The following is a 115343-nucleotide window of genomic DNA, read 5'->3' as shown; positions in this document are numbered from 1 at the left end:
TTGTTGATTTACCACATCCAGATTCCCCAACAAGGCCTAGTGTTTTGTTGCGCTCAATTTCGAAGCTGATACCATTGACGGCATTTACTTTACGTTTGTTTTTCCAAAATAAGAAGTCTTCTCCAATTGTGAATGTTTGTACTAAGTTTTCTACTTTAAGAATTATGTCTTTTTCATTTTTCATTTAAATCACCTCAGTTTTATTTGTGGTAGTTTCAATAGGATGATCTTTAATTGAATAAAGTTTTTCATTTGGATTCTTATCAAGAGTAAGTATTGATTTTAAAAGCCCAATTGTGTATGGATGTTTAGGGTTTTTAAATATTTCTTGTACTGTACCTTCTTCTACAAATTTCCCTTGGTACATTACAGATACTGTATCGCATACTTCTGCAACTACTCCTAAATCATGGGTTATTAATATGGTAGAGGTATTGAATTTTTTAGACAGGTTTTTAATGAGTAATAATATTTGTTCTTGAATTGTAACATCAAGAGCTGTGGTAGGCTCATCTGCAATTAATAATGATGGGTGGCAACTGAGAGCCATTGCAATCATAACTCTTTGTCTCATTCCCCCTGAAAATTGGTGTGGATAATGTTTTATTCTCTCTTCGGCATTTATAATACCAACTGTTTTTAACATTTCTATTGTTTTTTGCTTTGCTGTCTTTTTATCTAATTTTTGATGTAACATTATTGTTTCTTCAATTTGTGTAGATATTTTTAAGTATGGATTTAGAGAAGTCATTGGATCTTGGAAGATCATTGCTATTTTATTGCCTCTAATACTTTGAAGTTCTTTTTCGTTAAGTTTTAGTAAGTCTTGACCTTCAAATAGTATTTCTCCAGTTTTGTATACTGTCGTAGTTTCAGGCAGTAGTTTTAGTATTGCCATGCTTGTGACAGATTTTCCACTTCCAGATTCTCCGACAATGGCTCTAATTTCCCCTTTTTTCATTTTTAAATTTATGTTGTTTACAGGATGTATTGTTGTATGCTTCAACTTAAATTCAATTGATAGATTTTTTATGTTCAGTATATAGTCTTCTCTCATTAATGTCTCCTAGAGGTTATCTTTTGGATCAAATGCATCTCTTAGTCCATCGCCTAAAAAGTTCATAAATAGTAAGAATATTGTCATGACTGTTGCTGGAATGAAGATTTTCCATGGATATTCAATAAATGTAGGAATTCCATTTTTTATTAATTCTCCCCAACTAGTCATTGGCGCTGATATTCCAAGACCTAGGAATGATAGAAATGATTCAAGCATAATGAATGATGGGACATTCATTGTTGTAATTATTACTATCATTCCAAAGCTATTAGGAATCAAATGTTTGAATATCATTCTCCTATTTGTTGCACCTAATGTTCTAGCTGCCTGTATAAATTCAGATTTTGCAAGTGATTTTACTTGCCCTCTTACGATTCTGGCAATTGTTAGCCATGAGATGATACTAATTGCAATAAATAATCCGATGACATTCCTTTCCATAATAGTCATTAAGGTTATTATGACAAGTAATGTAGGTAAGACATAAAGGATTTCGATTATTTTAGTTATTATTCTATCGATAATACCACCAAAGAATCCCGCTACCGCACCTATTATAGTGCCTATGATCATTGATATAAATGCTCCAATAAAGCCCACAGATATTGATATCTGACTTCCTTGTATTATTCTTGCAAGCAAGTCTCTTCCAAGACTATCTGTTCCTAGTAGATATATTCTTTTGTGTATTTTAATTTCTTTTCCATCAATTTTTTGAACATCGGTTTCTATTTTTCTTTTGATTTCTTCCAGTTTTGCTTTTTCTTCTTCGTTTATTTCTCGTTTTTCTTTTGCTGCCATTCTTTTTATGAAATTAAGTTCTTTTTCATACCAGAGTTCTCCGGCATACTTAAGAGATGGGGGCAAATCAGCATGTTCTACTACTTGAGTATAGTATTTGTATATTGGTAGTATTGGTCTTAGTATTGCAACTAGCATGTAAAATCCGATGATAAATATACTAATAAATGCGAGTTTATTTGCCTTAAATCTTAACCAAGCTCTTATGTTTGCTGTTTGGATTTCAACGCAAGTGTCTTGTTTTTCATATTCATTCATTTTATTCACCTATGTTCTTGGATCAAGTTTTTTGTAAGCAATATCAGATGCTAAAATTGAGATAAGTAATATTGTTGAATATACTAATAGTGAACCCATGAGTAGTGGGTAGTCCCTGTTTAGAGATGCTTCTACTGTAAATGTACCCATTCCAGCAATTCTAAATATTTGTTCAATGACCATACTACCAGAAATTATACCAGCAAATGCAGGACCTATATAACTTACGAGAGGGAGTATGGAGCCTATTAATACATGTTTTCTTATTATTACATTAAAGCTTAGTCCTTTAGCTTTTGCTGTTCTTACAAAATCGCTCTTCAGTATTTCTAACATAGAACCTCTAATGATACGTGTAAAAATAGCTATCCATGGCAAACTCATTGTTAATATTGGCATAATTAAATTTGCAAGACCTCCGCGTTCTGAAATCCATCCAGAAGTGTAAAATAATTTTAACTTTACAGATAGAAAATATTGTAAAATAGGGCCAGTTACAAAGGTGGGTACGGAAATCCCAAATATTGCTGCTACTCTTATTATATAGTCGGTTCGAGTATTTTTTTTAATTGCTGCTAATGATCCCAGCAAAATTCCAAGTGTGAGAGATATTATTAAGCTTATTATTCCGAGTGTAAATGACTTGGGAAATCCTAATTTTATGTATTGATTGACATTTAAATCTTTCTTTACTAATGATGGCCCGAAATCCCCTTTTAAAATGTTTGTGATGTAATAGTAAGCTTGCATATAAAAAGGTTTATCAAGATGGTATTTTTGCATCAGTTTTTCTTTGACTTGAGGGTCAATAGGTTTTTCAGAATCAAATGGATTTCCGGGAGCAAGTCTCATTATTAAAAAACACAAAAAAATTATTACTATTAAAGTTGGTATCGTTTCTAGTAATTTTTGTACTGTAAACTTTAACATCATTGCTCCTTATCATCATAGAAAGATTTTATTTGTATAATAAATGATTTTAACATATGGGACTTAATATTATTCAAAATTTTTGAATTTATTTTAGTTGCTTTTCGATTAAAATTTCTTTTTAATGTATGTATTCATCGCTTACATTTTTACTATTTGTCAAAGCAAATCAATTTTCTATTTGCATAGATAAAAATTAGGATTTAATGATTTACTTTAATTGATTTTAAGTAAATTTAACAGTTTTTATGTCTTTTTTACGCATGGTATTGATTATGGGTCAAACAAATCCGTATAATTGGGATAATTAGCCTTATTTGTTAATTATTTTGAACTTTGTGGTTCAAATTTAGTGGTTTGACTGATAATAGTTGTTAAGATTAAAATCTATTCTTTTTATGATAAGTAGAATCATTCTTTGTAATTTTTGAGTTATCTTAGAATACAATTTGTGGAGGATTATTAATAAACAGACACCTGTTAAAATATTTTGATAGATGTCTGTTTATTTGTTATTTGATTCTTTTAATTTCAGAGAAATGGAATCTTTCTGCAACGTTAGGTGCCCAACCAGTCCATTTATCATTTCTAAACAGGTAATTTCCTGCATATATGTATATTGGGGCAACGGGGAAATCTTTCTCTATAATTATTGCTTCAGCTTTTCTTAAAATGTCTTGTCTTTTACTTGAATTTTGCTCGAGATCAGATTGGGTTATTAAATTTTCATATTCTTCATTAAAGTACTGATATGAGGAAAAATGTGAAAATTCTTTTTGGAATATACTTAGGAATGTTAATGGGTCTGAGTAATCTCCTATCCAACCAGCTCTTGAGATTTCATAGTCTCCCTTTGTTTTAGATGCTAAGAATGATGCCCATTCTTCATTTTCAAGTTCAACGTTGATATGTAAAATTCTTGACCATTGATTTTGAAGAAATTCGGAAATTTTTTTATGTCCTTCGCTTGTATTATATTTAATTTTTAGTTGAGGGAAATTTGTACCATCAGGATAGCCAGCCTCAGCCATTAGTTGTTTTGCTCTTTGTGGGTCAAATAATTTTAGTGGTTTTCCGTAAGAATAATGATTAAAGTTTGGACTGATGTTTCTTGTAGGAATAGAATCATTGTCTATAACTTTCTTTGTTAATGTTTCTCTATCAATAGCAAGAGTTAAAGCTTCTCTAACCTTTACATTATCAAGAGGTTTTATTTGTGTGTTAAATGAAAAGTAGTAAAGACCATTAATAGCGGATGAGTAATAATCATTTCTTAATTTTATTTCTTTTATTAAATCAGGTGGAATTGATGCAGATGCCAGCATATCTATTTCATTATTTTCATACATTCTATAGGCAGTTGACGCATCGTTTATTGTATAGAATATAAGTTCTTGTAATTCAACATTTTTGGCATTAAAGTATTTATCATTTTTTATAAGTGATATTTTTTCGTTGGGTTGTCTTTCCTTGAGCTTGTATGCACCACTTACTACCATATTTTCAGGATTTGTCCACTCTTGTCCATGTTTTTCAATAACATGCACTGGTACTGGTACGAAAGATTGGTGTACTAGCATGTCTAGAAAGTAAGGTTTTGGAGTAATAATAGACATTTCTAGAGTTGATTCATCTATAGCTTTAATACCAAGTTCAGATTCTGGTATTTTTCCCTCGAAGTAATTTTCTGCATTCTTTATTGTTGACTTAATCGTACCGACATAGTTTGATGCTGTTTCTTTATTTAATATTCTAAGATAAGATTTTCGAATTCCTTCAGCAGTAATAGGCACCCCATCACTCCAAACAAGACCTTTTCTTAAGTGAAATGTATATGTAGTTCCATCTGCAGATATGTCCCAAGATTGAGCTAGACCTGGTTTATATCCCCCAGTTTGTGAATCACCATCTACTATTCCAGTAAACATTTGCGTTATTATATGTGCACCCATTTTATCTTCAGCTAATTGAGGATCTATTGATTTAGGCTCTCCTCCTAAACTGATTTTAAATGCCAAATTTTCTTTGCTACTTTCCTTACCGCAGGATAGAATAGCTATGAAAAAAAATATCATAAACGTATGTCTTTTTATTTTCATTCTTATTATCTCCTATCTATTAAAGTTGATTTTACTACAACAAAAACAACTAAAAGTTCTAAAGGATGCTTCCTATAAAATTTGTTTGTTGAACCGTTTAATTACTTTGTTGAAGAAACTCATTATACCATAAAGTACGTGTAAGTATAAATCAATAAGAAGAGAGGCATATGAATGCAGAATATTATTAGATGCTAGCTAAGATTATGTGTTTTGCTTAAGTTTTGATGCATAGTTACATGCTGTTTTGGATAAAATGCTATCAGATAAAATAATGAACTCTTATAAGAGAGATACGAATGTAAAATTTGTGGTAATTTCGAAAGCTATGTGGTTATGCATAAAAACCACTTCTACAGTTTAGTTTATAGAAGTGGTAGTATTTTTATGATTATTAGTGTTAATTTATTAAATTCTTTTCATATTTTGTTGTTAGTGTTTTCTCTTTTATATTTTATTTCTTCATAAAGATAGGCTTCTGCAACATTAGGAGTCCAACCAGTCCATTTGTCATGTCTGAAGAGATAGTATGATTGAAGTATTGAGAGTGGGGCAACAGGGAAATCTTTCTCTGTAATTATTGCCTCAGCTTGTCTTAAAATTTCTTGTCTTTGTAGTGGGTCTTTTGCAAAATTAGATTGTTTTATTAAATTATCATATTGCTTGTTTGAATAGCCATATGCTCCAAATCCTTGATTTTCTGTTGTAAATAGACTTTCAAGGAATGTTAATGGATCTAAATAATCCCCCGTCCATCCCATGTATGACATTTGATAATTACCTGTGCTTCTGCTACCTAGGAATGTATTCCATTCTTCAATTTCAATCTCGATATTAATGTTTAGTATTTTTTTAAGTTGTTCTTGCAAGAACTCTGCACTTATTGCCATTCCATTGCGTTGTGAGGTTTTAAATTTAAGAGTAGGAAAACCCGAACCATCAGGGTAACCAGCCTCAGCCATTAGTTGTTTTGCTCTTTGTGGGTCAAATAATTTTAATTGTTTGCCGTAAGAATAGTTTTTAAATGGTGGGGTTAAGTTTCTTGTTGGTTTTGATTGGCCCTTTAGAGTAATTTTGTTGAGTGCTTCTCTATCAATAGCAAGAGTTAAAGCTTCTCTAACCTTTGCATTGTCAAGTGGTTTGATGGTGGTATTAAATGCCATGTAGACCACTCTATTTATAGGATGGGAATAGTAATCGTTCCTTATTCTAGCTTCATCTAAGTATTCTGATGCTACGTTCGTTAGAAAATCAAGCTCGTCATTTATGTACATGTTATAAGCGGTGTTTCCTTGTACCTGGTAAAATATCACTTCATCTATTTCGACATTTGAAGCATTATAATACTTATCGTTTTTTTCAAGCACTATTTTTTCATTTGGGATTCTTGTCTTTAATTTGTATGCACCACTTGTTACTATATTTTCAGGATTTGTCCAGTTTTGTCCATGCTTTTCAATAACATGAATTGGTACTGGTATAAATGTTTGATGTACTAGCATATCAAGAAAATAAGGCTTTGGAGCAATTAAAGTTATCTCTAAAGTTAAATTATCTATAGTTTTAATGCCAAGTTCAGATTCCGGTATTTTACCTTCAAAGTAATCATGTGCATTTTTGATTGCTGATTTAACAATATCAACATATTGTGAAGCTGTTTCTTTATTTAAAATCCTAAGATAAGATTTTCGAATTCCTTCAGCAGTAATAGGTACCCCATCACTCCAAACGATACCTTCTCTCAAGTGAAGTGTGTATACAAGTCCATCTGCAGATATATCCCAAGATTTAGCTAATCCTGGTTTATATCCACCAGTTTGTGTTTCTCTTGTTGTTAAGCCTGAAAATATGTTCATAATTATGTTGAACGATTGAACAGAAGTAGCAAGTTGAGGATCAAGTGAATCTGGTTCGACTTCATTTGTTACCCTAAATGTTATTTTATCTTTGTGCTCATCACCGGAACAAGAAGTTAGCCATACGATCAGAAAAGATAAAATAATTATTATTTTGTATTTCATAATTTATTCCCCTTATAAATATTTTTTATTTTGCTTTTGAATTATTGTTGTTTAACATACTTGAATGGATTTTACTTTAATTTGGTAAATAAATAAAGTATAATTATATAAAATATTTGCATATGAATATACTACATGAGATATTCTTGGTTTGCTAGTATATTGTTTTTCGAGAACTTTAAAGGATGAAGTTTTATGTTTACACAGAATGAGAGTTTTAATAAATATTTTAAAGGTATTGAGAATGAATTCCTTAGTAGGTTTAAATCTATTGAAAAGATAAATTGTTTAAGTAATTCTTATCATGAAGCAAATTCTGTTAGTAGGAGTTTGGTTGATACAATGATCAAAAGACTTCTTAAGGGTAATTCTACTATTGTTGGTATTCAAAATATTTTAAAACTTTATGAAAAAACTAAATCTGGCAAGTCTTCAATTATATTAATGGAACATTATAGTAATTTTGATTTTCCTTGTTTTCAGTTTTTGCTTAATGAAATGAATTACAAGGAAGTTGCGGAACATATTATTCCTATAGCTGGTGTTAAACTTTTTAAAGATGATTTGTTGATTAAGAGCTTATCTTTAGGTTATAGCGTAATATTTATTTATCCTCCACATGCATTTATTGATGTTGATCATGAAACGATTAGAGAGAGGCGGATTTTTAATGCTAATTCTATGAGATGTGTTGTGGATAAAAAGAGTAGTGGATATATGATTCTTATTTTTCCAACAGCCACAAGATATAGGAAAGATAAACCTGAGACTAAAAAAATAATTTCAGAAATTTCAAGTTATTTTAAGCTTTTTGATTATTTTATAATGGTTGGTATTAATGGAAATATTCTTGAAGTTTCATCAAATGGTGATATGTCTTGTGATGTTTTTAAAGAAGATACTCTTGTATATAATGCAACAGAAATATTTGATATACTTGAGTACAAAAATTTAATTTTAGATAAGTTAAATCAAGAAGGTTTAGAACCGACAAAAGAAATTTTGGGTTCTAAGATTGCTGATGATTTAGAAAAACGTTTCGAGGTTCTTCATGAAGAGGGGGCCAAGATATATAATGGTTTAATTTAGGGTTTTAATTGTTAATATGCCTGATATAGAAAAAATAAATAAGTTTAAAAGAGAAATACTAGATGATGTTTCTGATGAGAGAGCTAAAAAAGAACGTTTTGGCATTAAAATGGATATTGAACCTCCAAAGGATGGGGAGCTTATTGTTCCTTGGGAAAATCAGGAAGAAGTTTTTGATGTAGAAGAAGAATCTGATGATGAGCTTGATTTAGATGCTATTCTTGGTGTGCTTGATAGTGAGGAAGGACTGAAGAACAAAGCCAATGAGAATGATATTGAAATTTTAAAAGATTCTAAAAAAGTAGATATTGACCCTGAGTTTAATGATTTAGATAATGATTTTGATATTTTAAATTCTAATCTTGAAAATAATATTGAAACAGTTCTTGATAATAATTCTATTAGTTTAGACGATGCTATTAATTTCGATGTAAATAATGCTGATAATTTGCAAAATCTAGATGTAGAGAATGATTTGAATTCAGATTTATTGAATTCTGATAAGTTTCTTGATAATGAGATTGGTGCTAATGATTTGAATCATGAATCTCTAAATGATAATAATGATGATTTTGATTTTGAGAATATGATTACTAGTCTTAATAAATCAGATGAAACAAATAATCGGTTAGAAATCCCTTACAGTGATGAATCTGTTTCTAATGAAAATTCTGAAAAGCTTAGTGATGCTGAAGAGGATAATTGGTCTAATCTTTCAGATGATTTTCAATTTTTGGAAGATGAGCCAAAAAAATCTTCTACTAAAAATAATTTTAAAATCAATTATCCTTTGTTTTTTAAACATTTAGATTCTTATCCTAGAAATTTGAGAATTGCTATTGCTGAGGCTTTAATGCTAGATAATGTTTCTAGATATAAGATTGAGGCATTAGTTGATCTTATTGAACAAAATAAGAAAGGGCTTAAGTTTATTGCTAAATTTGTTGGAGATATTGTTGGTCGTTCTGTTAAATTGCCTGTTATGTATTATAAGGCAGAAGAATTTAGCAAGCTTGAAAAGCAATTTAGCTACAGACTCTCTAAAGCTTTAACCCCAATATTAAAAATAGCATCTCTTTTTGTTGTTTTGACTTTTTTGTCTTTCTATTTTTTAGTTGATGTTATGTTTTTTTATGTTGCGTCTGATAAAAAATATAAAGAGGGAATGTCTTATATATATGAGAATAAGAGAGAACTTGCTAAATCTACTTTTAGGGATGCATATTATATGCGGCCTAGTAAAGGGTGGTTTTTAACTTATGCTAAGGCTTTTGAAGATGTAAGAGATTTTGATAGTGCTGAGGAGAAATACGAAGAATTATTTACCATTGATCCATTTTCTGTGGATGCTTCTTTGAGAAAACGCAAAAATTTTGATAAGGATGGGTATATATCTTATGCTTTTATGAAAATGAGGCTTGGTGAGCATGCTGATGCTGATTCAATTTTGGATGAGGTTATATCTTATGATATTTATGATTATGAAGCGTTAATGGCTAAGGGTGATAATTATTTTCAGTGGGCCCAAAGAGAACCTGTATATTACAAAGATAGCATTAATAATTACACTATTTTGCTTTCAAAATATGGGCATAAAAAGGAAATTTTGTTTAAGCTTTTTAATGCTTACATTGAGGCTGGTGCTGAGAGAGAAGCTGAGAATGTAAATGCTTTTATTAAGGCAAATGAGAGATTAGATATTGACGAGGTAGTTTATACTAAATATGCTAAGCGATTAATAGATAAATATGTTGAATTTACAGTTTATAATAAAAGAATAAACGAGCTTTCTAGAAATCTGAAATATTTGAGTGCTCAAATGAACTTACTCAATAAAGAATTTTCTAGTTTTAAGGCAGGTAATGGGAAGAGTGTTTCTGATACTTTAAATGATATTAATCTTAACTCAGAGATTGAATATATTCTTAGAAGAATTTTGTTCAAAAATCCTGACTACAATAAGGCTCTTTTTGAGAGTGGTAGATATTTTTATTATATGGGTGATCTTAAAAAAGCAGAAGGGTATTTATTAACAGCACTAAATAGCTTTAGACATGAAAATTTAATTGAGAATTCCTCTGAAAAGATTATTGCTTATAGAATTTTGTCAGATATTTATGAGAAAGGCAATGATTCCCTTAAAGCAAGTAATATTGTTAGTCTGGCTTTAAATGAATATGATTTTTATAAAAGAAATGGTCTTGTTAAAGGCTCCAGGGAGCTTGCTTTAATTTATGAAAAGCAGGGAGATATTCTTAGGACTTTAAATGGTTTTAAATCAGCTATATCTTCTTATAAGATGGCAATAAATGAAGGGGTTAATTCTCCAAATGTTTATTATAAATTAGCATTGCTTAATTATAAGGAGAATAATTATAAAGATGCATTAGTTTATTTATTTAAAGTTGAAGATATGTCCGGATTTGCAAATAGTAATAAAGTTTTAAATTCAATTGCATCTGTTCTTTATAAAATGGGTAATTTTGAAGCTGCTAGGAGTTATTATTTAAGAGTATTGCAGAATTTAGAATCAGAAAAATCTAGTATTTTAGGGTTTAAACCTAAAGGGAATGATTATCATAGAGCTTTATTGATGAAGAAAATTGAGATTTACAATAATCTTGGAGTTGTTGAGATAAGAGCATCTCTTGGTGATAGGGTTGAATCTGGTATTGTTAGAGATAATAATCTTTTTGATTCAGGGATTGCAAATTTGACTGAATCTTCTAGAATGTTTGATCTATTGAATCGTGATGGTGATATGGTGAAGAATGTTAAGAAAGATCTTGCTAGTTTAAATCTTAGAAGTATTTTTAAGAATGATTTCATTGGTTCTAAAGTATTGTTTTATGATAATTTGGCCGATAATCTTTAGATTTTTTAAAGTTTATTAGTTTAAAAGGCTATAAGGTTGTAAGGATTTATATGAAAAAAGTTTACTTTATTATTTCCTTATTTATTGTATTTAATTTATTTTCTTCAATGAATGATCACTTAAGTATTAATATTGATGATGTGTATGTTGAGGCTCATGAGGATGGTTTTCATCTTTTTATTAGGAAAAAGCCAGATGTTAAATCGGTGATTTTAACTGAATCTTTTGAAGTTCCAGATAGGAGCAAAGATGTCTCTACTTATTCATTTAGAACATTAGAGTATAATAGGATTAATGGGGATGAGATTAGAATTTTGAATGGTAGAGTTATTCAAAATAGACATCTTTTATCATTAACATCTTCTACACCTATCCAAAATAGAAGATTTGGACAAGCTTTTCATATATTAATACCTAAGAAATTAAGATATGGTTTTCCTAATTTTTCAACAAGAAGTGGTGATATTGATTTAGAAGTTTTAAAGAGACAGAAAGAGCCTTTTTGGTTTTCAATTAGAACTTTTGAGAGGAAATATAATGATTATTTAGGTCAGTATAAGGATAATGCTTATGAGTTATTCTTTGGAGATGTTCAACGAGAAGGTCCAATTGAAAATAATAGTTTAGTAGACGAATTTGCTAGGTTTGCGGATGATGTTATTGTTGCAAAGAAGGGGCTTGATATTGTTGATAAAATAAAAGATATTCTAAAAAAATCAGAAGAGCCACTTTCTGATTTAGATCTTGTTTTTGTTATTGATGTGACTGATAGTATGAAGAATCATATTGAAATTTTAAGAGAACACCTTTTGGATATGATAGAACCCCAGCTAAATCAATTTAGATCTTATAGAGTAGGTTTTGTGTTTTATAAAGATTATCTTGAAGATTTTTTGACAAGATCTTTTGATTTTAATAGTAGAGATTATTTAAGTAATGTTTTTGAAGGCATTAATGTGGGTGGAGGGGGAGATTATCCTGAGGCAGTATTTGAGGGAGTTAATTCTGCTGTTACTCAATTTGATTGGAGAGCGGATAGTAGGTTTATTATTGTGTTGGGTAATGCACCCCCCCATGAATATCCCCGAGGGCCTATAGTTTATGAGGATGTTATTAGAGCAGCTAAGGAAAAAGATATTATAATTTATGGAATATTACTTAATTAGCGTAGTGTTTTTTTCATTAATTGCATGTTAGCACTTATTTTTTATCTTTTTGAATTTTTATCTTTTCTATTATCCTTTGAGATAAGGGAATGATCCACTTAGGTGTTTGTATATTAGATTGTATTAGTTCTTCAAATAGCTTTTTTGCTGTTTCTTTTTTATTTTTAACATAATATATGAATGCGATTTCATACTTTCCAATGGCGACGATGCTTTTATTTTCTTTGTAATTTTCAATCATTTTTTCGTATATCTTTAAAGCAGATTGATAATCGTTAACATTTGTTGCTTGTTGAGCTTTTCTTAAGTAAATGCTGTAAGGAGTTTCTTTTGTGAGTTGTTTGTCTAAGTGCGCTGCTGTATAGCAGGAAAAGAATAGGATGCTTGTTAGTACTAGTTTTTTCATTTTTTATGCTCTTATTTTGTAAAAAAGTTATTTAAATTGATTTTATTATATATAAAAAAAGAAAACAAGTGTAAGCTTGTTTTCTTTTTGTGTTTTATTTAGAAGGAATTATTATTTTCCAATTTGCATGTATTAAGTCTGGATTCTGAATTTTTTGTCTGTTGGCAAACCAAATTTTTGGCCATAAGTAAGGGTCATTATACAATTTCTTAGAAATGCCCCATAAGGTATTTCCGATTTTAACTATATATAATTCCTTACTTGAGTGGCTTTGATAAGCCTTTAGGTATCTTGCAGAATCTAAAAATAATTCATTTGCAAGTCTAAGATTATTAAGACTCTTAGCCTCAAGTCCTTGTTCCCATAGTTGTCTGGCTTTTTCAATGAGCTGAAGTGTTTTGAATTTATTTGAGTCTGATTTTTCTATGTTCTCAGCTTTCTCTTCATAAGCAAGTACTAATGCATCCATTTGTCCAAGTAAGTAAGGTTTGCCTTGTGAGTCTAGAAGGTTTATGCGTTCGCTTTTATCCTTAAGCAGAGCTCTTCCATTCCATGGTGATGGTTTAATGAGCTTATTGTTGCTGTAAATGGGGAGTTCAGAAGCAGCTTCCAGTGCTTTTAATTGTTTATACATTCTCTCTTCTGTTTCCTTAAGAGCTCTTGCTTCTTTTGCCTTCTTAGCAGTTTGTTGTGCCTTATTAAATGTTTTGCTGTACATTCCAAGAGAATTTTCAATGTCATACATTTTGTATTTTCTTGTTGCCTCAAAATATAAGTTATTTACTTCATCGATTTCTAATGGGATCCATATGTATGCTTCATTAACTTCAGCATCATTTAAATATTTTTCAATATTTTCTTTCAAGTAGTTTATTTTTTCTTTTTTTTCTGTTACATCTCTTGCGATATTTCTGTATCTTTCTAATACTTTTAGGGCAACTTCATTGCCTTGTTTAATCATTCCCTTTGCAAATTTTGCTTTCATATCTCTTTCAATCTTTTCAGCTTCATTAAATTCCTTAGAGTAGAAAAGATTTCCCCGCTCTCTTATGACACCGTTTTTCATTTCCTCAATGTCTCTTTTTATATCTCCAGTTTCCTTAATTGAGATTTTAGAGTTTGCATTTTTTTTATCTTCTGGTGGGGTTTCACATGAAATCAGGAGAATAGCAAATACGGATAACATTAAAAATAATAACTTGCTTTTTTTTATCATAAATACATCCTTCTTATGTGATATTGACTACATAAAATTAAGAATTTTGCTTTTTAGGCATCAATTCTTTTATCTTTGCATAAAGCCTCTAAGTAGTATATTATTACACAATTTGGCATTATACAATTTTTTGCTGCTATATTACGTTTTATTTTTACTGTATCAATCCCTAACCCTTGCTTTTATGTGACTTTAAAATATTAGCATCCCCACATGTTCTCTCTTCTGGAGGGGTTTCACATGAAATTAGGGAAAAAGCAAACATAGAGAATATTAAAAATAATACTTTATTTTTTTTCATCATAAGTACATCCTTTTGACATAAAATTAGCACGCTACATAAACTGTAGCTTTTATCATACCTTAGATTCTTTAAACGAACAGGCATTAGTATAAATAATATTATACTTTTTAAAAAGTATAGCTTATTTTTCATTTTTATTGAAGTTAGTAAATCTTTTTAAAAAAGGTATAATTAAGCTTATAAGATTTTATAAAGAAGGAAAATTTGATTTTGAAATCATATATTATTATCCTTGTGCTTTTATTCTTGCAAGTGACATTATTCTCTCAAGTGGCGTCTATTAAAGAAATGGAAGGGCAGATTAATGTTGTAAGAAATGCTGTTCCTGTCAAATTAAATTTGGGAGATGAAATTTTTGAATATGATTTTATTGAAGTGGGGGATAATTCTAAGCTTAAAATAGGTTTATATGGAATAAATGGTATTACGTCAGATTTAACTTTGTATTCTAACACGCATAGTCTTGTTTGTTATTCTTCTCTTAAGGATATGCAAGATGCGAAAATATATTTGTTTAAGGGAAGTTTAGAAGTAGCTATTTATGAGGTTGTTCAAGGTTCTTCATTTTCTGTTGATGTAAATAATTATTTTTTTATGACTGCTGCTCCGGCAAAATTTTATGTAAATTGTGAATATTTTAATAATTATTTTGTTAGTGTTTTTGACGGTGTTCTTAAACATTATAACAAGGATGAATATTGGATTTCAGCAGGTACTAGTATTTTACTTTGGGATGATAATTCTTTTTTATATAAAACCAGTGATTCTGTGTCGAAAAATGTAATTCAAAATTTGAGAGAAATGTCCCGTAGAAATTTTATTTCTCTAAATAATAAGCGTTCAACTTACATATTCTCAAAATATGTTGAAGATAGTTTTAAATTTGATTTTGTATATGATTCTCTGGTAAGAGATCCTAAATTTAATACCATATATTCAAAGTGGAGTTTAGAGGATAAAAATTATACCTTAGGAAATAGAGTCGACATGATAAATTATGTCAATTATCTAAGAGGTAGGATAGGTATTCTTTTTAATAATTTTATTTATTTGGCCAATGTGTGTTTTTTTATAGAAAATATTGTTAAGCATTCTTCCGATGTGTTTGATAGATTAAGCTCCCATGGTTTTATTTTAAAATTTTTAGAAGATTATAAAATGAATCGAGCTGCCTTAACAAAGAAGTTTTTTAAAACCATTCATTCTTTCAAAATGTATTTAGTTCGCACAAATGGTGATATTCCTAGTAATTTACGTGTTAATGAATTTTATTTGTTAAAACCTAGAGAGTTTTGATTGTGGTGAATGATTTTATCAAAACAAAAAATTAGAGGTAAAATTTTACTAAAATTGATTAAAAATATAAATGCTTGTCAGATTTTAACGTTACTGTGAGCAATTTTGGGGGAGAGATGTTCAGTTTATTAATTATTAAGTGTTTTATCATGAATTTTAGGTGATTATAATAATGCTTGTTTTAAGTATTTGAATTTTGAAAATTCATCATTAAAGGTTAGTAATTTTAATTTAATTTAGACTATTTCTTGCATTAATTTCTTGTTATATTGACCTAGAACCTATGTTTCTAATCAAATTTAATCAAAACCGTATTAAAATTGGACGTGATAGAGTCTTTTATGATATCTTTTTACAAAGAAACTTTTTTTAAAAAGTTGGTGTGTTGTGAGTTTTAGGTTTTTGATTTTATGCCATTTTGTTCTCATAGTATCAAGATTGATTTCAATTTATGAGAAAAAGGTGTTTTATTGCTGTGTGTAGAGTTCTTTTTTTCAGAATTTTTTGGATTTTTATTTCACTAATTTGTTTATTTTTATTTGTTTATATTAATTTCTTTAAAATTAAAGAAATTAAGCCTTCATCTAATATAAAAATTGCATTGTTTATCCCTGGGGTCATTAGTGGTTCGCCTTCTTATAGCGCAATGTATGACTTTTTGATTGAATTTCAAAAAAATAGAAGTGGTATTGATGTTAAGTTATTTGAAGCTGGATTTAATCGGCATGAATGGATAGAATTACTTGAAAAGTTATTAAATTCTAAAAATTATGATTTTTTGATAACGACAAATAATGTAATGCAAGGAATTATTGATAGGGTTTCCCAAAATTATCCTTATACTAAATTTTTGCTTTTTGATTCTTTAGTTAAGAATACTAATCCCCAAGTGTATTCACTCTCTTATAATGTTGCAGAAGAAGCTTACATATTGGGCTATTACGTGGGTTTATTTTTAAAGGGTTCTAATTTGTCAAATAAGAATGTTGCTTTGATTGCTGGGCAAGAATATCCTGTTATGAATAATTATATTTTTCCTTATTTCAAGAATGGCATTAGAGAGATTTTAGATTCAGAAGTGTTTTTTAGAACTTTAGGAAATTGGCATGATATCAATAGAGTAAAAGTTTTATCTGATTCTTTAATTTTAGATTCAGGGGTTTCTGTAATTCTTCCAATTGTGGGTGCAGCTATTAAAGGAGTTCTCTCATCAGTTCGTGAGCATGGTGTTTTTGCTGTTCTTTTTGATGATGAGGATTATTTGGATAATAAAGATAATGTTATTGGTTCAGGAATTACAAATCAAAGATTTTATTTAGAAAAAGTCTTGGATAAGGCTCTTAAAGGCGAGATTAAATATGGAACTTATAAAGTCCTTGGCTTTAAAGAAAGGGGGGTTTCATTTAATTTGTTAAATAAGTTTTATGTAGAGAAGACTGATTCAAAGCTTAAAGAAAAGCTAGAGGCGAAGATGAGAGAGATAAATGATACTGGGATCGAAATAGATTTAGAATGATTTATGGTAGAGTTTAAAAACATAGTAAAATCTTTTCCAGATGTTGAGAGACCTATTCTAGATAGTGTCAATTTAAGAATTGAAGAAGCTAAGATTTTGACTGTTATTGGCAGGAATGGAGAAGGTAAGAGTACTTTATCAAAAATAATAGCTGGATTTATTCATTTTGATAGTGGTGATGTATTTGTAAAGAATAATAAGCAGAAAAACTGGAATGTGGATGTGGCAAAGAGCAATGGTGTTTATATTGTGTCGCAGATTCCAAAACTTAATATGAACTTAAAGGTTTGGGAATATCTTAGTATTTATTGGTTTGATTCTCAATTTTTTACGCCAATGAATAAATCTAAGACCTATGGGTATTATAAATGGCTTAGGCAATTTTATAATATTGATTTTGAACTAGAGGCCAGAATACAAGATTTGAATATTAAAGAAATATATTTTTTGCTTATTATTTCTTCCCTTAAAAGAAATGCAAAGATCATTATTTTTGATGAGAGTGTTGCTTATTTTTCTCAAAAAGAGGCCCAAGAGTTTATTAAATTGCTTCAAGCCCTTAAAATAGCAGGCATTACCTCTCTTTTTATTACACATAGAGAGATTGGGGATGCCATAAAGTTTAGTGATGAATTTATTATTTTAAAAGATGGAAAGTGCTTTAGAACAACAAATAAAGAAGTAATACTTAGCAAGCTTGAAATCCCTGCTGATAAGTTTATTGCTACAAATATTAGGCGTGGTGCGCCAAATGAAGATTTGATAAAATTTAATTTATTTTTTGAAGATTTTTGGAAATATGATATTAGTTTTTCTTTGAAAAAGAGAGGGGTTTTAGGAATTATTGCAGAAGAAGCAGCAATAAAAACATGGGAAAAATTATTCTTAGGTGAGATTCCATTTGTAGGGTGCATAAAAATGAATGGGCATAGATATGAACATATTAATTTTTATGAGCTGAAGGCCGGATTTTTACCTTTAGGAATTGGCAATTTGTTTTCTGATAATACGACTATATTAGATAGCTTTTTAGCCAAGATAATGAGTTTTGAAAATGAAGTTTTGATTAAGCAATCTACTATTAATAAGCTTAAAAAATTTTTCAAAAATGATATGGAATATTGTGATAGTAAGATATTAAAGATTTTTTATTCTAAATCTTTGGCATTCTCTGGAGGAACTTTAAAAAAACTTGCTCTTTTTAGAGAAAAATATATTACAAAGAGCTTTTTAATTTGTTTTTCACCTCTTAGTAATCTAGACTATAGAGCATATAGTGAGATATCTAATTTTATTCGTCATTTTTCTAATGAAAAGCCTGTATTATTAATTACTCCTAATTTAGATGAACTACTTCTTTTATCTGATGATATTTTAGCAATAAAGGCCGGTGAGGTTGTATTGAGATTAAAAAGGGAATATATCAACAAAGCAATTTTAAAGGAAATGTTGTTTATATGAGGGAACTTAAAAGGGAATATATTTTGTTAATGTTTTCACTTAGTGTGTTGGGTATTAGCTATTTTTTTGATGGGTTTTTTAGTTTTTCTTATATGAAAGTGATATTGTGGAACTTTATCTTGCTCTTATTAATTGCTACAGGAATTTCAACTTGTGCTAAGAGTAACAGTTTGACTCTTGGTGATGAAGGGCAAGTTTATTTTGGAGCATTTTTATCATATGTATTTTGTGAATTTTGTGGGCTTACATACTTTAATTTTGTATTAATAATGATTTTAAGCTCATTTTTAGTTGGCATAATAGGAATTATACCTTTTTTATTAACATTTTTTTGTGGAGTAAATGGAATGCTTACAGGTCTTTTGATGTCTTATGGAAATCAGAGATTAGTTGATGGCTTTATATCAAAGCTTTTAGGTTCAAATGGACTTTTAAATCAGACAAAGAGTATTGATAAGATATTTGCTCTTGATACCGCTTTTCCATATTTATTTTTATTTAGTATTTTGGTTTGGGGATGTTATGTATTTATTCATAAGAGAACTATTTTAGGATTAAAACTTGAAATATTGAGTGATAGAAAGCTGCTAAGCAAATTTTTTAGTATTAATGAATTTAAGTATAAGTTTTTTACAGTATTTACTAGTGCTTTTTTAAATGGTCTTGTGGGTTCAATATTTTTAATCTTTTTTAAGAATTATTTATTTCTAGGCTTAACTTCTGGACTTGGTTGGAATGGATTTATTATTGCTGTAGTTTCAGGATTTAATTATGTGTATGTATTGTGTTTTAGTTTGTTTTTTGCAATGCTGAATGAATTTAATAATTATCTTAAAATAAATTATTCATTTAAATTTGAATTTATTGGTTTATATCAAGCTCTTTCGATTTTTATCTCATTGTTTTTAATTAATTCAGGTAGAAAATAAATGTTTGCTATTTTTTTGCATTCTATAATATTTGCATATTTGGCACTTGGAGTTCTTTATACCGAAAGAGTAGGACTTTTAAATATATCTATTGAAGGAATTTCTTTTTTAGCTGTTTTTTTAACATCCCTTTTTATTTATTTGGGGTATGGGATATTTGCTGCAGTTGTTATGACGATTTTTATTAGTTTGATCTTTGGGGTTTTTTTATCTTTTCTTGTAAGAAATGGCTATAATATTTTTATAACAGGTATAGGAATTAACATATTGTGTTATTTTTTAGTTAGGCTTTTGATGAAAGCTAATTTCAATTTTATTCCAGGATTTAGTTTAAATATTTCCAATAATTTTGCTGTTACTTTTTTTATTATATTTTTTTTCGTTTTCTTATGTTTTAGTATTTATGTAATAAATTATTCAAGAGTTAGAGTAGTTTTTGAGTTTATTCGTTCGAGTGATTATGAGAATATCTTAGGTGAGCAAACTAGTAATTACTTTAGATCTTTTGCTATTTTTATGTCCGTAATATCTGCAAGTATTTCAGGTTCATTTCTTGCTATAAATTTTAATGTTTATTCTTATGATTTAGGATTAAATAATGGTTGGCTTGCTATTTGTATGCTATATATTGCATTTGCGAATCCTTGGCTTATTTTTCCAAGTGCATTCTTGATGATATTTATTGAATACAAGTTTTTTAATTTTCAAGATTATGTTAATTCTTATTTTGCTCTTTCATTGTCCTTTTATATGGCTATATTAATTAATATATTTGTTGCACTTTTTAGAAAAACTAAGTTATTTTAGCAATGCCATTCATTGAATTTTTAATCTTTTTTAAGGTCTTAATTTGTAATTCTAAGTCTTTGATCTTAATTTTATTAAATTCATAAAAAGGAATTTGTTTGATGATAGCTAAATTGTTTAGAAAAATTGTGAATATGGTGTCATCATATGTTTCTATTTGAAAAATAGTAGTAATTATGAGATTAAACATTAAATCTTCATCTTGTATGAAGTGGTAAAATCCTTTTTTTAAAATAGTGTCAATTAATATGTATATGTTAGTATTTAGTAATTCTTTATTATCTTGAATAAATTGAATTATATAGTCCATTGAGTTGCTTGACTCTCCAATGAGAAAATATGCCCATGAAATATCAAGGTAATTTTTTGTATCTTTAAAATCAATTATTTGTAGATAAATTTTTGTTTGTTCTATTGCTTGCAACCAGTTGTTCATTAAGTATTCTAATTCTGCAATCAGCAAATATGCATCAACTTGTTTTGGATCTTTATTTATAATTTGCATTAATAATGATTTAGATTGATTATATTTTTTAAGCTCTTTGAGTAATATTGATTTTGTATAAAGTTCATCTATTTTATTGTTATTTATATCTTCTGTAGGAATTGTTGCATAAATATGAGTGGTGATGTTTATCCAAATTAGCATTATTGCATATTTTTTCATAGATTATCCTTTTTTATTTTCTTTACAATATCCATTATCATATCTTTATATTTGTTGATCAATGTGTATGAGTTTAACTCTTCTATAAATTTATTAAGGTACGATATTGCAAGAGTTGAGGAAGCTTTGATGGCACTTGATGAGTTAATCATATTGCTAAATTTTAATATTTCTTCTCTTGATTCATCTATAGGTTTATTTTTAATTTTGCTTAGGTCTTGAATGATTTGTTCATCAAATTGTTTTTCTTTTAAAAAGTATATTATGGGTAAGCTTTTTTTCCCTTCAATTAAATCATCTCCAAATTCTTTGCCATTAATCCCATCTTTAATATTTTTAATATCGTCTATTATTTGGAAACAGGTTCCAAGCTTCATGAATGTGTTATAAAGATTTTTTGCTTTATTTTCATTGTTTGTAAGTATTCCAGCTAAAAATCCAGCCATTCCAAAAAGTGAGCTTGTCTTAAGTTCAACTAAAGATATATATTCTTCGACGTTTGGAATGTATGTTCCATTATGAAATGCGATGTCAATTCCTTGTCCTAGGTGAAGATTTGAGAGAGTTGTGAAGAAATTTTCATAAATTAATAGTTGTTGACTTGTTTTTAAATTTGCAGTTTGTATTAATTTTGCAGGCAGAAAGTAAATTAAATTTGCTGTATTAATACTATTATCTAGTCCGTAAATTAAGTGAATAGCAGGTTTGCCTCTTCTTTTAATGGCACCATCTTCTATATCATCAATAATTAGACTTCCAGAATGAGGTAATTCAAGTAACATGCTTAATTTGTATAGATTTTTGGTATTGCTATTGTTATATCCTAATGCGTGTGCTAGTAAAATCATTAGCATTGGTCTTATTCTTTTTCCCCCTCTATTTATTATTTCAATAGCTGGAGCTTTAATTGTCTTTATTGTACTTTCTTGTGTATTAAGTTTGAGATTTAAATCTTTGTCTTTAAATAAATTGAGAAAGTGATCTTTTGAGAATATATAATTAATATTTTTTTCGATCTTATCCAAAAATGATTTATTTTGCATAATAATAATTATAATAAAAAGTATAATGATTAAGTGTATTGAAGAGAATCAATATGTACAATGTTGTTGACGAGTATTCACGAAGAGCTAAAAAAGAAGGGTATCTTGCTAGATCTGTTTATAAGTTAATCGAGATTGATCAGAGGTTTGCTTTGTTTTCTTCTGGCAATATATTGGATATTGGAGCATCTCCTGGCAGTTTTTCTCAATATGCTTATGGCAAGCTTAAAAATGGAGTGCTTGTTGCAGTTGATTTTAATGATATAAAGCTTAATTTTACTAATAATTTTTATTTTATCAAGGGCGATATATATATTGACGAGGTTTCTCAAAAGATCAAAACTTTTGCACCTTATAGTTTAATTATAAGTGATGTGGCGCCTAAGACCACTGGTAATAGATTGGTTGATACAAGCAATTCTTTTAATTTGAATATGAGAATAGTTGAATTGGCGTCCCAGGTCTTGATAAGAGGTGGAAATTTATTACTTAAGGTTTTTCAAGGAGGCGAGGAAGAACAGCTTTTTTATAAGCTTAAGAGTTGTTTTAAGCTTGTTAAAAAAATAAGGCCTAAAGCTGTTCGGAAGAATTCTTTTGAAGTTTATTTTTTATCTAAAGATTTTATTAAATTGGATACAAATATTTAAGCTACTTTAAGGGTGTTGGGATATGTTTATAAAGGAAAAAGTTATAGAAAAAAAGTCTTCTTTGCAAGTTGCATGTTTTAAGATAGGCAAGGAAAGTTATGGGGTTGCAATAGAGCACATTAGAGAAGTAATTAAAGTGCCTTTTGAAGGTATATATGCAATACCCAATGTTCCTAATTATATTACAGGTATTTATAATCTTAGAGGAAATGTTATTCCTTTAATAAATTTAAATATTAGATTTAAAATTCCTTCTGTTTATGCAACGGAAGAAGATAAGCTTTTGACAGGTTATTTAATAGTTAATATTAAAGATAAGCTTTTAGGAATATTTGTAGATAAAGTTCTAAAAGTCATTAGCTTTGATGTATCGAGGGTGCAGGAACCTCCTGCGACCCTGCAAACTTTAGATAGAAAATACATATCTGGTGTTATTAGAATTGAGAAAGAGGAAAATTTTGAGAGTGAATATTTAATTTTAATTGATATTGAACGGATATTTGATAAGAGTGAATTTGAAAGGATTCCATATAAGGAGAGTAATGAAGAGTAAAGTTTTAATTTACGTAAATTATTCAAATTTAGATGCTGAAGTGCTTGCTTGTGAAATACAAAAATATCTAGAACATAAATATGGTGTTTTAAGCTTGTTTGCAGGGATTAATAAATCTTCAGAGGTATTAACTGAGGATGATTTGATTTTTGCAATAACTTTGGGTGGAGATGGGACAGTTTTATTGGCTAGTAGTTTGCTTTTGAAAAATGATATTGATATTCCAATTATTTCGATAAATTTGGGCAAGGTAGGATTTTTAGCAGATATAAAACCCAAAGATTTTAAAGAAGTAATAGATAAATTTTTCAATAATTCTTTATTTATTCATAAAAAATATTTGCTTAGTATTAGTGCTTATGAGAATGGAAATAATATGTTTACCAAATATGCTTTAAATGATGTAATTATTCGTTCTAGTGTTCTTAATAAATTGATTTATGTAAATCTTAAGGTTAATTCAGAAGATTTCCTTTCATATAGGAGTGATGGAATAATATTTGCAACCCCAACAGGTTCAACCGGATATTCTTTCTCAGCAGGTGGCTCTATTTTAGAATCAGATCTTAGGGCTTTTATCTTAACCCCTATTTCTCCACATTCTGTTTATAATCGTTCTTTTGTTTTTTCAAGCGGGAGTAAGTTGTTACTTTCATTTCAGAAAGGATATGCGTTAAACTCAGCATCAATTTTCGTTGATGGTGTTAATATTGGTACATTCGGGGTTGATATTGTTTTTGAGTTGGGACTTGATAATAAAAGTTTACGTTTTGCATCATTTTGTACAGATACTTTTGTTAGAAGGCTTAAAAATAAGTTATTATAAGGTATGGCGTTTTATAATAACTTATTTTTATTTTATATGTTAGTTGAACTTTTTATAAAAAATTTCGTTTTAATTAAAGAGCTGTCCATTAAGTTAAGTACCGGACTGGTAGCACTTACTGGTGAATCTGGAAGTGGAAAAAGCCTATTGTTGTCATCAATTTATTATTTATTTGGTGGAAAGATTAGAAATGATATAATTGTTGATGGAGAGCAGGAGTGTGTTTTACTTGCTAAATTTAGGGTAAATGATGATGTTAGGGATTATTTGTTTTCTAAAGGTATATTGGCTTTAGGTTTTATTGTTATAAAGAGAGTACTTATATTTAAGTCTTCAGGCACGATTTTGAGTAATTATTACATTAATAATGAACCAATATCTAGTGCCGTATTAAAGTCAATTTTTGATATGTTGATTGAGGTGCATTCTCAAAATCAACAGTATTTAATTTTGAAAAACCACTCAAATAATCTGAAAATTTTAGATAATTATTCTAATTTAAATGCTCAATTGGAAGAATATAAATTAGCTTATGAAGCATACATTAAATACTTAAAGATTTTTGATGATTTTGTTTCAAAAGAAAAATTTCATAAAGATAGTAGGGATGAGTGTGAAAAAATAATTGATGATATAGATTTTCTTAGTCCTAAGGTAGGTGAGGAAGAAATTTTAAAAATTAAGTTAGATGAACTTAAGTATCATGAATCTTTATGCAATGCATTCTTAAGTTTAAAAAATGTTTTAAGTTTGAATGATAGTGTTTCTGTTTTAAGTGAGATAAAAAAGGTGATTTGTGAAGCTGAGTATCTCTCAAGAATGAATAATAGTTATTTTGAACTTGAAAATCGTCTTAAAAATTCTTACTATGAACTTAAGGATATTGGCCAAGCTTATAGTAGGTATTTTTTTGACCAGACTTATGATGAGAAGGAAATTGAATCAGCAGAAAGCCGGTTGTACGATCTCTCTCGTCTTAAGAAAAGATATGGACCAAGCCTTGAGGATGTCATAGCATTGAGGAAGAGGTGTGATGAGATTATTAATTCGCCACTTAATTTTGAGACTGAAAGATTTGCTAGAGAGCAAAGGTTAAAAGGTTTGTTTGAGAGGGAAAAAAAATTGATATCTGATATCTCAGGTATTAGACAAACTGCTGCGTTGAGTTTTGCATCTGAAGTAACTAAGATTTTGCATAAGCGTAATATGGGTGATGCAGAGTTTTTAGTGTCAATCTCTGAAGCGGAAATTAAATCAACAGGTATAGATGAAGTAGAATTTTTAATCTCTAGTAGTATTGCTTTGAAAGCTCAACCAATTTATAAAATTGCGTCAGGGGGTGAGCTTTCAAGAATAATGTTAGCTATTAAGAGTGTTCAGAATGTAGGTGAGAATAAGCTTATTATATTTGATGAGATTAATTCTGGAATAGGGGCGAGTCTGGAGTGGGTTTGGGCAAGTATTTAAAGAGTTTGTCAGAGAATATGCAGATAATTGTTGTTACTCATCTTGCTAATATTGCAAGTCTTTCAGATTGTCATATCTTAGTAAAGAAGGAATGTATTAAAGGTAAGACTTTTGTTCAGGCTTCTTTATTGTTGGATAATGACCGTGCTTTAGAAATTGTCCGAATGCTTAGTGAGAGCATTAATGATATTAGTTTTAAACATGCAGAAGAGCTTTTGAAAAAGTAATACTTGATTATAAGTGGGTATTTATGGATTTAGTGCATAATGAAAATTATCAAAAAATTTTGTTTATTGATAATCTTGTTTTGCAAACTTTAAACGACATAAAAAATATAAAGGAGTCTGGTAAACTTGCACGGGATTCAGGTGTAACAGTTAACTTTATTGATTTAAATTTAAATGTTCTAAGTTATATTGCGTCATTAAATTATTTTTATACAAGGCCTAGATTAAAGGTTAACTATGATTTTCGAACAAATCTTTTTAATTTTATTTCTAGCTTTTCATTGTTTGTAAGTCCTGTTTTACTTATTTCTGTTAGCGAACTTATGGCTGCCAAATCTGTGATTAATTTAAACCCTGAAGAGAGATTTTTGATTATTAAGAAGTTGGGATATCTTATTGATTTGGGAATGTATTTTAGCAAAGGTGATTCTAAATCAATTCATTTTTTAGAAGATATATATCTTAAATTTATTATTTTGGCTAAAAATTTCATTGATTTTAAGAATCTTTCAAAAAATTTAGTTATTGAGAGTCCTTTTTATAAGGTTCAATTAGCTCATCTTATTAAATCTTTAGAACTTTTAGAAGAAGGGGCATTTTTATTAAGAGCGAGATATGAAGTAAATGGAGCTTACGGACTCTCGGAGCAGATTTTAAATTACATTCAGGCCGGAAAAATTTTAGCTACTGTTACTTCTCAAAAGGAAATAGCTGAGAAGTTTGCAAAATTTCATGAAGTTTGGTCTGTTAAATTTCAGGCAGATTTAGGCAAGAATAAGTGAATTTGGGGAGGACGTTAATAAGTGTGAATTTTTATAAAGAAAATTTAACTAAATTTGGAAAAATCAAATTTTTTTTGTTAGTAGTTTTTTTATTGATGTTCATAGTTTTAGTCGATTCTCTTTTGAAGTCAACGATTGATATTTCGACCTTTTATAAGTTTAATCACTTCAAGAAGTCTGATAGCTTAGTTGATATTGTTCCCAGAAATAATGTTTTTATTAAAGATCAAATTTTAAATCTAGATAATAATAAATATTATTATCATGTTATAAGTGATCGTTTGGTAAGTTTTTCAGACTATTATTATGTGCTTAGCAGGTTTAAAAATAATTATTCTGTGTTTTCTAAAGAGACAAATAAATTTTTGTTTTCTTTGGCATATAAAGATTTTGTTTTTGCAAAAAATAATGTTATTTTTGCTTTAAATAATTTATATAAGACTTTAGAAGTTTATGGAGCAGATGGAAGCAATATTTTATCTCTCAAGTTTATAGCCTCAATATTAGGTATTGATTATAATGATGATGTTTTGGCTTTAGGCCTTTCTGATGGCAAAACTTATGTTTATAAGCGTGGGAAGATGGTTTATAGCGGTGATTTGTTGGGTATTGGCTTTCCAGTTATATGTGTTAAGTTAAGCTTAGATAATAAATATTTATGTATTTTAAGAGATGATGAGGAATCTTCTCTGGAGGTGGTTAACTTAGAGGATGGATATAATCGGGTTTTATATTTGAAGGATTTAAAGCTTAAAGATTTTAATCCTTTTTTTAAGATCGATAGGTTTTATAATGTGTTTATTGAAACTGTAGATTCATTTTTAATATTTAATATTGAAAGTGGTAAAATTTTTAGAGTTTATAATAAAAATTCTGTTTTAAAAGCCTCGTATGATTCTTTTTCTAGAGTATATAGGATATATTTTTATGATTTGAGTGGTGGTATTATCAATATAAGGACTTATTCTGTAGATTTTTATAAGTTATTTGATAATATCTTTTTTAAAGATAAGATAAATTCATATGTTGAATTTGATGAAGGAATTTTATATTTTAATAATGATAGTGATTTAAAGTATTTGGGGCTGTAGTTATAATGATAATTGCTTTTCTTTTTTTCTTTAGTTTTTCTAATTTATATGCGTTTTTGGAATTTGGCAAGGGCGAGAAGTTTGATTTGGTGAGTGATTTTGGAGAATCAAAAGATGATACTTTAAGTATTGGTATAAAATTACGAGCTTTAGATACACACTTTTCTATTTTTTCAAATAATTATAAAATTTTGTATTCCAGGAATAAGACGAGTGAATATGATGGAAGTATTTTGATCCTTTTTGATAAAGATTTAGGTCTTAATTTGGAGTTTTTTGGTGATTTTGTATACAAGAATGAGAAAGTTTTTTTAAATGATAGTAAAGTTTTTGATGTAATAGTTGTTGATCGGTATAGTGGAGAGATAGTTAATCCTTTATTTGTGATAAAGAATAGAAATAATTTAAATATTAATTCTTCCTTTTGTTTAAGTAATATCCTTTTAAAAGGTAAGGATGATACAATGTTTGAGCTAAAAGGGGATGTGGATTTGGAATTGGGTAATTATGGCCTTGTTTTAAATTTTTCAAAAAAGGATGTTAATACTTCAAAAGCCCTTAATGGTATTTATTATTTTGAAGTATTTCTAAATAATAACAGTATTTTTCGTGCTGATTTTCAAAGCATATCTTTAGATAATAATTCATATGTTGTTTCTGGAGATAAAAATTATAATTTGGATATTTTTAATATAAAAAGAAATAATGGTAATTTTGAGATAAATAATCTTGAATTTACTAGCGGTCATAACGAAATTAAGATCAAATATGGAGATGTTTATAATACCGAGAATAGTTTGACTTATAGGTTTACACTGAATGGGTGATATTTTTCATATCCCTGTACTTCTTGATGAAATTATTAATCTTTTAGATGCTGTATATGTAAATGATGGATTTATTTTTGTTGATTGCACTCTTGGGGAAGGTGGTCATTCAAGTGCGGTTTTGAGGAAATATCAAAACATAAGTGTGATTGGGATTGAAAGGGATGATATTATTTTAAATAGGGCAAAAGAGTTTCTTGTAGAATTTAAGGGAAAGGTTTCATATTTTAATGCTTGGTTTGATGATTTCTTTAGTGAATATTCTTTAAGTAGTAAAGCCAATTTTATTTTAGCTGATCTTGGCATCTCTATGTTTCATTACAAAATGAGTGGTAGGGGATTTTCTTTTTTTGAAGATGAAAGATTAGATATGAGACTTAATCCTGGTGCTGGGGGTCTTAGTGCTTATGATATTGTCAATACTTTTGATAAGGTAAGACTTGAAAACTTAATTTATGAGTTTGGTGGTGAATATTACTTTAAGAGAATTGTTAGTTCTATTTTGGAATATAGAAGGATTAAGAAAATAAAAACCTCAAAAGAGCTTCAGAGTATAATTAGTAAAGCGTATCCTAGAATAAAGCTTAAAATAAATCCAGCAACTAAAACTTTTCAAGCGTTAAGAATTTATGTTAATGATGAGCTTTTTCGTTTAAAGAGAAGTTTGCCGTTATGGGTAGAAAGCTTATCAAGGAATGGGATCTTAGCTATTATTACATTTCATTCCCTAGAAGATAAAATTGTAAAAGAGTTTTTTAAAGGTTTAAATAAAGAACAATATTGTATACTTACTAAAAAGCCTATAATTGCAAGCTTTGAAGAGAAGAGATGCAATAATGCATCAAGAAGTGCTAAGCTTAGAGCCATAAGAAAAATTATATGAGTAAGATAGGAAGAATTGAAGTTAGATTGTACTGTTTATTGATTTTGATATTAACAATTGTAATATGCTTAAATATTTATCTTAATTTTAGATATGTTGTAAAGCTGCGCGAGTTTGATGATTTAAATGATGAACAAAGTAATATTATTGATGGAAATCTTAGATTGTTAACCATAATATATGAACTTCAAAGTATTGATAGGATCGAAGAACTTAGTCAAAATTATTTGAATTTAGAAAAAAAGGATAATAAGGATATAAATATTATTAAACGATAGGAGTTATGAGGGTGTTTGGTGCATATAAAAATTAAAGACATTTTGGATTCTTTAGGTGATGTTAAATTTGTTGGTTATGTAAGTAGTATGCAAAGGGTTGTATCATTTTATTCGCTTGACAGTCGTGAGATAAATGATGAGAATAGTGGAGCTAGTCTTTATTTTGCGTACAAAGGTGATAGGGTAGATGGATTTTCTTTTGTTGAATATTTAATTGATGTTGGTGTTAAATGTTTTGTTTGTTCTAAGGATTGTGAGCATTTGTGTGTTGAGTATTTAAATAAGGATGAGAGTTTGGTTTTTTTGCTCACTAGTGATGTAGTCATGTGTCTTCAAAACTTGGCAGCGCATTTTATTAAGAAAACAAATTTTAAGAGAATAGCTATTACTGGTAGTAATGGAAAGACTACAACAAAAGAAATGCTTTATAGCATATTGTCAGAGAGATATAAGACTTGCAAGACTTGGGGAAATTTAAATTCGGATATTGGGCTGCCTTTGAGTATTTTGAGAACTGAGGGGGATGAAGAGTATGCTGTTTTTGAAGTTGGGATCAGCTATGTTGGAGAGATGAATCTCCTTTCTGAAATATTAGAGCCTGAAATCGTTATTGTAACAAATATAAGTTATGCTCATATGCAGGCTTTTGAAGATCTAGAGATCATTGCTTCTGAGAAGAGTGAAATAATGACTAAGAGTACTCAGATGGTAATCTTAAACGAGAGTTGTCCTTATCATTTGCGTTTAAGAGAAATAGCTAAATCTATTAGTTCAGAAATTAATATTTTTTATTTTGATTTCAATAGTCTTCAAATTAAGTCATTTACATTCTTAGATGATAAATTTTCTTATGATTTTACTTATAAAGGATTTGATTATTCTATTTTATTGCCCGGTAAGCATAACATTTTTAATGCAATATCTTGCATTAATTTAGCTTTATTGCTTGGATTGAGCGAAAATGAGATTCGTAATGGTTTGCTGAATGCTGATTTCCAAAAGGGTAGAGCAGAGCTTTTAAGAGTAAAGGATTATTTGGTTTTAAATGATTCTTATAATGGCAATTTAGGTTCATTTATGGCTTTAAAGGAGATGATTTTAGATTTTGAGATTAAGGGTAAAAAATTTATTATTCTTGGTTCTTTTAAAGAACTTGGTAAATTTGCGTATGAAGCACATAAAACAGCTGTACGAGAAGTTATTTTAATGAATTTTGATAAAGTGTTTTTAATTGGTGAAGAATTTCAAGAAGTAAAAAGACGTGAAAATTTATCCTTAAACAATTTGTGTTATTTTAGTAATTTTGAAGATTTTATTGATTGTTTTGTGAAGAATTTGGAGTCTGGGTGTTTTATTGCTATTAAAGGGTCAAGATCAAATAGGCTTGAAAGGGTGCTTGACTATCTTTAAGGATTAATGAGGGAGATATGTTTGATCTTTTAGGACTTAGATTGTTGCACTACATTACGTTTAGAACCGCTTATGCTACTATTTTTGCATTTTTACTTGCTTTAATTTTTGGCCCATTTATTATTTTAAGACTTAAGAAATTAAAACTAGATCAAATCTTAAGGGAAGATGGACCAAAACGTCATTTAAGTGAAAAGATGGGAATTCCTACTATGGGGGGCATTCTTATTTTTTTTTGTGTTTTAGTTTCTTTATTTTTCTGGATTAATCTTTGGAATGTTTATTTTTTAATTGTGCTTTTTGTCATGATTAGTTTTGCATGCTTAGGGTTTATGGATGATTTGCTTAAAATAAAGAGAAAAAATTCAGATGGGCTTAATCCTCGGTTTAAGATTTATGGGCAAATATTGTTTTCTTGTATTTCAGTTACTATGCTTTATTATTTTGGCGGTGAACATGTTAGTATAATTTATTTCCCATTTTTTAAGTCTCTCAAATTAGATTTAGGAGTTTTATATATTCCATTTGGGATGTTTATTTTAATATCAGCGTCTAATTCTTTTAATTTGACAGATGGACTTGATGGACTTGCTATTGGACTTAGTATTGTTGTAACAGGAGCGCTAGTAATAATTGCATATCTTACAAGTAGAGTGGATTTTGCATCTTATTTAAATATTCCAAATATTAAAGGTTCTGAAGAGCTTGTGATATTTCTTGGGGCTTTACTTGGGGGTAGTTTTGGATTTTTGTGGTTTAATGCGTATCCTGCTAAAATAATGATGGGTGATACTGGTAGTCTTTCAATAGGAGCAGTTCTTGGAATGACAGCCTTAATCTTAAAAAGTGAGATTCTTTTTGCAATTCTTGCAGGAGTTTTTGTGCTTGAGACTTTATCTGTAATTATTCAAGTTGCAGTTTATAAGAAGACTAAGAAAAGGGTGTTTAAGATGGCGCCGCTCCATCATCATTTTGAGGAACTTGGGTGGTCTGAGACACAGGTTGTTATTAGATTTTGGATAATAGGTTTAATATTTGCTATAATAGCCTTAAGTACTCTTAAGATTAGATGAGTTTAGATTGATTGTTATGTTTGTGGAGAAAGTCTCTCTTAGAAAATGTTATTTACTTATTTTATGGTCACTTATTTCTTATGGTCTTATTGTATTTTATACATCTTCATTTTTTTTAAGTCTAGAACTTACAGGAGATCCTAATTTTTTATTCTTGATGCGTCTTAAGTATCTTTTTTTAAGTTTTATTGTATTTTTTGTTTTTGAGAGGATTTCTTTAGATTTTTTAAAAAAAATTGTTTCTATTGTATTACTTGTAACTTTTGCATTAGTTTTGGCAACTTTTTTCTCTCCTAGTGTTTCTGGAGCACAAAGGTGGATTTTTTTAAGAGGCATTAGTATTCAGCCTTCAGAGATTTTTAAGGTATCTTTTACGATTTATCTTGCAAGTTATTTGAGTAAGTTTAAATTAAAATCAGATAATAATATTTCTTATTGGCTCAAGCCCATGTTAGTTTTTGGTATTTTTTGGTTACTTATAATTTTACAAAATGATTATTCAACAGCTATTTATTTTGCTGTTCTTTTCTTTATTGTTTTATTCGTTTCTGGAATGTCATTGGGATATATTTTTGCTATTTTATTTACTTTTATTCCAATTTCTATGCTTTTTTTAATATTTGAACCTTACAGGGTTGCTAGAATTTTCGCATTTTTAAATCCTTATGATGATCCTTTAGGAAAGGGGTATCAAATAATTGCATCACTTAATGCTTTAAAGAGTGGTGGTCTTGGGGGGAGAGGTCTTGGAATGGGCGAGATAAAGCTTGGCAGACTTCCAGAGGCTAATTCAGATTTTATTTTCTCTGTTCTTGGAGAAGAATTGGGATTTTTGGGAATCTGTCTTGCTATTATGTTGTTTTTTTTATTTTTTTATTTTGGGTATTTTGTTGCCATCTTTGCTAAAACCAGATTTAAGTTTTTTATTGCATTTATTTCAAGTCTTACAATTTTTCTTCAAAGCATTATGAATATTTTAATTGCAATTGGACTTTTGCCTCCTACAGGTATAAATTTACCATTCTTCTCATCAGGTGGTTCTTCTATTGTTGTTACAATGGCGCTTTCTGGGCTTATTGCAAATGTTTCTAGAGATATTGAAGGTAAATAGTCTGAAGTTTGATCGAAATGGTAATTTAATCTTAAATTTATGTTGATTTATAGAAAATTTTTGATTATATATATCTATATAATAATTTCTTTTATATTACTTGAAATTATTTTTGTTATATTTGTTTCTCCTTATTTTTTAATTAGATATATTAGTTTTAATGATGATATTCATATTTCTAAGGAAGATATATTAAGTATTTCAGGAATTAAGCCTAATACTTATTATTATGATGCTGATGTTAGTACGTATGAGAAAAATATTAGGAGGGATTTAAGAGTACAGAATGTGAGAGTAGAACTTAAATTTCCTAATACGATTAGCATTAATATTGAAAGGAGAGTTCCTATAGTTACTGCTTATGAGAATGTTGATGGTAGTTTTATTTACTATTTTATTGCTTCAGACGGTGTAATTTTAGAGAAATGTAAAGATTTAATTTATGATTTGCCTATAATTAGTGGGTTAAATTTAAATGGTAATGAAGTTGGTGATTGTTTAGAGGATAGAATGCTGGCTATTATAAAGAACCTTAACTATGTTAAAATAAATCAAGAGACTTTGTATAATTTAATATCAGAAATTAATTTTTTGAAGTTGAATTTTTATGATTACAAGATTTTTTTGTATATAAAAAATATATATAATAAGATATTAATAACAACGGATATGGATTTAATAAGTGCAATGCATAAAGTATTCATGATATCTGATTTACTTAAGGGAAGATCTGATACTGTTGATTTAAGAAGCGGTGATATCATTTTGTTAGGAGAAGATTAGTGTCTAGGGATTTGATAGTAGGACTGGATGTTGGAACTTCAAAAATTTGTACTGTTGTAGCTGAGGTGAATTTGAATAATCAGTTGGAAATAGTAGGGATAGGCACTAGTGTATCAAGAGGTGTGAGGAAAGGAGTTCTTATAAATATTGAAGCGGCACTTGATTCAATTTCTAATTCTATTGAGGCTGCTGAACTTATTTCTGGATGTGATATTGCCACTCTTTCTGTTTCTATGTCGGGTAGTAGCATTGAGGGTACTAATTCTCGTGGAGTTGTTGCGATAAATTCAAAAACCAGGGAGATTGATAATGAAGATGTTGAACGCGTTATTGAAGCTGCAAAGGCAATTGTGATCCCGATGGATAGGGAAATTTTACATGTAATTCCCCAAGAATTTATTGTGGATGGAATTCCTCATATAAAGAATCCAATAGATATGATGGGAATTCGCCTTGAGGGTGAGGTACATATCATTACGGGATCTAGTTCTTCGAGTCAGAATTTAGTTAGATGTGTGAATCGTGCTGGTTTTTCTGTTGATGAAGTTGTTCTTGGAAGCTTGGCAGCATCTTATGCTACCTTATCTAAGGAAGAGAGGGAAATGGGGGTTTTGTTTGTTGACATGGGTAAAGGTACAACTGACATAATTCTTTATGTTGATGGTTCTCCTTATTATACTGGAGTCATTCCCATAGGTGCAAATAGAGTTACTCTTGATATTGCTCAAGTGTGGAAGGTGCCTGAGGATGTTGCTGAGAATATTAAAATAACAGCAGGTGTTGCTCATATTTCTGTCCTTGAGAGTCAAATGGAGAGTGTTATTATTCCTAATCTTGGAACCAGGCCGCCTCAAGAGAAAAGTAGAAAAGAATTGGCTATAATAATTAATTCAAGGCTAAGTGAGATCTTTGAGATAATAAAAGCCGAAATAGTGAAGAGAGGGCTTTATAATAAGATTAATGGAGGGATTGTTTTAACTGGAGGAGGAGCCTTGTTCCCCGGTATTTCTAATTTAACAGAAGAAATATTTAAATATCCATCAAGAATAGGATTTCCAATGAATATTAGTGGGGTTGGAGAGGAGTATATTGATCCTAAATTTTCCTCAGCTCTTGGTCTTGTTCTTTATAAGCATGAACAGCAAAAATTCAATAAATTAAAGAAGGGAAATAATAAATCTAAGAGACAAAATAAAATATCTTCAAAATTGAAAGGTTGGTTTTTGAAGGAGTGGTTTTGACCAGTCATGGAGGAAGTTTAATGAAAGATTATAATATTATTGATAGTCATTCAAAAAGGTTTGATTCTGCTACAAATCCTACGGTTCTTAAAGTAATTGGTGCAGGCGGTGGCGGTAGCAACGCTGTTAATCGTATGATTGAATATGGAGTAAGAGATGTTGAATTTATTGTAGCAAATACTGATCTTCAAGCTCTACAAACTTCTATTGCCCCAATAAAGATTGCTCTTGGTGCCAAGGTTACTGCGGGTCTTGGAGCTGGTGGGAGGCCTGAGATTGGGCAAGCTGCAGCAGAAGAAGACATTGATATTATTAAAAATCATCTAGCAGGTGCTGATATGGTGTTTATTACTGCTGGGATGGGTGGAGGGACTGGAACAGGAGCTGCGCCTGTTATTGCTCAAGTGGCAAAAGAACTTGGAATTTTAACTGTTGGAGTTGTTACTAAGCCTTTTAAATTTGAAGGCCCTAAAAAGATGCGACTTGCTGAACAGGGAATAAATAATTTAAGAAAATCTGTTGATACTTTAATCATTATTCCAAATCAAAAACTTTTAACTGTTGTTGATAAGCGAACTACAATTAAGGATGCCTTTAAGAGGGCTGATGATGTTTTAAGGATGGGTGTGCAGGGGATTGCAGGTCTTATTATTGAACACGGCGAAGTTAATATTGATTTTGCTGATGTTAAGAGCATTATGCAAGGACAAGGCGATGCTTTAATGGGTATTGGTTATGGTAAGGGCGAGAATAGGGCTGTTGATGCGGCTACTTCTGCTATTAGTAATCCTTTGCTTGAAGAGGTTAGAATAGAAGGTTCTAAAGGGCTTCTTGTTAATATAACTGGAGGTGAAGATTTTTCATTGCTTGAGCTTGAAGAGATTATGGGAATAATTACTGCTAGTGTTGATGATGAAGCTACCGTAATATATGGGCATGCAATTAACTCAAATCTTGATGATGAGATTTATGTTACGGTTGTTGCTACTGGGTTTTCTTCTAAAAAGCAGAAAGATTTATCTGGTGCTATTGAAAATAATACTTTAAGTTCAAAAGAATTTGATAGCTTGATGTCAGGTAGTCAGGATGTTTCGGGGGGTGTTTATGGGGCTAATGATAATTTTATAGCTAAGTCAAAAAATGTTAATTATTTTGAAGATGATATTGATGTTCCCACATTTCTTAGAAATTTAAATAAAAAAAATAGCGACAATTGAATGAAAAGATGGGTGTCAATATTTTTGTTTTTAGTTATCTCTTGTGGAGATGAATCTAAGGAAAAAGTAAACCTTGGACTTAGAATAAGAGAAATAGAGCTAGCGGGTGGTGGTTCGTTAGAAAAAATTGAAGTTTATAAAGAATTTATTGATAAAGAAGAGCACAATATTTTAAAAATAGTAAATTCCATTGATAAAAAGGCTAGATTTTTTAGTTTAATTGGACTTGAACTTATTAAGCTTGGTCAATATGGGTCTGCTATTGAGTATTTTAATAAAAATTTAGAGCATGGCCTAGATAATTACTTATCTCATTTTTATATAGGGGTTTCTTCTTATAATTTAGCTAAGGGGATGCAAACCAGAGAAAAAATTGATGAATATTTCATGCTTGCTGAGAATTCTTTTTTAAAATCAATTTCTATTAAAGATGATTTTAAGGAAGCTATTTTTGCTCTCTCTACTATGTATGTTTATGATCTTGATAAACAGTTAGAAGCTAAGGGATATTTAAGTAGGCTTGAGTCTATGGGAGAGAATTATTTTGAGTTTTTTATGTTGAGGGGTGCAAACTATTATTCTCTTGGTGATTTTAATAATGCTTTGTTGTTTTACAAAAAGGCAAAGGATAAAGCTTCAACTCAAGAGCAAATAGAGGGAGTTGATAGAATAATGAATGATTTGAAGTAGCTTTTATGTTCAAATTGCTTTATGTTGATAATTTAAAGTTTTTAAAGGGTGAAGAAAAGCTTAGGATTTTTAATAACTTTGATTTAAGTGAGCTTTGTAAGTTAAGTTTAAGAGATATTTCTAATTATTTATCTAGGTATTTTAGGAAAACCCATAAGCTTCCAGATTCCAAATTAATAGAGTTGCAACAAGGAATTATTAATAGAACAGGTGCAAAGGTTGTGCTTCTTGGATCTAGGGATTATCCTTTAAAGCTTAAAAGGATTTATGATCCTCCATTTGCTATTTATTATAAGGGCAATCTTCCAGATTCTAATTCTTTGTCTTGGGCTGTTGTTGGTTCAAGAAAAATCAGTAGAGCTTTAGCGGATAAAATTAAAGAGTTATCATCTCATCTTGCTAAGAATCATGTGGAAGTAATATCTGGATTTGCAGTAGGAGCTGATATTGCAGCACATCTTGGTGCAATTAATGAGAAGAAAAGAACATATGCAGTTATTGCAACAGATATTGATAATATTTATCCAAAGCAAAATAGAAAATATGTTGCTCGTCTTTTAGAAAATGGTGGGGGCGTTCTTACTGAGACTTTGCCTTATGAGAATATACAGAGTTATTTTTTTGCAAAGAGGAATAGAATAGTAGCTGGTCTTTCAGATGTTGTTTTTATCACTTGTGCGCCAAAGAAATCTGGGGCTTTAATTACTGCTGAGCTTGGACTTGATTTGGGTCTTGATATTTATGTTTATAATATTAATTATTCTGGTGATGGTTCTAGGATTTTATATGATTCTGGAGCTCAAGAGATAAAATCGGTACCAGATCTTTATAAGATACTAAATGTTCAGTATAATGAGCCTGAAATTAGTGATGACTTAGGGACTTGTTGTGTAGGCAAAGATACATCGAGTATGCTTATTAATGAGTTGCTAAATGAAATATCTAAATAGGGGGACATCATGAGTTTTAAAGGAACTACAGTTATTGCAATAAGAAGGGAAGGAAAAACTGTAGTAGCAGCAGATGGGCAAGTAACTTTTGGACATACTGTTTTAAAATCCAATGCTGTGAAAATAAGAAAGTTAGTTAATGGAAGGATTTTAGCAGGGTTTGCAGGTTCAACTTCTGATGCTATTACTCTTTTTGAGAAATTTGAAGAAAAGGTTAAAGCCAGAGAAAATGGAATTATTGATATTAAAAGAGCTGCTGTGGAGCTTGCAAAAGATTGGAGATCTGATAAGATACTTCATAAACTTGAAGCGATGATGCTTGTAGCTGATGCTGAGAATATTTTATTAATTTCAGGTACTGGGGATGTTGTTGAGCCTGAAGAGGATGTAATTTCAATTGGTAGTGGGGGAAATTATGCATATTCAGCGGCGCTTGCTTATATGGAAAATAAAAAATTAAGTGCTGCTGATATTGCTTTTAAGTCTTTAAAGGTGGCAGCAAAAGTTTGTATATATACAAATTCAAATATTGTGCTTGAGGAGATTAGTTGATGGGTAAGATTGAAAATCAAGATATAGTGCCTAAAGAGATTGTTGCAGAATTAGATAAATATATAATAGGACAAGTTGAGGCTAAAAAATTGGTTTCGATAGCTCTTGTTAATAGATATATAAGATCTAAGCTTCCCAAGGAAATAAGAGATGATGTTATGCCTAAAAATATTATTATGGTTGGTTCAACTGGAGTTGGTAAAACTGAGATTGCAAGAAGGCTTTCAAAGTTTATTAAGGCCCCTTTTATTAAAGTTGAAGCTACTAAATATACTGAGGTAGGTTATGTAGGTCGCGATGTTGAATCTATGATTCGTGATTTAATGAGTATTGCAGTTAATATGGTAAGGGAAGAGATGTATGATTCTGTTCGCGAAGAGGCAAACAAACGTGCTGAAGAGAGAATAATTGACAAACTTTTAAAAGCTTCTGAGAATTCTGAGAATAATAATGCAAGTGATGAAGAGAGCAAAGTTCGTGAAAAATTAAGAGAGAAGTTTAGGAAGCAATTAAGAAATGGGGATATTGATGACAGTCTTATTGATGTTTATGTTTCAGGCAAAATGCCCGTTTCTACTATAGAGATATTTTCTGGTAGTAATTTCGAAGAGATTGATATGAGTATTGGGGGATTGATTAATAATATATTTGATAGGAAGAAAAGAAAGGAATTAAAAATTAAAAAAGCAAGGGAGATAATTATATCTGAGGAGCTTGAAAAGTTAGTTGATCATGAAAATATTGTAGAGATTGCTAAATTGAGAGTTGAGAATATGGGAATTGTTTTTATTGATGAGATCGATAAGATAGTTACTAAAAATAGAACTGGAAATGATGTATCTAGAGAAGGTGTTCAAAGAGATATTTTGCCAATTGTTGAAGGGTCTAAGGTTAATACAAGATATGGAATCGTTGATACTTCTCATATTTTATTCATAGCAGCAGGTGCTTTTAATTTATCAAAGCCATCTGATTTAATACCAGAGCTTCAAGGTAGGTTTCCAATTAAGGTTGAGCTTAAGAGTTTAAGTGTGGATGATTTCAAAAATATTTTAAAGCATACTAAGAATTCTTTAATAAAGCAGTACATTGAGATGTTTAAGGTTTATAATTTGACTTTAACATTTAGTGAAGAGGCAATTGATAGAATTGCTGAGCTTGCCTTTAATATGAATTTTGAGGGAGAGAATCTTGGTGCTAGAAGGTTGCATGGAGTTATGGAGAAGATTCTTGTCGATCTTTTCTTTGAGGCACCCGGTAGTAAGTTGAAGAAAATTGAAATAAACTTGGACTATGTTAATGAAAAAGTAAAAATTAGCGAACAAAAAGATTTAAATTATTATATAATATAGTAAAAAGCAATTTGTGATATAGAGGGTGTTAGCTTGAATATTTTTGAGAGGTCAGTCGATTTAGCACATAGGTATTTGGATGTTCTTAGTTTGAGGCAAAATGTAATAGCTGATAATATTGCAAATGTAGATACTCCAAATTTCAAGAGAAGCAAGGTCACTTTTGAGGCTGAGCTTGAACGAGCAATTTTAAATGAAAGAGCAAGCAATTTATCTTTGATAAGGGGTAGTGATAAGCATTTAAATGGCTTTAAAGAGGTGGGATATTTAGATGTTAAACCTAATAGGATGCTTGATTATCTCTCTATTCTTAAGAATGATGGTAATAATGTTGATATTGATTCTGAGATGAAAAGTCTGATTCAGAATCAAATGATGTACAGTTTGTTTACAAATATTCAAGCCCATCATTTTAAAAGTGTAAATTTTGTAATAAAATAAGTTATAACCTCAAGGAATATTATATATGGGATTGTTTTCAAGTATTAATACTGCTTCAACGGGTTTAACAGCTCAAAGATTAAGATTGGATGTTATTGCAAATAATATTGCAAATGTGGAGACTACTAGAACTTCTGAAGGGGGCTCTTATAGAAGGCAAAGGGTAATTTTTGCCCCAAGGGTTGTAAGTCCATATTGGAAGGGGCCTTTTGTTCCTGATGATCTTGATAATGGAGTTGGTCAGGGCGTAAGGGTTGCTAGTATTGAGAAAGACAAGTCTCCTTTAAAGCTAAAGTATGATCCAACTCATCCTGATGCAATAAGGTCTGGCGAGTTAAAGGGTTATGTGAAATTTCCTAATGTGAATGCAGTTGAAGAGATGGTGGATATGATTTCTGCTTCCCGTGCTTATGAAGCAAATTCTACTGTCATTAATAGTAGCAAATCAATGTTTAGGAGTGCATTATCAATACTGCAGAATTAAGGGGGCTTGTAGGAGATGAGAGTAGATTCTTTTTTTACAGATAGTGATGTTTATTTAATTCGTAAAAATCCTTTGCATTTTGATAGGAGTTCTTCTGGTTTTGATGTTAAGCGTGAAGAAAAGGATAAAACTTTTAAAGACTTGTTCTTTAATTTAATGTCTGATGTGAATAATAGCCAATTAGATGTGTCTAAAATGTCTCAGCAAGCTATTTTAAAGCCAAATGATATCGATGTGCATGATATTGTAATAGCAATGTCTAAAGCTAATATGAATTTGAGTATTACAAAAGCTATTGTTGAGAAAAGCATAAAGGCTTATCAAGATATAATTAATATTCGCTAAGGAGCTATACAGTTTGAACAATTTTATTACTAAGTTTCTTGCATCAGTAAATAAGAGTTTTAAAAAAGCCAGTATTGTTCAAAGAGTGGCTTTTGGTTTTATTTCTTTATTTATAATTCTAGCACTTATTTTCTTAGTAGGATTTTCTACTAGAAGACAAGGTATTGCTCTTTTTGGTGTTGGTATTAAGGATCAGTACTTGTTAGATAAAATAGTACAAAGACTTGATAGAGAAAATATTGGATATACTATTACTGTTGATGGAAAAATTTATTTGAGTGATGAAAATACGTCGAAAAAAATGAGAGCAATTCTTGTAAGAGAAGAGCTTGTTCCTGTGAATATGGATCCTTGGTCTCTTTTTGATATTGATAGGTGGACTATTACGGATTTTGAGAGAAATGTTAATCTTAGAAGATCAATTACAAGAGCTGTTGAGCAGCATATTGTTGCTCTTGATGATGTTGATGCTGTTAGTATCAATCTTGTTACGCCTGAGAAGGCTCTTTTTAAAGAATCACAAGAAGCAGTTAAAGCTTCCGTTAGAATTACTCCCAAGCCCGGTTCTGATATTGTAACTAATCGTAAGAAGGTGGAAGGGCTTGTTAAGCTGATTCAATATGCTATTGAGGGTCTTGAATCAGATAATATTGCTATTGTTGATAATAAAGGGACTATTTTGAATGATTTTTCTAACGTAGATGGCATTGATAGGATTGATTTAGCTGAAAAAGAAAGAAAACTTAAATTAAAATATGAATCTATGCTTAAAGATGAAATCGATTCTGCTTTAAGTAAGGTTTTGTCTGTTGGTAGATTTATGATTGCAAGAGTTAATGTGACGCTTGATACTTCTCGTCAAACCACGGAATCTAAAGAATATGCTCCTATTGAGATTGAACCCCAGGATCCAAAAGTTTCTTATAATACAAGAAAAGTTAGTGATTCTACATTAATTTCTTCCCAAGTACATAAAAGAGAGTATGAAGGACAAGGTTATAGTCCATGGGGACCGCCTGGTCAGGAAGGTAACACTCCGCCTGAGTATCGAGATTTAAGTGATATTATCGGCAAGTCAAATGAATTTAAAGAGATAAAGAATGTTGCTCTTAATGAAAAGAAATCCTTAAGTGAGAAGGAGCCTGCTAGAGTTGCAGGGATTTCTCTTGGTATCTTTATAGATGGTGTTTGGGATTTTGTTTATGATGAGTCTGGGAGGTTTGTTATAGAAAATGGTATGCGTAAAAGGGAATATAGGCCTATTTCTGATGAAGCTTTAAAAAACATTACAGATGTTTTGCAGAGTTCTTTTGAGTATAAGCCAGAGAGGGGCGATTCAATTACTGTTAGGAATATTGCCTTTGATCGAGTAAATGAATTTAGAAAAATAGATGAAGCTTATTTCGCAAGTGAGAAATTTAATTTTGTTGTTTTTGCAGTAAGTTTGATATTTGCATTTTTGATATTAATATTTACAATATTTTTCATTGTGTCTAGAGAACTTGAGAGGAAAAGACGTCTTAGGGAAGAAGAGTTTGCAAGGCAAGCACATTTAAGACGGCAGCAGGCATTAATGGATAGCGATGATATTGGTGTTGATGATGTTGTTGGTGGACTTAGAGAAGATGATGAGCTTCAAAGTAATGCTGAACTTTTAGCTAGAGAGAAACCAGAAGATGTCGCTAAGCTTATTAGAACATGGATTGTGAAGAATGTATAAAGGGTAATAAGTTATATGGAAGAGCAAAAGGAAAAAGAGATATTTGGTGTTTCTACTTTAACTGGGAAACAAAAGGCAGCTATTTTATTAGTTTCAATAGGTTCTGACGTTTCATCTAGAATATTTAAATATTTATCTCAAGAGGAGATAGAGTCTTTAACCTTTGAAATAGCAAGACTTGATGTTGTTACTTCTGAGCTTAAAGATAGTGTTCTCCTGGAGTTTAAAGAGTTAATGATGGCTCAAGAGTTTATTCAAAAGGGTGGCATAGATTATGCTAGAGAGCTTCTTGAGAAATCTCTTGGTACTCAAAAGGCAGTAGACATTATTAATAATTTAGGTTCTGCTTTGCAATCAAGGCCTTTTGAATTCGTTAGGAGAGCAGATCCTGCTAATATTTTAAATTTTATTCAACAAGAACATCCACAAACAATTGCTTTAATACTCTCATATCTTGATCCTCAAAAAGCCTCATTTATTCTCTCTAGTCTTCCTACTGAAATTCAGACTAATGTTGCAAGAAGAATTGCATTGATGGATAGAACTTCGCCTGAAGTGGTAAGAGAAGTTGAGAGAGTCCTTGAAAAAAAATTAGCTTCTCTATCTTCAGAGGATTATACTTCAGCTGGAGGAGTTGATAATGTTGTTGAAATAATTAACATGGCCGATCGAAAGACAGAGAAATTTATTATTGAATCTCTTGAAGAAGAAGATCCCGAGCTTGCAGAGGAAATTAAAAAGAAAATGTTTGTATTTGAAGATATTGTTCTTCTTGATGATAAATCAATACAGAGGATTTTAAGAGAAATAGATGGGCAGGAATTAGCAAAAGCTTTAAAGTCAGTTGATATACCTGTTCAAGAAAAGATTTTTAAAAATATGTCTAAGAGAGCTGCTGGAATGCTTAAAGAGGATATGGAATTTTTAGGACCTACTAGACGCAAGGACGTTGAGGAAGCTCAGCAAAAAATTGTGTCTCTTATTAGGAAGTTAGAAGAGCAGGGTGAAATAGTAATCTCTAGGGGTGGTGAAGAAGATGTGCTTATCTAATAAAGGAGTTGTATTTGCCTAAGGTTTTATATAAATCGAAAGAAGTTGTAAATGCAGTAAAGTTAGAGCTTGTTGAGATTACAAATCCTATTTTGAAATCATTGGAAATTAAGAGAAAAGAACATGAAATTTCTGATATAGATAGTTATAGCATTAAGATTCGCAATGAACTTGAAGACTTAATGAATCAAAAGGCAAAACTTCAAGAGGAAATTGAACATGGACATGAGCTTGCTAAAAAAGAAATGGATATTGAATTTGCTAGACTTCTTGAAGAAGCTAAAGAACAAGCTAATAAGATAGTAAGTTTGGCTAATGAGAGGGCTGAGGCTTTACAAAAAGAAGCTGAGGATAAAAAAGGTGCAGTTGAGATTGAATCTAATTTAAAAGTTGAAAAAATAGTGAAGGAACATGAAGAGAGATTAAGAAGAGAACTTGAGGCGGAAACTGCAAAGGGAAGAAATGAAGGGTATGATGCAGGGTTTAAAAAGGGATGTGAAGATTTTGATAAAGTATTAGGAAAGTTAAATAGCATGATATCTGCTTTGGTTGCGAAGAGAAAGGAAATCTTTGAGTCTTCAGAAGAACACATAATGAATCTTGTGATGCAGATTGCAGTTAAGGTGGTTAAAAAGATTATAGATTCTCAAAAAGGCGTTGTCATAGAAAATGTAAATGAGGCTTTAAAGAAAATAAAAAGTAAAACAAATATTATTATTCGTGTTAATCTTGATGATATAGATGTTGTGAGTCATCAGAAGCAAGAATTTATTTCTAAATTTGATTTTATAGAAAATCTGGAAGTGGTTGAAGACGTTAATATAGGAAAGGGTGGATGTGTTATTGAGACTGATTTTGGAGAAATAGATGCACGAATTTCATCTCAACTTGATAGAATAGAGGAGAAATTTAAGAATTTTTCTTCTATATTATAGTGGTGAAGGAATATTGATGGACAACTTTTTTGAAAGTTATTCAAAAATATTGGATAATGTTGAGACTATATCTCTTATTGGCAGAGTAAGAAAGATCAAGGGACTTTTAATAGAGAGTTTAGGTCCAAAATGTGGTATTGGTGATTTATGTTTAATTCAACAGAGAAGTGGTAAGAAAATATATGCTGAAGTTTTAGGTTTTAATGGATGTTTTGTTAGCCTTATGGCTTATGAAGGATTTGATGGAATTGAGGTTGGTGATAAAGTTTATTCCTTAAATAAAAAGCCTCAAATTAATCTTAGTGATGAATTACTAGGAAGGGTGATTGATTCTCTTGGTAGACCTATTGATAATAAGGGTCAGTTTCTTGATAATCATTATAAGGAATTAAGTTTTAGTAGTATTAATCCTTTAAATAGAGGTATTTTTTCTAAGCAAATAGTTACTGGGGTTAGAGTTCTTGATGGGTTTTTACCAGTTGCAAAGGGACAACGTGTAGGAATTTTCTCAGGAGCTGGTGTTGGTAAATCTACTTTGCTTGGTATGATTGCTAAAAATTCTAAGGCAGATGTTAATGTTATTGCATTTATTGGTGAGAGAGGCCGTGAGCTTAATGAGTTTATTGAGTATGATCTTGGAGAAGAATGCTTTAAGAGAAGTGTTTTGATTGTGTCAATGTCTGATGAATCTCCTATTTCAAGATATAAAGGGGCTTATACTGCAACATTAATAGCTGAACACTTTAGAGATCGTGGAATGGATGTTATGTTGCTATTTGATTCAATTACGAGATTTGCAAATGCTAAAAGGGAAATTAGCCTTTCTATGGGAGAGCTGCCTGCTACTAAAGGATATCCTCCTTCTGTTTTTGTAGAAATTCCTGTTTTGCTTGAGCGTTTGGGACTTAATGGTAAGGGCAGCATTACAGGGTTTTATACTGTGCTTGTTGAGAGTGATGATTTTACAGAACCAATAGCTGATAATATGAAAGCTGTTTTGGATGGACATATTATTTTGGATAGAGATTTAGCTGATAGAGGTATTTATCCTTCGGTAAATATTTTAAGTTCAGCCTCAAGGTCTTTTCATAGAATAGTAAGTTTTGAAAAACAGAAATTAATATCTAAAATTAGGAGTTTGTTATCAATTTATAAAAATTATGAAGATTTAATTAAGACGGGAATTTATATGAAAGGTTCTAATAAGGAAGTTGATTTAGCAATTGCAAAATATCCAAAAATTATTGATTTTTTGTCTCAAGGGATGCAAGAAGAATTTGATTTTGAAAATTTGGATAATGAAATGAGAGAGATATTAGCTTGAATGATTTAATTTTTAAGAAAAAAAAATTTGAAAAAATAATGAGTGTTAGAACTTATGATAGGAAGTCTAGCGAAAACGATTTAATGAATATAAATAATAGAATTTCAAAAATAGAAGAATTTTTAGAAGTAAATTGCAAAACTTTAAACAAGTTAAACAATGCGAATATTTTTGTAAAAGGAAGTTATTTGGATTATTTGACTTGTAGGAAAGAGAAAGAATTGAAAGAGCTTGCAAAACTTAAGCATGAGTATGATAAATATCATGATATTTATTTAAAGAAATACGGAGAAGAAAAAAAGGTTGACATATTAATAAAAACTTTAAATAATACTATAATTAAAGAAAATGTAAAAAGCGAAAGCTTAGTTTTAGATGAGTATGTTAATTATAAAATTTGTAAAAAATTAGGAACTAATAATGAATAGTTGCTTATCATTTTTGCTTAGATTTTTTTTGTGGCTATTTTTAGTTATTTTTTTCTTAGGGCTTTCATTTTTTTTGATTGATTTATTTGGCATATATCAAGCTAGAGATTATTTGCCTTCGTATATCAGGGTTTTACTTTTTAAGGGAGATGATCAGCCGCTTGAATATACGCATATTAGTCTTGATGAGATTAGAATGATAAAGGAAAAAGAGGCTATTTATATTAAAAGTCAGCAAGTTGAAAAATTGAGAGAAGAATTAAAAAAAAGAGAAGATAGTTTAAATAAGTTGGAAGCCGAACTTAATCAAAAGCAAAAAGATTTAGATTCGAAACAGAAGGTAGTTAATGATATTGTCAATAAATATAAAGATGAAGATGCAAATTTTGCACAGGCTGCTTTATATTTGATTAATATGCCACCAGAGGATGCTGTTAAGAGGCTTGAGGAACTTAATGATGAGATTGCAATATCTTATATGCGTAAGGTGGAAGATATTGCTAAAAAAGAAGGAAGGGCCTCTATTGTTCCTTATTGGTTGTCTCTTATGGATTCTAAGAAGGCCGCTGTATTGATTAGAAAAATGTCTGTTAGTTCATTGGAGTGATGTATGAGTGATTTAAGTAAGGTTATTGCTAATTTGCCAAGCTTAAATAAGGATTTCAATTTTTTAAATGTAGATGGTGTTTTAAGGCAATCTAAGAAGGGTGTTTTTTCAAATTTGATTTCCTCAGAAATTCAAAATCTGTCTAAGTTTAAAAACTCAATACTTGAATTTGTAAAATTTTTAAAAAGTAATGGCCTTATAGATAAGAACTTTAAGAATGTTTTTTTAAAGCAGTCCTTTGCTCTTGAAAAACTTAGTGATAATGGTTTTATATCTGATTTAAAATCTTTAATAAAAAGGGTGGATAATGTATTTGATTTTCAAAGTTTGAAAGTTTTAAGTGAAAGTTTGTCTTTTGAGTCTGAACTTATTGATAAGACAAAAATATTTAAAAATATTGAGAAAGTTTTATCTGACCTTAACATTTTGTTTGGCAATGTAAATTCTCTTTTTAATTTCGATATTTTAGGTATTGATGTTGATTCTAGTCATAGAGATTTAAATCTTGTAAAGAGAGATAGGGAAAGAAATGTTATTAGTATTGATGTTAAAAATTTTAAGAAAAATAATAGTGTTAAGGAATTCCTTAATTCAGGTTCTAAGTTCAGGTTAATTGCTGGTGAGAATAATGTTGGTAGATATGGTCTTAAAGAAACTTTTAATGGATTTTCAGAATTTATAGGTGATCTCTCTAATTCTAATACAAAGCATGTTAAAGAATCTTTTGTCAGTCAAATTGCTGATAATTTAATGTCGGAATGGAATTTAAAAGTTAATCATAACATTGTGAATAAAGCCAAAATTGTGTTAAAATCGAATGATACAGGAGAAATTAGGTTGATTTTAAAACCTAAAAGACTTGGTAGTATAAGAATTAATTTGAATCTTGATTCTAATAATAATTTATTAGGTAAAATAATAGTTGATAATCATAATGTTAGAACCCTTTTTGAGCAAAATATGTATTCAATAAGTAAAATGTTAGATGATAATGGGTTTAATACTAGTTTAAATCTTTCCCTTGCAGGCAGTGGTTCTGGATTTTTTTCTGGTAATTTTAAGGATGATGTTGAGAGACAAGGAGTTTTTTTAAATAAGAGTGAGATCTTTGAGATTGAGGATGATATTGAGATTTCTAGTGATTTAGAAAAAAGTATTAATTTTATTGTTTAAAGTGGAGGATAGATGAGCATAATTGATAAGATGGACAATTTAGTCAGTATAGGCCGAGTTAAGGACATATCTAATTCTAAGGTACAAAGAGGTGTTAAGGGAAGCAATCTTGGTCGTGATGATTTTTTGAAACTGCTTATTACTCAACTTAAATATCAAGATCCTACAGATCCAATGAAAGATAAAGAGTTTATTGCACAAATGGCACAATTTTCAGCACTTGAACAAATGACAAATATGAGTAAATCTTTTGAAAATCTTTCATCTGTTCTAGGTATAAATAAGGATTTGGATTTATTGGGCAAAATAGTTGAATTTGAGCATGTTGATGGAGAGATTATTAAGGGTAAAGTTACAAATATTAAAACCGGAGTAGTTCCACAAATTATGATTGATGGAAAGTACTATCTTTATAAGAATATTTTGTCAGTAGGATTGGAGGAATAGTTATATGATGAGATCTTTATATTCTGGTGTTTCTGGTCTTCAGAATCATCAAACAAGGATGGATGTTGTTGGTAATAACATCGCAAATGTTAATACTATTGGTTTTAAAAAAGGAAGGGTCAATTTTCAAGACATGATTTCTCAGAGTATTTCTGGAGCATCTCGTCCTACTGATGGGCTTGGTGGTGTTAATCCAAAGCAGGTTGGTCTTGGAATGAGCGTTGCTACTATTGATACTATTCATACTCAAGGATCATTTCAAAGCACTCAGAAAGCTTCTGATCTTGGAATTAGTGGTAATGGTTTTTTTATCTTAAGAGATGGCAATAATTCTTTTTATACAAGAGCTGGTGCATTTGATGTTGATTCTGATCGTCGTCTTGTAAATCCTGCAAATGGTATGAAAATTCAAGGTTGGATGGCAAGGTCTATTGGGGGAGAACAGATTATTAATACATCTGCTGATGTTGAAGATTTAGTTATTCCTATTGGAGATAAAGAAGGTGCTAAGGCTACTGAATACATTACTTTTGCTTGTAATCTTGATAAGAGATTGCCTCTAGTTGAAGAAGGTGCGAGCGAAGTGGATATTGCTCGTGGTACTTGGGTTGTCAATAAGACTATTTACGATAGTTTTGGAAATACTAGTGTTGTTGAACTTAGGGTTGTAAAGGATGCAACTACTCCTAATACATGGAATGCTACCGTTTTAGTAAATGGTGAGGCAAATTCCAATTTTACAATGGGCTTTAATAATGAAGGAGCATTGCTTTCATTAAATGGTCAGGTAGGTCAGGTAGGTGATTTACTTGAATTTCCTATAACTTTTGGTGTTGTTAATGCTAATGCTGGAGAAGTTGGTGAGCAGCAAACTGTTAGTCTTAGGCTTGGCAATGTTGGTAGTTATACTGATTCAATTACTCAATTTGCTGATGCAAGTACTACAAAGGCTATTGTTCAGGATGGATATGGTATGGGATATATGGAAAATTATGAAATTGATCAAAATGGTGTAATAACAGGGGTTTATTCAAATGGCATTAGACGAGATATAGGAAAGATTGCACTTGCCTCATTTGTTAATCCTGGGGGACTTGCAAAAGCAGGTGATACTAATTTTAGTGAAACAAGTAATTCAGGTCAGGCTAGGATAGGTGAGACCGGTTTTGCAGGACTTGGTACTATTAGAGCAGGTGTTTTGGAAATGGCTAATGTTGATCTTGCTGAGCAATTTACAGATATGATAGTTACTCAAAGAGGTTTTCAGGCTAATGCTAAGACGATAACCACTTCGGATCAGTTATTGCAAGAGCTTGTAAGACTTAAGAGTTAATTTTTTGTTTTAGTTTATGATTTATGTAACTAAACTTAATGGCGATGGGTATTATTTAAATCCTTGTCATATTGAGAGTATTGAGACTAATCCTGATACTACAATTCTTCTTGTTAATGGTAAGAGATTAGTTGTAAGAGAAAGTGTAGTAGAGGTAGTAGATAGAATCAAGATGTATAGGAGAGATATTGCTTTGTTAGACAGAATTACACAAGAGAATAAGGGAGTTGGGATATGAATTTGGCTAGTATAATTGGCTGGGGAGTTGGATTTGGTGCTATTTTAATTTCTATGGCATTTACTCCTACAGGATTAGGGGTTTTTTGGGATTTGAGTTCTGTGTTTATTACGGTTGTTGGTTCTTTTTCTGCACTTGTGGCTTCCTCAGAAATTCCTACTGTTAAGAAAATTCCTATATATCTAGGATTTTTCTTTAAAAAAAGTTCTTTTGGTAGGGTTCCTATTATAAAGACCTTAGTGGAACTTTCAGAGAAAGCTAGGAAAGAAGGACTTTTATCTCTTGATGATGAACTTGATCAAATCAATGATCCCTTTTTTAAGTCTGGAATGAGACTTGTCGTTGATGGTACTGATCCTGAGATAATTAGAACTATGCTTTATCTTGAACTTGATCAAATGCAAGAGAGACATAAGATTGGTGCTGATCTTTTTGGAACTTGGGCAAAGCTTGCTCCCGCTTTTGGAATGACAGGTACACTTATTGGGCTTATAGCTCTTCTTGGGAATTTAGAAGACAGATCAGCACTTGGTTCTTCTATGGCTGTTGCTCTTATTACAACTCTTTATGGTACAATAATGGCTAATTTAATGTTGTTTCCTATTCAAATTAAATTAGAGTCTATAGATATTGAGGAAGCGTCAGTTAGGACGATGATAGTTGAGGGAATTTTATCAATTCAGGCAGGGGATAATCCTAGAATTTTAGAACAAAAATTGGTAACATTTTTAACCCCTAAAGATAGGAGTCAGCTTGGAAGCGGTATTCTTGGGGGTGAATGATGGCATTGAGAGTTAAGAAGAAGCGTTCAAAGTGTGAAGGAGGTGCTCCTGATTATATGTTGACCTATGGAGACATGGTTACTTTATTACTTGTTTTTTTTGTTACTATGTTTTCATTGAATGATATTATTCTCAAAGAGAATGTATTGAAAATAATGTCAGCTTCATTTACAGGTTCCGGATTTTTTAGGGGGGGTAAGACCTTGGATGTTAATAAGCTTTCTTATTTGAGTAATAGTTTTATGTCTTTGCCCTCTACTGAGAAGAATAAGCAAGCTTCTCAGGCGTCTAAAAATAAGTCTATTATTGAGTTTATTGAAAAGATTCAGTCTAGTAAGGTTATTGTGAGACATCATGAACGGGGTGTTATTGTATCTCTTTTAGCAGATGCTTTTTTTGATTCAGCTAGTGCTGAAGTTAAGCTTGATGATAATAGGGAAACTATACAAAAGATAGCTTCTTTTATTGGGTTTTTGGATAATCAAGGATATAATTTTAAAATTGAGGGACATACAGACAATGTTGATGTTAATATAAATGGAATTTGGAAAAGTAATTGGGAGCTTTCATCGGCAAGAGCAGTAAATATGTTAGAGCAGATTTTGAATTATACCGATCAGTCTAAAATACAAAGTATTGAGAGTAGATTTGAAGTATCTGGATTTGCGGGAAGTAAGCCGGTTGCTACAGATGATACTCCTGAAGGTAGGGCTTATAATAGAAGAATAGATATTTTGATTACTAGTGATGCTTCTTTGAGTTCTGCTAGAGGTATTAATGAGTAATAATGTTTTAGCAATGAAATAAGGGATTTATAGGAGGGAAATATGTCTGAGAAAGATGATGGTGGTATTGATGTAGGCGGTGCTGATAATAAGAGAATTGGATTGCTACCTGATGTTATAATAAAAATTTTGCAAATATTAGCAATAGGATTATTTACTGTTGTGATCATGATAATAGTTTCTTATTTTGTTTCTAAGATGGTAGTAAGTCAGAGTGGGGCACCTAATAATTTTCCAATTTTTTCTAATGAATATTTGGGGAAACCCCCTATGCTTATATGGTATGAAAGCATAGATGAAATTAGGGGTACTACTCAAGATACTCCCCCAAAGACTTTTATCATAAAACTTGCGTTAGGATATGCTGAGAATAATGTAAATATTTTAAGTGAACTTGGAAGACAGAAAGTTCGGTTAAAAGATATTATTAGAGAATATTTTAGTCAAAGAACAGGACAAGAGATAAAGAACGAAAGTCAGATTAAAGCAGAGATTAAAGCTAGAATTAATAGTATTCTTAGAAATGGTGAGATCAAAGAAATAGCATTAACGCAAATTGATATTTTTGATATGTGATTTTTAAAAGGAATTTTGAATGGCAGGTAATCCGGGATCATTATCACAAGATGATATAGACAGTCTTTTAGAATCTATTAATTCATCTGATAATTTATCATCAGATGATTCACTCTCTAATGTCATATCTAGCTCTATGGGCAAGAAACAGAAAGTTAAAGTTTATGATTTTAAAAGACCAGACAAATTCTCAAAAGAACAAGTAAGGACAGTATCAAGTTTTCATGAAGCCTTTGCAAGGTATACTACAACTTCGCTCTCAGCGCTTTTGAGGAAGATGGTTCATGTACATGTAGCTTCAGTTGATCAGTTGACTTATGAAGAGTTTATTAGATCTATTCCAAATCCTACTACTTTAGCAATAATTAATATGGATCCTCTTAAGGGTTCTGCTATATTTGAAGTTGATCCGACCATTGCATTTGCAATAGTTGATAGACTTTTCGGAGGAGATGGAGATACTATTAAGGATAAAAGCAGGGATTTGACAGAAATAGAACAATCCGTAATGGAAAGTGTTATTATCCGTATACTTGCTAACATGAGAGAAGCTTGGTCTCAGGTAGTCGATCTTAGACCTCGTTTTGGGCACATAGAGGTTAATCCTCAATTTGCTCAGATAGTTCCCCCAACGGAAATGGTTATTTTAGTAACCCTTGAAGTTAAGATAGGTAAAGTTGAAGGGCTTATGAATTTTTGTTTGCCTTATATTACAATAGAGCCTATTGTGTCTAAGCTTTCAACAAGATATTGGCATTCTTTAATTGGTGTGGGCACTACTAGTGAGAATCTTGATGTACTTAAGGAAAAGCTTGAGAATACAGATATGCTTTTAGTGGCTGAAATAGGAGAGGTTAAATTAAAGGTAAGAGAAATATTATCCTTAGAGAAAGGAGATGTGATTAATCTTGAAGATTCTCCAATAGATAAGGATTTGATCTTAAAGGTAGGGACCAAACAAAAATTTAAATGTAGAATGGGTCTTGTTGGGAGTAAGATTTCAGTTCAGATTACAGAAAAGGTTGGTGAGGTAGAAGATTTTGATTTATTAAAAGAACTTACAGAAGAGGTTGAATAGTTCATAAAAGTTTAAATATGTTAATAAGTTTAATGAAGAGGTAAATTAATGGCTGTAGATGATAAGAATGATATTGGTGAAGAAAAACCTGAGATCAAAGGCGTTAAGCTTCCTGATTTAATTGATACTTTGCCTGAAGGTGTTGACCCTAGTAATTTGGGGCTTTTGATGGATGTTTCTATGCAAGTTACTGTTGAACTTGGTAGGACTGAGCGTAAAATAAAAGATATACTTGGCATGTCCGAGGGAACGATTATTACACTTGATAAACTTGCTGGTGAACCTGTAGATATTTTGGTAAATGGTAAAGTTGTAGCTAAAGGAGAAGTTGTTGTAATTGATGAGAATTTTGGTGTTAGAATTACTGAAATAATTAAAATTAAAAATGAGTAGGTTAACTTTATTTAAGTTTGTATTTTTAATTTTTTTTATATTTATTTCTAAAAGTTTATTTGCGCAGAAAAATGAAGTTGAAGATGTATCTCCTTCTAGTTTAGAGAGTGAAGTTAATTTACCGATATTTGAGGATGATAAGGCTGATTTGAATAATAAAGATATACAAAATATATCTCTTTTTAATGTTGCCGATTTAGTTACTATATTTTTGTTTTTTCTTGCCTTTCTTTTTTGTATCTTTTTATTTAAGAAAATAATCCTAAATCATAAGAAAATCAGAGATGATAATCAATCAGATCTGATAAGAGAGCTTGCTTTTTATGAGATAGATAATAAAAATTCTGTAAGGATTATTATTATACTAGGTAATGTTTATGTATTTTTAGTATCAGGTAATTCTTCTATTTTGTTAAGAGAGATTAAACGGGGTGAGGAGCTAGATAATTTGGAATTTGGGATTAATAAGGCTAAGAGTCGTAGTAATGTAAGTTCATTCAAGGCAATTTTTGATAAAATATTGCGTAAGGATCAAAAAAATGAGTCATCTCTTGATGAGACTGAGTATGCAGAATTAGAGAATGATATTGAAACTTCTTTAAAAAGTAAGCAGGATAGGTTGAAAAAGTTCTAGGGGTTAAATTTGAGTAAAAAATTAAGTCTTTTCTTATTCCTTGGAGTCATAAATTTTTCATTTGCTCAAACTAAGTCTTTACAACCTACTACTGGTTTAAATTTTCCGTTTGTTGATCTTGTAAATTCTGTTGGCGGTGGGATAGTTTTTCCTCTGCAGCTTTTACTAATATTAACTATAATAACTCTCTCTCCAGCTTTCTTGGTCTTAATGACTTCTTTTTTAAGGATAGCAATAGTATTAGATTTTATTAGGAGGGCATTATCACTTCAACAATCGCCACCTAATCAGGTAATAATGGGATTAGCTTTATTTTTAACTCTTTTTACTATGTGGCCAACTTTTAACATAATATACAAAGATGCATATCTGCCCCTTAAGGATTCGAAAATAAGTTTTAATGAATTTTATGATAGGGGGATTGCTCCACTTAGAAATTTTATGTATAAGCAGATGTCTAATAGTAAACATGAAGAGATTAAATTATTTATGAGTATTAGTAATTATTCCAGGCCTAAAAATTTTAGTGAAGTTCCGACTCATGTTCTTATTGCATCTTTTGTTTTGCACGAGCTGAAAGTTGCTTTTAAAATGGGTATTTTGATATTTTTACCGTTCATAGTGATAGATATTATTGTAGCTGCAGTTTTAATGGCAATGGGAATGATAATGTTGCCACCTGTAATGATATCCTTACCATTTAAACTTATTCTTTTTGTAATGGTAGATGGTTGGACTTTGATTGCTAGTGGGCTTGTGAAAAGTTTCATGTGAGGATTTAAGTGACAACGGGACAAATTATTTATCTCATTAGGATTGCTGTTGAGAATATTATTATTCTCTCAGCACCAATGTTGATTACGGCGCTTATTGTTGGCCTTTTAGTTTCAATTTTTCAAGCTGTTACGTCGATCCAGGATCAAACACTTAGTTTTATTCCCAAGATTATTATAATACTTTTAACCCTTGTTATATTTGGCCCTTGGATTTTAAAAAAGCTTATGCAATTTGCTTTTGTTGTTTTTAGTCAAATTCAAAATATGTAATGTATGGATTAAAGTATGAATATGAATGCTTTGGTTTTAAAATCTTTTGTGGTCTTGCCTGTGTTTGTTAGGATTTTTCTTTTTTTAAGATTTTCACCTTTTTTTGCAACTATAAAGATGGGTTATTTAAATTTTTTCTTTGCATTTATTTTGTCTATTATTGTTGTAGATAAAATAAATGTTGTTTATCCTTTAGATAATTTGATTGCATTTACATTGATATTGGCAGGAGAAGCTGTTCTGGGACTGATTCAGGCTTTTTTTGTAAGCATAATTTTTAGTGTATTTCATTTGCTTGGTTTTTTTTTCTCAAATCAGATGGGACTTGCTTATGCAAATATTTTTGATGTTTTTGCAGAAGAGGATAATTTAGTAATATCCCAAATATTTACTTATCTTTTTTTACTTTTATTTTTATCAAATAATTTTTTATTGCGTTTTTTTATGATTGGAGTGCATGATTCTATTTTAAATGTTAGAGTCGAAAATATGGTTAATATAAGAAATTATGAATTTATTAAGTTAATATTTTATTCTTTTGCTGTTCTTTTTGAAAAGGCTTTAGTAATGTCTCTTCCAATCTTGGGAGTACTTTTACTTTTATATCTGATTTTAGGTCTACTTTCAAAGACTTCTCCCCAGATTAATTTATTAATGATTAGTTTTGCAGTTTCATTGGGATTAGGATTAATTATTTTATATATTTGTTTTCCAAGTTTGGTAATGTCTATTAAGAGAGTAATTGAACTTGCCTTAGAATCTATGAGGAATGCTTTAAATTTATTTTCTGAGACCTTAGAATGAATGCTAGAAATGAATTCTTAAATAAAAATTGGTATATACCTCTTAATTTTTTTGCCTCAGAAGATGAGGGAAGAACTGAGCTTCCTACTGAACAGAAGAAACAGAAAGCAAGAAAAGAAGGGCAAGTATTAAAATCAACTGAAATTAATTCAGCAGTTACTCTGTTCATATTATTTGCTGTATTTTTTTTTATGTTATCTTATTTTGCTCAAGAATTAATGAATGTTTTTAGATGGCAAGCTGGTAAGCTTCCAGAAATAATGTCAATTAGTATTTATGCATTGGGTTTTGCATATATTAAGCCGATGTTTGGATATATGATTGTATTTCTTTTAATATCATTTATAGTTAGTTTTTTAATTAATGTTATTCAAGTTGGTTTTTTGATAACCTTTAAACTTGTAATTCCCAGGTGGGATAGAGTAAGTCCAAATTTTTCAAAGTGGATTAAAAATTCTTTTGGTTCATTTGATGCTTTTTTCAATTTATTTAAAAGTTTATCAAAAATTGCTATAATATCTCTTATATATTATATTATGCTAAAAAGTAATATAGATAAAATCTCAAGAATGTCTGAGTATAGTCTTGAAGATGGTATTTCTGTTATATTAAGTCTTGCTTACAGAATATGTTTTTTTTCAATAATAGTATTGATGGGTATTAGTATACTGGATTATCTCTTTCAAAGAGCTCGTTATATTGAAAATTTGAAAATGACTAAAGAAGAGGTAAAACAAGAGAGAAAGGAAATGGAAGGAGATCCTCTGCTTCGTTCTAGAATGCGGGAGCGAATGCGAGAGATTTTAAATACTAATTTAAGGGTAACAGTTCCTCAAGCTGATGTGGTAATTACGAATCCAGAACATTTTGCTGTTGCTATTAAGTGGGATAGTAATACTATGTTAGCACCAAAGGTACTTGCAAAGGGGCAAGATGAAATTGCATTTGTAATTAAACAAATTGCAAGAGAAAATAATATTCCTGTGATGGAAAATAAACCGCTTGCAAGGGAGCTTTATGCTAATATTGATGTTAATGAGGAAATTCCAAGGGAATATTGGGAAATTGTTTCTAAGATTCTTGTTAAAGTATATTCTATTGCTAAAAAATTTAATTAGAGGTTAAGTTGTTGGATGCAAGAAAAAATTCTGTATTAGGATATTTTGGACTTAATAATAAAGCGGACTTGATAGTTTCAGTTGGCTTAATACTTGTTGTTGCTGGTTTTATTTTACCACTTCCTGCGTTTATTTTGGATGCTTTGATTGCAGTTAATTTGGTAGTAAGTCTTTTAATTATTCTTATTGTTCTTTATTCCAAGCGTTCACTTGATTTTTCAGTTTTTCCAACACTTTTACTTGTTATGACTATTTTTGGTCTTGTTTTAAATATTTCTTCTACTAGATTAATTTTGATAAAAGGAATAAGTTTCGATGGTCAAATGATAAGGGCCTTTGGAACATTTGTTGTTGGAGGTTCTGGAACTCAAGGTCTCTTTGTTGGATTTATAATATTTCTTATTATAATTGCAGTTCAATTTATTGTTATCACTAAGGGTGCTACAAGAGTTGCTGAGGTGGCTGCTCGTTTTGCTCTTGATGCTCTCCCTGGAAAGCAGATGGCTATTGATTCTGCCTATAGTTCTGGAAATTTGACAGAAGAGGAAGCCACAAGGCAGAAAAATGACTTGCAAGCTGAAGTAAATTTTTATGGTGCTATGGATGGTGCTTCTAAATTTGTTTCAGGCAATGTAAAGGTTGGATTTTTAATAACCCTTATAAATATTCTTGGGGGACTTATAATAGGGGTTACTCTTCAAGGGCTTACTTTTAGCGATGCTGTTAATAATTATGTGTCTTTAACTGTTGGAGATGGACTTGTCTCCCAGCTTCCATCATTATTAATCTCAACAGCAACAGGGCTTATTGTTACTAGATCTATATCAAAGAATAGTTTTGGAGGAGAGATTATTGAACAATTTACTTCCTATTCAGGAATTTATTGGATTGTATCTGGATTTTTGTTATTTTTGGCATTTCTTCCTGGATTTCCTACATTAATACTTATTCTTTTGAGTTTGTTGATAGCATTTTTGGCTTATTCACTTTCTAACTTAATTAGAAGTAGGGAACTTGCTGAGAAACAAAAAGCAGAAGAGCAAATATTAAGTTATGCGGATAAGGAAATTACTCCTGTAGTTCCGCTAGATCCATTAGCTTTAGAGATTGGGTATAATCTTGTGCCAATAGTTGATGATTCAAAGACCTCAGAGCTTCTTGATCGTATTGTAAAAATACGCCGTGAGGTTGCTCTTGAATTTGGAATAGTTGTGCCTAAGATTAGAATAGTGGATAATATGCGGCTTGAACCAAATGAGTATTCATTTAAGCTTAGGGGAGTAGAGATTGGACATGGAGAGATTAAGTTGGGTAAGTTTTTAGTTATCAATGTGGGTGCTGATTCTGGTATTGAAGGAGATCTTACAAAAGATCCTTCATTTGGACTTCCATCTCTTTGGGTAAATGATGATGGTAGGGAAGTTGCTGAAAAATTGGGTTATACTGTAGTTGATCCCCCTTCAATTATTGCTACTCATATGACTGAACTTATTAAGAGGCATGCTTGTGAGATTTTGACGCGTCAAGATGTTCAAAATATTCTTGATGTTTTTAAAAAAGATTATGGGGCTATTGTTGAAGAAGTTTTAAAAGATTTTTCAGTAGGAGAGATTCAAAGGGTGTTACAAGGGCTCTTAAGGGAGCAGGTTTCAATACGTAATTTAGTTACAATTTTTGAAACGATAGCAGACTTTACAAGTATTACTAAAGATATATTCTTTTTAATTGAAAAGTGTAGGCAGGCAATTGGGAGGCAAATAGTTAGTGGATATTTAGATTCTAATTTAGAGCTTAATGTGATAACAATAAATCCAGAATTTGAGCAAAAAATAATTGATTCACGATTTGAAGCTAATAATGATCTTGTAAGTTCTCTTGAGCCAAGTTTGAAGACTAAATTTATTTATGAACTCTTTAGACTTGTAAATGAGGTTCAATCACAAGGATATTATCCTGTTATACTATCTAGTGAATCCGCACGGCCTGTAATAAGGGTCTTAACCAGTAGAGAGCTTTCAGATATTGTTGTTATATCTGTTCTAGAGGTTCCTAAAAATGTTAAAGTTAATGTGCTTAAAATAGTAGAGGTTGAAGAGTAGTATTATGGTGCAGTATTTTACAGAAAGAGGTCCGACCTATAATGAAGTCATAGAAACCGTTAAGAGGAAATATGGAAAGAACGCTAGAGTTATGACTTATAAGACAATAGCTCATGGAGGAATATTTGGCTTATTTAGTAGAGATTGGATTGAAGTGTCAGGTTATGTTAGATATGACATTGGACAACAGCAAATAAATATTGAAGAGGAGAAGCGTAAAATTCTTCAAAGCATTAAAAAAGAAGAAAGCTCTTCAATTGAAGATGTAATTAAGGAAGTTAAATCTCTCAAGAACGAGCTTGCACACAAAAAGGAAGAAGTTAATCATCCAACAATTTTAAAAATAGAAGACATTTTACGTAGTAATGATTTTTCTGAGAGTTACATTAAAGATATTAATAATTTTATTAAAAAAGAGTTTAGTTTATCAGATCTTGATGATTATGATAAAGTTAAAGATAGTGTTATAATGTGCATTGCTAAGACTATTAAATGTTCAGGACCTCTTATTGATAATCTTAAAAAAAGAATTTTTATTTTAGTTGGACCAACAGGTGTTGGAAAAACTACCACTATTGCAAAATTAGCAGCAATTTATGGAATTAATAGTGATGATAAGAGTTTAAATATTAAGATTATTACCATTGATAACTATCGTATAGGAGCTAAGAAACAAATTCAAACATATGGTGATATTATGGGGATTCCTGTTAAGGCAATTGAATCTTTTAAGGATTTAAAAGAAGAAATTACACAGTCAAAGGATTTTGATCTTGTTCTGATTGATACAATTGGTAAGAGTCCTAAGGATTTTATGAAACTTGCTGAGATGAAGGAACTTCTTAATGCTTGTGGTCGAGATGCTGAATTTCACTTGGCCGTTAGCTCTACTACAAAGACTGCAGATATTAAAGAAATATTTCATCAATTTTCTCCCTTTAGTTATAAGACCGTGATTTTTACAAAATTGGATGAAACAACATGTGTTGGCAATTTAATAAGTTTAATTCATGAAATGAGAAAGGAAGTTTCTTATGTTACTGATGGGCAAATTGTTCCTCATAATATTAGTATTGCAGAACCGCTTACCTTTATCAAAAAAATAAATGGATATAGGATAAGTGATGATGTTGAATTTATTCGAAGGCTAAAAAGCAAATCTTATTATTAAGGATAATGTATGATGGAAGATCAGGCTCAAAGTTTACGTGATATTATGAGATTGAATAATAGGGCTAGTTTTGTTATTGATGATAAAATTCAAAATAATAGGACAAGATTTATTGCCGTTACTAGTGGCAAAGGTGGAGTTGGCAAAAGTAATATTGCTGTGGGTCTTGCTCTTAAGTATGCAAGTCTTGGTAAGAAAGTTTTGGTTTTTGATGCAGATATTGGTATGGCTAACATCAATATTTTGCTTGGAGTCATTCCAAAGTACAGTATTTATCACATGATTATGCAAGGTCGAGGTATTAAGGATGTAATAACAAAGACAGAATATAATATTGATCTCTTAGCTGGTGCTTCTGGGACAACAGAACTTTTAGATTTATCAGAGGCCGAGATGAATCAGTTTATAAAGGAGTTATTAAAAGTTTATGAATATGATATAGTTATAATAGATACCAGTGCTGGAATTTCAAGACAGGTTATTTCCTTTTTGTTTTCTAGTGATGATGTAGTTATTATTACAACTCCAGAACCTACTTCTATAACTGATGCTTATGGTATAATTAAGGTTTTATCTCATAAAATGGAAAATTTAAAAAATTTAAGACTGGTTGTCAATAGGGTGGCTAATGTAAGTGAGGGAAAAGTAGTGGCTAAAAAGGTCATTGATATATCGAGTCAGTTTTTAAATTTAAATATTGATTATTTGGGCTATGTTTATGAAGACCAGAATGTTAGGAATTCTGTTTTTAAACAAAGGCCTTTTATTTTATTGAATCCCAATAGTAAGGCTAGTTATTGTCTTGATTCTATTGTAGCTGCTCTTGAAGAGATTAATCTTGATAATAGAAAAAGAAGAGGTGTAATAGGTTTTATATCTAAATTTTTTGGCATGGAGTAGGTAATATGTTGTTTAATAAGATAAATAAATATGTTTTATTATTTGGTGTATTTGCATTTATTCTTGCGGTGATTCTTGGTATTTTTGCTCGCGTGCCTTTTATTACAGTATTATTTAGAGCGTTTTTTCAGTTTATATTTTTTTTCTGTGTTGGGTTTTTGCTTGAGTTTATATATAAGAAGTATTTGTATGATCTCTTTAGAGATGGTATCTTGAGTGATGATACTGATGAGGTTAATGAGAATAGTAACTGTAAGTCCGAGTCGGATAACATGAACTTTGCTCCTAAAAATATTCCTTTTAATGAGAATAAGGAAAATGATATTGATAATCATGATCGTATGAAAAAATTGAGTAAATATGATGGGGATACTAGAGAGAGTAAATTTGACATTGAATTTAATAGAAAATTGTTAGATCAGATTTCATATGTTGAGAGGACTGATCCAAAAATTGTTGCTGAGGCTATTAAAACTTTGATTAATAAAAAGGAATAATTATGGCTGACATTATCGATTTTTCCGATTTGAGGAATAAAATTAAGCATTATCTAGAAAAAGAGGATAGTGTTAGTTTAATAGAGGTGGAAGCAGATACCCTTGAAGAGGCTTTAAATGATGCTTCTTTAGAACTCTCAGTGCCTTATAAAGACTTAGCTTATGAGGTTTTGGTACGCGGAAATAATGGACTATTTGGATATGGTAAGAGAAAATGGAAAATAGTTGCTTATAGGAATTCTTATTCAAAGTTTGGTGTTACTGATGCTTTAACTTCACAAGATGGATCTGAAGAATTTACATCTCTTGATGGAAAATTTTTTATAAGGAGAACTGCCAAGGGAGTATTTTTAAAAGTTACTCCTGCTCAGGGAGATGGGAGTGTTGTTAAGCTTAAAGATGTAATGGATAAATTTGCATCTTATAGTAACATCAAGGATTTAGATGAAAATTTTATTAGATCGGTAGTTGAGACTGCTGATGGTAAGTATGAACAAGTATCTGCTTTTAAGGCTGATCTTGCTGAGAGTGTAACTATGATGGTTCATATAGCAGAAGATTCAATGTCAGTAACTATTGAATTTGCTGTTCCTGGGCCTTTTGGTGCTGAAGTTTTAGAAAAAGATATTTATAATATTCTTAAAAAATATGGAGTATCAGATCGAGCAGTTCTTAAGGATAAGGTAAGGGATTTTGTAGATTATCCGTTTTATGGTGAACCAGTTGAGATGGCAAAGGGAGCAAATCCTGTTAAGGGAAAAGATGCTTATATTAATTTTATTGCTAAGAGTAAGTATTCATGCGAATATGGTGATGTAAATAATGAGCTTAGAAATGTTAATCAAGGGGATGAACTTGCAGAAATTATTCCCTTATCAGAGGGTATTGATGGATATACTGTTTTTGGAAAAATATTAAAAGCAGAGAAGGGTCGGGATTTGGATTTGATTTTGGGAGAGAATACTTTAATGGAAGGAAATAAGATTATTGCAGGATGTGATGGATATATATCTATTGCAAATGGTGTTGTTTCTGTGCATGATGTTTATATTGTCGAGGGTGATGTTGGACCGGGTACTGGGAATATAGTAAATAATGGTATGGTGCTTGTTAGGGGAAGTGTTTTAGATGGATATAATATTATGGCTAAGGGTGGGATAGAAGTTAATGGACTTGTTGGTAGATGTAATTTAAGAACGGATGGATCTATGGTTCTTCGCAGTGGAGTTAATGGAAAGGGTGGTTCAGAGATTTATGCAAAGCAGTTTATTAAGTCCAAATTTTTAGAAAATGTTAATGTACGATGTGAAGGCGATATTGAAGTTGTAAGAGGGATTGTCAATTCTTTTGTTTCTTGCACAAAGAAGGTGCTATGCATTGGAAAAAAATCTAAGATAGTTGGTTCTGATGTTCATGCAAGAGAAGAGGTCCGGGCGTATTCTATTGGATCTGAGGGTAATGCTGAGACTTTTATTTGGGTTGGGTGTGATCCTGAAGTAAAAGCTTTGTTGTCTGGATTTGCTGAATATCTTGTAAAGATTGAGAAACGGTTGGAAGTTTTAACAAAAGATATTTCTGCCTTAAAGAAGAACATTCAACTTACTGTTGATAAAGCTGAGAAATCTTTAAAAATTGATAGTTGTAATGAGCTTATTAATGAGAGAGATATTTTAATTTTGGAAATAAAAATGGTAAAAGATAAGCAGGAAAGTTTACAAGAGGCACTTGAAGATAGTAAGACTGATGGCAAGATTTTTGTTGAGTATATAACTTATGCTGGGGTTAAGTTGCATATTAAAGATGCTTATTATGAGCTTCCAAGAGATTATCATAATATCACCTTTGTAGAGGATGACAATGTTATTAAAATGGTAGCTTATGTTCCTTTTGAATCTAAATAGGTTACAAATTATAGGAGTAGCTTTATGGATATTAGTGATTCATCTGAGATTGTGAAGATAATTACTCAAGGTGCTTTTAAGGCTAGTGAAATTTCAAATGAAGATTTAAGGAAGAGGCGAATAAGAGAAAATAAAAATTTAAGTTCAAATCAAAATAAGAGCTATCATGTTGATTCTGCAATAAATAGCATATATCCGACTGATGAGATTACAGATAGTAAGCTCAATTTTATTACAATATCAAAGGTTAAGACTGCCAAGAGAGATTTATCTGGTATAGATGATATTAATTTGCATGATCCAAAAATTGGAAGGAACGTTGATATTGAGCGATAGTTTTAATATAGGACATTCTGTATGTTTATTGTTTTTTGTTTTATTTTAATTATATTTATTTTTATATATTTTCATGTTTATATTAGTTTTCAAATGAAATCTAATAGCATACTTAGGAAATTTAGGAGTGAGGTAGATAAGACTATTATTGAGATTAATCAAGCCACTGATAGGAATATAAATATCATTGAGATAAAGATTGAGAGCTTAAATAGGATTATTAAGGAAGTTGATGAGAGGATAGAAATACTTGATCAAAGGCTATTAGGATTTAATGCCCATTCAATTTCAATGGGAAATAATAATTTTGGAATGAAAGGTGATGGTAGTGCTTATAAGAGTAATTTAGATTATTCAATACCTACTATTGAGAAGAATATAATTAAGGAAGGATATAATATTCGCCAGCAAGTTATTTCGCTTTATGAGCAAGGAATGTCTTTAGAAGTTATTGCAAAAAAATTGAAATTGGATTTGGGTGAAATTGAATTAATTGTTTCAATTCATAGGGGTAGTTGATGGAAAAATGGATAGGCATAGATCTTGGAACTACAAATACTGTAGCGTCTTATTTTGATTCTAATTCTAGGGTGATATTAAATGATAGGGGTGAGCGAATGACACCTTCTATTGTATCTTTTACAGATTCTGGTGTTATTGTTGGTAGTATTGCTAGACATCAGATATTAGTAAATCCAGATAAGACTTTTTATAATTTTAAAGTTGATATAGGCACTGAAGTTACTTATGAAGTGGGTGATAATACATATAGAGCTGAGGATATTGCATCTTATTTACTCTTAAATGTGAAGATGAATGCTGAAAAATTTTTAGGTACAGAAGTGAATGATGTTGTAATAACTGTTCCTGCCTATTTCTCTGAAATTCAAAGAAGAGGGGTGGTAAAAGCTGCAAGTCTTGCAGGATTGAGATGTCGGGCAATACTTAATGAACCAACAGCAGCTGCTTTGTCTTATGCTTTTGAAAAACAAATAGATGGATTATTTCTTGTCTATGACCTTGGTGGTGGAACTTTTGATGTTACTCTTTTAGAAAAACAAGATGATACTTATACTGTTCTTGCAGTTAAGGGTGAGAATAAACTTGGTGGCAATGATTTTAATGAAATCATAGAAAAGCATGTTTTAATGCATTTTAAAGAAGAATATCCTGATATTAATTTAGATGATATTATTCTTCTTGAGCAAATAAGAGACAGAATTGAAGAGGCTAAAAAGAATTTATCTATTGTGGATGAAGTTAGTATTGTATTACCTTTTCTTGATGGCAAGCATTTGAATTATAAACTTAAAAGAGATGATTTTAATTCTATGATTAAGGAATTTATAGAGAAAACTATTAATCTTACAAATGAATGTATTGCCGATGCAGGTGTTGAGCTTGAGAGTATTTCAAAAATAATACTATCAGGAGGTTCAACCAGAATTCCTTTAGTTAAAGAGGGATTGAGGCAATTTTTTCCTAAAATTGAGGTTTTAGATTCTTTAAATCAAGATGAGGTTGTTGCAAATGGAGCGGCTATTCAGGCTTTTAGTCTTTCAAATAATAGTGCTCTTATTGATTTTAAAGATGTAACTTCTTATTCTCTTGGTATTGAGACTTGTAATGATGGATTTTTTACGTTAATTAAGAGAAATACTTTATTGCCTGTTAGAGAGCGAAAAATATTTACAACAACTAATGATTATCAGGAAGAGATTGAGGTGCATGTGCTTCAAGGTGAGTATAAAAAGGCATCTTTGAATTATTCTATAGGTAGATTTTTCTTTAGTAATATACAAAAGGCTTTAAAGGGTGTTCCGAAGATAGAAATACTTTTTAATTTGGATGAAAGTGGTATTTTAAGCATTTCTGCAAAAGATTTAGATACTAATGCTTCTAAGTCAATTGAAATAAAAATGACAAGTGCTTCTTTTGATAGTAATCTTCAAAAAGAAGGTGTTCTTGCTTTATTGGAAGATATTAGCTCGAGTGATGAGTTAGAAGAGAAAATGGAATTGCTTTAAGCATTTATTTAGATTGATCTTAAGAGATATTGATTTCTATTATTTGAAGGTCTACAGGCAGTATATTATTTTTCCAATAATATCATTGATATTGATAAATCCATATTCTCTTGAATCAAGGGAGACTTGTCTATTCTCTCCTATTACCAGATAATAATCCTTTGGGATATATATGCTTTCTAATTTTTTTAGGTGTTCTTTATTTATGTTAAAGTTTAAATTATGTATGGATATTACATTTTTGTGTAACTTTGTAAATTTTTCTCCTGGAATGGCAAAGATTTTTTTTACAGATGTTTTTTTTGTTATAGGGTCTTTAATAAGTACCATTTCGTTTTTTTTGGGTGTGCCCCATAACATGATGTATGTTTCTCTATTCTTTAGTCTAAGTCCATAAGCTAGTTTATTGTTTATTATCCAATGTTTCTCTAAAATTATTGGTAACATTGAAGAACCTTTGACTAAATGAAAAGACAGAGATATTTTAATGATTGCTAGCATTAGTAGTGAAGCTAGTATAATGGGTATTAATATTTGTTTATGGAATTTGATCATTTCTTAAAAAAATATCCACTTGAGATTTTTAAGAAATTGAAATTTCTAGTGTATATTGTATAATAAGGCATGCTATGATTATACCAAAAAAGGACCAGAATGTATTAAAAAGAAACAGAAATTTTTTATTTGATAGGGCAATTAAAGGTGATTTTGAATTGAGGGATTTTGGTAATAATCGTAATCTTCGTAGACGAAAACGGAATAATTTTTTTCGTTTTATAAGTATTCCAAGGAAGATTTTTGATGTAATTAAATTATTATTTTTGGCTTTAGTTAGTAAAATGGTAAGCATTGATGATTATAAGTACCGATCTTTGTATAAGACTTCTTATAAGAAGATTCGACTTCCAATGATTAATGCTTATGATGTCAAGCTAACTTATAGTTTTATTTTTAAGTTTAATACGATAATTTTTGTTTTAGTATTAGTTTTTTATTTGAATATTTTTTCGTATTATGGTTCGTATATTTTTCTAAATAAGTTGAGTTTTCCCAAAGATTATTTTATTGATACTTTTTTATATTATAGCGACCAAGATTTAACTCAGATCAATAATCATTTATTTGGAGTAGATACAAATAATTATGAGGCAACTGTAAGGAAACCTTTTGTTTTAAAGGTAGTTGAGCATAAGATTAAGCCGGGAGAGACACTCTCTCATATTGCAGCCAGGTATAGCATAACGAGTGAGACTTTAATTTCTTATAATAACATTAAAGATGTGAGGAGCATTAGGCCCAATTTTGTTATTAATGTGCCTAATATGAAAGGAGTTCTTTATACCGTTGAGAAAAATGATTCCCTCTCATCAATTGCAAACAAATATAAGATTCCCAAAGTAGATATTCTTGATGCTAATAATCTTGATAATGAAGTTCTGTATTTAGGTCAAAAGTTATTTATTCCAGGGGGAAAAATGTCTAAGGAGTTACTTAGAAATGCTTTAGGAGAGACTTTCTTATTTCCAACCCAAGGAATTATTACATCAGGTTATGGTTACCGTCCTGATCCTTTTACCAAGACTATTAGTTTTCATAATGGGATTGATATTGCAAATGCAGCTAATACACCCATTTTTGCAACAAAAGAGGGTATTGTGGTAACAGCTGGATTTAGTGTTGGAGGATATGGGAAATATATTATTATCTCTCATAATAATGGGTTTCAAACCCTTTATGCCCATTTAGGCTCTTTTGCAGTTAAAGTTGGACAAAGGGTTTCAAGGGGACAAATAATAGGACGTATGGGAAGTACAGGGTATAGCACAGGTAATCATTTACATTTCACTATTTTTAAAGATGGAAAAACAGGGAATCCTATGAAATACCTCAGATAGTGGTTATATATACTTTGATATATCCAATGTTTTAAGTATTTGTATTAATTTTTTTCCTTCTACAAGATCAATTAACCTACCTTCAATGATTTGTTTGGCTTTCTCAGAAAATATGGCTGGTGCAATACAGAGTCCTTTTAATTTGCTCTCTTTGGTTTTTGAAATAAAGTCTTTTAAAAATAATTCACCAAAATTTTTTTGTTCTGTTCTGACAAATCGGACTATTAGATTTTCTTCCCATTGATTATTTGATATTTGAAAATTCATGTCTATAAATTGTGAGGTTATTTCATTTATCTTTTTATCTCTTACTTGGAACTTATTCTTATAGATTTTAAGGACAATTGCACTGGCTAGACTATCAAACTTTTCTTTTGGACTTTTAAGATATATTCTTAATGCTAAGTTTTCATTTAGCCTTTTACTAAATTCTAGTTTTTCAGCAATTTTTTGATAGTGCGGGTCAATCCTTTCAACTTGAGTAAACGCCTCGGTTGCTTTTTTGTAGTTCTCAGATTCTATGTATAGTTCCCCTAGTTTGTAAAAGAGTTTAAGAAATATTTTTGTAGGTAAATCAGGTTTGACTTTCATCATTTCTCTAACGTTATCTTCTAGTTTTGCTAAGTTGTTATTTTTTGAATTAATATCAGATTCAATTAGGAGAGCTTCATATATCATTCCGTCTTTATTTCTTATTTTGTTTGCAATATCAAGTGCGAGTTGGTCTTGATTTAATTGAGATAGGGATTGGGCATATGCTAATAGAGCATTTATATCATTTTGTATATGTTTATGTATGCCACTAAATATTCCAACAGCTTTAGTATAGTTGCCTGTATAAAAGAGAGTTATTCCTATGTATTTTAAAGCATCTTTATTATTTTTATCACATTTATATATCTTTGTAAGATAATGGAGTGCTTCTTTGTAATGTGCATTTCGTAGGAAAGCTATTCCAAGATAGTAGTTCACATCCATATCATTTTTTTTTATGACATATGCTTTTTTAAGAAATCCTAATGCTTCTGCATTAAAATTTCTCTCAAGATTATAAAAACCGTAACTTAAGAAAGCCTTAAAAGAGTCTATTCCTTGATTTATAGGATTTTCTTCTGCAAGTTGGCATAATTTTCTTGCATATTTAATTCCATTTTCAAAGTCTTTATTGGAATAATAATAATCGTTTAGAGCTTGTAAAGCACTTATGTCATTTGGGTTTGTTTTTAACATATTTGCAGCTTGTTCAGTTATTTTTTTTGTTTTATTTAATGTTTTGTTATGTCTACCTTTTTTTCTTATTTTGCTGTTTGATATTGCAATCTTGAAGAATAAAAATACCAAAGCAGATATTGCGGTTGAGGACAGTATTATAAATAATGGTAACACCCTAACTTCTCCTAAAAATCATATTTAGTAATATCATATAAAACAGTAATGCATAGCTTTAAGTATTTTTTTAAGCATTTTTCTTTTAACTAAAAGCTTACTTACAAGTTGAATATGATATTAATTATATTATATTATTGTTATAGTTAATTATATATGAATATATGAATTTGTTTTTGCAAAAGAACAAAAAGGTTGGAATTCTTGAAAGGTTTTTTAGCCATAAGGCTTTCTAATGATGAATATTTTTCGATTTTAAGTTTGGATGATACTGCTGTTAAGAGAGTGGTATTGGGTAAGCTTGCAGATGAAGCTAATGTGAAATTGGATCTTTATATTAGTAAGTATGAAGACTTTTCTAATCCTGTTATTATTGGATCTTTTTTCTTAGATAATCTTAGAAAAGAGAGTTCTAATATAAATGTTTATTTTAAAATAGATTCTATGATGCTTTATGTTTACGGTGAGTGTGATGGCATTACAAATAAATCTAGGTTTGATTTAAGCTTAATTAATCTTGCTGTAGGCTCAGGAGAAATTAGTTTGGAGGATGCTAAATCGAATGATTTGCCCATTAAGCTTAGTGATGTAGAGCATGAAGAGTCGGTTTTAAAAGAATTTGGCAGTGTTGTTGGACAAGATGGTTCTCTAGATGTTGGTTTGGATAATGTTGATAGTTTAATTGATCCCCAGTCTTTGTTTACAAACGATAAGCTTTCCAGTAATGAGAATAATTTAAATTTATTATCGGACTCTTTAAGTTTAGATAATGATATATTGGTAAGTGAAAATTTAAATTCTGATCCTAATCTTAATTTAGAAAATTTTGATTTTGAGCTTACAAAGGATAAATTTGAGAATAATGTTGATAAAGGGAATGAAATTGAACATGTCCTTAGTGATAAGGATACTGTTAGTCAAGATGCTTCCGATTTAAATGATATTCCTGTTGATATTAGTGATGCGAGTGTTGTTTCTGGTAGTTCTGATACTAATAATGTGAAATTAGGTGAAGATGATAACATTATTTTTGGTGATATTAATGTTAATGCTTTGCAAGGGTCTTATTCTGATGATTGGAATATTGACGATATTATTACAGATATTGATAAGGAGTTGAATGAGAGCGAACTTAGTGATGTTGTTTTAGATTTGAGTGAGGAAAATTTTGCTACAGATTTTGAAGAGAGTCGATTAGATGTGAATTCAGAAGAAGGTCTTATTCAAACTTCTATGCTTTATTTAAGTCTTATTTCTTTATTTCTTTTGATATTCTTTTCATTATTTTTGATTTTTTCTAAAGTATTAAATCCTAGAAATTTTGCAATTTCTTATTATCCTTTTTATAAGGAAGAAAAAATTACTAAATGTGAAAAAAATAATTATGTTTAAGCAAATTGTTTGTCTGTTTTTGTTAAGTTTATTTTCTTGTTCTTTTGGAAAAGGATCTTTAAGTAACAATATAGTTAAAAGAAATGTGAATGATTTTGATTTAAATCATCTGAGTTGGTTATGGAATTTTGACTATTTGGGACAAAGTTTCGATGACTATTTTGGCATAGATTCAAATTCTTATGTGTATGTTGCCTATCTTTTTAAAAAAATAGGATATGATGAAAAGTTTAGAGAATATATGTATAAGGCAATAAAGAGTAGTAATGATATTGCATCTCAATTTGCTGGTGTTAAGCTTCTTGAATATTATAATGCTAGAAGGGAATATCCTGAGGCTGAACTTATTGGGCGTAAGCTTTACAAAAGATATGATAATAATAAATTTATTATATTAGGATATTTTAAAAGTCTTTATTGGCAAAAAAAGAATGATGAGGCTCTTTTAGTTTTAAATAAACTGGAAAAGATGGATTTTGTACAGTCTCAAGAGAATGAAAACCTTTTATTTAAGGCAGTTCTTTATTTTAACGCTTCTGATATTGATTTATCATTGGTGTATTTCAGGAAATTATTTGAAGAGCTTCCAGCAGAATATTTACATGTAAGGGCTCATGATTATTTTGTTCTTGAAGAGAGATCCAGTCTTTTAAATCCAAGTTTTTTAAATCTTATTAAATTTAAAGCTTTGGTAGCTAATGGAGATTTAAAAGGTGCAATCAATATATTAAATGATGATTTTAAGAAATATTATGATAACTTTGTATTTTTAAATGATGTTTATAAGGCTTTTCTGGGTTCAGGCTATATTAGCAAGGCATTATCTTTTTTTAGTAATTTAAATAGTATTTATAAGGATTATTATTTAGGGCTTATTAATTTAAGATTAAAAAAGGACGTAGGTTTTCTTACCATAGTTAAATATTTAGAAAATACTTCTCTTGAAAATGAACCTTATAGATTAGAAATACTTAATGAAATTTTTAGCAATTTAGTGTTTCTTGAAAATACAAGAAATTATTTTTCAGAAAACATAGCTAGATTTTATACAAGCAAAGATAAGAGTGATCTTGGCTTTATTAAGGCATTAGATCAGTATATCTTAGAAGCTGTGCAACTTGGGGATTATGATAATTTATATGCACTCTATCATAATGGTAAAGATGTTATTGATGGTGCTGTTTTATCTAGACTTGCCTTTATTAATGCAAGGCTTATATATCATAAATTGATTTCTCCTAAATCAAGAGATGAGTACAGTGAACTTTTACGTTCTTCTATTAAGTATAATCGGACCTCTTATTCCTCATTTATGAGTAGATATTTATTGGATCAAAATATTAATGATTATTTTGAAAATGCTTTAGATATTCAGTATGATCATTCTGATTATGAAAGTTTTTTAGAGGGGTTTTTGAAATTTAATTTGCATTCTTATGTTAGTGCTTTTGTTGCTAAAGATTTTAAGAATGGTTATAGATTTTCTCCTAATTTTTATCGTAATCTTTATGATGAACTTGTGAAGCATGAGTATTATTATGAATCTACACTTGCTATTAATTATCTTGTAAGACAGGAGAATTTGGCTTTAAGTAGAGATGATTATAAGCGTATCTATCCGTATTTGTATAGTGTTTTAATTAAGTATTGGTCAAAGAGGAGAGGACTTGAGCCTAGTCTTGTGTTTTCTTTAATAAAGGCTGAGAGTAGTTTTAAAAGAGATGCTGTATCTAAACCTGGTGCTATTGGACTTATGCAAATTATGCCTTTAACATCAATTGATGTTTCTAGAGAGATTAAATATTATGATTATGATTTGAAACAGCCAAAAGATAATGTTATTATAGGAACTTATTATTTAAATAAAAGGATAAAAATGCTAGGAGAGGTATATAAAGCTCTTGCATCTTATAATGGTGGCATTGGAAATGTGCGAAAATGGGAGAAGGATTATGGACATTTACCCAAGGAGCTTTTTATTGAAGCAATTCCTTTTGGGCAAACTAGGAATTATATTAAGAAAATATTGGTTTACTGTGTGTTGTATGATGCTTTATATGAGAATAAGGGAATGGATTTTATCATAGAGTATATTATGGGTAAATTTCCCAAGAGTTTTTAGGTTGTTGATAACTAGATGGAAAATGTTTTAAGAGTTGTGATTTTAGGCTTTATTCAAGGAATTTCTGAATTTTTGCCCATATCTAGTTCAGGGCATTTATTGCTTTTAAAAAAGTTTATGCATATTGATCTCCCAATAGTATTTGATATTTATTTGCACTTTGCAACTGTTTTAGTTGTAATGATTTATTATCGCAGGCGTATATTAGAACTTGTGGCAGTCTTGGTAAAATTTGTTTTAGGAAAAACTACTGAATGTGATTTTGCCAAATTAAGATTAATATTACTCATATTGATAATTACTATTATTACAGCATTTATTGGAATTTTTATAGAAATGTTTAAGGGATTATTTACTCTTAATTTGGTTTTAGTTAATTTTATTGTGACAAGTATTTTATTGTTTTTACTTGAATCTAGGATTATAATTTTTGATTTGAAAAGGAATATCTTGCTTGCGGGATGTTTGATTGGGACTATGCAGGGAATTGGAGCTATGCCAGGTATTTCTCGTTCAGGAATTACAATTTTTGCTTCAGTTTTGCTTGGGTTTAGCAGGTCAGAGTCATTTGAGATTTCATTCTTATCTTTGATTCCTATTGTTTTTGGAAGTTTACTTTTAAAGTATAAGGAGTTATTTGAATCAGATATGCTTTTTAATATTTTTGAGATAAACCTGGGGGCAATTATTGCTTTTATGGTTGGATTATTTTCAATTAGTTTATTTGTTAAAATGTTTCAAGATAGTAAACTTTATTATTTTTCGGGTTATTTAATTATACTTGTAAGCTTAGTTTATTTCCTTTTTTGATTTTAATAGAGTATGAAAAATTTTTATCATTATTTTCAGTTTTTATTTTTTTTTATGTTGGGTGTTATATCATTCTCGCTTTTTGTGGCATTAACCCCTGTAGGAAATATATTCATATTTTTTGTTTTTAATCTCATAGGTCATCTGCTTCTAAATACTTTTTCATTTTTGTCATTTTATCTGATACTTTATCCCCTTGTAAATTGGTACGTTTATCGAACCAATATGTTTAGCAAGAGATTTGTATTTAATTGGAATTATACGGTTATTTTATTTTTTACTCTAACATTTTGGTTAAAAATTAATTCTAAGCTTGAGGGTTCTAATTTTATTAATTGGTTTTTAAGTAATTTTGGGATTATGCTTGGTAATTTTTTTGTTTTTCTTATCTTAGTTTTGGAATTTATTGTTTGGATTTACTTAAACTATGTTTTTTTTAAGGATGCTGGCTTTATTTTAAATACTTTCCATTTTATAGTATTTAAATTTAAAATCTTGTTTGAAAGTATGTTTGCCTGGTTACCGTTTTTAAGTACTCTAAGAATTAAAAAAAATATTAAAGTTTATAAAGATTGTGATAGTAATTTGAATTCAAGTGGGACTTCTAGCCAGGAAGATAATATTATTAATGATGAAGAGTATCAGGCTTTATGGTCTTTTAAATCCTTTTTGAGAAAGCCTAATAAGCCTTTAGATGTTGATTTAGATAAAACTATTTTTAGTCAGTCAAAGGTGAGAGATGAAAAATTATCAGAAGAGCAATCTTTTAAAGAGTCTCAGTGTGACTTAAATATTGAAGATGATTCTAAGTATAAAGTGTTAACAGAATTTGAGGATAATAAGTTAGTAGCTGGTGGGAAAATTAAGGCTAGTGATATAAGGCATAAAGGAATAATGAATAATATTGCCAAGATTAATGATGGAGACTTATTAGTAGATAAGAATAGTGGTAGGTACTTAATAGATATTTCTGTTTTTGAGCAAAGAGAACCTACGAGTGAAGCTGAAGATATTGAATATGAGAAAGAAATTCAAAGGCAATCGATGATTTTACAAGAAACTTTTAGAGAATTTAATATTAATGCTAAGCTTATTGATGTTATTAAAGGACCTGTTGTTACAATGTATGCTGTTCGTCCTGATAAAGGTATTAAGCTTTCAAGAATAACTTCTATATCTGATAATATAGCCTTAAGACTTGCAGCAGTTCGGGTTAGGATTATTGCACCAATACCTGGCAAAGAAGCTGTTGGGATTGAAATTCCTAATAAGAGACGAAAATTTATTTTGATCTCAGAAATAATAAATAGTAAAGAGTTTCAAAATGATTTTAAGGTGCCTTTTGCACTTGGTAAAGAAATTAATGGCAGTAATGTTGTTTTTGATCTTATCACCGCTCCTCATCTTTTAATAGCAGGTGCTACTGGTGCTGGGAAGTCGGTTTGTGTGAATTCACTAATTGCTTCAATTATTTTTTCAAAATCACCAGATGATGTTAAGCTTGTATTAATAGATCCTAAAGTGGTTGAGCTTAAGCTTTTTAATGATATCCCACATTTGTTAACCCCAGTTATTACTGATGTAAATAGAGCCTTGGAAGCTCTTCGTTGGTGTCTTGATGAGATGGAGAGAAGATATGTTCTTCTTGATAATTTTCTTGTTAGGGATATTAATGCTTATAATAAAAAAATACTGGAAGAGGGGTTAAATGAAGCGCCATTACCTTATTTGGTAATCATTATTGATGAATTTGCAGATTTGATCCTTTCTTGCAGAAAAGATTTAGAAAATTTGATTTCTAGGCTTGCGGCTATGGCTAGAGCCGTTGGAATGCATTTAGTTCTTGCTACTCAAAGGCCATCAGTTGATGTTATTACTGGAGTAATAAAGGCTAATTTTCCCTCAAGGATTTCTTTTATGGTTGCTAGTTCTATGGATTCAAGGATAATCCTTGGAGCATCAGGTGCTGAGAAACTTTTAGGAAAAGGAGATATGCTTTATGTTAGTCCTACTACACCTTTTCCCCAAAGAATTCAAGGTGGATTTTTAAATGAAAAAGAGGTTTACAGATTAGTTGGGGAAGTCAAAAAATTTGGTACCCCGAATTATATTGATGATGAGATATTTATTGATAGTGCTGTTGCAGCTGATACTGTGGTTTTAAATCCTTCAGATGAGCCTATGTTTGAGGAAGCTCTTGAAATTGTTCGCTCTACTAAAAAAGCATCTGCGTCTTATCTGCAAAGGCGATTAAAGATAGGATATAATAGGGCTGCACGGATTATTGAGCTTATGGAAGAAATGGGATATATAGGTCCTGTAAATGGTTCAAAACCACGAGATGTTTTTGTTTAATATTAAAAAGGACATTCAATATGAATATCCCTATTTTATTATTTTCCGATTTTTTGTTTTAACTTTCTTACTTTTTTTGCTTGTTTTCTTTTGAATGCTTTTTCTTTTTTGACGCGAATGGTGGATGGTTTTTCGTAATATTCTCTTCTTTTCCATTCTCTAATTATTGCTTCTTTTTCGATCATTCGTTTAAAACGTTTTAATGCTTTTTCTAGTCCTTCATTTTTGTCAACATTGACAGTTACCAAAAAATCACCTCCTTATTTTTACTCTATCCTTTTAGTGTTATTGATTATTTGATTTTTGTCAATAAGCATTTGTTTTAAGAAAAAATCTGGATTTACTGCAACTCCATTGATTCTGACTTCGAAATGTAGGTGGGGTCCTGTTGAGATTCCTGTGTTGCCAACATGACCAATATATTCTCCTGTATTTACTATTTTATTCTCTTTAACTCCAAATTTTGAGAGATGTAAATAAATTGTAAATACTCCTGGTAAATGTTGTATGATTACGGTCTTGCCAGTAATTTCTCTATCTCTTGCAAATACTACTTTCCCTCTACCAGCTGCAAAAATAGGTGTTTTTTCTCTTTTAAGTGGAGCATAATCTTTGCCATTATGCATTTTATGGTTTGATATTTTTTTATTGTCTTGCATATAAATTCTTTGGTCTCCGTAAGGACTAGTTATTTTATATTGATCTTTGATTGGATGAACCAATGTGTCGTAGTGGTAAATCGTTGTATCTCCTATATTGCCAATTATGTTCCATAATGTTAGAGCTTGCGCTTTTGCTTTAGGTGATTGTTGACTTTTAATAAGTTTAGATTTTTTTTTGTTAAGTTTGACAGTTGTTTTTTTAAATGCAAATTTTTTTATCTCTACTTCCTTTATGTATTCTTTATTTTCAAATTCTATTTTAATTTTCTTTTTTCCTTCTTTGATCATTGGTGTGATTCCTATTATGGCTATATGGTATTCTCTTTTTCCTACGTTGAATTTGAAAGGAGAAGCACTTAAAAGAGGTTTTTGATTTGTACCTAAAAGAGACAATTTTTTGAAATTTTTGGTGCTTGCAAAGTAGATATTTTCTCCCTGAGAAGCTTCTTTTTTATAGTAAATTTTTATGATGTCATTATTTACTGCATTTATCTTAACTAATCCTGTTATAAATATAAATAAAAGTTTTTTAATATTAAACATTAATTTTATCTCTTTTTGATATCAATAATTTTTAAAATTTTATCGTTTTGATTGTAAAGGTCTTCACCAACTGTGAATATTATGTCTATATTTTGGCCATCTTTAATACCAAGTTCTTGGATTTTTTGAGTACCATTAAAGTAAATAGCCCTATAATAATCTTTGTTATTATTGATTTTCATGCTTATATGTTTTGAAGTTCCATTTTTGTCAATTGTTCTGAGATCTTGAATGCATATGTCTTCCATCATTAGAATAAGTTCTCTAAAACCATGTCCGTAAGGTTCAAATAAGTCTATTATTCTTAAAAGTTCTCTTTTGTTGAAGTCTTTAGGTATAATTGCATCAATTAGTATTGAATCTTCATGTAGTTCTTTGTATTCTATTTTATCAAGAACGTTTTCAAGTTCTTTTATGAATTCATTTAATACAGCCTCATAGAGTGTAAATCCAGCAGCAGCTTTGTGTCCCCCAGAATTTATTATTAAATGACTTGGTATCATTGAAATTAATTCTTTTGAATTTACTTTATTGTTTGATCTGATGGAGCCTTTAATGATATTTTCTTGTTTTGTTAGGAAAACGGCAACTTTTTGATAATAAGCTGAAAGTCTTGTTGCCATTCTAGAACTAATTCCTTTTGGAGTTTTTTTGTCATAACATATTATGAATTTATCATTTTTGAAAATGGTATTCTCATGATGTGCACTCCAAGATGCTTCTTCCTTACGTTTTCTTAGAGTATTTATGTTTTTGATTTCTTTAAACTTATTTTCTATCCGATTAGTATCTTCGGCTAATAAAAATTGAATTGTAATATCTGCTTTCTCAAGTCTTCCTGTTGAATTTAATATTGGAGCGACTTTAAACGCAATATCTGTTGAAGTGATGATTGGTTTTGTTAGTATATTAACTTCTTTTAATAGGTAATTGATGGATATGTTTTCTCTTAGTGCGATTTCTTTAAGTCCTTCTTTTACAACTATTCGATTTTCATTAATAATTGGCATATTATCAGCAATGGTTCCTATTGCGACAAATTTAAGTCTTTTAAGGCAGTTTTTTAGTAAATCTTTATTTACTTCAAATATTATATTATAAAATACGTAGTATAGTTTTTCTTTAGTATCAGTTTTTTTATATTTAAAATATTTGGTAATTTGCATGAGTTCTTTTAGTGTTTTTTTGGCAAATTTAGGATATTTTTTTATAAAATTTTCACTAATATCAATTGTTTCGATATCTATTTTGTAATTAAAGAACTCATTTAGGAGTTGATTTTGTTCATTTTTATTAAATACAATTACGTATTTACTTTTTGAGAATTCTTCTAGCTTATTAATATTGATTTGCAAGTCATTATTGCTTTCTAGAGAGATGTACTTTTTAAACATGTAGTTGTTTATTTCTATTGCATGAAGTGTAATGTTATTATTTAATCTTTCTAGAAATAAAAATACCATGTTTTTATTATAAAGATTGGTAGTGGATAGGTATAATGCAAGACATGCTTTAAAACTCACATAACATCCAGCTATTTCTTTAAATGGAGAGGGATCTCCTTTTAAATGAGGATCAATAATGATATTATCTATGTCAATTTCTTTGTTTGGAAGATGATGATCTGTAATTATTACTTCTATGTTTTTTGATCTTGCATAATTTGCTTCTTCAATATTAGAAATTCCACAATCAACAGTAATTATTATTGAGATTTTATCTTCAAATGCCTTATCAATGATTTCTTTTGTAAGACCGTAAAATTCTCCATTGGAGGGTATCTTATAGGTTACATTTATTCCAAAATCTTTAAGAGTTTCATACATTATGATTGTGGCTGTGATTCCGTCAGCATCCTTATCTCCAAATATTAATATATTTTCCTTCTCCGCAATAGCTTCATTTATTCTATAAGTGAATTTGTCTATGTTTTTTAATAAAAATGGATTATGCATTAAATTTACACTACTTTCAATAAAAAATAGAAAATCTTCTTCTTTAATTTCTCTTCTAAGTAGTAGTGTTGCTTCAAGAAGGCTGATGTTATATTTTTTTGCGATATTGACTACATTTTCTTTTGGGATATCAATTTCTTTTTTTTTCCAAATTTTCATGTTTTATTCCAGTTTGCTTTATTTAGAGTAGTGTTTGTTCAAATTCTGTATTGATCTTATTTTTGATCATAACTTTAATAAGTTCTTTTGACTTACTAGTTAAATTTATATTTAATGTTGCATTTATGTTCTTTTGAGTTGTATATTCTAAGTATTTAAAACTTCCTGTGTTAATGTAGTTATTTTTATTATTGGTGCAGTTTATACAATTAAATCCGTTAATGTGGATATCATAGTAATAATACTTATCTATTTGTTTATTACATTTAAAACATAACTTTGATAAGTATAAAAATCCTTTTATTATTAGAAATCTTACCTTGTATTGCAAGTCAATTAAATGTGCTTTTTCTAAGCTTGATATGTTTAGTGCCTCTGTAGATTCGGTAAATAGCTTAAAGCATTCCCCATCATCAAAGCTTAAATTAATAAGCTTGATCCAAAGATGAATGATTGTTAGTTTTTCATGGATTAAATCTTGAATAATAAATTTTTCATCATTGACTTCTATTATTTTGCATAAATTATTTTCTTTTACTATTTCGAAATTAGCTCTTACTAAGTTATTGATGTTGGATTTAAATTTTTTTATAGTAGAATTATAAATTATTGTGTGAGTGATTCCTTTTGGATGAAATAGGTTTAATAGGGAATAATTTTTTTTGTGATATAGATTTGTTATAATTGCATTGACTTTATTAAACCGCATTATACATTATTGTATAATAAAAAAATTCATTATTAAATGAATTCTCATAAAAATTTTCTTTTGTTATAATGAAGCGTAAGGAGATTGAATATTCTATGGAGGAAGTAAAAGATACTGTTTCTAAGGTAAAGAAGCGTTCAAAAAAATCTGGGGGAATTTTACCGCATTTTGATAAACCCGTGAGAGTGCCTTTAATTGCAGTGCCATCGCATCCTGTATTTCCAGGTATGTTTATTCCAATTGTTATAGTCTCTGATACTGATATGAAGGCTGTTGATTATGTGATTAAAGGTAATGGTATCATCTCCTTATTTGTATTGCGTGATAAATTTTTAGAAAAAGCAGGCAGTGAGAATGGCAAATTGATTATCGATTATAAAAAGGATATTTATTCTGTTGGTATTACTGCTAAAATAGTAAAAAAGATTAATCTTCCTGATGGTGGATATAATATTTTTGTTTCAACTATTGATAGAGTTAAGTTTATTAAGGTTATTCTTAATGAAGATTTTCCGATAATTGAAGTTGATTATTTAAAACAGATTCCGATTAAAAAGGATGATGTTAAATCAAAGGCAATTTATAGCAGTATTTTGCTTAGAACCAAAGAAATATTCTTACACAGAAAGATGCCTGAATTCCAGTTAAATATGGTGAATATTGAAGATAAGGGTAGATTGTGTGATGTTGTTGCAGGAATGATTTCATCTTCAAAAGATGCTCATCAGGAAGTGCTTGAGACTTTAAGTGTCAAGGATAGGCTTAAAAAGGTTTTGGAATTGATTTATGAAGAATTAAATTTAATTGAGATTCAAAATAAAATCGCTAAAGGTATTCAGGAAAAGTTAGAGAAGCAACAAAAAGAATTCTTTTTAAAGGAACAACTTAAAGCTATTAAGGCAGAACTTGGTGTTGGTGATGAAAAGAGTAGTGAATTTTTAAAACTTAAAGGCAAGGTTAATGCTTTAGCGCTAAAGGGAGAAGCTTTAGAAGCAGTGGAGAGGGAACTTGAAAAATTTTCATTTCTTGAAAGACACTCATCTGAATATATTGTGGTTAGAAATTATCTTGAACTTATTACAAATCTTCCTTGGGGGGAATCAAAAGTTGATTTTGATAAGTTGAATTTGCAAAGAGCAGAAAAGATTTTAGAGAAAACGCATTATGGAATGCGAGAAGTTAAAGATAGAATTATTGAATATATTTCGGTTCTTAAATTAAGAAAATCTCAAAGGGGAGCTATTATGCTTTTAGTTGGACCCCCTGGGGTTGGTAAGACCTCGATAGGAACGGCTGTTGCTGAAGTTCTTAAAACAAAATTTTTTAGATTTTCTGTAGGCGGTATGAGGGATGAATCAGAGATTAAGGGACATAGAAGAACTTATGTTGGAGCATTGCCCGGAAAAATTATTCAAGGATTAAGAATTACAAAGACAAACTCTCCTGTTTTTTTAATAGACGAAATTGATAAAGTTTCAGCATCTAATTATGGAGATCCATTCTCAGCTCTTCTTGAGGTTTTAGATCCTGAGCAAAATATTAATTTTAGAGATCATTATCTTGATTTGCCTTTTGATGTTTCTAATGTATTTTTTATTTTAACAGCTAATTCTCTTGAGACAATTCCTACGCCTTTGTTAAATAGAATGGAAGTAATTCAGCTTTCAGGATATGTTGATGATGAGAAAATAGAGATAGCAAGAAAGTATTTAATACCAAAGGTCTTAAAGGAAAATGGTGTTGATAAGGATTCCTTAAAGTTTCAAGGTTCAGCTCTTGTTCAAATCGCTAGGGAATATGCCAGAGATAATGGACTTAGGAATTTTGAGAAGTATTTAAAGCAAATTGTTCGAAAAATTGCAAGAAAACTTATTGAAGATAAGTCTGTTAAGGCATACCAAATTTCTAAGGAAAATTTGGAAGAATATATTGGTATTCCTGTATTTAGAAAAGAAGAATTTTTGCATAAAGTTATGTCACCAGGTATGGTAATGGGCCTTGCGTGGACTAATTATGGTGGGTCGACTTTGGTAATTGAAACTGTAAAAACTGAGTCTAAGTCTCCTGGTATTAAGTTGACAGGTAGACTTGGAGATGTTATGAAGGAATCTGCAAATATCGCGTTTACTTATGTAAACAGTATTAGTAATGAGCTTAAGGTAAACAAGTCTTTTTTTGAAAAATATATGATTCATTTGCATATTCCAGAAGGAGCTACACCAAAAGATGGACCTTCAGCTGGGATTACTATTGCTAGTGCTTTTATATCTCTAGCTCTTAATAAAACGGTAAGACCTCATTTGGCTATGACTGGAGAGTTATCATTAACAGGTAATGTAATGGCTATTGGGGGATTGAGAGCAAAAATAATTGCTGCTAAACGAAGTGGAGTTGAGCATATTATTATTCCTAAATCAAATAAAGTGGATCTTGATGACATTCCTATTAACATCAAGAATGGCATAAATTTTCATCTTGTAGATAACATGAGAGAAGTTATTAAATTATTATTTTAAAATTTAAAGGTTTTTAGATTTTATCTTAGGTTTGACTATTTTTGGATTATACTTATTATTTCATATTTCATCCTGTAATTTTTGCATTTATTATCTTTCGTATTTTAATTGTAGGTTTAAATAGGTAAATTAGTAATGGAAGTAATGTTAATGATGCAAGAGATGTTGTTAACATTGTAAAGGCTATGATTGCGCCAAGTGTTGCAATTATTTTATAAGTAGAAAATATTAATGTTAAGAATCCTATTCCTACTGATATTGAATTTGCAAATATTCCATTAAACACATCAGGAATTGATTCAATTAAAGCCTTTTTATAATCCTTAGTTGTTTGATAATTTAATATGAATGCATTAAAGAAGTGAATGGAGTAGTCGACCCCTATACCCATACTAACTGATGCAATTGTTGCTGTTGCAGGATTTAGTGTTATTCCGAAAAGTTTCATTACCGCAAAATTTAAAAATACTGACCATGCCACTGGAATCACAATTATTATTCCGGTTTTCATGGATTTGAAGAATAACATTAGCAATATTGTTATTGCACTTAATGTTGTGATAATATTTGTAATTTGTTCTGTCACCATGGTTTTAGCTATTAATATTTTGTCATAAGCCCCTGAGAATTGATATTTATGTCCTGGCATATATTTTTCAATCAAATTACTTGCATAGTTGGCAAAATTTTTAATTTCTTCAGTTGAATTTTGATCAGTTCTTATGATTATTGATATCTGAGACCAATCATCATTAATATACATTTTGGTCATGTTCTTAATAGAATTGCTTCTACTGATTAAGAGTATTAGTTTGTTTAATACAGCTTGATTCTCAGGAAGTCTATATTCTTTTGGATTTTCTTTTTTGAATTTAAAATTCATAAGTCTTATAACACCGTTTATTGAACTGGATTGTGTTTTATCAGTAAATTTGTCAAGTTCATCTGTAATTAAATCCAAATTTTTCATATTTTTTTCATTTTTGAATTCACCAGGAGTGCCATTAATTTCAATTTTGATAATAGACGTTCCTCCTATTTCTCTTTGCATTAAATTAAGTGTTTGTTTGACACTTGTATTTTCTTTAAAATAATCTTTCTCGTCAAAGTTAATTTCTATGTTGAAAAGGCCTACAATTGAGCTTAATAAAATAATTAGAGTTATAGTAGATGAGAGATATTTGTTATTTAATATCCATTTTGTAACTGTTTGGTTTATTAGAGAAAGTTTTTCAAGGAAAGCATTTTTTGCATTTTTATTGTCGTTATTTTTATGTTTAAATGGTATTTTAACTAGTATTCCAGGCAATACTAATAGTGACATAAGCATTGCAATAATGACTCCTGTTGACATAAAAATTCCCATTGTTCTGTATGCTTGAATTGATGAGGTTATTAATGATAAAAACCCGAAAGCTGTTGTAAGAGAAGTTAAAATTATTGGTGTTCTGAGTGTTTTAATTGTAGTTATTATTGTTTTTTCAGTGTAAGGTTCATTTTTTATTCTCTTTAATATTCCATTTATTATATGTACACCATTAGCACATCCAATCGAAATAAGGAGAACTATCATTGTGGTTTCTGGAACAGTAATTGGAGACATAACAAGGCTTTTAATTCCAAAAGTCCAAGTTAGTGCAAATATTGCAATTAGTACAGGTATTATTGCTCCTAGTATATTTTTTATAATAAGATAGAGTGATAGGATTACTATAAGAGTGGCAAACGGACCTAATAATTTAAAGTCATCAGCCATGTAATTGAGTATTTTTTCCCTTATTACAAGATCCCCTGTTAAGTAAAGTTTAAGATCATCAGTTTCATAACTTTTAATTGTAGCTTCCATTGCTTCAAGTTCATTCTTTAAATTTCGGCTAAAGTTTGCTTTGTCATCTGATGTTGATATTACTATAAAGTAAATTAAAGTTTCAGCATCATTTAGAAATATTTTTTTTATAAATGATGTTGAATTGACTTTATTTCTTATTTCAATCATATCTTCATCTGTGTATACATCTTTTTTGAATTGTGGAAAGTAAGTGAATATACTTGTAACAGAGTTGGGATTTACTTTTAGTATCTTGGCTATATCATTTGCTACTTTATTAATTTTTCCAAAAGTTTCTTTATTGAAAATATTCTTTTTATCTTTAAACATTACTATTGTTGATAAGAGTGAATTGTTGTTGTCTATGTCTATTGTTTCTTCATTCTTTTCGCTTGTTGGGAGAAGTTTTAAAATGTTTGAATCGAATTCAATGTTTTTTAAGAAAAATCCTAAAAAAATTGTTATTAATGTGAATATTATTAATATAAAGACTCTGTATTTAATGCTTAAGGTTTCCAAATCCATTTTTGCCTCGTTATCTTGTTACTATGTTTATAAGCTTATCTTTGACCGTAATGATCTTTATTATTTGTTTATTTTGTATATTTTGTATGATTTTGTGATTTTTAAGTGCAATACTTTTAAGATCTTCCTCATTTGTGCCTTTGTTTAATATAATTTTATCTTTTATTTTGCCATTAATTTGCAGTACAATCTCTCTTGTATTATCAATAATTAGATTTGGATCGTATTCTGGCCACTTTGCACTTTTGAATATGCTGGGGGTTTCTCCTATATATTCCCATAATTCTTCTCCTAGATGAGGCGCAAATGGTGAAAGGATAATGGTTAGAGGTTTGAAGATTTCTAAGTAATTTTTATCATGTTTTAAAAGTTCATTTATAAATATCATCAATGATGATATTGCAGTATTAAAATTTAAACTTTCTATGTCTTCTGTTACTTTTTTGATTGTTTTGTGAAGTTCAGATATTATTTCTTTTGATGCTGGTTCTTTTGTTAGTTCTTTGTTCTTAATAGTCCATATTTTGTTTAAGAATCTAAAAATTCCAATTAGTCCTTGTGTATTCCAAGGTTTTGAATCAGTTAAAGGTCCCATGAACATTTCGTAGATTCTCATTGAATCTGCACCGTATTCTTTAATAATATCATCTGGATTTATTATATTTTTGAGTGATTTTGACATTTTTGCAATTATTTGTTTGAGTTCCTTATTATTTTTTTTGGAAAAAAACTTATTATCTCTCTTTTCAACCTCGTCATTGGAAATTAAAATTCCATTTTCGTCTTGATATGCAAATGATGTTATCATTCCCTGATTTATTAGTTTTTGAAAAGGTTCTTTTGTATTAACATATCCTAAATCATAAAGAACTTTATGCCAAAATCTTGCATATAGTAAGTGTAACACTGAGTGCTCAGCACCCCCAATATAAAGATCAACTGGCATCCAGTAATTAATTTTTTCTTTGCTTGCAAATTCATTGTCATTATTTGGATCGAGGTAACGTATGTAATACCAGCAGGAACCTGCCCATTGAGGCATTGTGTTTGTTTCTCTTTTATATGTTTTTCCATTACGTTTAATATTGACCCAATCTTGGATTCTTGATAGAGGGGATTCGCCTGTACTTGATGGTTTATAATTTTCGATTTCTGGAAGCCTTAGAGGTAATTCATCTTCTTCTAGTGGTATTTCATTTAAATCATCATCAAGTATAATAGGAATGGGTTCACCCCAATATCTTTGTCTTGAAAAAATCCAATCCCTAAGTTTATAATTAACCTTTTTTTGACCCTTCTTGTTTTCAGTAAGCCATTTAATTACTCTTTCTTTGACCCCATCAGTTTTAAGATTATTAAATTCGTCAGGCGTGTTAATTGAAATGCCATTCTCAGTGAATGGTTGTGTTAGTATTTCATTGTTTCCTGTCTGAGAGACTACTTGTTTGATTGGCAGACTATATTTTTTTGCAAATTCAAAATCTCTAGCATCATGTGCTGGAACACTCATTACAGCTCCAGTTCCGTAAGTTCCAAGTATATAGCTGCCTATCCAGATTGGAATTTCTTCTTTAGTTATTGGGTTAATAGCATATGCGCCTGTAAATACTCCCGTTTTATCTTTTTCAATAGAAGTTCGTTCAAGATCGCTTTTAAGAGTTTCTCTTTCTCTATACTCTGCGATCATAGATTTAAATTCATCTTTTGTAATTTTATCTACTATGCTATGCTCTGGTGCAAGTACTAAATATGTTACTCCAAAAATTGTGTCTGGTCTTGTTGTAAACACTTTTATCTTTTCTTTGCTTGCCTTTACTGAAAATTCGATCTCGGCTCCTGTTGATTTTCCAATCCAATTTTTTTGCATTTCTTTAACAGATTCAGGCCAATCTATCTCTTCGAGATCTTTAATTAGTCTTTCTGCATATTCTGTGATTTTGAGTATCCATTGTCTTAAAGGTTTTCTTTTTACTTTGTGAAATCCCCGCTCAGATCTAGGCCCATCAGGTGTTTGTATTACTTCTTCATTTGAGAGTACTGTTCCAAGGTCAGGGCAGTACCATACAGGCATTTCTTTTGTGTAAGCTAGACCTTTTTTATATAATTTTAGGAAAATCCATTGTGTCCATTTGTAGTAATTTTCATCGTGAGTTCTGATTTCTCTATCCCAATCATAGGCAAATCCTAATGCTTTAATTTGTTCTTTAAATTTTTTAATATTTTTTTCTGTTATTTTTTTTGGATGCTCTCCTGTTTGTATTGCGTAATTTTCCGCAGGCAATCCAAAACTATCAAATCCTATTGGGTGAAGTACATTAAATCCATTTAAGAGTTTATATCTTGTTAATATGTCAGTTGCTGTATAACCTTCAGGATGCCCAACATGGAGTCCGTTAGCTGAAGGGTAGGGAAACATATCAAGAATGTAAATTCGTTTTTCTTTAGGAACATTTGGATCTTCATTAACTTTATATGTTTTGTGTTTATCCCAATAATCCTGCCATTTTTTTTCTATTTTAGTGAAATTATATTCAGACATCTGTCCCTCAGCAAATAGCAATATCCTGTTTAAGGTTTATAATAATATTTTTATATTCATAGTTACTTTATTGAAAAGTAAATTAATATTGTTATTAACTTAACATTTTATAATGTTAAATTTTTACTTAAAGTATGCTGTGGACTGGACTTGAACCAGCATGGGCTTACGCCCACTAGCCCCTCAAGCTAGCGTGTATACCACTTCCACCACCACAGCGCATATACATTATATTTGCTATTCAAAAAGTTTGTCAACTTTTTGAATTTTTTTCTTTCTTATAATGTAACTTATTAAAATTAATATTATGACTATAATAAGTGTTATTAGTAATATGAGCCTTATTTTGGGAAATATTATTTTAAATGATTCACCTATTTTAAAGCTTAATGTGAAGTAGGTTGTAATTGATATCATGGCTGCAAAAAAGTCAGTTATAAGAAAGTTACTAATACGCATGTTTCCCATTCCTGCTGATATAAATATTGCATTTCTAACTCCAAATGGGATAAATCTTCCAAATAATAAAGTTAAGCTTCCATAGCGTTTATAGTAGTAATTCATCTTCTCGATTAGTTTATTTGTTTGTGTTTTTTGTTTAAGTAATTTGTTAGCTAAGAATCTACCTATATAAAATGAAATTATATCTCCAATATAAGCACCCCAGAAAATTCCTAGGAATATTAAGATTGTATACTCATTTTTTCGACTAGAAAGTATGCCTCCCATTATTACTATTGCATCTTCAGAAATTGGGACGTTAAAGCCTGCAAGAATAAGTAATCCAAAAAATACAATTGGTGAATAGTTTATATTGAGATCTATAAATTCTAGTATGATATGCATAATCCCTCGTTATTTTTTTCTTGTTTTGTAAGTTAAATATATGCTCATTAGAATTAGGTATAAACAGTAAAGAATTATTAGTGTTTTGCCTATCTTTAAATATGTTTCTGGTAGTCTTGCAAATGTTATAAGTATTACTGATAGGGCGGTTATTACTGTTGCAGGAAGTGTTATATATTTAAGTTCTTTTGTTTTTGAAGGATAGATGAATTTAATTGGTGCAAAACTGAATGCGATACATGATAATATTATGCTAAGATTTGTGGTTTGGTCTAATTTAAAGATTATATTAAAGATTATTAGAAAATTCCATAAAGATGGAAAACCTCTAAAGTAATCATCACTAGTTTTTGCATCTAATCTTGAAAATTGATATGCTGATGCCAATAAAATCCCAATACAAGTTATTGTTTTATATTCATCTTTTATGAAATTCCCACAATAAAAAAATATTGTGGGAATGAACGTATAGTTTATATAGTCTACAATATTGTCAAGGAGTTCTCCATTTATTGTTGGTATTACTTCTTTTATCTTTAATTTTCTTGCCAGTGTGCCATCAATTCCATCAATTAAAAGTCCAAGAATTGTAAGCTTTAATAAGAGATTATAATCTGTGTTCATTATGGAGATTATTGAGTAAAGACTAATTATTAGGCCTGAAGCTGTTAAAATATGTACTGACCAAGCTAAAATAAGATTTAATTTCCCCAAGGCTTACTCCTTTATTAAAATAGTTTTTTTACATCCTCAAGACGTTCTTTAAAGATGTTAATTGTATTTTTTATTGTTGATTTTAAGCTTAAGTCGACGCCAGTAACTTTTAAAGATTCCAAGGGGTATTTTGAACCTCCTGTTTTTAAAAATTCTATGTAATCTTTAGTAGCATCTTTTTTATTATCTTTTATGTTTTTATATATCAAAAGAGCAGCTGTAATTCCTGTTGCGTATTGATATACGTAAAATGGAGAGTAGAAATGAGGCACTCTAAGACATTCTAATGAACTGTTTTCATCAAACTTAAGACTTGGACCAAAATATTTTTTGAGTAAATTTAAATAGGTTGTCTTGATTGTTTCTTTTACCACTGGTTCGTCTTTATTGATCATGCCATGAATGATATATTCAAATTCTGCAAACATTGTTTGTCTGAAAAATGTGGCAAGTAAGTCATCGATCTGGTTTAATTTAATGTATTTTATTTTTTCGATATCATTTTCATTTTTTAGTAAATATTCTGCAAGTATTTGCTCATTTACTGTGGATGCTATTTCTGCTTCAAAAATAGAATATTGATATTGCGGAAATGGATTATTTTTGATACTAAAGTAAGAATGCATGGAGTGTCCTGCCTCATGAGCAAGGGTGAACATATCTCTTATTGATTCATCTTTATAATTCATTAGTATATAAGGTTTTCCATTGTATGAGCCTGCACTAAAAGCCCCTGCTCTTTTGCCTTTATTTTCATATTTATCAACCCAACGTTCTTCTAAGAGTCCTTTTCTGAGTACTTCAGTATACTCATTGCCTAGTATTTCTAGTGATTTTAAAATTTGATCGCAAGCTTCTTCAAAAGAATTTTTGAATTTAATGTCTTTTGTTAGAGGAACATAGACATCATAGTGATTAAGATATTCTTGGTTAAGTATGCTTTTTCTAAATTCGTAATATTCGTGAAGTACAGATAAATTTTCATTAACCGTTTCAATTAAGTTTGTGTAAACTTTCTTATCAATATTGTTTTGAAAAAGTTTCATTGAAATAGTATCTTCAAATTTTTTTGTTTTTGCCAAAAATTTATTTTTATTCATATCGGCAATTAAGGTGCTAGCTAATGTATTTTCATGTTTTTTATATTCTTGATAAAATTTTAAGAAAGCGTTTCTTCGTATTTCTTGATTTTCATTTTGAAGAAATAGATTATAAGTGGCGTTACTTAATGGCTTACCGTCAATTTCTCCAAATTCCATGTCAGCATTTGTTAATACAGAGAATATATCATTATAAGATGAATAAAGAGATGTATAGTTTGCTAGTATTTTCTCTTCAGCTTCGCTTAAGACGTGTTCTTTTTCTCTTAAGATTTTTTCAATAGCTATTTTTTTATCTTTAAGTTCTATGTCCTTAAGCCATTCTCTTACTTGTTTTGTATCTGTTTTTAAAATTTTTGGAATAAAAAATGAAGTGACATTTGATGCTTCTGTTTCTAAATTAACATTAATTGTGCGAAGTTCGTTTGAGGTTTGATTGCTTACATCTGTTTCTAGTTGAATGTGTGTGTAATATATTGTTCTCTCAATCTCTTCTTCAATTTCATAGTAAGCATTTAATGCTTGCTTAAAAATGTTTAGATCGAATTCTAGTTTTTCATATTTCTTGAAATCTTGAAGTTTTAATTTTATTTTTTTGACCGTTTCTCTATATTCTTCATTGTTTTTAAACAGAGAAGATAAGTCCCACTTGTCATCTTCATTGATTTTGCTTCTCTCTATCACCAAACTTTCTCCTTGAATTTAATATGACACTAATTATTATTTATAAATAATAATTATTTTAAATCTTTACGTGCAATTTTACAATTGAATTAAAAACTTGATTTTTTGTGTCTCTTTAAATTCGGTTTTCTAGTATTAATCTGAAGATTGCATTAAAAATTTTTTAAATTTAGTAAATGCGATGCCTCTATGGGATATTTTGTTTTTTTCTTCAAGATTTAATTCACTTAGTCTTTTATTGTTTGTAGTTAAAAATATTGGATCATATCCAAATCCATTTTTTTTACAACAATCAACATCCAAAGCAATTGTTCCATTGAATATGCCTTCGAAATTTGTTATTGTTCCATCTGTGGCGATATGACTAACTATACATATGAAATAGGCTGTCCTATTTTCCTTATCTTTCATTAAGTCTATAATAAGATGATTTTTTTCCTTAGTGCCTAGTTTCTTTCCTAATTTATATTGATCATATCTTTTAGAATAAATTCCAGGTTCTAGATTTAAAGCTTCTATGCATAATCCAGAATCTTCACTAAAAACAGGGTGTTTTCTACCTAAAGATTCAAATAAAGCTTTTGCTTTTATTAAGGAATTTTCTTTAAAAGTTTCACCCGTCTCTTTTACATCGAAATTTTTGGGGATTTCTATTTTTATGTTAGGTATATCTAAAATTTGTTTTACTTCGTTTATTTTATTTATATTAGTAGTTGCAAAGAATAATGTTTTCATTGTATATAATAATAAATCATTTATGTGTATTTTAATATTTCTATTGCATTTGTAGAGATAATTATGACTTAATGTAGATAATGATTATATAGAGAATAGATGTTAAAATTTGGTGTTATTTGGTATTAAATAGTAAAATCATTAAATCAACATTTATGGATTTTGTAGGTTTAATATTTAATACCTCTGTTGATTAGTGAATGTGTGGTGAGGGGTTTATGATGAGAGACAGAAGAGGATTTAAAATACTATCGCTTTTAAAAAAAGTAGATAAGATCTTTTTTGCGATTTTTAGTTCCTTTCTTAAACTTTTAAGTAATATTTACTCTTTTTTCAGGCAAAATGTTAGCTTTATGATTATTCCTCATGTTAAGGGGAATGTTAAGAATATAAAGATTTCTTTCTTAACTTTATTTTTATTTTTTGTATTTTTTCTTTTGATTTTCATAGGATTTGTTTTGCTTGCTGTTAATTATGTTACCCTTAAATCTATTGTTAAATCTACTGAAAAAAGTTATGCACTTGCTGAATCGGAGATTGAGGATTTTAGGAACACGGTTGTAGAAATTAATTCTGTTGCTAGTAATTTTTCTAAGGTTGTAAACGAACTTAGCACTTCCTTAAAAATAAAGGAGAGTAATATTAATTTAAATCGGGATAAATTGGATGGAGATCTTGCGGATTTTCTTGATTTGCAAATGTTGGATACCAATTCACTTAAAGAATTAAATGATCTTAAAAATGTTAAGGATACAATAGAAGGGTCAATTTCCCCGCTTAAGAGCATAGTTAAATTAATTCATTCTCAAAATAAATTATTAAATGATATTCCTTCGCTTTGGCCTGTTGTTAAAGGAGATGGTGTTGTTTCTTTGCATTTTGGTCCAGCTGTTGAGCCTTTCACCAGACAATGGTATATTCATAAGGGTATAGATCTTGCAGGAGTGAGGATTGGAACGGCTATTGTGGCAGCTGCTGATGGTGAAGTTGTTAGAGCTAGTTATCAGGTAACAGGTTATGGTAATTTTGTTCAAATTAAGCATAAATATGGCCTTTCTACTCTTTATGCACATATGTCTCGCTTAAACATCTCCAAGGGTTCTTATGTTAGAAAGGGTCAAGTGATTGGGTTTCTTGGTCAGACAGGATATTCAACAGGTCCACATCTTCACTATGAGGTTCGCATAGGATCTCAGGTTGTAAATCCTGATATGTATTTAAATTTGGCAACGGGGGCTTCAAGGTAAATGTTAAATTTATTGAGTATTAAAAGGGATAAGAAAATTTCATCATCTTTACTTTTTGCTGAGGTTAAGACAATTGTTGGAAAAGGTGATTTTTTTAAAGGAGAGCTAATTTCAAATAATTTTATTCGGATTGATGGTGATTTTTTAGGGACTATTAATTCTACCAAAAGGGTTATAATTGGTGAGACGGGACGAATTAAGTCAAATATTAATGCGAATGAGGTTGTTGTTTCTGGAATCGTTCTTGGCAATGTGCATGCTAGCAATAAAATTAAAGTTTTTCAATCAGGATGCATTATTGGCAATATTTCATGTAGGTCAATTGAAGTTGAAGAAGGAGCAATTATTGATGGGTATATGAATATTGGCATTGGAAGTCTTGGTTTTGCTGAAAAAGATGTATTGATTTATACGGGTTCTTATAAGGTTGATGAAGATATTTTAATTGAAGTGAATAAGGGAATTAAATGTGAAGACGTAGTTAAGGATGCTTGCATAGGTGAGAATGATAAGTACTTATTTAGTGATATGAGCAAAATCGATGAAGATTAATAATTTAGTTGCAGGAGCTTTAAATCTTGATTCAAAGGACTATAAGGCCGCTAAGAAAAAGATTAGTGCTAATAGATCAAATATTTTTTCTGCGATATTTAAATCTGAACTTGTAAGGGAAGATAAACATTTTATTGTTCTTGAAAATGGTGAATTTAATCTTGAGTTAATTAAAGATATGTTAAATAAGATTAATGATGTTGGTGAAAAACTATTAAGTGAACCTTCTCGTCAAAATGTAATTTTTTATAAAAAAACTATAGGAGAATTTTTATCTATTGTTTTATCATTTTCTATCTCTCTTAAAGAACAAAAGGGCGGTAATAATGGAGAGCTAAGGAGGCCTAAATATCGTATTATTAGAATTATTAATGAAAAGCTTGATAAGCTTGCTTATTCTGTTTTGCAAAATCAAGTTTCTCAGATTAAGCTTTTAAGCAGTCTTGAGGAGATTCAAGGATTGCTTGTAAATTTGATTAGGTAAGATCAACGCTGTGTTTTATTTTTCTATGAATAATAGATTTATCCACTTAGTACTATAAAAAATAAGGGGGATTTATTATCCCCATTTATTAAGCTAAATATTTTGTTGCTACCTCTTTAAAGCTTTTTATTTGTTCGTTCTTCCATTCTTCAGATTTGCCAAGTTTGTGCATCATAATCTCAGCAACCTTTGGTGCAGCTTCAATTGTGGCTTTTGCATTAAGAAGTAGCGATCTTGTTCTTCTTGATAAAATGTCTTCAACAGTTTTTGCCTGTTCAAATTCAATGGCAAAAGTTATTTGAGCTTTATTTAGTGGCAAATCGGTGTGAATCTTGTTATTAAAGCCTTCCATTTGACTTAAATGTTTAAAATCACTTCCATAAACTCTAAAGTATTCAGGAATTTTAAGTGCTTCTTCCCTTTCTATGTACCCGTGCAGCTTTAAATTTTCTGTTTTGGGAATTGAATTAGGTATTAGTTTTTCGTCTATTGCTTTTTGTAGAACTTTTTCAGCCATCTTTCTGCAAGTAGTATATTTCCCCCCAGCAATTGTAATGAGATTTGAGTCTGATACAAATATTTTTTCGTTTCTTGATATTTTTGAGGTATTTTGTTTTTCCTTGGGATCTATTATTAAGGGTCTAATTCCTGTGTAAATACTTAGAATATCATTTTTGGTTATTTTAATATCTAAGTAATTATTCATATTTTCTATTATGAATTCAATTTCACTCTCTAGTCTTTGGGGTTCTTCCTCAATTTTATCTATTGGAATATCTGTACTTCCGCAAATAATGCAATCATACCAAGGTATAGAAAATAAGATTCTCTTATCACTTGTCTTGGGCATAAACATTGCATATTTGGTGTGTAGTTTGTCTTTTTTAATTACTAAATGTGTTCCTTGGGAAGGTTTTATAATATTAGCTGCATTAGTATCATCTAATTTTCTGATTTCGTCTGCGAAGATTCCTGTTGCATTTATTATGCATTTACTATTAATGATGACTTGTTCACCATTAATAGTATCTTTAATAATAGCACCAGATATTTTGCCGTTTCTTTTGGTAAAACCTGTAAGTTCCGTATAATTGAACGCAATCCCCCCTTTTTCAGTAAAAGTTCTAAGCATGCTTATTGCCATTCTAGCATCATCAAATGAATTGTCATAGTATAAAACAGAGCATTTAAGGCCTTTGGTTTTGATATTTGGCATTTTCTCTATTGTTTTGGATTTTGATAGTAGCTTTGTTTTGTGCTCAGACTTTTTGTGCTTTCCAAGAAGGTTATGGTACCAACTTAATCCGAAATAGTAGTAGGGTATGCTTAAGAAGTTGTATATGGGTGTAATAAATGCACGTTTATTGACTAAGTGAGGTGCATTTTGTTCAAATAACGCTTTCTCATGTAGGGCCTCTTTTACTAAAGATAAATTAAATTGGGCTAAATATCTTACTCCTCCGTGTAGTAGTTTAGTTGATCTAGAGGAGGTACCTTTTGCATAGTCAAATTTGTCAATTAGTAAAGTTTTGTATCCTCTTGTAATTGAATCTATTCCAATGCCAAGACCAGTTGCCCCCCCGCCAACTATGATTAAATCAAAATTCTGATTATCGATGTTTTTTAATTCTCTTTTTTCATTTTTACTCATAAGAGTTAAATATCCTTTTTGTCAAGACCGTGATTTTCTTTTTGTGATGAAATTCACTACTATATCGGTAAAATCTGTAAATATGCCATCTACTTTTGCTTTGTTGAATAATAAATCTAATAGTTCATCTGCATCTTTTACATATGAAGGTAATGCGTCAATTCTTAATGTGTAAGGATGAACCTCCATATTATGTTTATGTGCTAAACTTGTAAGATCTGTTATTTTGCCTTCAATTATAATTTGGGGTATCCAAGGTCCAATTCCATCAGAATATTTTGCAACTTCTGCCATACCTTCTTCTGATTTGATATATTCATAGTCCGTTGGTGCTTCATCCCAGTCATTCTCGCCAACAAGCATTATTAATTTTCCTTGATATCCAAGTTCTTCCCTTATTCTCTTTAATTCGTCAAAGTCAAATGTTTGAAGATAAATTTTGTCTTCTTTTGACTTATACCCGTATTTATTTAAAAGCTCTATTACAATTTTAGATATGTCTTTGCCTTGTTGCTTATGCCATAATGGTTTTTTAATCTCAGGATAAATTCCAACATTTCTGCCTGTACTTTTGTTTAATCCTTGTATAAATTGTATTTCTTCTTCTAAAGTTGGAATTTTAAAATCATATTCATTTAGGGGGAAACGGTTAGGATATATTGGGTTTCTGCTTGCCGGATCAAATCTTTCACTAAGGCTTAATGATTTAAGTTCATCTAGTGTGAAGTCAACAGAATAATACCTTCCGTTTTCTCTAGCTCTTTCGGGAAATAGTTTTGCAACATTTGTTGTTGTATCAAGTTCTGGATCGTGCATTATAACAGGAATATTATCTTTTGTTAAAACAATATCTTGTTCTAGGTAGTCAGCTCCTAAGGCATAAGCGTATGCTTTAGATTCTAAGGTATGTTCTGGAAGGTATCCGCTTGCGCCTCTGTGAGCTATAACTAATGGTGATTTTTGATTTTGACTCATTTTTTCGTCCTGACAGGAAATTATGAGAAAAATATTAATTATAAATATTAATGATTTTGGTTTAATTGATTTCATTATTTAACCTCTCATACTTATGATTATTATATTATATAACATAATTGATTAACCTCTTATTTCTATACAACTACTATTGTAGTTTATTAGTGCCATTAATTTTTTTCTCTTTCTTTAATGTTAAACTTATAAATATTATTGCAAATATGCATGCAGTTATTAATAGATAGAAGTAAACGTCCCAATTAAAGTGTTGCAATACAAGACCTGTAATGGCACTAGCAGTAACAGAACCCCCTATATATCCAAATAATCCTGTAAACCCTGCAGCAGTTCCTGCAGCTTTTTTTGGTGCAAGATCAAGAGCATGAAGACCAATAAGCATAACAGGGCCGTAGATTAGGAATCCTATTATTGCTAAGATAACAGTTGTTAGTGTTGGATTATTTTCTGGTAATTGCCAATATATAAATATTGCAATAAGGGTGGCAGTTATGAAAATTATTCCGGTCTCTGATCTTCTTCCTTTAAAAATTTTATCAGATATCCATCCGCAAGCTATTGTTCCAGGAATAGCTGAAAATTCATAAAGGGAATATGCCCATCCTGAGTTTTTTATGGAAAAGTGTTTTACTTGTGAGAGATATGATGGCGCCCAGTCTAGAACCCCGTATCTTACAAAATATATAAATGCATTAGCAATAGCTATGTACCATAGCAGATTATTGTTAAGGACATATTTTATAAATATATCTTTTGTATTAAGTTCTTCTTCTGCCTTTTCTGTATAGTTATCAGGATAATCATTTTTATACTCTTCAATTGGTGGTAGTCCTACAGATTGAGGCGTATCCCTTAGTGCAAGCAAAACAAATATTGCAATTCCTATTACTAATCCTGTTGGTACATAAAGTATAGCTTGCCATTCCTTAAAATAAAACAGAGCCCAAGAAGATATTATTCCAGCTGTTCCCCCTCCTATATTGTGAGATAAATTCCAGGTGGCAACAGTTAGTCCTCTTTCTTTTCTTGACCACCAGTGAACCATAGTTCGTCCACAAGCAGGCCATCCCATGCCTTGAACCCATCCATTTACAAACATTAGAATGAACATTAATATTACTGCAATTATGGTGTTGTCAATTGATTTCCACGGGAATAATCCAAATATAATGGTAATTATTGCTGTTAGAAATAGCCCTAGTGTTAAGAAATATCTAGGATTACTTCGATCTGATACGTTTCCCATAATAAATTTAGAAAATCCATATGCAATTGAAACTCCAGATAAAATTGTTCCTAATTGACTTTTGCTAAAACCGTCTTTTTCAAGAGCTGGCATAGCAAATGCAAATATTTTTCTCGTTAAATAAAATCCAGCATATCCTATAAATATTGACATAAATATTTGAAATCTATATTTTTTATATAATGATTCCTCTAATTCTTTGTGTACTCTCTTTATATGAGGTGCTGGTTTTAGAAAATTAAATAATTTTTTCATAATTTAATATCTCCATGTATTTACCAAATTTTAATTCTATATATTAAGTGTATAGCTTAAGAAATACTAGTCTTTGGATTTTGACAAATTAGTAATAGAGGTTATTAAATCCAAGCTTTTGCTCTCTTAATAGCTTTATTCCAATTATAAATTAAATCTTCTCTTTTGCTTTTTTCCATTGAAGGTTCAAATATTCTATCTGATTTCCAAAGGCTTGTAATCTCTTCAGTACTTTCCCAATATCCAACAGCAAGTCCTGCCAGATAAGCAGAACCAAGAGCGGTCGTTTCTGTGATTTTGGGTCTTACAACATTGCACTGTAAAATATCAGCTTGAAATTGCATAAGTAAATTATTTTTACTAGCTCCCCCATCAACTCTTAATTCCTTTATTTCAAATTCTTGAATAGAGTTTTGCATTTCGGTTAATACATCAAAGCTTTGCAATGCAATGCTTTCAAGAGCAGCTCTTGTAATATGTTCTTTTGTTGAGCTTCTTGTAAGCCCAATAATCATTCCTCTGGCATAAGGATCCCAATGAGGTGTTCCAAGTCCTACAAATGCTGGCACGAAATAAATGCCCCCATTATTATCCACTGAGGCTGCTACTGCCTCTGCATCACCGCTTTTTCTAAATAGTTCTAGATTATCTCTTAACCATTGAATTACAGCTCCTCCAATGAAAACGCTTCCCTCAAAAACATAAGTTATTGAATTTTTTCTTCCCCATGCAATTGACGTTAAAATTTTTTGTTCATTGATGATAGGTTTTTTTCCTATGTTGACAGTGACAAAGCAGCCAGTTCCATAGGTATTTTTAGCCATTCCTTTTTGAAGACATGCTTGTCCAAATGTTGCTGCAAACTGATCCCCTGCAATTCCTGAAATAATGATTTCTGTTCCCAGTGCGGAAGCGTCGGTTTTGCCATACACCTCGGAACTTTGTTTAAGTTCAGGTAAAATTGATTTTGGGATGTCTAATATTTGTAATAGATCACAGTCCCATTCAAGTGATTTAATGTTTAAAAGTAGAGTTCTTGATGCGTTAGAATAATCTGTAATATGTATTTTCCCTTTAGTAAGGTTCCATACTATCCAGGTATCTATTGTTCCGAAACATAGTTCTCCCTTTTCTGCTCGTTTTTTTGCCCCTGCAACATTGTCTAGTATCCATTTTATTTTTGTGCCGCTAAAGTAAGCATCTAATACAAGGCCCGTTTTTTGTAAAAAAATTTTATCTTTTCCTTTTGATTTTAATTCATCACAAAGTTGTGCAGTTCTTCTGTCTTGCCAGACTATTGCGTTATAAATTGGCTGTCCTGTATGCCTATCCCAAATGATGGTTGTTTCTCTTTGATTTGTAATTCCAATTGCTGCAATCTTATTGGGAAAGGTTCTTGCATTTGCTAAAGCTTCTGCCATAACTCCTAGTAGAGAGCCCCATATTTCGTTTGGATCGTGTTCAACCCAACTTGGATATGGATAAATTTGTTTAAATTCCTTTTTTGCAAATCCTTTGATATTTGCATTCTTATCAAATATTATCGCTCTTGAACTAGTTGTGCCTTGGTCAAGAGATAGAATGTATTTCATAGTGGTTGTCCTTCCTTAGCATTATTGCAATAATCAAATAATCAATGTTATTTGGATTATATTAAAATTCTTGAAGATTATTTTTGTCCTCTAAGGTAAATTCATAAACCATAGCACCTAAAATAGCGCCAATTATTGGGCCTAATATAGGAATGATGAATACAGTCATGTCATCAAAACCGTGATTTTTAAAACCAGCCAGTAGTAGTAATATTCTTGGTCCCAAATCCCTTGCTGGGTTAATAGCATAACCATTCATTCCCCCAAAGCTTATTCCAATGGCTAGAACTATTGCTCCAATAATGAAAGGGAAAAATGGATTTTGAATCTCTTCTTTGATAAATTTTCCAACAACTAGAACTAAAAACATCAATAAAAATGTTCCAAATATTTGGTCAATAAATCCAGGCCAAAAACCAGATACAGCAGGAAAAGTTGACATTATGCCTTGGGTAATTTCAAATGTAGGATCTATTTCTATCCATTTAGGGTAGAATACAATTAGTGTCATTAAAGCCCCAGAAAATGCTCCAAGTATTTGTGCTAAAATGTAGTGGAAAAGCTTTGACGTTGGAAATCTGCCAATACTAGCAAGTCCAATGCTAAGGGCAGGATTTAAATGTGCACCACTAATTCTTGCAGCTGTATAAACCCCAAATGTTACACCTAGGCCCCAACCAAGTACTATATTTGTATATCCTCCCTTTATTATTTCTCCAGCTATGGCAGGATTTGATGGGAATAGGGTTGTCATTGCTATAGAACCTGTTCCAAGTGCTAGCAAAATAAATGTGCCTAAAAATTCTGCAATAAATTCTTTAAGTCTTATATAAATCATTCTTTAACCTCCTTAATCTTACATAAGATCTAATTTGAAATTAACTTTCTAAATATTTATCGTATTTTAAAAATATTATGTTTCTGTAATAAGATATCTGTTCATTGCAGAAACAATGTTTTCAGTTTTATACAGTGTTTTTATAATTTTTTTCATTTTCCCTCATATGTTCAATTCGTTAAATTATTGCTAAATACAAGCACTTTATTTAAGTCTTTTCATGCTGACTAGATGCTACCATTTGATATTTTAATATCCATTATTTAAAATTTATGGAATTTGATATCAAAGCATTGATATACTCTTTATACTTTTTCTTAGCATAGGTTTTATCCATTAATAAATCTTTTGCTGTCAAGGGGTTAAGATTATGGCATATAAGTTTTTGCCAATTATAATCGTAGCCTCTTTGGTTGTTTAGGATTTTATGACTTGTGTTATATAAATTAAACCTTTTGATTAATGCTTTAATTTCATTGATAAATCGTTCTTGGACGTAAAATTTTTTACGACTTTCCTTTATAAATTTATTGATTGTTTTTTTTATGTATTTTTTAATTATTCTGTTAGAGAATATTATTTTGGCATTTAAATCGATTAATTCAAATTTCTCATTCATTCAATATTCCCCTAAACTGAGCATTAAAGTATATGGAATTGTCCCTTATATTAGAGATTTTATTTTTTATTGCAATTAATGTCAATGATTTAAAAATTCTGAATTCAATAATATTGAGTTTAATTTTTTAAACTTTTTTGTTACTTGATATTTCTTAATAATTTATGTTTTCATGTGTTTAAATGATGTTGTTTTTAACTACTATTAATATTAGTTAGAGATTTTGGAGGCAATTTTGGTGATTGTAATTGAGGGTTTAATTGGGGCAGGAAAAACTACGCTTGGGCATGTTTTGTCTAAAGAGTTTAATATTCCTTTTTACAGTGAATTAAATAATGAATTTACATTGTTTATGTTAGATAAATTTTATAAGGATAAGTCCAGATGGGCTTTTTCAGTTCAGATTAATTTTTTAAATGAAAGGTTTAAGCTTATAAAGGCTATATTTAAGACTAAGGGAGGGATACTTGACAGATCTATTTATGGTGATCGTGTCTTTGCTTCTCTTTTAAATGAGAGTGGATATATTTCCAATGCTGAATGTAAGATATATTTTGATTTGCTTGATAATATGCTGGAGCATTCTCAAAGGCCCGTATTGATGATTTATCTTGATTGTAGCGTTGATGAGGCTGAGCGTCGCATTAAGAATAGAAATAGAAGTTTTGAGACGGGTATTCCTAGAGAGTATCTTGAAGGCCTTAATGAGAAATATTTAAGTTGGTATGATAGTTATAATCTATCGCCTAAATTGAAATTTGATTACGATAGCATAGATATTTTTGATGATAAGCACAAAAGTAAGCTTATTGCTTTTATTAAAGATAAACTTGTAATATAATTATTTATGAATTATTTATAGTTTGATTTTTGTTTTTTAAGAATGATTAGATTTTTAGTGGAGGTTAGCATGAGAAAATTGGTATTATTGTTTTTGCCGTTTGCTTTTATAAGTTTATTTGCAGAAAATAGTTCTTTAGTTGATGATAGACAAAAAGAGCTTGCTATTTTTTATTATGAAGTTGGACAGAGATACATTGATGTTGGAAAAGTTAAGAAGGGGAAAATTTTTCAAAAGAAGGCTTTAGAAATTTATCCAAAATTGAAGGAAGAAGTTAATCTTAAAGCCACTGTAGAGGAAATTGATTCTAAGATTAGATTGGAGGGTGAGGTTAACTTTCTTGCATTTGATGATGTTAAACTTGATGATATTCCAGGGATAACTCACGACAAAATTGAAATTAGTGAGATGACAAATTCTCCTAAGATAGAATATATTGCAGATAGGGAAAGAGAGAAGCATAAAGAACAAGCAGTGAAATTTCAATTTAGCAAATTTGTAAGAGCTCTTCTTTTTCAGGATTTAAGTTTACTTAATTCTGTTATGGCTAATGAGGTTAAAGTTTTGGGAAAAGTTGAACCTAGAGCTGATTTTATTTCAAAGTTAGAGCTTGTTTCAAATGATGTTGATAAGGACGATGCGAGTTATCTTGCAGTTGATGATTTTTATGACCTCAAATCTTTAAATGTTATAAAAAATACGGATGTTTCTTATAGTATTAAAGTTAAAGCTAAGAAAAATGATTTTACTAAAAATATCCCATTTTGGAGAGATGTTCAGACTTTATGTTTTGCAAATCAGGATGATAAATGGGTACTCTTTTCAATAAAATAGAATCTTAGTGTCATAATTACAATTATTATTGCCAGAGCATATATAAATAAGTCTCCAATGCATTCATAGATTGTTGTGAGTCTTGGAGATAATTTTATTTTTGATATTAGATATCCTTTTTTAAAGGTTTCTAGACTTTGAACATTTTCTCCATATTCATTTATTACAGCAGTTATTCCGGAATTTGTAGATCTAATGGTTTTAATTCCATTTTCTATGCTTCTAAATTTTGCTACTACGAAGTGTTGCCACTCTGATGAGTCTGTATGTGACCAAGAATCATTTGAGAAGTTTAATAATAGGTTTGCGTTTTGTTTTTTATAGCTTCTTGCAAGATCTGGAAATGCATCGTCATAGCATATTAGGAAGCCCAAATTGAATTTTTTGAGTTTAAAGATTTCAAGCTTATTTCCGTTAATTTGTCCTGTAAGTTTAAAGTTTTGACGGAAAAAATCTCTTACAAATTTATATTCATAAAATGGTACTTTTTCTGAAAAAGGAACTAAGAATATTTTAGAATATATATTTTCTATCTTAAGATTAGGGTTTATTGCATAAACTGAATTTTGGTATGTGAATGATCTTTTATCTACTTTTGAAGGTGACCCAATGACAAAGTGGGCTTTGCTGTTGATTATTAGTTCATTTATTGAATCATATAACTCAAGCAATTCGTTATCATGGTAAATGTAATCTTTGTAAGAATTAAATGGCAAGGTTAATACTCCTTCGCTCCAGAGTATAAGCTCTGTGTCTGGATGTCTTTTTAAGGCTTGTTTTGTAAGCTTGATAGATGTTTTAATTCCTTCTTTATGATTTCCAGGTAGCCAAGGATCAATATTAAGTTGAATTGCTGCAATGTTTAGAGTATCTATTTCTTTGCTTAAGATTGGATTTAGTGCTTGTTTTTTTATGATACCGTAAGTGAAAGATGTACTTACTAATAGAATGGAGAATAATAAGCTTAATGTATTTGTTTTGCTTTGTTTTATGAAAAAATTTGCAATTCCTGCATTGAAAAAGTAAACGATGAAGCATACAAAAAAGACCCCAAAAATATCAGCTACTTGTATGAGATCATTAAAGTTATTTACCATGAAGGCTGAAAATCCCCAAGGATATGCTGCAAATCCAATTGATTTTGAGTAATCATAAAATGTGAAGAGTATGGCTAAGGTTAATGTTTTATTTTTAAAAGTTTTTAGTGAATAGTATAGCAAGTATCCTAAAACTAAAGCGTAAGGAATATATCCACATACTGCTCCTAGGAATGTGATTAGTCCAAATGAATGAAAAAATGCAAGCCAAAAATTTTGTAGGCTATTAGCTATTAAAAAGTAAAAGATTGTTAAACTGATGAGAGTTTTTTTATTCTTTATTTGAATTAATGCAATGAAAAGTGGTATGTATGCAACTAAACCAATGCTTGAATATCCCATGTTTTTTATTTCATTTGGGATTGCCAGAGTTGTAAGCACTCCGGAAAATGCGGCTAGGAAGAAATATCGTGTTTTCATTTTTCCTCTTTCTTTACTAAGAATTTATCTATAAAAATATATTGCATATTAAGTTTCAGAGATATTAATATGCGATATTGCATAGTATAATATATATAATATGTTTTGTATAACAATACCAAATTTGTATAGTATTTGCTTAAGTATAAAGAAAATGGTTTTAATATTGAATGTAGTTGCTTTGTTTTTTGGGAGTGCATTTGTTTTAAATGCTCAAGGTATAGTTACTAATAAAGATGCTCAAGAAGAATTTAAATGGGCACTTAATTCTTATAATAATGGGCTTTATGATGATGCTTTATTATCTTTTAAGAGAGTTTTAAGTTTTGATCCAAGCAATCTCGATTATCATTTTTGGATAGGTAATGTTTATTATAGGTTGGGATATGTTGAGGAAGCTTTGATGGAATGGCGAAATCTGCAATCTCAAGGATATAAGGCGGCTTATTTTAGGCAGTTAATATCCATAATTGAGCAAAGAAGAGGTATATCATTGCATAATGAACTTGATGTTGAAAGATTAGTTCAAGTTGCGTCTCTTAATAATTCTATTTACAAACGGCCAAATGGATATCAGATTACGTCTTTGAAAGCTGATCAATATGGTGGATATTATGCTGTTAATTTTGTAGGAAATGAAATATTGCATTTTGATGCTAACAATAATGTTAATGTTTTGATTAAGGATGGAATTACTTCTCTAAGGTCACCTTATGATGTTCTTGAACTTGGTGAATTATTGTATGTGACACTTTATGCAAATGATGAGATTGGCATATATGATAAAACTTTTGGTATTAAAAGGGGTTCAATTGGGAAGAAGGGTACTGAGGCTGGTAAATTGCTTGCCCCTCAGTATATGACAGTTGATGAGAGAGATTATATTTATGTTAGTGAATGGGGCAATAAGCGAATAAGTAAATTTGATGCTAAAGGCAATTTTATTTTGCATTTTGGTATTAAAACAGTTGGATATATGGGCCTTTTAGGTCCAACAGGTGTTACATATTTAAATGGGAATATTTATGTTGCCGATGCTCCTAAGAATTCTATTGAGGTTTTTGATACTAGCGGTAATCATTTGTATTCTATTCCAACTTCTCTTGAGGAAATAGAAGGTCTTAGTAGTGATTTGACGGGCAATAGTATTATCATATCTTCAAAATATGGTGTTTATAAGTACAGTGTTTTAAGAAAAACGTTTATTAAGCTTTTAAAAGCAGATAAAATTGATTCCAAAATTTCATCTTCAATTATTGATGTTAATAATCAAATGATTGTTTCAGACTTTGATAATGCTCAGATTTCGGTTTATAAGAGCGATGTTAGTGTTTATGATAGTCTAAATGTTGATGTGCGTCGAGTAATTAAGGCTGGGGGTCCTAAGATTTATGTTGAACTTAATGTTAATAGTAGGAATGGCTTGCCAGTTATAGGTTTGAAGAGTGAAAATTTTGCAATTGCTAATGAAGAGTATTACATTGTTAATCCTAAAATCGCTTATGATATTAATACTTCTAATGATATGAATATTGCAATTGTTTTTGATAAATCTTTTGCTATGAAAAATTATGAGTCAGAACAGATTATGAGTGTAAATACTCTTATCAAATATAGAGCGAACAAGAAGTTTAGTTTTATAAATGCAACAAGTGTGCCTTTAGTAGATAATATTGAAAGTTTGGTAAGTACTATTCATAAGACAAATTCTCTTGGAACTTATGATTCAAATTATGTAAAGACCGATGTTAGTCTTAAACTTGCAGGTTCTGAGCTTATGTCAAAGAGTGCAAGAAGGGCTGTACTTTATTTTAGTAATGGAGATTTAAGTCGTTCTGCTTTTAATAGATATTCTATAGATACTATTTTAAGTTATTATAAGAATAATGATATTAGATTTTATTTAATATTATTTGGTAATAATCCTGTTGAACCTAAATTGCAATATTTAGTCAATGAAACTGGTGGTGCAGTTATTCCTTTTTCATCTTATGAGGGAGTATCTAAGGTTTATGATTTAATGATGAAACAAAAAACAGGAACTTATTTGCTTGAGTATGATTATCCAGGTCTCCAAGAACCTAATGGATATTACAATCTGTCTGTTGAGGTAAATTTTAATCAGCAGATAGGTAGGGGCGAATTTGCATATTTGGTTAATTAGATTTTAATTTATGGAGTTTTATTTATGTCACTTAATGTGGGAATAGTGGGGCTACCTAATGTTGGTAAATCTACTTTGTTTTCATCCTTGACAGCATCAAAATCAGAGATTGCTAATTATCCTTTTTGTACTATTGATCCAAATATAGGTATAGTTGAAATGCCTGATTTTAGGCTTTCAAAAATTGCTGATTTGGTTATGTCAAAAAAAATTGTTCCTGCTGTAATGGAATTTGTTGATATTGCAGGTCTTGTGAAGGGGGCTTCTAGGGGAGAAGGACTTGGTAATAAATTTCTGGCCAATATTCGTGAAGTTTCTATTATTGTGCATGTTGTTAGATGTTTTGAAGATAGAGAAGTTATTCATGTTGATGGAAATGTAAACCCGCAAAGAGATATAAGCACAATTAATACAGAGTTATGTCTTGCAGATCTTGATACTGTACAAAAAAGCATTTTAAAGAATGAAAAAAATGTAAAGAGCGTTGATAGAAAGGTTAGTGAGAATGCAAAAATAATTGTTTCAATGCTTAAGAGACTTGAGAAGCATTTGATGAATGTTAGACCGGCAATTGAATTTGAGTTCGATGAATTTGGACATGATTTTATCAAATCTTTAAATCTTTTAACTATTAAAAAGGTTATATATGTTTGTAATGTTGATGAGAGTTCTCTTTGTGGTAATAAATATACAGATACTGTAAGGGATATAGCTTTAAGTGAGGGTAATAATTATTTAATTTTGTGTGCTAAGCTTGAAGCAGAACTTGCTGAGATTAAGGACTTAAATGAGCGAAGAGAGTTGCTTGAGTCTATGGGAATAAAGGATAGTGGCCTTAGTAATTTAATACGAACAACCTATTATGCTTTGGGTTTGAGAACCTATTTTACAGCGGGAGAGCAGGAAGTTAGAGCTTGGACTTTTATTGATGGAATGAAAGCCCCAGAAGCTGCAGGTATCATTCACAGTGATTTTCAGAGAGGTTTTATTAAGGCGGAAGTGTATTCATTTGATGACTTGGTTGAATTCCAGGGTGTTCAGGGCGTAAGGGAGAAAGGGCGTCTTAGGCTTGAGGGGAGAGATTACTTGGTAAGAGATGGTGATATAATTTTCTTTAAATTTAATGTTTAAATATAACATTAATATGAATGGGTTATTTTTTTATAAAATCAGATTAATTTTTATTTTTTTTCTTAATATAAGCTTTTCTATATTGTATATGTTGTTATATAGAAATATCTTTGGTACTTTTATTCTTTTTTTAATGTTGATAAGTCTTTTTGTAATGGTTTCTTGTTTAAGATATTTTTATGAGATTAATTTTGAAGAAAATAAAATTTTTTATAAAAAATTTTATTCCAGGATTAATTTTGATTTCAATGATATTGTATCGATTGAAAAAAGATTGTTAGATAGTATGTTGATTTTAAGTTTAAATAGTGGAGTTAAAATAAAAATTTGTTATTTAAGAAAAAAATATTTAAGTGATTTCTTTAGAAAACTTCAAAGTATTAGAAGTGATTTATTTATTGCAAAGACCCAAGAGTTTCCAATAAGGTATTATATCTCAGGTGTTTATTTGTTGATGTTTTTATTTCGAGTCTTGATTAGTATTTTTGTTTGTTATATTTCATTTGGTAGTATAATAATATTTTTGCTTATTTTACTTATAGGTATTAAGGTTTTAATAGACGATATTTTAGTGATTAAAGATTTAGTTATTTTTTATGAATTTAGAAAGGATTCTGTTTATGAGAGAAAAATCTTTTCTCATAAAGAATACTTTTATAAATTTTTTGATAATGTATTTGTTCATTGTTCTGAGCTTGCTAGGGAGGATTATTTGTCCTTTTTTTATAATCATGAAGATGCTCTTAAAAAGGTATATATTAATAATGAGGGAATGTCTTATTCGATGCAAAAAGTGTTTTCTTATATTAATAAATATTGTGATAAGTGTGCTTGATGTGTGATTGACTATATTGTAATTAGTTGGTATATTTACTTATCATGTTTGCTGCATTAAGGAGTTTAATTTGGGCAATAATCCATCAGCATTAAAGCGGGCTCGGCAAAATTTGAAGCGAAATTTGAGAAATGTAAGCGTTAAGAGTGAATTAAAAACAATAGAAAAGCGTTGTGTGAGTCTTATAAAGACAGGAAAGAAAGAGGAAGCTTTGGAATTTTTTAAATTTGTTTCAAAAAAGTTAGATACCGCTGCTAGGAAAAGAATAATTCATAGGAATAAAGCTGCGCGTAAAAAATCAAATTTGAGTATTTTGTTATTACGATAAGGAACTAGTTTATGTCTTTTTCAAGAAGACCCAAAGTTACTAAATCAGATATTGTTGACCAAATATTTTTAAATATTAAAAATAGTAATGAAAAATTAGAGAAAAAATATATAAGACTTGTAGTTGATGCTTTTTTTGAAGAACTTAAAAATAGTCTTTGTCTTAATAATATTATAGAGTTTAGATCTTTTGGCACATTTGAGCTTAGGAAAAGAAAAGGTCGCCAAAATGCTCGTAATCCTCAAACAGGCGAGTATGTTAACGTTGATGATCATCATGTTGCTTATTTTCGTCCAGGGAAAGATTTAAAAGAACGAGTATGGGGCATTAAGGGATAGTTAATGCCTGTTAATGTTAAAGATTCTTATAAATGGGATTGTAAGTTGGATGCAAGCTTAATTTTCAGAGGAAAGTTAAAGTTTGAGGGTGCTTTATATCTTGATTCTTCTTTTGAGGGTGATATTTTTTCAAAAAGTGGAATACTTTTTATAGGCAAAAATAGTAAAGTTATTACAGATGTGATAATTTGTGATACGTTAATAATTGAGGGAATTTTAAAGGGAAATGTTAATGCTAGCAATAAGGTTTATTTAAATAGTGGTTGTAAGATATATGGCGATGTTAAGACAAAAAAGATATTTATTAATGATAATATAGTCTTTGATGGTAAGTGTGAAATGATTAAATCTAATGAAAGCATAGATTTATTTTCTTTTACAGTTTCACAACTAAAAGATACTTTTCAATGAATTAGTGTATATGTTTATTTATTATTTAATGGTTAAATATTGTTTTTAATAAAATACCCTTCTTAAAAATTTATCTCATAGAGGAGATTATGGATAAAAAATATGAGGAATTTGATTTAGAGGATGAAATGAAGCGTTTAAATTCTTCTAAGGAATTAAAAATTGATGATAATGCTAAGAAAAAAGTAGTTAAAGTTGTAACTAAAAAAGAATCTGTTTCTAGTGGAGTTAAAAATCCTGATATTGATAAATTAAGAGAATCTAATGGAGCCCCATCAGATTTTGACTATGATATATCTGATCCAGCCTTAGAAAACAGTATTAAGACTCTTGAGCAAAGCAACATTATTAATTTTTTAGGTGGTAAGGACTTTATAGTTATTGACAGTCTTTATGATAAGCCAATTACTGAGATCAGAAAAGTTGTTGAGGGACTTGGCACTAATCATACTATTGCAGTAACAATGAAGAAGACAGAATTAATATTTTTACTTGTTAAGATATTAACTGAGCATAATATTAATGTTTTATTTACTGGGGTTCTTGATGTTTTAAGTGATGGATATGGCTTTTTGCGTACGGCATCTAATTCTTATCTCTCAGGAGGTAATGATGTTTATGTTTCACCGTCTCAGATTAGACTTTTTAATTTAAGGACAGGTGATATTTTATATGGGCAGATTAGGTCTCCAAGAGATGGCGAGAGATTTTTTGCAATGATTAAGATTAAAAGCATTAATGATCAGGATCCTACATTTGCACAAAATAGAATACCTTTTGATAATTTAACGCCTTTATATCCCAGTTCGAAGTTGAATCTTGAATATGAAAATTGTAATATTTCTACGAGACTTATTAATCTTTTTTCGCCTATTGGAAAAGGACAAAGAGCATTAATAGTATCACCTCCAAAGGCTGGGAAGACTACTTTGCTTCAAAAAATAGCCAATGCAATTACTACTAATTATCCAGACATCGTTTTAATGATTTTACTCATTGATGAGAGACCTGAAGAGGTTACTGACATGATTCGGGGTGTTAAGGGTGAGGTAATTGCATCTAATTTTGATGAGCAAGCTAGTAGGCACGTGCAGGTTGCAGAGATGGTTATTGAAAAGGCAAAAAGACTTGTTGAGAATAAAAAGGATGTTGTTATTCTTTTAGATTCTATTACAAGACTTGCAAGGGCTTATAATCAGACTATGCCAACTTCTGGTAAGATACTCTCAGGAGGAGTTGATTCTAATGCTTTACATAAGCCTAAAAGGTTTTTTGGTTCTGCTAGAAATATTGAGGAAGGTGGAAGTCTTACTATTATAGCTACAGCTTTAGTTGATACTGGAAGTAAGATGGATGAAGTTATATTTGAGGAATTTAAGAGTACTGGTAACATGGAGTTAATTCTTGATAGAAGTTTGGCAGATAGAAGGCTTTTTCCTGCTATTAATATTAAGAAGTCAGGAACAAGAAAAGAAGAATTGCTCTTAAGTGAAGAGGAGCGTTCTAAAATTTTGCTTATTAGAAAAATTTTAGGCGGCGTTGATGATTATGAAGGCGTTGAGGCTTTGGTTGAAAAGATGAAAAAGAGTAAAAACAATGAAATTTTCTTAAAAACCATGAGTAATGGGGATTAGTGAAATTGACTTTGTGTAAAATTTAGAATAAACTTTGATTAAATTAAGAGAGGCTTTATGAAGAAAGATATACATCCTGTTAGTAATTTAGTTGTATTTAAAGATGGTGCTAATGGCACGATGTTTTTAACTAGATCTACTTTAACTTCAAGAGAGACGATTAAGTATAGTGATAATAAAGAATATCCATTAGTCACTGTTGAGATTACAAGTAAATCACATCCCTTCTATACAGGTCAACAAAAATTTGTGGATGCAGCAGGTAGAATTGACAAATTTAATAAAAAGTATAAAAAACTTAAATAGTCTTTTTATACTTTGTTTTCTTATATTGTTAATATATTTTTTTTAGTTTGTATTTTTCCCCAATTAATGTTTCTAATTTTTCTTTCTCATCTTCATAAGTTGCATTGCTGACAAGAGATGTGATGCTGCTCTTTTGTTTTAATTGGTGTAATACTTGTTCGGATATATTTTTAATATCTGTGCTTGTTATTTTAAAGTAAGCATTTCTTATGTCTTGTCTTAGCTGGTCACTAATGTTTAGCATTTTTCTCTTATAACTTTCTAATATTTCTGTGGATTTGGTTTTTACATTTGTACTAAGACCAATGACTCCTACTAAATATGTATAAAGTTCTTCATTTTTAATTTCATTATTAGCCAATGCTTCTAATGATGCTTCAAAAGCTTGATATGTCTTTACAAAGTTTGGATCTCTATATGATGTAAAAGAGAATATTCGGTTTGTAATAGATGCAAATGCGCCGTATGCTCCACCAATAACTCTTATTTTTTCCCATAAGATCCCACTTCTTAATATATGTGTTAAGAAATTTATTTTTGGATAATTTTCATCCGTTATTGCATAGCTTACAAAGCTCATTGAGTTAAAAGATATTTTTGATGGAATAAGAATTATTTCTTTTAAGATATTACTTGATGGTTGTATTGTAATTAAGTTATTTATATAAGTATGTTCATTTAAGCTTTCTCTTAATATAAATAACTCACTTTCTAATCTTTTAATGACATCGTTGGTATTGCCTATGAGCAGTGATGAGAGATTATCTTTAAAAATTATTTTGTTTTTTAGATTTTCTAAATTACATGCAAGTTCTTTTAAAGATTCTATATCTGTTTTGATTTTCTGCCAGTATTCTCTTCCTGTAATGCCAAATTGAAGTTCCCGTAGATATTTGCTTTGACTTAATTTTGATTCTGATCTTGTTGATGCAAATATGTGTCCTTTGGGAATTAATATTGATTTAAAATCATTTTTTAGACTTAATACTACCTCTTTTAATCTATCGTAATCATGAAAATTTATGTTAATTAAAATTTCTTTAATTAACATAAATGATTCTTGAATTTTATTATTAAATGATTTGAAAGTTATGTTAAACAAATTTATCATGTTTCCTTGAATATCTTCTTCATAACTTTCATATATGTTTAATTGTCCCAAGATATTTTGGATTTTATTATTTAAGTCTACATAGGAGTAATTTCGGGTAGAGAGATCTTGAATCGCTCTTTTTAATAAAGAGAGATTCATAAAATCTTCTTTTTGCATCAAATCTAATTTAAAAAATAAATGCACATTGAAGATGTTATTATTTTTCTTAAGTTCAAATGTATGTGCTTGAAGTTCGGGAGTTTCATTAAGATTTAAACTCTTGTCAACGTCTTTTGGTAAATCCTCTATTTTTAGCATGGGAAGTTTAGCAATGCCGGATTTGAGATCACTCTTTTTTTGATAGTCTTTAAATTGATTATAATCTTTAGTAAATTCTACAAATTTTTCTGGATTTTTCTTAATATCAATTTCTCTATCCATTAATTTTTTTTCTATTTTTTCTTCCATTTCCTTAAGGATTTTATCTGATGGATTGAAATGAATTAGGGTGTAATGATTATTATTGAGTAGATATTTTTCTATTAAATTTTCAAAGTAAGGTTTTCCCCTTTCTAGTTTATTTTTAATTTCATCCAGATGATAATTAATTTTTAAAGTTTCAGTTGGATGCATACCATGTATCCAACCTTTAAAACTTTTGATCATTAAGGAAATAGGCCAACCTTGTCCTTTTTCTTCTTTTAATGCAAATTCATAACCAAAGAGAATACCTTGTATGAGGTCTTTTGGAATTTTTACTTTAACAAGATTTTTAAGTTCATTAAAAACCATATTTTTAAATTTTTCTATTTTTCCTGGAAGTACGTTTTGCAATCCGAATGAAAATACGCATTCTTTTATGTCAGTGTTTATGCCACTAACATCAGCTATTACATCACCAATTTCACTCTTTAGCATGTTGATAGTGAATTGACAGGAGCTGTCTAGGAGAATTTCTGATAAAATTTCAAGTCCGATATTTTCTTTAATATTTTCAATATCAGTACATAACCAATTTATTGCGTATACTCCGAGTGTATTTTCAGTTTCTTTTGGGATATCAAAACTTAATGTTTTACCTTGTTTCCATCTTGTGGTTTTATCTATGTTATAATCAATATTTAATTTTTCCTTTGTGTAAGGTCTAATTATATATTTTTCAATAAAATTGAGATTTTTATTAGTTTCAATATTTCCAAATAAAAATATTTTACAATTTTCTAGTGTATAGTGTTTTTTATAAAATTCAATAAATTCTTCGTATGTAAGGTCAATGATATTGATAGGATTGCCCCCGGAGTCGTACTTATAAGTGCCCTCGCAGAAGAGAGAATTGATGGCAATTTCATTAATTAAAGAATTTTTGTTGGAATAATTACCTTTCATTTCATTTAGAACAATGCCAGATAGTTTAAAGTTATTTGGGTTTATATTATAACCTTCCTGCATGAAAGCTTCTTTTTTAAGCAATGGATTAAAAACAGCATCGGCATATATTTTAAATAAGTTAAAATAATCTTTTTGGATTGTAGAAGCTGCTGGATAGAGAGTTTTATCTGGAAATGTCATTGCATTTAAAAAGGTGTTTAGGCTTCCTTTCATTAAATAAAGAAAAGGATCTTTTATTCTGTATTTGTTTGAACCGCAAAAAATCGTGTGCTCTAAAATATGAGCAACCCCAGTATTATTTAGGGGAATAGTCTTGAATGCTATTCCAAAGGCATTTTCTTTAAATGAGCTACTTTTTAATTCAAATATTTCTAATCCGCTCTCATGTTGAAAATAACATCCCTCAGCATCGTATTCTTCTAAGTAAGTTTTTGAAATTAAACTGAAAATTTTTTTTTTCTTCATTTATGCTTTATTTTATCCTTGTTTTATGTATTTTTTTACTTCCTCTTCATTAAATTCAAATATGTTTTCGGTATTCTCTGTATCGTCTAAATTAAATACATAAAGTGGGAATTTTATTATGATTTTTTTATTTTCAAAATAAATCACTGCTTGCTGCAAATCAAAGAGTAATTTATTTGGATATGTTTTTTCAATTTGTTCTTTGATTCTTTGAGTAAAGTATGGAAATGCTTCTTCTGTATTAATGATTTCATCTATATTGTAAATATAATCCCCATTATTGCTAATATAATAGCTTCTATGATTTGTGATAGATGTATCATTGATTGCTTGAGTGGCACTTACTATTATTGTATAAATATCATATCCATGGTAGATTTCATAGTCTATGTTTAAAGTTGGTTTTTTAGAATCTTGTTTAGTGTTTTGAGTTGCACTTTCTAGGTTTTTAACTATTTCATTTGCATAACTTTCAATTTCATCATTGAATTCTTTTATGCTATTGTTTTCTGTTCTACCATCTATTACT

The 115343-nt window shown here is 29.9% G+C and carries 109 protein-coding genes, 1 tRNA gene and 1 pseudogene (2 of these 111 only partly in view); 78 read left to right on the top strand and 33 right to left on the bottom strand.

Annotated features, from left to right (window positions below):
* From bhYOR_RS01650 to bhYOR_RS01625, 6 genes are all read right to left on the bottom strand, one after another.
* Positions 1–184: the 5' end (the start) of an ABC transporter ATP-binding protein gene (locus bhYOR_RS01650; RefSeq protein WP_025399670.1), read on the bottom strand. Its footprint begins 806 nt before the window's first position; 184 of the gene's 990 nt are visible here — the first part of the coding sequence; its start codon is at positions 182–184; the stop codon falls past the left edge of the window.
* Entirely contained in the window at positions 185–1057 is an 873-nt protein-coding gene (locus tag bhYOR_RS01645; protein WP_025434017.1) for an ABC transporter ATP-binding protein, read from the bottom strand.
* A 9-nt stretch (positions 1058–1066) separates the two neighbouring features.
* Complete coding sequence (locus bhYOR_RS01640; RefSeq protein ID WP_025434016.1) at positions 1067–2119, bottom strand: ABC transporter permease; 1053 nt, start codon at positions 2117–2119, stop codon at positions 1067–1069.
* A gap of 9 nt (positions 2120–2128) precedes the next feature.
* Positions 2129–3049, bottom strand: a complete 921-nt coding sequence (locus bhYOR_RS01635; protein WP_025434015.1) for an ABC transporter permease — start codon at positions 3047–3049, stop codon at positions 2129–2131.
* 512 nt (positions 3050–3561) lie between these two features.
* Complete coding sequence (locus tag bhYOR_RS01630; RefSeq protein WP_025399666.1) at positions 3562–5148, bottom strand: peptide ABC transporter substrate-binding protein; 1587 nt, start codon at positions 5146–5148, stop codon at positions 3562–3564.
* 419 nt (positions 5149–5567) lie between these two features.
* On the bottom strand, positions 5568–7169 hold the full coding sequence (locus tag bhYOR_RS01625; RefSeq protein WP_025434014.1) for a peptide ABC transporter substrate-binding protein: 1602 nt from the start codon (positions 7167–7169) through the stop codon (positions 5568–5570).
* Positions 7170–7364: 195 nt separating this feature from the next.
* Between bhYOR_RS01625 and bhYOR_RS01620 the strand changes: the two genes are divergently transcribed.
* The 3 genes from bhYOR_RS01620 to bhYOR_RS01610 are packed head-to-tail and all read left to right on the top strand — an operon-like array spanning position 7365 to position 12299.
* On the top strand, positions 7365–8258 hold the full coding sequence (locus bhYOR_RS01620) for a 1-acyl-sn-glycerol-3-phosphate acyltransferase (protein WP_025399664.1): 894 nt from the start codon (positions 7365–7367) through the stop codon (positions 8256–8258).
* A 16-nt stretch (positions 8259–8274) separates the two neighbouring features.
* Complete coding sequence (flcA, locus tag bhYOR_RS01615) at positions 8275–11133, top strand: periplasmic flagellar collar protein FlcA (protein ID WP_025399663.1); 2859 nt, start codon at positions 8275–8277, stop codon at positions 11131–11133.
* A 50-nt stretch (positions 11134–11183) separates the two neighbouring features.
* The gene (locus bhYOR_RS01610; RefSeq protein ID WP_025399662.1) at positions 11184–12299 is read left to right on the top strand and encodes a VWA domain-containing protein; all 1116 of its coding nucleotides are present in this window, start codon (positions 11184–11186) and stop codon (positions 12297–12299) included.
* A 34-nt stretch (positions 12300–12333) separates the two neighbouring features.
* Here the strand turns inward: bhYOR_RS01610 and bhYOR_RS01605 are convergent, their stop codons facing one another.
* From bhYOR_RS01605 to bhYOR_RS08130, 3 genes are all read right to left on the bottom strand, one after another.
* On the bottom strand, positions 12334–12705 hold the full coding sequence (locus bhYOR_RS01605; protein ID WP_247088166.1) for an outer membrane protein assembly factor BamD: 372 nt from the start codon (positions 12703–12705) through the stop codon (positions 12334–12336).
* A 94-nt stretch (positions 12706–12799) separates the two neighbouring features.
* A complete protein-coding gene (locus bhYOR_RS01600) occupies positions 12800–13921 on the bottom strand; it encodes a LysM peptidoglycan-binding domain-containing protein (RefSeq protein ID WP_025399660.1) in 1122 nt (373 codons plus the stop codon).
* A 169-nt stretch (positions 13922–14090) separates the two neighbouring features.
* Positions 14091–14222: a hypothetical protein gene (locus bhYOR_RS08130; RefSeq protein ID WP_281506139.1), complete on the bottom strand. Its 132-nt coding sequence runs from the start codon at positions 14220–14222 to the stop codon at positions 14091–14093.
* A gap of 291 nt (positions 14223–14513) precedes the next feature.
* Here bhYOR_RS08130 and bhYOR_RS01595 point away from each other — a divergent pair, with 291 nt between their 5' ends.
* The 5 genes from bhYOR_RS01595 to bhYOR_RS01575 all read left to right on the top strand — a co-directional run bounded on the left by bhYOR_RS01595 (position 14514) and on the right by bhYOR_RS01575 (position 20234).
* Complete coding sequence (locus tag bhYOR_RS01595; RefSeq protein WP_051473517.1) at positions 14514–15521, top strand: hypothetical protein; 1008 nt, start codon at positions 14514–14516, stop codon at positions 15519–15521.
* Between the two features lie 451 nt (positions 15522–15972).
* Entirely contained in the window at positions 15973–17037 is a 1065-nt protein-coding gene (locus bhYOR_RS01590; protein ID WP_456237572.1) for a BMP family ABC transporter substrate-binding protein, read from the top strand.
* Between the two features lie 3 nt (positions 17038–17040).
* A complete protein-coding gene (locus bhYOR_RS01585) occupies positions 17041–18498 on the top strand; it encodes an ATP-binding cassette domain-containing protein (RefSeq protein ID WP_025434012.1) in 1458 nt (485 codons plus the stop codon).
* The gene (locus bhYOR_RS01580) at positions 18495–19427 is read left to right on the top strand and encodes an ABC transporter permease (protein ID WP_025399656.1); all 933 of its coding nucleotides are present in this window, start codon (positions 18495–18497) and stop codon (positions 19425–19427) included. The genes bhYOR_RS01585 and bhYOR_RS01580 overlap by 4 nt, the downstream gene beginning before the upstream one ends.
* On the top strand, positions 19428–20234 hold the full coding sequence (locus bhYOR_RS01575; protein WP_025399655.1) for a membrane protein: 807 nt from the start codon (positions 19428–19430) through the stop codon (positions 20232–20234). It begins immediately after the preceding gene.
* Here the strand turns inward: bhYOR_RS01575 and bhYOR_RS01570 are convergent.
* Positions 20221–20901, bottom strand: coding sequence for a tetratricopeptide repeat protein (locus bhYOR_RS01570; protein ID WP_025399654.1), 681 nt, complete (start codon positions 20899–20901; stop codon positions 20221–20223). The genes bhYOR_RS01575 and bhYOR_RS01570 overlap by 14 nt on opposite strands.
* Positions 20898–21944 carry a polyprenyl synthetase family protein gene (locus tag bhYOR_RS01565; RefSeq protein WP_025399653.1) on the bottom strand — a complete coding sequence of 349 codons (1047 nt, stop codon included), beginning with the start codon at positions 21942–21944 and terminating at the stop codon, positions 20898–20900. The genes bhYOR_RS01570 and bhYOR_RS01565 overlap by 4 nt, the downstream gene beginning before the upstream one ends.
* 53 nt (positions 21945–21997) lie before the next feature.
* Here bhYOR_RS01565 and bhYOR_RS01560 point away from each other — a divergent pair, with 53 nt between their 5' ends.
* The 51 genes and pseudogenes from bhYOR_RS01560 to bhYOR_RS01310 all read left to right on the top strand — a co-directional run bounded on the left by bhYOR_RS01560 (position 21998) and on the right by bhYOR_RS01310 (position 66576).
* On the top strand, positions 21998–22591 hold the full coding sequence (locus bhYOR_RS01560) for an SAM-dependent methyltransferase (RefSeq protein WP_025399652.1): 594 nt from the start codon (positions 21998–22000) through the stop codon (positions 22589–22591).
* A gap of 22 nt (positions 22592–22613) precedes the next feature.
* Positions 22614–23144 (top strand): chemotaxis protein CheW, encoded by a 531-nt coding sequence (locus tag bhYOR_RS01555; protein ID WP_025399651.1) that lies wholly within the window; start codon positions 22614–22616, stop codon positions 23142–23144.
* Positions 23134–23970 (top strand): NAD(+)/NADH kinase, encoded by an 837-nt coding sequence (locus bhYOR_RS01550; RefSeq protein WP_025399650.1) that lies wholly within the window; start codon positions 23134–23136, stop codon positions 23968–23970. Before bhYOR_RS01555 ends, bhYOR_RS01550 begins: the two co-directional genes overlap by 11 nt.
* 3 nt (positions 23971–23973) lie before the next feature.
* Complete coding sequence (locus tag bhYOR_RS01545) at positions 23974–25437, top strand: DNA repair protein RecN (protein WP_241763796.1); 1464 nt, start codon at positions 23974–23976, stop codon at positions 25435–25437.
* On the top strand, positions 25422–25664 hold the full coding sequence (locus bhYOR_RS01540; RefSeq protein ID WP_241763795.1) for a hypothetical protein: 243 nt from the start codon (positions 25422–25424) through the stop codon (positions 25662–25664). Before bhYOR_RS01545 ends, bhYOR_RS01540 begins: the two co-directional genes overlap by 16 nt.
* A gap of 23 nt (positions 25665–25687) precedes the next feature.
* Positions 25688–26446 carry a hypothetical protein gene (locus tag bhYOR_RS01535; protein ID WP_025434011.1) on the top strand — a complete coding sequence of 253 codons (759 nt, stop codon included), beginning with the start codon at positions 25688–25690 and terminating at the stop codon, positions 26444–26446.
* Between the two features lie 17 nt (positions 26447–26463).
* A complete protein-coding gene (locus bhYOR_RS01530) occupies positions 26464–27537 on the top strand; it encodes a hypothetical protein (RefSeq protein ID WP_025434010.1) in 1074 nt (357 codons plus the stop codon).
* A 5-nt stretch (positions 27538–27542) separates the two neighbouring features.
* On the top strand, positions 27543–28364 hold the full coding sequence (locus tag bhYOR_RS01525; protein ID WP_080684267.1) for a hypothetical protein: 822 nt from the start codon (positions 27543–27545) through the stop codon (positions 28362–28364).
* Positions 28357–29247, top strand: a complete 891-nt coding sequence (gene rsmH, locus bhYOR_RS01520; RefSeq protein WP_025434008.1) for a 16S rRNA (cytosine(1402)-N(4))-methyltransferase RsmH — start codon at positions 28357–28359, stop codon at positions 29245–29247. The genes bhYOR_RS01525 and rsmH overlap by 8 nt, the downstream gene beginning before the upstream one ends.
* Positions 29244–29525, top strand: coding sequence for a hypothetical protein (locus bhYOR_RS01515; RefSeq protein WP_025399645.1), 282 nt, complete (start codon positions 29244–29246; stop codon positions 29523–29525). The genes rsmH and bhYOR_RS01515 overlap by 4 nt, the downstream gene beginning before the upstream one ends.
* An 18-nt stretch (positions 29526–29543) precedes the next feature.
* Positions 29544–30935 (top strand): UDP-N-acetylmuramoyl-tripeptide--D-alanyl-D-alanine ligase, encoded by a 1392-nt coding sequence (murF, locus tag bhYOR_RS01510; protein ID WP_025434007.1) that lies wholly within the window; start codon positions 29544–29546, stop codon positions 30933–30935.
* 17 nt (positions 30936–30952) lie between these two features.
* Entirely contained in the window at positions 30953–32008 is a 1056-nt protein-coding gene (gene mraY, locus bhYOR_RS01505; RefSeq protein ID WP_025399643.1) for a phospho-N-acetylmuramoyl-pentapeptide-transferase, read from the top strand.
* A 16-nt stretch (positions 32009–32024) separates the two neighbouring features.
* Positions 32025–33119 carry a putative lipid II flippase FtsW gene (gene ftsW, locus bhYOR_RS01500; RefSeq protein ID WP_025399642.1) on the top strand — a complete coding sequence of 365 codons (1095 nt, stop codon included), beginning with the start codon at positions 32025–32027 and terminating at the stop codon, positions 33117–33119.
* 39 nt (positions 33120–33158) lie between these two features.
* Positions 33159–33902 (top strand): cell division protein FtsQ/DivIB, encoded by a 744-nt coding sequence (locus tag bhYOR_RS01495; protein WP_025399641.1) that lies wholly within the window; start codon positions 33159–33161, stop codon positions 33900–33902.
* Positions 33902–35143, top strand: a complete 1242-nt coding sequence (gene ftsA, locus bhYOR_RS01490) for a cell division protein FtsA (RefSeq protein WP_025399640.1) — start codon at positions 33902–33904, stop codon at positions 35141–35143. Before bhYOR_RS01495 ends, ftsA begins: the two co-directional genes overlap by 1 nt.
* A 20-nt stretch (positions 35144–35163) precedes the next feature.
* A complete protein-coding gene (ftsZ, locus tag bhYOR_RS01485; RefSeq protein ID WP_025399639.1) occupies positions 35164–36360 on the top strand; it encodes a cell division protein FtsZ in 1197 nt (398 codons plus the stop codon).
* Positions 36361–37050 (top strand): tetratricopeptide repeat protein, encoded by a 690-nt coding sequence (locus bhYOR_RS01480; RefSeq protein ID WP_025399638.1) that lies wholly within the window; start codon positions 36361–36363, stop codon positions 37048–37050. It begins immediately after the preceding gene.
* Positions 37051–37055: 5 nt separating this feature from the next.
* Positions 37056–38000 carry a DNA-processing protein DprA gene (gene dprA / locus bhYOR_RS01475; RefSeq protein WP_025399637.1) on the top strand — a complete coding sequence of 315 codons (945 nt, stop codon included), beginning with the start codon at positions 37056–37058 and terminating at the stop codon, positions 37998–38000.
* 9 nt (positions 38001–38009) lie between these two features.
* Positions 38010–38552 (top strand): ATP-dependent protease subunit HslV, encoded by a 543-nt coding sequence (gene hslV / locus bhYOR_RS01470; RefSeq protein WP_025399636.1) that lies wholly within the window; start codon positions 38010–38012, stop codon positions 38550–38552.
* On the top strand, positions 38552–39904 hold the full coding sequence (hslU, locus tag bhYOR_RS01465) for an HslU--HslV peptidase ATPase subunit (RefSeq protein WP_025399635.1): 1353 nt from the start codon (positions 38552–38554) through the stop codon (positions 39902–39904). The genes hslV and hslU overlap by 1 nt, the downstream gene beginning before the upstream one ends.
* A 33-nt stretch (positions 39905–39937) precedes the next feature.
* Positions 39938–40345: a flagellar basal body rod protein FlgB gene (gene flgB, locus bhYOR_RS01460; RefSeq protein WP_025399634.1), complete on the top strand. Its 408-nt coding sequence runs from the start codon at positions 39938–39940 to the stop codon at positions 40343–40345.
* 25 nt (positions 40346–40370) lie between these two features.
* Positions 40371–40829, top strand: a complete 459-nt coding sequence (gene flgC / locus bhYOR_RS01455; protein WP_025399633.1) for a flagellar basal body rod protein FlgC — start codon at positions 40371–40373, stop codon at positions 40827–40829.
* A gap of 15 nt (positions 40830–40844) precedes the next feature.
* Positions 40845–41174, top strand: a complete 330-nt coding sequence (fliE, locus tag bhYOR_RS01450; protein ID WP_025434006.1) for a flagellar hook-basal body complex protein FliE — start codon at positions 40845–40847, stop codon at positions 41172–41174.
* 13 nt (positions 41175–41187) lie between these two features.
* Complete coding sequence (gene fliF / locus bhYOR_RS01445; RefSeq protein WP_025434005.1) at positions 41188–42894, top strand: flagellar basal-body MS-ring/collar protein FliF; 1707 nt, start codon at positions 41188–41190, stop codon at positions 42892–42894.
* A 15-nt stretch (positions 42895–42909) separates the two neighbouring features.
* Positions 42910–43944, top strand: a complete 1035-nt coding sequence (gene fliG, locus bhYOR_RS01440) for a flagellar motor switch protein FliG (RefSeq protein WP_025399630.1) — start codon at positions 42910–42912, stop codon at positions 43942–43944.
* 14 nt (positions 43945–43958) lie between these two features.
* The gene (gene fliH / locus bhYOR_RS01435; RefSeq protein ID WP_025399629.1) at positions 43959–44879 is read left to right on the top strand and encodes a flagellar assembly protein FliH; all 921 of its coding nucleotides are present in this window, start codon (positions 43959–43961) and stop codon (positions 44877–44879) included.
* 16 nt (positions 44880–44895) lie between these two features.
* Complete coding sequence (locus bhYOR_RS01430; RefSeq protein WP_025434004.1) at positions 44896–46203, top strand: FliI/YscN family ATPase; 1308 nt, start codon at positions 44896–44898, stop codon at positions 46201–46203.
* Positions 46200–46631 (top strand): flagellar protein FlbA, encoded by a 432-nt coding sequence (locus bhYOR_RS01425; RefSeq protein ID WP_025399627.1) that lies wholly within the window; start codon positions 46200–46202, stop codon positions 46629–46631. The genes bhYOR_RS01430 and bhYOR_RS01425 overlap by 4 nt, the downstream gene beginning before the upstream one ends.
* A complete protein-coding gene (locus bhYOR_RS01420) occupies positions 46624–47238 on the top strand; it encodes a periplasmic-type flagellar collar protein FlbB (protein ID WP_025399626.1) in 615 nt (204 codons plus the stop codon). The genes bhYOR_RS01425 and bhYOR_RS01420 overlap by 8 nt, the downstream gene beginning before the upstream one ends.
* Before the next feature lie 3 nt (positions 47239–47241).
* On the top strand, positions 47242–48411 hold the full coding sequence (locus bhYOR_RS01415; protein ID WP_025399625.1) for a flagellar hook-length control protein FliK: 1170 nt from the start codon (positions 47242–47244) through the stop codon (positions 48409–48411).
* A gap of 12 nt (positions 48412–48423) precedes the next feature.
* Entirely contained in the window at positions 48424–48858 is a 435-nt protein-coding gene (gene flgD, locus bhYOR_RS01410) for a flagellar hook assembly protein FlgD (RefSeq protein ID WP_025399624.1), read from the top strand.
* 4 nt (positions 48859–48862) lie between these two features.
* Positions 48863–50191 carry a flagellar hook protein FlgE gene (gene flgE / locus bhYOR_RS01405; RefSeq protein WP_025399623.1) on the top strand — a complete coding sequence of 443 codons (1329 nt, stop codon included), beginning with the start codon at positions 48863–48865 and terminating at the stop codon, positions 50189–50191.
* A 16-nt stretch (positions 50192–50207) separates the two neighbouring features.
* Positions 50208–50429, top strand: coding sequence for a flagellar FlbD family protein (locus bhYOR_RS01400; RefSeq protein ID WP_025399622.1), 222 nt, complete (start codon positions 50208–50210; stop codon positions 50427–50429).
* Entirely contained in the window at positions 50426–51211 is a 786-nt protein-coding gene (locus tag bhYOR_RS01395) for a motility protein A (protein ID WP_025399621.1), read from the top strand. Before bhYOR_RS01400 ends, bhYOR_RS01395 begins: the two co-directional genes overlap by 4 nt.
* Complete coding sequence (motB, locus tag bhYOR_RS01390) at positions 51211–51996, top strand: flagellar motor protein MotB (protein ID WP_025399620.1); 786 nt, start codon at positions 51211–51213, stop codon at positions 51994–51996. The genes bhYOR_RS01395 and motB overlap by 1 nt, the downstream gene beginning before the upstream one ends.
* Before the next feature lie 42 nt (positions 51997–52038).
* A complete protein-coding gene (gene fliL, locus bhYOR_RS01385) occupies positions 52039–52572 on the top strand; it encodes a flagellar basal body-associated protein FliL (protein WP_025399619.1) in 534 nt (177 codons plus the stop codon).
* 19 nt (positions 52573–52591) lie between these two features.
* Positions 52592–53650: a flagellar motor switch protein FliM gene (gene fliM, locus bhYOR_RS01380; protein ID WP_025399618.1), complete on the top strand. Its 1059-nt coding sequence runs from the start codon at positions 52592–52594 to the stop codon at positions 53648–53650.
* Between the two features lie 48 nt (positions 53651–53698).
* A complete protein-coding gene (gene fliN / locus bhYOR_RS01375) occupies positions 53699–54043 on the top strand; it encodes a flagellar motor switch protein FliN (protein ID WP_025399617.1) in 345 nt (114 codons plus the stop codon).
* Entirely contained in the window at positions 54036–54677 is a 642-nt protein-coding gene (locus bhYOR_RS01370; RefSeq protein WP_025399616.1) for a flagella biosynthesis regulatory protein FliZ, read from the top strand. Before fliN ends, bhYOR_RS01370 begins: the two co-directional genes overlap by 8 nt.
* 9 nt (positions 54678–54686) lie before the next feature.
* Positions 54687–55451, top strand: a complete 765-nt coding sequence (fliP, locus tag bhYOR_RS01365; protein ID WP_025399615.1) for a flagellar type III secretion system pore protein FliP — start codon at positions 54687–54689, stop codon at positions 55449–55451.
* A gap of 8 nt (positions 55452–55459) precedes the next feature.
* A complete protein-coding gene (fliQ, locus tag bhYOR_RS01360) occupies positions 55460–55723 on the top strand; it encodes a flagellar biosynthesis protein FliQ (protein ID WP_025399614.1) in 264 nt (87 codons plus the stop codon).
* 15 nt (positions 55724–55738) lie between these two features.
* Entirely contained in the window at positions 55739–56527 is a 789-nt protein-coding gene (gene fliR, locus bhYOR_RS01355; RefSeq protein WP_025399613.1) for a flagellar biosynthetic protein FliR, read from the top strand.
* Positions 56524–57645 carry a flagellar biosynthesis protein FlhB gene (gene flhB, locus bhYOR_RS01350; protein ID WP_025399612.1) on the top strand — a complete coding sequence of 374 codons (1122 nt, stop codon included), beginning with the start codon at positions 56524–56526 and terminating at the stop codon, positions 57643–57645. The genes fliR and flhB overlap by 4 nt, the downstream gene beginning before the upstream one ends.
* 8 nt (positions 57646–57653) lie before the next feature.
* On the top strand, positions 57654–59744 hold the full coding sequence (flhA, locus tag bhYOR_RS01345; RefSeq protein ID WP_086936068.1) for a flagellar biosynthesis protein FlhA: 2091 nt from the start codon (positions 57654–57656) through the stop codon (positions 59742–59744).
* Between the two features lie 4 nt (positions 59745–59748).
* Complete coding sequence (gene flhF / locus bhYOR_RS01340) at positions 59749–60915, top strand: flagellar biosynthesis protein FlhF (RefSeq protein ID WP_025399610.1); 1167 nt, start codon at positions 59749–59751, stop codon at positions 60913–60915.
* Between the two features lie 12 nt (positions 60916–60927).
* Positions 60928–61815 carry a MinD/ParA family protein gene (locus tag bhYOR_RS01335; protein WP_025399609.1) on the top strand — a complete coding sequence of 296 codons (888 nt, stop codon included), beginning with the start codon at positions 60928–60930 and terminating at the stop codon, positions 61813–61815.
* Positions 61816–61820: 5 nt separating this feature from the next.
* A complete protein-coding gene (locus tag bhYOR_RS01330; RefSeq protein WP_025399608.1) occupies positions 61821–62312 on the top strand; it encodes a hypothetical protein in 492 nt (163 codons plus the stop codon).
* Positions 62313–62314: 2 nt separating this feature from the next.
* Complete coding sequence (locus bhYOR_RS01325) at positions 62315–64213, top strand: FapA family protein (protein WP_025399607.1); 1899 nt, start codon at positions 62315–62317, stop codon at positions 64211–64213.
* A 24-nt stretch (positions 64214–64237) separates the two neighbouring features.
* Positions 64238–64549 (top strand): hypothetical protein, encoded by a 312-nt coding sequence (locus bhYOR_RS01320; protein WP_025399606.1) that lies wholly within the window; start codon positions 64238–64240, stop codon positions 64547–64549.
* A gap of 21 nt (positions 64550–64570) precedes the next feature.
* Positions 64571–65126, top strand: a pseudogene (locus tag bhYOR_RS01315) (DUF6115 domain-containing protein).
* Complete coding sequence (locus bhYOR_RS01310; protein WP_025399605.1) at positions 65068–66576, top strand: Hsp70 family protein; 1509 nt, start codon at positions 65068–65070, stop codon at positions 66574–66576. Before bhYOR_RS01315 ends, bhYOR_RS01310 begins: the two are co-directional and overlap by 59 nt.
* Positions 66577–66627: 51 nt before the next feature.
* Here the strand turns inward: bhYOR_RS01310 and lepB are convergent, their stop codons facing one another.
* The gene (gene lepB / locus bhYOR_RS01305) at positions 66628–67131 is read right to left on the bottom strand and encodes a signal peptidase I (RefSeq protein WP_025399604.1); all 504 of its coding nucleotides are present in this window, start codon (positions 67129–67131) and stop codon (positions 66628–66630) included.
* A gap of 74 nt (positions 67132–67205) precedes the next feature.
* On the opposite strand from lepB, the gene bhYOR_RS01300 reads away from it, so the two are divergent.
* Complete coding sequence (locus bhYOR_RS01300; RefSeq protein ID WP_025434002.1) at positions 67206–68471, top strand: peptidoglycan DD-metalloendopeptidase family protein; 1266 nt, start codon at positions 67206–67208, stop codon at positions 68469–68471.
* Positions 68472–68474: 3 nt separating this feature from the next.
* Here the strand turns inward: bhYOR_RS01300 and bhYOR_RS01295 are convergent, their stop codons facing one another.
* A complete protein-coding gene (locus tag bhYOR_RS01295) occupies positions 68475–69701 on the bottom strand; it encodes a tetratricopeptide repeat protein (RefSeq protein WP_407933126.1) in 1227 nt (408 codons plus the stop codon).
* 360 nt (positions 69702–70061) lie between these two features.
* On the opposite strand from bhYOR_RS01295, the gene bhYOR_RS01290 reads away from it, so the two are divergent.
* The 4 genes from bhYOR_RS01290 to bhYOR_RS01275 all read left to right on the top strand — a co-directional run bounded on the left by bhYOR_RS01290 (position 70062) and on the right by bhYOR_RS01275 (position 76536).
* Positions 70062–71249, top strand: coding sequence for a hypothetical protein (locus bhYOR_RS01290; protein WP_241763792.1), 1188 nt, complete (start codon positions 70062–70064; stop codon positions 71247–71249).
* Positions 71242–73371 (top strand): flagellar assembly lytic transglycosylase, encoded by a 2130-nt coding sequence (locus bhYOR_RS01285; RefSeq protein ID WP_247088245.1) that lies wholly within the window; start codon positions 71242–71244, stop codon positions 73369–73371. The genes bhYOR_RS01290 and bhYOR_RS01285 overlap by 8 nt, the downstream gene beginning before the upstream one ends.
* A gap of 15 nt (positions 73372–73386) precedes the next feature.
* A complete protein-coding gene (locus bhYOR_RS01280; protein ID WP_025399599.1) occupies positions 73387–74181 on the top strand; it encodes an undecaprenyl-diphosphate phosphatase in 795 nt (264 codons plus the stop codon).
* A gap of 225 nt (positions 74182–74406) precedes the next feature.
* Positions 74407–76536 carry a DNA translocase FtsK gene (locus bhYOR_RS01275; RefSeq protein ID WP_241763723.1) on the top strand — a complete coding sequence of 710 codons (2130 nt, stop codon included), beginning with the start codon at positions 74407–74409 and terminating at the stop codon, positions 76534–76536.
* 38 nt (positions 76537–76574) lie between these two features.
* Here the strand turns inward: bhYOR_RS01275 and rpsU are convergent, their stop codons facing one another.
* From rpsU to bhYOR_RS01255, 4 genes are read right to left on the bottom strand one after another with little or no spacing between them, the layout of a single operon-like run.
* Positions 76575–76784: a 30S ribosomal protein S21 gene (rpsU, locus tag bhYOR_RS01270; RefSeq protein WP_012422030.1), complete on the bottom strand. Its 210-nt coding sequence runs from the start codon at positions 76782–76784 to the stop codon at positions 76575–76577.
* A gap of 18 nt (positions 76785–76802) precedes the next feature.
* Positions 76803–77741 carry a M23 family metallopeptidase gene (locus bhYOR_RS01265; protein WP_247088163.1) on the bottom strand — a complete coding sequence of 313 codons (939 nt, stop codon included), beginning with the start codon at positions 77739–77741 and terminating at the stop codon, positions 76803–76805.
* 5 nt (positions 77742–77746) lie between these two features.
* The gene (recJ, locus tag bhYOR_RS01260; protein ID WP_038446154.1) at positions 77747–79855 is read right to left on the bottom strand and encodes a single-stranded-DNA-specific exonuclease RecJ; all 2109 of its coding nucleotides are present in this window, start codon (positions 79853–79855) and stop codon (positions 77747–77749) included.
* A 22-nt stretch (positions 79856–79877) separates the two neighbouring features.
* A complete protein-coding gene (locus tag bhYOR_RS01255) occupies positions 79878–80564 on the bottom strand; it encodes a hypothetical protein (protein WP_025399596.1) in 687 nt (228 codons plus the stop codon).
* A 68-nt stretch (positions 80565–80632) separates the two neighbouring features.
* Between bhYOR_RS01255 and lon the strand changes: the two genes are divergently transcribed.
* Positions 80633–83080 carry an endopeptidase La gene (lon, locus tag bhYOR_RS01250; protein ID WP_172641843.1) on the top strand — a complete coding sequence of 816 codons (2448 nt, stop codon included), beginning with the start codon at positions 80633–80635 and terminating at the stop codon, positions 83078–83080.
* A 67-nt stretch (positions 83081–83147) separates the two neighbouring features.
* On the opposite strand, the gene bhYOR_RS01245 is transcribed toward lon, so the two are convergent.
* The 7 genes from bhYOR_RS01245 to rdgB all read right to left on the bottom strand — a co-directional run bounded on the left by bhYOR_RS01245 (position 83148) and on the right by rdgB (position 92051).
* Positions 83148–85433 carry an efflux RND transporter permease subunit gene (locus tag bhYOR_RS01245; RefSeq protein WP_025433999.1) on the bottom strand — a complete coding sequence of 762 codons (2286 nt, stop codon included), beginning with the start codon at positions 85431–85433 and terminating at the stop codon, positions 83148–83150.
* A 10-nt stretch (positions 85434–85443) separates the two neighbouring features.
* On the bottom strand, positions 85444–87972 hold the full coding sequence (leuS, locus tag bhYOR_RS01240; protein ID WP_025399593.1) for a leucine--tRNA ligase: 2529 nt from the start codon (positions 87970–87972) through the stop codon (positions 85444–85446).
* Between the two features lie 135 nt (positions 87973–88107).
* Positions 88108–88191, bottom strand: a tRNA-Leu gene (locus bhYOR_RS01235).
* A gap of 18 nt (positions 88192–88209) precedes the next feature.
* Entirely contained in the window at positions 88210–88818 is a 609-nt protein-coding gene (locus tag bhYOR_RS01230) for a DedA family protein (protein ID WP_025433998.1), read from the bottom strand.
* Between the two features lie 9 nt (positions 88819–88827).
* The gene (gene pcsA / locus bhYOR_RS01225) at positions 88828–89532 is read right to left on the bottom strand and encodes a phosphatidylcholine synthase (protein WP_025399591.1); all 705 of its coding nucleotides are present in this window, start codon (positions 89530–89532) and stop codon (positions 88828–88830) included.
* 14 nt (positions 89533–89546) lie between these two features.
* A complete protein-coding gene (gene pepF / locus bhYOR_RS01220; protein ID WP_025399590.1) occupies positions 89547–91316 on the bottom strand; it encodes an oligoendopeptidase F in 1770 nt (589 codons plus the stop codon).
* Between the two features lie 135 nt (positions 91317–91451).
* Positions 91452–92051, bottom strand: coding sequence for an RdgB/HAM1 family non-canonical purine NTP pyrophosphatase (gene rdgB, locus bhYOR_RS01215; RefSeq protein WP_025399589.1), 600 nt, complete (start codon positions 92049–92051; stop codon positions 91452–91454).
* 221 nt (positions 92052–92272) lie between these two features.
* On the opposite strand from rdgB, the gene bhYOR_RS01210 reads away from it, so the two are divergent.
* The 3 genes from bhYOR_RS01210 to bhYOR_RS01200 are packed head-to-tail and all read left to right on the top strand — an operon-like array spanning position 92273 to position 94334.
* Positions 92273–93298 (top strand): M23 family metallopeptidase, encoded by a 1026-nt coding sequence (locus tag bhYOR_RS01210; RefSeq protein ID WP_025399588.1) that lies wholly within the window; start codon positions 92273–92275, stop codon positions 93296–93298.
* Positions 93299–93850 carry a bactofilin family protein gene (locus tag bhYOR_RS01205; protein WP_025433997.1) on the top strand — a complete coding sequence of 184 codons (552 nt, stop codon included), beginning with the start codon at positions 93299–93301 and terminating at the stop codon, positions 93848–93850.
* A complete protein-coding gene (locus tag bhYOR_RS01200; RefSeq protein ID WP_025399586.1) occupies positions 93840–94334 on the top strand; it encodes a YaaR family protein in 495 nt (164 codons plus the stop codon). Before bhYOR_RS01205 ends, bhYOR_RS01200 begins: the two co-directional genes overlap by 11 nt.
* An 88-nt stretch (positions 94335–94422) precedes the next feature.
* On the opposite strand, the gene bhYOR_RS01195 is transcribed toward bhYOR_RS01200, so the two are convergent.
* From bhYOR_RS01195 to bhYOR_RS01170, 6 genes are all read right to left on the bottom strand, one after another.
* On the bottom strand, positions 94423–95985 hold the full coding sequence (locus tag bhYOR_RS01195; protein WP_025433996.1) for a glycerol-3-phosphate dehydrogenase/oxidase: 1563 nt from the start codon (positions 95983–95985) through the stop codon (positions 94423–94425).
* Positions 95986–96006: 21 nt separating this feature from the next.
* The gene (gene glpQ / locus bhYOR_RS01190) at positions 96007–97035 is read right to left on the bottom strand and encodes a glycerophosphodiester phosphodiesterase (protein WP_025399584.1); all 1029 of its coding nucleotides are present in this window, start codon (positions 97033–97035) and stop codon (positions 96007–96009) included.
* 73 nt (positions 97036–97108) lie between these two features.
* Positions 97109–98479 (bottom strand): glycerol-3-phosphate transporter, encoded by a 1371-nt coding sequence (gene glpT / locus bhYOR_RS01185; protein ID WP_025399583.1) that lies wholly within the window; start codon positions 98477–98479, stop codon positions 97109–97111.
* Between the two features lie 104 nt (positions 98480–98583).
* Positions 98584–100071, bottom strand: a complete 1488-nt coding sequence (glpK, locus tag bhYOR_RS01180; protein ID WP_025399582.1) for a glycerol kinase GlpK — start codon at positions 100069–100071, stop codon at positions 98584–98586.
* Positions 100072–100132: 61 nt separating this feature from the next.
* Positions 100133–100909 (bottom strand): MIP/aquaporin family protein, encoded by a 777-nt coding sequence (locus tag bhYOR_RS01175; protein ID WP_025399581.1) that lies wholly within the window; start codon positions 100907–100909, stop codon positions 100133–100135.
* A 259-nt stretch (positions 100910–101168) separates the two neighbouring features.
* Complete coding sequence (locus bhYOR_RS01170) at positions 101169–101528, bottom strand: hypothetical protein (protein WP_025399580.1); 360 nt, start codon at positions 101526–101528, stop codon at positions 101169–101171.
* Between the two features lie 238 nt (positions 101529–101766).
* Here bhYOR_RS01170 and bhYOR_RS01165 point away from each other — a divergent pair, with 238 nt between their 5' ends.
* Both bhYOR_RS01165 and bhYOR_RS01160 read left to right on the top strand, forming a co-directional pair.
* Entirely contained in the window at positions 101767–102369 is a 603-nt protein-coding gene (locus tag bhYOR_RS01165; RefSeq protein ID WP_038446149.1) for a deoxynucleoside kinase, read from the top strand.
* A 69-nt stretch (positions 102370–102438) separates the two neighbouring features.
* On the top strand, positions 102439–103203 hold the full coding sequence (locus tag bhYOR_RS01160) for a hypothetical protein (protein WP_025399578.1): 765 nt from the start codon (positions 102439–102441) through the stop codon (positions 103201–103203).
* Here the strand turns inward: bhYOR_RS01160 and lnt are convergent.
* Entirely contained in the window at positions 103167–104720 is a 1554-nt protein-coding gene (gene lnt / locus bhYOR_RS01155; RefSeq protein ID WP_025433995.1) for an apolipoprotein N-acyltransferase, read from the bottom strand. The genes bhYOR_RS01160 and lnt overlap by 37 nt on opposite strands.
* Before the next feature lie 154 nt (positions 104721–104874).
* Between lnt and bhYOR_RS01150 the strand changes: the two genes are divergently transcribed.
* The 8 genes from bhYOR_RS01150 to bhYOR_RS01115 all read left to right on the top strand — a co-directional run bounded on the left by bhYOR_RS01150 (position 104875) and on the right by bhYOR_RS01115 (position 111867).
* Positions 104875–106884 carry a tetratricopeptide repeat protein gene (locus bhYOR_RS01150; RefSeq protein WP_407933123.1) on the top strand — a complete coding sequence of 670 codons (2010 nt, stop codon included), beginning with the start codon at positions 104875–104877 and terminating at the stop codon, positions 106882–106884.
* 24 nt (positions 106885–106908) lie between these two features.
* Entirely contained in the window at positions 106909–108015 is a 1107-nt protein-coding gene (gene ychF, locus bhYOR_RS01145; protein ID WP_025399575.1) for a redox-regulated ATPase YchF, read from the top strand.
* 13 nt (positions 108016–108028) lie between these two features.
* Positions 108029–108850: a hypothetical protein gene (locus bhYOR_RS01140; RefSeq protein WP_025399574.1), complete on the top strand. Its 822-nt coding sequence runs from the start codon at positions 108029–108031 to the stop codon at positions 108848–108850.
* Between the two features lie 70 nt (positions 108851–108920).
* Positions 108921–109178 (top strand): 30S ribosomal protein S20, encoded by a 258-nt coding sequence (rpsT, locus tag bhYOR_RS01135; protein ID WP_025399573.1) that lies wholly within the window; start codon positions 108921–108923, stop codon positions 109176–109178.
* Between the two features lie 11 nt (positions 109179–109189).
* Positions 109190–109516: an HU family DNA-binding protein gene (locus bhYOR_RS01130; protein ID WP_025399572.1), complete on the top strand. Its 327-nt coding sequence runs from the start codon at positions 109190–109192 to the stop codon at positions 109514–109516.
* 3 nt (positions 109517–109519) lie between these two features.
* A complete protein-coding gene (locus bhYOR_RS01125) occupies positions 109520–109927 on the top strand; it encodes a bactofilin family protein (RefSeq protein WP_025399571.1) in 408 nt (135 codons plus the stop codon).
* 89 nt (positions 109928–110016) lie between these two features.
* A complete protein-coding gene (rho, locus tag bhYOR_RS01120; protein WP_025399570.1) occupies positions 110017–111561 on the top strand; it encodes a transcription termination factor Rho in 1545 nt (514 codons plus the stop codon).
* A 57-nt stretch (positions 111562–111618) separates the two neighbouring features.
* On the top strand, positions 111619–111867 hold the full coding sequence (locus bhYOR_RS01115; protein WP_025399569.1) for a type B 50S ribosomal protein L31: 249 nt from the start codon (positions 111619–111621) through the stop codon (positions 111865–111867).
* A 28-nt stretch (positions 111868–111895) separates the two neighbouring features.
* Here bhYOR_RS01115 and bhYOR_RS01110 read toward each other — a convergent pair whose 3' ends face one another.
* Together bhYOR_RS01110 and bhYOR_RS01105 are read right to left on the bottom strand one after the other, a co-directional pair.
* Positions 111896–114814 (bottom strand): insulinase family protein, encoded by a 2919-nt coding sequence (locus bhYOR_RS01110; protein WP_247088161.1) that lies wholly within the window; start codon positions 114812–114814, stop codon positions 111896–111898.
* Positions 114815–114826: 12 nt separating this feature from the next.
* Positions 114827–115343, bottom strand: the 3' portion of a protein-coding gene (locus bhYOR_RS01105) for a polysaccharide deacetylase family protein (protein ID WP_025399567.1). It continues 200 nt past the right edge of the window; the window shows 517 of its 717 coding nt (coding positions 201–717); its start codon lies off the right edge, out of view; it ends in the stop codon at positions 114827–114829.

It is taken from the genome of Borrelia nietonii YOR (assembly GCF_023035795.1).
GTDB classification, from domain to species: domain Bacteria; phylum Spirochaetota; class Spirochaetia; order Borreliales; family Borreliaceae; genus Borrelia; species Borrelia hermsii.
This window is presented reverse-complemented; position numbering and strand designations above follow the sequence as displayed.

Bases quoted from the DNA above. Each gene is read 5' to 3' on its own strand.
- bhYOR_RS01645 (WP_025434017.1), bottom strand. From the start codon at position 1,057: ATGAGAGAAGACTATATACTGAACATAAAAAATCTATCAATTGAATTT.
- bhYOR_RS01640 (WP_025434016.1), bottom strand. From the start codon at position 2,119: ATGAATGAATATGAAAAACAAGACACTTGCGTTGAAATCCAAACAGCA.
- bhYOR_RS01635 (WP_025434015.1), bottom strand. From the start codon at position 3,049: ATGTTAAAGTTTACAGTACAAAAATTACTAGAAACGATACCAACTTTA.
- bhYOR_RS01630 (WP_025399666.1), bottom strand. From the start codon at position 5,148: ATGAAAATAAAAAGACATACGTTTATGATATTTTTTTTCATAGCTATT.
- bhYOR_RS01625 (WP_025434014.1), bottom strand. From the start codon at position 7,169: ATGAAATACAAAATAATAATTATTTTATCTTTTCTGATCGTATGGCTA.
- bhYOR_RS01620 (WP_025399664.1), top strand. From the start codon at position 7,365: ATGTTTACACAGAATGAGAGTTTTAATAAATATTTTAAAGGTATTGAG.
- flcA (WP_025399663.1), top strand. From the start codon at position 8,275: ATGCCTGATATAGAAAAAATAAATAAGTTTAAAAGAGAAATACTAGAT.
- bhYOR_RS01610 (WP_025399662.1), top strand. From the start codon at position 11,184: ATGAAAAAAGTTTACTTTATTATTTCCTTATTTATTGTATTTAATTTA.
- bhYOR_RS01605 (WP_247088166.1), bottom strand. From the start codon at position 12,705: ATGAAAAAACTAGTACTAACAAGCATCCTATTCTTTTCCTGCTATACA.
- bhYOR_RS01600 (WP_025399660.1), bottom strand. From the start codon at position 13,921: ATGATAAAAAAAAGCAAGTTATTATTTTTAATGTTATCCGTATTTGCT.
- bhYOR_RS08130 (WP_281506139.1), bottom strand. From the start codon at position 14,222: ATGAAAAAAAATAAAGTATTATTTTTAATATTCTCTATGTTTGCTTTT.
- bhYOR_RS01595 (WP_051473517.1), top strand. From the start codon at position 14,514: ATGGAAGGGCAGATTAATGTTGTAAGAAATGCTGTTCCTGTCAAATTA.
- bhYOR_RS01590 (WP_456237572.1), top strand. From the start codon at position 15,973: ATGAGAAAAAGGTGTTTTATTGCTGTGTGTAGAGTTCTTTTTTTCAGA.
- bhYOR_RS01585 (WP_025434012.1), top strand. From the start codon at position 17,041: ATGGTAGAGTTTAAAAACATAGTAAAATCTTTTCCAGATGTTGAGAGA.
- bhYOR_RS01580 (WP_025399656.1), top strand. From the start codon at position 18,495: ATGAGGGAACTTAAAAGGGAATATATTTTGTTAATGTTTTCACTTAGT.
- bhYOR_RS01575 (WP_025399655.1), top strand. From the start codon at position 19,428: ATGTTTGCTATTTTTTTGCATTCTATAATATTTGCATATTTGGCACTT.
- bhYOR_RS01570 (WP_025399654.1), bottom strand. From the start codon at position 20,901: ATGAAAAAATATGCAATAATGCTAATTTGGATAAACATCACCACTCAT.
- bhYOR_RS01565 (WP_025399653.1), bottom strand. From the start codon at position 21,944: ATGCAAAATAAATCATTTTTGGATAAGATCGAAAAAAATATTAATTAT.
- bhYOR_RS01560 (WP_025399652.1), top strand. From the start codon at position 21,998: ATGTACAATGTTGTTGACGAGTATTCACGAAGAGCTAAAAAAGAAGGG.
- bhYOR_RS01555 (WP_025399651.1), top strand. From the start codon at position 22,614: ATGTTTATAAAGGAAAAAGTTATAGAAAAAAAGTCTTCTTTGCAAGTT.
- bhYOR_RS01550 (WP_025399650.1), top strand. From the start codon at position 23,134: ATGAAGAGTAAAGTTTTAATTTACGTAAATTATTCAAATTTAGATGCT.
- bhYOR_RS01545 (WP_241763796.1), top strand. From the start codon at position 23,974: ATGGCGTTTTATAATAACTTATTTTTATTTTATATGTTAGTTGAACTT.
- bhYOR_RS01535 (WP_025434011.1), top strand. From the start codon at position 25,688: ATGGATTTAGTGCATAATGAAAATTATCAAAAAATTTTGTTTATTGAT.
- bhYOR_RS01525 (WP_080684267.1), top strand. From the start codon at position 27,543: ATGATAATTGCTTTTCTTTTTTTCTTTAGTTTTTCTAATTTATATGCG.
- rsmH (WP_025434008.1), top strand. From the start codon at position 28,357: ATGGGTGATATTTTTCATATCCCTGTACTTCTTGATGAAATTATTAAT.
- bhYOR_RS01515 (WP_025399645.1), top strand. From the start codon at position 29,244: ATGAGTAAGATAGGAAGAATTGAAGTTAGATTGTACTGTTTATTGATT.
- mraY (WP_025399643.1), top strand. From the start codon at position 30,953: ATGTTTGATCTTTTAGGACTTAGATTGTTGCACTACATTACGTTTAGA.
- ftsW (WP_025399642.1), top strand. From the start codon at position 32,025: ATGTTTGTGGAGAAAGTCTCTCTTAGAAAATGTTATTTACTTATTTTA.
- bhYOR_RS01495 (WP_025399641.1), top strand. From the start codon at position 33,159: ATGTTGATTTATAGAAAATTTTTGATTATATATATCTATATAATAATT.
- ftsZ (WP_025399639.1), top strand. From the start codon at position 35,164: ATGAAAGATTATAATATTATTGATAGTCATTCAAAAAGGTTTGATTCT.
- bhYOR_RS01480 (WP_025399638.1), top strand. From the start codon at position 36,361: ATGAAAAGATGGGTGTCAATATTTTTGTTTTTAGTTATCTCTTGTGGA.
- dprA (WP_025399637.1), top strand. From the start codon at position 37,056: ATGTTCAAATTGCTTTATGTTGATAATTTAAAGTTTTTAAAGGGTGAA.
- hslV (WP_025399636.1), top strand. From the start codon at position 38,010: ATGAGTTTTAAAGGAACTACAGTTATTGCAATAAGAAGGGAAGGAAAA.
- hslU (WP_025399635.1), top strand. From the start codon at position 38,552: ATGGGTAAGATTGAAAATCAAGATATAGTGCCTAAAGAGATTGTTGCA.
- flgC (WP_025399633.1), top strand. From the start codon at position 40,371: ATGGGATTGTTTTCAAGTATTAATACTGCTTCAACGGGTTTAACAGCT.
- fliE (WP_025434006.1), top strand. From the start codon at position 40,845: ATGAGAGTAGATTCTTTTTTTACAGATAGTGATGTTTATTTAATTCGT.
- fliG (WP_025399630.1), top strand. From the start codon at position 42,910: ATGGAAGAGCAAAAGGAAAAAGAGATATTTGGTGTTTCTACTTTAACT.
- bhYOR_RS01430 (WP_025434004.1), top strand. From the start codon at position 44,896: ATGGACAACTTTTTTGAAAGTTATTCAAAAATATTGGATAATGTTGAG.
- bhYOR_RS01420 (WP_025399626.1), top strand. From the start codon at position 46,624: ATGAATAGTTGCTTATCATTTTTGCTTAGATTTTTTTTGTGGCTATTT.
- bhYOR_RS01415 (WP_025399625.1), top strand. From the start codon at position 47,242: ATGAGTGATTTAAGTAAGGTTATTGCTAATTTGCCAAGCTTAAATAAG.
- flgD (WP_025399624.1), top strand. From the start codon at position 48,424: ATGAGCATAATTGATAAGATGGACAATTTAGTCAGTATAGGCCGAGTT.
- flgE (WP_025399623.1), top strand. From the start codon at position 48,863: ATGATGAGATCTTTATATTCTGGTGTTTCTGGTCTTCAGAATCATCAA.
- bhYOR_RS01400 (WP_025399622.1), top strand. From the start codon at position 50,208: ATGATTTATGTAACTAAACTTAATGGCGATGGGTATTATTTAAATCCT.
- bhYOR_RS01395 (WP_025399621.1), top strand. From the start codon at position 50,426: ATGAATTTGGCTAGTATAATTGGCTGGGGAGTTGGATTTGGTGCTATT.
- motB (WP_025399620.1), top strand. From the start codon at position 51,211: ATGGCATTGAGAGTTAAGAAGAAGCGTTCAAAGTGTGAAGGAGGTGCT.
- fliL (WP_025399619.1), top strand. From the start codon at position 52,039: ATGTCTGAGAAAGATGATGGTGGTATTGATGTAGGCGGTGCTGATAAT.
- fliM (WP_025399618.1), top strand. From the start codon at position 52,592: ATGGCAGGTAATCCGGGATCATTATCACAAGATGATATAGACAGTCTT.
- fliN (WP_025399617.1), top strand. From the start codon at position 53,699: ATGGCTGTAGATGATAAGAATGATATTGGTGAAGAAAAACCTGAGATC.
- bhYOR_RS01370 (WP_025399616.1), top strand. From the start codon at position 54,036: ATGAGTAGGTTAACTTTATTTAAGTTTGTATTTTTAATTTTTTTTATA.
- fliR (WP_025399613.1), top strand. From the start codon at position 55,739: ATGAATATGAATGCTTTGGTTTTAAAATCTTTTGTGGTCTTGCCTGTG.
- flhB (WP_025399612.1), top strand. From the start codon at position 56,524: ATGAATGCTAGAAATGAATTCTTAAATAAAAATTGGTATATACCTCTT.
- flhF (WP_025399610.1), top strand. From the start codon at position 59,749: ATGGTGCAGTATTTTACAGAAAGAGGTCCGACCTATAATGAAGTCATA.
- bhYOR_RS01335 (WP_025399609.1), top strand. From the start codon at position 60,928: ATGGAAGATCAGGCTCAAAGTTTACGTGATATTATGAGATTGAATAAT.
- bhYOR_RS01330 (WP_025399608.1), top strand. From the start codon at position 61,821: ATGTTGTTTAATAAGATAAATAAATATGTTTTATTATTTGGTGTATTT.
- bhYOR_RS01325 (WP_025399607.1), top strand. From the start codon at position 62,315: ATGGCTGACATTATCGATTTTTCCGATTTGAGGAATAAAATTAAGCAT.
- bhYOR_RS01320 (WP_025399606.1), top strand. From the start codon at position 64,238: ATGGATATTAGTGATTCATCTGAGATTGTGAAGATAATTACTCAAGGT.
- bhYOR_RS01310 (WP_025399605.1), top strand. From the start codon at position 65,068: ATGGAAAAATGGATAGGCATAGATCTTGGAACTACAAATACTGTAGCG.
- lepB (WP_025399604.1), bottom strand. From the start codon at position 67,131: ATGATCAAATTCCATAAACAAATATTAATACCCATTATACTAGCTTCA.
- bhYOR_RS01300 (WP_025434002.1), top strand. From the start codon at position 67,206: ATGATTATACCAAAAAAGGACCAGAATGTATTAAAAAGAAACAGAAAT.
- bhYOR_RS01295 (WP_407933126.1), bottom strand. From the start codon at position 69,701: ATGTTAAAAACAAACCCAAATGACATAAGTGCTTTACAAGCTCTAAAC.
- bhYOR_RS01285 (WP_247088245.1), top strand. From the start codon at position 71,242: ATGTTTAAGCAAATTGTTTGTCTGTTTTTGTTAAGTTTATTTTCTTGT.
- bhYOR_RS01280 (WP_025399599.1), top strand. From the start codon at position 73,387: ATGGAAAATGTTTTAAGAGTTGTGATTTTAGGCTTTATTCAAGGAATT.
- bhYOR_RS01275 (WP_241763723.1), top strand. From the start codon at position 74,407: ATGTTTAGCAAGAGATTTGTATTTAATTGGAATTATACGGTTATTTTA.
- bhYOR_RS01265 (WP_247088163.1), bottom strand. From the start codon at position 77,741: ATGTTTAATATTAAAAAACTTTTATTTATATTTATAACAGGATTAGTT.
- recJ (WP_038446154.1), bottom strand. From the start codon at position 79,855: ATGAAAATTTGGAAAAAAAAAGAAATTGATATCCCAAAAGAAAATGTA.
- bhYOR_RS01255 (WP_025399596.1), bottom strand. From the start codon at position 80,564: ATGCGGTTTAATAAAGTCAATGCAATTATAACAAATCTATATCACAAA.
- lon (WP_172641843.1), top strand. From the start codon at position 80,633: ATGAAGCGTAAGGAGATTGAATATTCTATGGAGGAAGTAAAAGATACT.
- bhYOR_RS01245 (WP_025433999.1), bottom strand. From the start codon at position 85,433: ATGGATTTGGAAACCTTAAGCATTAAATACAGAGTCTTTATATTAATA.
- leuS (WP_025399593.1), bottom strand. From the start codon at position 87,972: ATGTCTGAATATAATTTCACTAAAATAGAAAAAAAATGGCAGGATTAT.
- bhYOR_RS01230 (WP_025433998.1), bottom strand. From the start codon at position 88,818: ATGCATATCATACTAGAATTTATAGATCTCAATATAAACTATTCACCA.
- rdgB (WP_025399589.1), bottom strand. From the start codon at position 92,051: ATGAAAACATTATTCTTTGCAACTACTAATATAAATAAAATAAACGAA.
- bhYOR_RS01210 (WP_025399588.1), top strand. From the start codon at position 92,273: ATGAGAGACAGAAGAGGATTTAAAATACTATCGCTTTTAAAAAAAGTA.
- bhYOR_RS01205 (WP_025433997.1), top strand. From the start codon at position 93,299: ATGTTAAATTTATTGAGTATTAAAAGGGATAAGAAAATTTCATCATCT.
- bhYOR_RS01200 (WP_025399586.1), top strand. From the start codon at position 93,840: ATGAAGATTAATAATTTAGTTGCAGGAGCTTTAAATCTTGATTCAAAG.
- bhYOR_RS01195 (WP_025433996.1), bottom strand. From the start codon at position 95,985: ATGAGTAAAAATGAAAAAAGAGAATTAAAAAACATCGATAATCAGAAT.
- glpQ (WP_025399584.1), bottom strand. From the start codon at position 97,035: ATGAAATCAATTAAACCAAAATCATTAATATTTATAATTAATATTTTT.
- glpT (WP_025399583.1), bottom strand. From the start codon at position 98,479: ATGAAAAAATTATTTAATTTTCTAAAACCAGCACCTCATATAAAGAGA.
- glpK (WP_025399582.1), bottom strand. From the start codon at position 100,071: ATGAAATACATTCTATCTCTTGACCAAGGCACAACTAGTTCAAGAGCG.
- bhYOR_RS01175 (WP_025399581.1), bottom strand. From the start codon at position 100,909: ATGATTTATATAAGACTTAAAGAATTTATTGCAGAATTTTTAGGCACA.
- bhYOR_RS01170 (WP_025399580.1), bottom strand. From the start codon at position 101,528: ATGAATGAGAAATTTGAATTAATCGATTTAAATGCCAAAATAATATTC.
- bhYOR_RS01160 (WP_025399578.1), top strand. From the start codon at position 102,439: ATGAGAAAATTGGTATTATTGTTTTTGCCGTTTGCTTTTATAAGTTTA.
- lnt (WP_025433995.1), bottom strand. From the start codon at position 104,720: ATGAAAACACGATATTTCTTCCTAGCCGCATTTTCCGGAGTGCTTACA.
- bhYOR_RS01150 (WP_407933123.1), top strand. From the start codon at position 104,875: ATGGTTTTAATATTGAATGTAGTTGCTTTGTTTTTTGGGAGTGCATTT.
- ychF (WP_025399575.1), top strand. From the start codon at position 106,909: ATGTCACTTAATGTGGGAATAGTGGGGCTACCTAATGTTGGTAAATCT.
- bhYOR_RS01140 (WP_025399574.1), top strand. From the start codon at position 108,029: ATGAATGGGTTATTTTTTTATAAAATCAGATTAATTTTTATTTTTTTT.
- bhYOR_RS01130 (WP_025399572.1), top strand. From the start codon at position 109,190: ATGTCTTTTTCAAGAAGACCCAAAGTTACTAAATCAGATATTGTTGAC.
- bhYOR_RS01125 (WP_025399571.1), top strand. From the start codon at position 109,520: ATGCCTGTTAATGTTAAAGATTCTTATAAATGGGATTGTAAGTTGGAT.
- rho (WP_025399570.1), top strand. From the start codon at position 110,017: ATGGATAAAAAATATGAGGAATTTGATTTAGAGGATGAAATGAAGCGT.
- bhYOR_RS01115 (WP_025399569.1), top strand. From the start codon at position 111,619: ATGAAGAAAGATATACATCCTGTTAGTAATTTAGTTGTATTTAAAGAT.
- bhYOR_RS01110 (WP_247088161.1), bottom strand. From the start codon at position 114,814: ATGAAGAAAAAAAAAATTTTCAGTTTAATTTCAAAAACTTACTTAGAA.